Source organism: Vibrio sp. JZG120 (genome assembly GCF_053890955.1).
Map to the genome: position 1 here is coordinate 1 of NZ_JBSRRK010000005.1, position 115,343 is coordinate 115,343.

General features: G+C 46.3%; 102 protein-coding genes and 5 tRNA genes (1 of these 107 running past the window's edge). 68 read left to right on the forward strand and 39 right to left on the reverse strand.

Annotated features, from left to right (window positions below; all coding sequences use genetic code 11):
• Window positions 1-165: 165 nt before the first annotated feature.
• The gene (gene ilvY, locus ACWPOD_RS11485) at window positions 166-1,056 is read right to left on the reverse strand and encodes an HTH-type transcriptional activator IlvY (RefSeq protein ID WP_104971105.1); all 891 of its coding nucleotides are present in this window, start codon (window positions 1,054-1,056) and stop codon (window positions 166-168) included.
• A gap of 143 nt (window positions 1,057-1,199) precedes the next feature.
• On the opposite strand from ilvY, the gene ilvC reads away from it, so the two are divergent.
• The gene (gene ilvC, locus ACWPOD_RS11490) at window positions 1,200-2,684 is read left to right on the forward strand and encodes a ketol-acid reductoisomerase (protein ID WP_167427046.1); all 1,485 of its coding nucleotides are present in this window, start codon (window positions 1,200-1,202) and stop codon (window positions 2,682-2,684) included.
• A 191-nt stretch (window positions 2,685-2,875) separates the two neighbouring features.
• On the opposite strand, the gene ubiK is transcribed toward ilvC, so the two are convergent.
• The 4 genes from ubiK to ACWPOD_RS11510 form a co-directional block, all read right to left on the reverse strand.
• The gene (gene ubiK, locus ACWPOD_RS11495; protein ID WP_005398178.1) at window positions 2,876-3,127 is read right to left on the reverse strand and encodes a ubiquinone biosynthesis accessory factor UbiK; all 252 of its coding nucleotides are present in this window, start codon (window positions 3,125-3,127) and stop codon (window positions 2,876-2,878) included.
• Window positions 3,128-3,258: 131 nt separating this feature from the next.
• On the reverse strand, window positions 3,259-6,381 hold the full coding sequence (gene vmeD / locus ACWPOD_RS11500) for a multidrug efflux RND transporter permease subunit VmeD (protein WP_456231906.1): 3,123 nt from the start codon (window positions 6,379-6,381) through the stop codon (window positions 3,259-3,261).
• Window positions 6,382-6,393: 12 nt separating this feature from the next.
• Window positions 6,394-7,500 carry a multidrug efflux RND transporter periplasmic adaptor subunit VmeC gene (gene vmeC / locus ACWPOD_RS11505; RefSeq protein WP_005398173.1) on the reverse strand — a complete coding sequence of 369 codons (1,107 nt, stop codon included), beginning with the start codon at window positions 7,498-7,500 and terminating at the stop codon, window positions 6,394-6,396.
• A gap of 18 nt (window positions 7,501-7,518) precedes the next feature.
• The gene (locus tag ACWPOD_RS11510) at window positions 7,519-8,100 is read right to left on the reverse strand and encodes a TetR/AcrR family transcriptional regulator (RefSeq protein WP_005398171.1); all 582 of its coding nucleotides are present in this window, start codon (window positions 8,098-8,100) and stop codon (window positions 7,519-7,521) included.
• Window positions 8,101-8,268: 168 nt separating this feature from the next.
• Between ACWPOD_RS11510 and rep the strand changes: the two genes are divergently transcribed.
• Entirely contained in the window at window positions 8,269-10,284 is a 2,016-nt protein-coding gene (gene rep / locus ACWPOD_RS11515) for a DNA helicase Rep (protein WP_109168649.1), read from the forward strand.
• Window positions 10,285-10,357: 73 nt separating this feature from the next.
• Here rep and ACWPOD_RS11520 read toward each other — a convergent pair whose 3' ends face one another.
• Entirely contained in the window at window positions 10,358-10,771 is a 414-nt protein-coding gene (locus ACWPOD_RS11520; RefSeq protein WP_012841248.1) for a c-type cytochrome, read from the reverse strand.
• A gap of 335 nt (window positions 10,772-11,106) precedes the next feature.
• Between ACWPOD_RS11520 and ACWPOD_RS11525 the strand changes: the two genes are divergently transcribed.
• The 5 genes from ACWPOD_RS11525 (at window position 11,107) to ACWPOD_RS11545 (ending at window position 11,661) form a co-directional block, all read left to right on the forward strand.
• Window positions 11,107-11,183: transfer RNA gene (locus ACWPOD_RS11525), tRNA-Arg, on the forward strand.
• A 33-nt stretch (window positions 11,184-11,216) separates the two neighbouring features.
• Window positions 11,217-11,292, forward strand: a tRNA-His gene (locus tag ACWPOD_RS11530).
• Window positions 11,293-11,361: 69 nt separating this feature from the next.
• Window positions 11,362-11,438: transfer RNA gene (locus ACWPOD_RS11535), tRNA-Pro, on the forward strand.
• A gap of 46 nt (window positions 11,439-11,484) precedes the next feature.
• Window positions 11,485-11,560, forward strand: a tRNA-His gene (locus ACWPOD_RS11540).
• Between the two features lie 24 nt (window positions 11,561-11,584).
• Window positions 11,585-11,661: transfer RNA gene (locus ACWPOD_RS11545), tRNA-Pro, on the forward strand.
• A 339-nt stretch (window positions 11,662-12,000) separates the two neighbouring features.
• Here ACWPOD_RS11545 and ACWPOD_RS11550 read toward each other — a convergent pair.
• Window positions 12,001-12,726 carry an HAD family hydrolase gene (locus tag ACWPOD_RS11550; protein ID WP_053808541.1) on the reverse strand — a complete coding sequence of 242 codons (726 nt, stop codon included), beginning with the start codon at window positions 12,724-12,726 and terminating at the stop codon, window positions 12,001-12,003.
• Between the two features lie 663 nt (window positions 12,727-13,389).
• On the opposite strand from ACWPOD_RS11550, the gene ACWPOD_RS11555 reads away from it, so the two are divergent.
• From ACWPOD_RS11555 to ACWPOD_RS11575, 5 genes are all read left to right on the forward strand, one after another.
• Complete coding sequence (locus ACWPOD_RS11555) at window positions 13,390-15,105, forward strand: dipeptide ABC transporter ATP-binding protein (protein ID WP_005379108.1); 1,716 nt, start codon at window positions 13,390-13,392, stop codon at window positions 15,103-15,105.
• Between the two features lie 92 nt (window positions 15,106-15,197).
• Window positions 15,198-16,751, forward strand: coding sequence for an ABC transporter substrate-binding protein (locus ACWPOD_RS11560; RefSeq protein WP_046874194.1), 1,554 nt, complete (start codon window positions 15,198-15,200; stop codon window positions 16,749-16,751).
• Between the two features lie 146 nt (window positions 16,752-16,897).
• Window positions 16,898-17,875 (forward strand): ABC transporter permease, encoded by a 978-nt coding sequence (locus ACWPOD_RS11565; RefSeq protein WP_031780394.1) that lies wholly within the window; start codon window positions 16,898-16,900, stop codon window positions 17,873-17,875.
• Window positions 17,876-17,877: 2 nt separating this feature from the next.
• Window positions 17,878-18,834: an ABC transporter permease gene (locus ACWPOD_RS11570; RefSeq protein ID WP_005394358.1), complete on the forward strand. Its 957-nt coding sequence runs from the start codon at window positions 17,878-17,880 to the stop codon at window positions 18,832-18,834.
• Between the two features lie 157 nt (window positions 18,835-18,991).
• Window positions 18,992-20,005 carry an SPOR domain-containing protein gene (locus ACWPOD_RS11575; RefSeq protein WP_085343344.1) on the forward strand — a complete coding sequence of 338 codons (1,014 nt, stop codon included), beginning with the start codon at window positions 18,992-18,994 and terminating at the stop codon, window positions 20,003-20,005.
• 76 nt (window positions 20,006-20,081) lie between these two features.
• Here the strand turns inward: ACWPOD_RS11575 and ACWPOD_RS11580 are convergent, their stop codons facing one another.
• The 6 genes from ACWPOD_RS11580 to ACWPOD_RS11605 all read right to left on the reverse strand — a co-directional run bounded on the left by ACWPOD_RS11580 (window position 20,082) and on the right by ACWPOD_RS11605 (window position 27,783).
• Entirely contained in the window at window positions 20,082-20,225 is a 144-nt protein-coding gene (locus tag ACWPOD_RS11580) for a hypothetical protein (RefSeq protein WP_012841245.1), read from the reverse strand.
• Entirely contained in the window at window positions 20,215-22,536 is a 2,322-nt protein-coding gene (locus ACWPOD_RS11585) for a hypothetical protein (RefSeq protein ID WP_005394364.1), read from the reverse strand. The genes ACWPOD_RS11580 and ACWPOD_RS11585 overlap by 11 nt, the downstream gene beginning before the upstream one ends.
• Window positions 22,537-22,798: 262 nt before the next feature.
• On the reverse strand, window positions 22,799-24,370 hold the full coding sequence (locus tag ACWPOD_RS11590; RefSeq protein ID WP_456231907.1) for a hypothetical protein: 1,572 nt from the start codon (window positions 24,368-24,370) through the stop codon (window positions 22,799-22,801).
• A complete protein-coding gene (locus ACWPOD_RS11595) occupies window positions 24,370-24,942 on the reverse strand; it encodes a sigma-70 family RNA polymerase sigma factor (protein ID WP_005394366.1) in 573 nt (190 codons plus the stop codon). Before ACWPOD_RS11595 ends, ACWPOD_RS11590 begins: the two co-directional genes overlap by 1 nt.
• Before the next feature lie 2 nt (window positions 24,943-24,944).
• Complete coding sequence (locus tag ACWPOD_RS11600; RefSeq protein ID WP_085343347.1) at window positions 24,945-26,417, reverse strand: chromosome partitioning protein ParA; 1,473 nt, start codon at window positions 26,415-26,417, stop codon at window positions 24,945-24,947.
• A gap of 13 nt (window positions 26,418-26,430) precedes the next feature.
• Window positions 26,431-27,783 carry a serine/threonine-protein kinase gene (locus tag ACWPOD_RS11605; RefSeq protein ID WP_237309198.1) on the reverse strand — a complete coding sequence of 451 codons (1,353 nt, stop codon included), beginning with the start codon at window positions 27,781-27,783 and terminating at the stop codon, window positions 26,431-26,433.
• A 219-nt stretch (window positions 27,784-28,002) separates the two neighbouring features.
• On the opposite strand from ACWPOD_RS11605, the gene ACWPOD_RS11610 reads away from it, so the two are divergent.
• The 4 genes from ACWPOD_RS11610 to ACWPOD_RS11625 all read left to right on the forward strand — a co-directional run bounded on the left by ACWPOD_RS11610 (window position 28,003) and on the right by ACWPOD_RS11625 (window position 31,003).
• On the forward strand, window positions 28,003-29,010 hold the full coding sequence (locus ACWPOD_RS11610) for a LacI family DNA-binding transcriptional regulator (protein ID WP_005394370.1): 1,008 nt from the start codon (window positions 28,003-28,005) through the stop codon (window positions 29,008-29,010).
• 55 nt (window positions 29,011-29,065) lie between these two features.
• Window positions 29,066-30,001, forward strand: coding sequence for a LysR family transcriptional regulator (locus ACWPOD_RS11615; RefSeq protein ID WP_048624586.1), 936 nt, complete (start codon window positions 29,066-29,068; stop codon window positions 29,999-30,001).
• A gap of 271 nt (window positions 30,002-30,272) precedes the next feature.
• Window positions 30,273-30,677, forward strand: coding sequence for an SMR family transporter (locus ACWPOD_RS11620; RefSeq protein WP_012841241.1), 405 nt, complete (start codon window positions 30,273-30,275; stop codon window positions 30,675-30,677).
• Window positions 30,674-31,003 carry an SMR family transporter gene (locus ACWPOD_RS11625; protein WP_005394379.1) on the forward strand — a complete coding sequence of 110 codons (330 nt, stop codon included), beginning with the start codon at window positions 30,674-30,676 and terminating at the stop codon, window positions 31,001-31,003. The genes ACWPOD_RS11620 and ACWPOD_RS11625 overlap by 4 nt, the downstream gene beginning before the upstream one ends.
• Window positions 31,004-31,535: 532 nt before the next feature.
• On the opposite strand, the gene edd is transcribed toward ACWPOD_RS11625, so the two are convergent.
• Together edd and ACWPOD_RS11635 are read right to left on the reverse strand one after the other, a co-directional pair.
• Window positions 31,536-33,332, reverse strand: a complete 1,797-nt coding sequence (gene edd / locus ACWPOD_RS11630) for a phosphogluconate dehydratase (protein ID WP_395211514.1) — start codon at window positions 33,330-33,332, stop codon at window positions 31,536-31,538.
• Window positions 33,332-33,856, reverse strand: a complete 525-nt coding sequence (locus ACWPOD_RS11635) for a gluconokinase (RefSeq protein ID WP_005467756.1) — start codon at window positions 33,854-33,856, stop codon at window positions 33,332-33,334. The genes edd and ACWPOD_RS11635 overlap by 1 nt, the downstream gene beginning before the upstream one ends.
• Before the next feature lie 153 nt (window positions 33,857-34,009).
• Here ACWPOD_RS11635 and ACWPOD_RS11640 point away from each other — a divergent pair, with 153 nt between their 5' ends.
• Window positions 34,010-35,386 carry a GntP family permease gene (locus ACWPOD_RS11640; RefSeq protein WP_012841240.1) on the forward strand — a complete coding sequence of 459 codons (1,377 nt, stop codon included), beginning with the start codon at window positions 34,010-34,012 and terminating at the stop codon, window positions 35,384-35,386.
• Window positions 35,387-35,395: 9 nt separating this feature from the next.
• Window positions 35,396-36,007 carry a bifunctional 4-hydroxy-2-oxoglutarate aldolase/2-dehydro-3-deoxy-phosphogluconate aldolase gene (locus ACWPOD_RS11645; RefSeq protein ID WP_005379148.1) on the forward strand — a complete coding sequence of 204 codons (612 nt, stop codon included), beginning with the start codon at window positions 35,396-35,398 and terminating at the stop codon, window positions 36,005-36,007.
• A 104-nt stretch (window positions 36,008-36,111) separates the two neighbouring features.
• Here ACWPOD_RS11645 and xapA read toward each other — a convergent pair whose 3' ends face one another.
• Window positions 36,112-36,936 carry a xanthosine phosphorylase gene (gene xapA, locus ACWPOD_RS11650; protein ID WP_395211515.1) on the reverse strand — a complete coding sequence of 275 codons (825 nt, stop codon included), beginning with the start codon at window positions 36,934-36,936 and terminating at the stop codon, window positions 36,112-36,114.
• Between the two features lie 119 nt (window positions 36,937-37,055).
• Here xapA and ACWPOD_RS11655 point away from each other — a divergent pair, with 119 nt between their 5' ends.
• Window positions 37,056-37,961 (forward strand): LysR family transcriptional regulator, encoded by a 906-nt coding sequence (locus ACWPOD_RS11655; protein ID WP_395211516.1) that lies wholly within the window; start codon window positions 37,056-37,058, stop codon window positions 37,959-37,961.
• Window positions 37,962-38,042: 81 nt separating this feature from the next.
• Here ACWPOD_RS11655 and gorA read toward each other — a convergent pair whose 3' ends face one another.
• Window positions 38,043-39,398: a glutathione-disulfide reductase gene (gorA, locus tag ACWPOD_RS11660; RefSeq protein ID WP_005478739.1), complete on the reverse strand. Its 1,356-nt coding sequence runs from the start codon at window positions 39,396-39,398 to the stop codon at window positions 38,043-38,045.
• Between the two features lie 259 nt (window positions 39,399-39,657).
• Window positions 39,658-40,497: a 23S rRNA (adenine(2030)-N(6))-methyltransferase RlmJ gene (locus ACWPOD_RS11665; protein WP_005478729.1), complete on the reverse strand. Its 840-nt coding sequence runs from the start codon at window positions 40,495-40,497 to the stop codon at window positions 39,658-39,660.
• 399 nt (window positions 40,498-40,896) lie between these two features.
• Between ACWPOD_RS11665 and prlC the strand changes: the two genes are divergently transcribed.
• Window positions 40,897-42,939, forward strand: a complete 2,043-nt coding sequence (prlC, locus tag ACWPOD_RS11670; RefSeq protein ID WP_167427038.1) for an oligopeptidase A — start codon at window positions 40,897-40,899, stop codon at window positions 42,937-42,939.
• Window positions 42,940-43,013: 74 nt separating this feature from the next.
• Here the strand turns inward: prlC and asnC are convergent, their stop codons facing one another.
• The gene (gene asnC, locus ACWPOD_RS11675; RefSeq protein ID WP_005394393.1) at window positions 43,014-43,478 is read right to left on the reverse strand and encodes a transcriptional regulator AsnC; all 465 of its coding nucleotides are present in this window, start codon (window positions 43,476-43,478) and stop codon (window positions 43,014-43,016) included.
• A 113-nt stretch (window positions 43,479-43,591) separates the two neighbouring features.
• Here asnC and ACWPOD_RS11680 point away from each other — a divergent pair, with 113 nt between their 5' ends.
• From ACWPOD_RS11680 to ACWPOD_RS11690, 3 genes are all read left to right on the forward strand, one after another.
• Window positions 43,592-46,717 (forward strand): EAL domain-containing protein, encoded by a 3,126-nt coding sequence (locus ACWPOD_RS11680; protein ID WP_005394394.1) that lies wholly within the window; start codon window positions 43,592-43,594, stop codon window positions 46,715-46,717.
• Window positions 46,718-46,807: 90 nt separating this feature from the next.
• A complete protein-coding gene (locus tag ACWPOD_RS11685; protein ID WP_005394395.1) occupies window positions 46,808-47,587 on the forward strand; it encodes a class I SAM-dependent methyltransferase in 780 nt (259 codons plus the stop codon).
• A 186-nt stretch (window positions 47,588-47,773) separates the two neighbouring features.
• Window positions 47,774-48,346, forward strand: coding sequence for a hypothetical protein (locus tag ACWPOD_RS11690; RefSeq protein WP_046874169.1), 573 nt, complete (start codon window positions 47,774-47,776; stop codon window positions 48,344-48,346).
• Window positions 48,347-48,418: 72 nt separating this feature from the next.
• Here the strand turns inward: ACWPOD_RS11690 and ACWPOD_RS11695 are convergent, their stop codons facing one another.
• Complete coding sequence (locus ACWPOD_RS11695) at window positions 48,419-49,297, reverse strand: carboxylate/amino acid/amine transporter (RefSeq protein ID WP_006741764.1); 879 nt, start codon at window positions 49,295-49,297, stop codon at window positions 48,419-48,421.
• 64 nt (window positions 49,298-49,361) lie between these two features.
• Window positions 49,362-49,787, reverse strand: coding sequence for a universal stress protein UspA (gene uspA / locus ACWPOD_RS11700; protein WP_005379165.1), 426 nt, complete (start codon window positions 49,785-49,787; stop codon window positions 49,362-49,364).
• A 281-nt stretch (window positions 49,788-50,068) separates the two neighbouring features.
• Between uspA and ftnA the strand changes: the two genes are divergently transcribed.
• The 3 genes from ftnA to ACWPOD_RS11715 all read left to right on the forward strand — a co-directional run bounded on the left by ftnA (window position 50,069) and on the right by ACWPOD_RS11715 (window position 52,385).
• Window positions 50,069-50,596, forward strand: coding sequence for a non-heme ferritin (gene ftnA, locus ACWPOD_RS11705; protein ID WP_005379167.1), 528 nt, complete (start codon window positions 50,069-50,071; stop codon window positions 50,594-50,596).
• 91 nt (window positions 50,597-50,687) lie between these two features.
• Window positions 50,688-51,011 (forward strand): universal stress protein UspB, encoded by a 324-nt coding sequence (gene uspB / locus ACWPOD_RS11710; RefSeq protein ID WP_005394407.1) that lies wholly within the window; start codon window positions 50,688-50,690, stop codon window positions 51,009-51,011.
• 180 nt (window positions 51,012-51,191) lie between these two features.
• Window positions 51,192-52,385, forward strand: coding sequence for a BaiN/RdsA family NAD(P)/FAD-dependent oxidoreductase (locus tag ACWPOD_RS11715; RefSeq protein WP_006741765.1), 1,194 nt, complete (start codon window positions 51,192-51,194; stop codon window positions 52,383-52,385).
• Window positions 52,386-52,472: 87 nt separating this feature from the next.
• Here ACWPOD_RS11715 and ACWPOD_RS11720 read toward each other — a convergent pair whose 3' ends face one another.
• Window positions 52,473-53,816 (reverse strand): sigma-54 interaction domain-containing protein, encoded by a 1,344-nt coding sequence (locus tag ACWPOD_RS11720; protein WP_012841235.1) that lies wholly within the window; start codon window positions 53,814-53,816, stop codon window positions 52,473-52,475.
• 436 nt (window positions 53,817-54,252) lie between these two features.
• Between ACWPOD_RS11720 and ACWPOD_RS11725 the strand changes: the two genes are divergently transcribed.
• From ACWPOD_RS11725 to ACWPOD_RS11745, 5 genes are all read left to right on the forward strand, one after another.
• Entirely contained in the window at window positions 54,253-54,804 is a 552-nt protein-coding gene (locus ACWPOD_RS11725) for a BON domain-containing protein (protein WP_047009372.1), read from the forward strand.
• Window positions 54,805-54,849: 45 nt separating this feature from the next.
• Window positions 54,850-55,026: a DUF1328 family protein gene (locus ACWPOD_RS11730; protein ID WP_012841233.1), complete on the forward strand. Its 177-nt coding sequence runs from the start codon at window positions 54,850-54,852 to the stop codon at window positions 55,024-55,026.
• Window positions 55,027-55,034: 8 nt separating this feature from the next.
• A complete protein-coding gene (locus tag ACWPOD_RS11735) occupies window positions 55,035-55,232 on the forward strand; it encodes a hypothetical protein (protein WP_048624594.1) in 198 nt (65 codons plus the stop codon).
• Window positions 55,233-55,335: 103 nt separating this feature from the next.
• Window positions 55,336-55,767 carry a hemerythrin domain-containing protein gene (locus ACWPOD_RS11740; protein ID WP_193448006.1) on the forward strand — a complete coding sequence of 144 codons (432 nt, stop codon included), beginning with the start codon at window positions 55,336-55,338 and terminating at the stop codon, window positions 55,765-55,767.
• 142 nt (window positions 55,768-55,909) lie between these two features.
• The gene (locus tag ACWPOD_RS11745; RefSeq protein WP_456231908.1) at window positions 55,910-57,568 is read left to right on the forward strand and encodes a diacylglycerol kinase family protein; all 1,659 of its coding nucleotides are present in this window, start codon (window positions 55,910-55,912) and stop codon (window positions 57,566-57,568) included.
• A 204-nt stretch (window positions 57,569-57,772) separates the two neighbouring features.
• Here ACWPOD_RS11745 and ACWPOD_RS11750 read toward each other — a convergent pair whose 3' ends face one another.
• Entirely contained in the window at window positions 57,773-58,171 is a 399-nt protein-coding gene (locus ACWPOD_RS11750) for a hypothetical protein (RefSeq protein WP_005379193.1), read from the reverse strand.
• A gap of 155 nt (window positions 58,172-58,326) precedes the next feature.
• On the reverse strand, window positions 58,327-58,764 hold the full coding sequence (locus ACWPOD_RS11755; RefSeq protein WP_005394423.1) for a DUF2383 domain-containing protein: 438 nt from the start codon (window positions 58,762-58,764) through the stop codon (window positions 58,327-58,329).
• Window positions 58,765-59,127: 363 nt separating this feature from the next.
• Between ACWPOD_RS11755 and ACWPOD_RS11760 the strand changes: the two genes are divergently transcribed.
• Genes ACWPOD_RS11760 through ACWPOD_RS11775 form a run of 4 tightly spaced genes read left to right on the forward strand, consistent with a single transcriptional unit; the run spans window position 59,128 to window position 61,389 of the window.
• Window positions 59,128-59,376, forward strand: coding sequence for a hypothetical protein (locus tag ACWPOD_RS11760; protein ID WP_005394426.1), 249 nt, complete (start codon window positions 59,128-59,130; stop codon window positions 59,374-59,376).
• Between the two features lie 46 nt (window positions 59,377-59,422).
• Window positions 59,423-59,935, forward strand: a complete 513-nt coding sequence (locus ACWPOD_RS11765; protein ID WP_104970021.1) for a hypothetical protein — start codon at window positions 59,423-59,425, stop codon at window positions 59,933-59,935.
• Entirely contained in the window at window positions 59,925-60,275 is a 351-nt protein-coding gene (locus tag ACWPOD_RS11770) for a hypothetical protein (RefSeq protein ID WP_456231909.1), read from the forward strand. Before ACWPOD_RS11765 ends, ACWPOD_RS11770 begins: the two co-directional genes overlap by 11 nt.
• 43 nt (window positions 60,276-60,318) lie before the next feature.
• Window positions 60,319-61,389 (forward strand): AI-2E family transporter, encoded by a 1,071-nt coding sequence (locus ACWPOD_RS11775; RefSeq protein WP_109168665.1) that lies wholly within the window; start codon window positions 60,319-60,321, stop codon window positions 61,387-61,389.
• An 18-nt stretch (window positions 61,390-61,407) separates the two neighbouring features.
• Here the strand turns inward: ACWPOD_RS11775 and ACWPOD_RS11780 are convergent, their stop codons facing one another.
• Window positions 61,408-63,855 carry an EAL domain-containing protein gene (locus tag ACWPOD_RS11780; protein ID WP_109168666.1) on the reverse strand — a complete coding sequence of 816 codons (2,448 nt, stop codon included), beginning with the start codon at window positions 63,853-63,855 and terminating at the stop codon, window positions 61,408-61,410.
• Between the two features lie 191 nt (window positions 63,856-64,046).
• Window positions 64,047-64,955 carry a DMT family transporter gene (locus tag ACWPOD_RS11785; RefSeq protein ID WP_109168667.1) on the reverse strand — a complete coding sequence of 303 codons (909 nt, stop codon included), beginning with the start codon at window positions 64,953-64,955 and terminating at the stop codon, window positions 64,047-64,049.
• Between the two features lie 168 nt (window positions 64,956-65,123).
• Between ACWPOD_RS11785 and rmuC the strand changes: the two genes are divergently transcribed.
• From rmuC to tatC, 7 genes are all read left to right on the forward strand, one after another.
• Window positions 65,124-66,656, forward strand: a complete 1,533-nt coding sequence (gene rmuC, locus ACWPOD_RS11790) for a DNA recombination protein RmuC (RefSeq protein WP_109168668.1) — start codon at window positions 65,124-65,126, stop codon at window positions 66,654-66,656.
• A 78-nt stretch (window positions 66,657-66,734) separates the two neighbouring features.
• The gene (ubiE, locus tag ACWPOD_RS11795; RefSeq protein ID WP_005379210.1) at window positions 66,735-67,514 is read left to right on the forward strand and encodes a bifunctional demethylmenaquinone methyltransferase/2-methoxy-6-polyprenyl-1,4-benzoquinol methylase UbiE; all 780 of its coding nucleotides are present in this window, start codon (window positions 66,735-66,737) and stop codon (window positions 67,512-67,514) included.
• 11 nt (window positions 67,515-67,525) lie between these two features.
• The gene (locus ACWPOD_RS11800; RefSeq protein ID WP_005394440.1) at window positions 67,526-68,161 is read left to right on the forward strand and encodes a ubiquinone biosynthesis accessory factor UbiJ; all 636 of its coding nucleotides are present in this window, start codon (window positions 67,526-67,528) and stop codon (window positions 68,159-68,161) included.
• Window positions 68,158-69,792 carry a ubiquinone biosynthesis regulatory protein kinase UbiB gene (ubiB, locus tag ACWPOD_RS11805; RefSeq protein ID WP_104974618.1) on the forward strand — a complete coding sequence of 545 codons (1,635 nt, stop codon included), beginning with the start codon at window positions 68,158-68,160 and terminating at the stop codon, window positions 69,790-69,792. Before ACWPOD_RS11800 ends, ubiB begins: the two co-directional genes overlap by 4 nt.
• 52 nt (window positions 69,793-69,844) lie before the next feature.
• Window positions 69,845-70,090 (forward strand): Sec-independent protein translocase subunit TatA, encoded by a 246-nt coding sequence (tatA, locus tag ACWPOD_RS11810; RefSeq protein ID WP_005382958.1) that lies wholly within the window; start codon window positions 69,845-69,847, stop codon window positions 70,088-70,090.
• Window positions 70,091-70,093: 3 nt separating this feature from the next.
• On the forward strand, window positions 70,094-70,492 hold the full coding sequence (gene tatB, locus ACWPOD_RS11815) for a Sec-independent protein translocase protein TatB (RefSeq protein ID WP_005382959.1): 399 nt from the start codon (window positions 70,094-70,096) through the stop codon (window positions 70,490-70,492).
• 68 nt (window positions 70,493-70,560) lie between these two features.
• The gene (gene tatC / locus ACWPOD_RS11820; protein ID WP_005394442.1) at window positions 70,561-71,313 is read left to right on the forward strand and encodes a twin-arginine translocase subunit TatC; all 753 of its coding nucleotides are present in this window, start codon (window positions 70,561-70,563) and stop codon (window positions 71,311-71,313) included.
• A 460-nt stretch (window positions 71,314-71,773) separates the two neighbouring features.
• Here the strand turns inward: tatC and ACWPOD_RS11825 are convergent, their stop codons facing one another.
• Entirely contained in the window at window positions 71,774-72,535 is a 762-nt protein-coding gene (locus ACWPOD_RS11825; RefSeq protein WP_005394446.1) for a TatD family hydrolase, read from the reverse strand.
• A gap of 184 nt (window positions 72,536-72,719) precedes the next feature.
• Here ACWPOD_RS11825 and hemB point away from each other — a divergent pair, with 184 nt between their 5' ends.
• The 4 genes from hemB to ACWPOD_RS11845 all read left to right on the forward strand — a co-directional run bounded on the left by hemB (window position 72,720) and on the right by ACWPOD_RS11845 (window position 77,991).
• Window positions 72,720-73,781, forward strand: a complete 1,062-nt coding sequence (gene hemB, locus ACWPOD_RS11830) for a porphobilinogen synthase (protein ID WP_031780396.1) — start codon at window positions 72,720-72,722, stop codon at window positions 73,779-73,781.
• 127 nt (window positions 73,782-73,908) lie between these two features.
• On the forward strand, window positions 73,909-74,343 hold the full coding sequence (locus ACWPOD_RS11835) for a GNAT family N-acetyltransferase (RefSeq protein WP_012841227.1): 435 nt from the start codon (window positions 73,909-73,911) through the stop codon (window positions 74,341-74,343).
• A gap of 620 nt (window positions 74,344-74,963) precedes the next feature.
• Window positions 74,964-77,750 (forward strand): DNA polymerase I, encoded by a 2,787-nt coding sequence (gene polA, locus ACWPOD_RS11840; RefSeq protein WP_456231910.1) that lies wholly within the window; start codon window positions 74,964-74,966, stop codon window positions 77,748-77,750.
• Between the two features lie 193 nt (window positions 77,751-77,943).
• Window positions 77,944-77,991, forward strand: a complete 48-nt coding sequence (locus ACWPOD_RS11845; protein ID WP_438356636.1) for a hypothetical protein — start codon at window positions 77,944-77,946, stop codon at window positions 77,989-77,991.
• Window positions 77,992-78,498: 507 nt separating this feature from the next.
• On the opposite strand, the gene yihA is transcribed toward ACWPOD_RS11845, so the two are convergent.
• Window positions 78,499-79,158, reverse strand: a complete 660-nt coding sequence (gene yihA, locus ACWPOD_RS11850) for a ribosome biogenesis GTP-binding protein YihA/YsxC (RefSeq protein ID WP_005394452.1) — start codon at window positions 79,156-79,158, stop codon at window positions 78,499-78,501.
• Window positions 79,159-79,317: 159 nt separating this feature from the next.
• On the opposite strand from yihA, the gene ACWPOD_RS11855 reads away from it, so the two are divergent.
• From ACWPOD_RS11855 to hemN, 5 genes are all read left to right on the forward strand, one after another.
• Window positions 79,318-79,935, forward strand: coding sequence for a c-type cytochrome (locus ACWPOD_RS11855; RefSeq protein ID WP_005379248.1), 618 nt, complete (start codon window positions 79,318-79,320; stop codon window positions 79,933-79,935).
• Window positions 79,936-80,774: 839 nt separating this feature from the next.
• Window positions 80,775-81,413, forward strand: a complete 639-nt coding sequence (locus tag ACWPOD_RS11860; protein ID WP_456231911.1) for a class I SAM-dependent methyltransferase — start codon at window positions 80,775-80,777, stop codon at window positions 81,411-81,413.
• The gene (yihI, locus tag ACWPOD_RS11865) at window positions 81,413-81,955 is read left to right on the forward strand and encodes a Der GTPase-activating protein YihI (RefSeq protein WP_005394455.1); all 543 of its coding nucleotides are present in this window, start codon (window positions 81,413-81,415) and stop codon (window positions 81,953-81,955) included. The genes ACWPOD_RS11860 and yihI overlap by 1 nt, the downstream gene beginning before the upstream one ends.
• 7 nt (window positions 81,956-81,962) lie before the next feature.
• Window positions 81,963-82,451: a DUF2489 domain-containing protein gene (locus tag ACWPOD_RS11870; protein WP_005379254.1), complete on the forward strand. Its 489-nt coding sequence runs from the start codon at window positions 81,963-81,965 to the stop codon at window positions 82,449-82,451.
• 184 nt (window positions 82,452-82,635) lie between these two features.
• A complete protein-coding gene (hemN, locus tag ACWPOD_RS11875) occupies window positions 82,636-84,027 on the forward strand; it encodes an oxygen-independent coproporphyrinogen III oxidase (RefSeq protein ID WP_005394456.1) in 1,392 nt (463 codons plus the stop codon).
• A gap of 70 nt (window positions 84,028-84,097) precedes the next feature.
• On the opposite strand, the gene add is transcribed toward hemN, so the two are convergent.
• The 6 genes from add to glnA all read right to left on the reverse strand — a co-directional run bounded on the left by add (window position 84,098) and on the right by glnA (window position 92,726).
• Complete coding sequence (add, locus tag ACWPOD_RS11880) at window positions 84,098-85,102, reverse strand: adenosine deaminase (protein ID WP_456231912.1); 1,005 nt, start codon at window positions 85,100-85,102, stop codon at window positions 84,098-84,100.
• Between the two features lie 147 nt (window positions 85,103-85,249).
• On the reverse strand, window positions 85,250-87,796 hold the full coding sequence (gene gepA, locus ACWPOD_RS11885) for a phosphodiesterase GepA (RefSeq protein ID WP_456231913.1): 2,547 nt from the start codon (window positions 87,794-87,796) through the stop codon (window positions 85,250-85,252).
• Window positions 87,797-87,898: 102 nt separating this feature from the next.
• The gene (gene glnG / locus ACWPOD_RS11890) at window positions 87,899-89,302 is read right to left on the reverse strand and encodes a nitrogen regulation protein NR(I) (RefSeq protein ID WP_005395036.1); all 1,404 of its coding nucleotides are present in this window, start codon (window positions 89,300-89,302) and stop codon (window positions 87,899-87,901) included.
• Between the two features lie 57 nt (window positions 89,303-89,359).
• Window positions 89,360-90,406 (reverse strand): nitrogen regulation protein NR(II), encoded by a 1,047-nt coding sequence (glnL, locus tag ACWPOD_RS11895; protein ID WP_005395035.1) that lies wholly within the window; start codon window positions 90,404-90,406, stop codon window positions 89,360-89,362.
• A gap of 132 nt (window positions 90,407-90,538) precedes the next feature.
• Window positions 90,539-91,120 carry a DUF4124 domain-containing protein gene (locus ACWPOD_RS11900; RefSeq protein WP_145533313.1) on the reverse strand — a complete coding sequence of 194 codons (582 nt, stop codon included), beginning with the start codon at window positions 91,118-91,120 and terminating at the stop codon, window positions 90,539-90,541.
• A gap of 196 nt (window positions 91,121-91,316) precedes the next feature.
• On the reverse strand, window positions 91,317-92,726 hold the full coding sequence (gene glnA, locus ACWPOD_RS11905) for a glutamate--ammonia ligase (protein WP_005395023.1): 1,410 nt from the start codon (window positions 92,724-92,726) through the stop codon (window positions 91,317-91,319).
• Window positions 92,727-93,255: 529 nt separating this feature from the next.
• On the opposite strand from glnA, the gene typA reads away from it, so the two are divergent.
• Together typA and ACWPOD_RS11915 are read left to right on the forward strand one after the other, a co-directional pair.
• A complete protein-coding gene (gene typA / locus ACWPOD_RS11910; protein ID WP_046874152.1) occupies window positions 93,256-95,085 on the forward strand; it encodes a translational GTPase TypA in 1,830 nt (609 codons plus the stop codon).
• 80 nt (window positions 95,086-95,165) lie between these two features.
• Window positions 95,166-95,708 (forward strand): AAA family ATPase, encoded by a 543-nt coding sequence (locus ACWPOD_RS11915; protein WP_256955785.1) that lies wholly within the window; start codon window positions 95,166-95,168, stop codon window positions 95,706-95,708.
• 31 nt (window positions 95,709-95,739) lie between these two features.
• Here the strand turns inward: ACWPOD_RS11915 and ACWPOD_RS11920 are convergent, their stop codons facing one another.
• Window positions 95,740-96,381: a DUF2959 domain-containing protein gene (locus ACWPOD_RS11920; RefSeq protein ID WP_456231914.1), complete on the reverse strand. Its 642-nt coding sequence runs from the start codon at window positions 96,379-96,381 to the stop codon at window positions 95,740-95,742.
• A 34-nt stretch (window positions 96,382-96,415) separates the two neighbouring features.
• On the opposite strand from ACWPOD_RS11920, the gene ACWPOD_RS11925 reads away from it, so the two are divergent.
• The 3 genes from ACWPOD_RS11925 (at window position 96,416) to ACWPOD_RS11935 (ending at window position 98,790) form a co-directional block, all read left to right on the forward strand.
• The gene (locus tag ACWPOD_RS11925) at window positions 96,416-97,360 is read left to right on the forward strand and encodes a virulence factor BrkB family protein (protein ID WP_005379281.1); all 945 of its coding nucleotides are present in this window, start codon (window positions 96,416-96,418) and stop codon (window positions 97,358-97,360) included.
• Window positions 97,332-97,766, forward strand: a complete 435-nt coding sequence (gene dtd / locus ACWPOD_RS11930; protein WP_012841223.1) for a D-aminoacyl-tRNA deacylase — start codon at window positions 97,332-97,334, stop codon at window positions 97,764-97,766. Before ACWPOD_RS11925 ends, dtd begins: the two co-directional genes overlap by 29 nt.
• A 106-nt stretch (window positions 97,767-97,872) precedes the next feature.
• Entirely contained in the window at window positions 97,873-98,790 is a 918-nt protein-coding gene (locus ACWPOD_RS11935; RefSeq protein ID WP_005395003.1) for a bifunctional GNAT family N-acetyltransferase/hotdog fold thioesterase, read from the forward strand.
• 13 nt (window positions 98,791-98,803) lie between these two features.
• Here ACWPOD_RS11935 and ACWPOD_RS11940 read toward each other — a convergent pair whose 3' ends face one another.
• From ACWPOD_RS11940 to hslR, 4 genes are all read right to left on the reverse strand, one after another.
• Window positions 98,804-100,897 carry an AsmA family protein gene (locus tag ACWPOD_RS11940; RefSeq protein WP_456231915.1) on the reverse strand — a complete coding sequence of 698 codons (2,094 nt, stop codon included), beginning with the start codon at window positions 100,895-100,897 and terminating at the stop codon, window positions 98,804-98,806.
• A gap of 193 nt (window positions 100,898-101,090) precedes the next feature.
• Window positions 101,091-102,719, reverse strand: a complete 1,629-nt coding sequence (pckA, locus tag ACWPOD_RS11945) for a phosphoenolpyruvate carboxykinase (ATP) (RefSeq protein ID WP_047009389.1) — start codon at window positions 102,717-102,719, stop codon at window positions 101,091-101,093.
• Between the two features lie 337 nt (window positions 102,720-103,056).
• Window positions 103,057-103,932 carry an Hsp33 family molecular chaperone HslO gene (gene hslO, locus ACWPOD_RS11950; protein WP_046874147.1) on the reverse strand — a complete coding sequence of 292 codons (876 nt, stop codon included), beginning with the start codon at window positions 103,930-103,932 and terminating at the stop codon, window positions 103,057-103,059.
• Between the two features lie 31 nt (window positions 103,933-103,963).
• Window positions 103,964-104,350: a ribosome-associated heat shock protein Hsp15 gene (gene hslR / locus ACWPOD_RS11955; RefSeq protein WP_031780440.1), complete on the reverse strand. Its 387-nt coding sequence runs from the start codon at window positions 104,348-104,350 to the stop codon at window positions 103,964-103,966.
• Window positions 104,351-104,603: 253 nt separating this feature from the next.
• Here hslR and gspC point away from each other — a divergent pair, with 253 nt between their 5' ends.
• The 12 genes in view from gspC to ACWPOD_RS12015 are tightly spaced (at most 59 nt apart) and all read left to right on the forward strand, a layout consistent with a single transcriptional unit that may run on beyond the window.
• The gene (gspC, locus tag ACWPOD_RS11960; protein ID WP_005394996.1) at window positions 104,604-105,527 is read left to right on the forward strand and encodes a type II secretion system protein GspC; all 924 of its coding nucleotides are present in this window, start codon (window positions 104,604-104,606) and stop codon (window positions 105,525-105,527) included.
• A gap of 36 nt (window positions 105,528-105,563) precedes the next feature.
• Window positions 105,564-107,582, forward strand: coding sequence for a type II secretion system secretin GspD (gspD, locus tag ACWPOD_RS11965; protein WP_005394995.1), 2,019 nt, complete (start codon window positions 105,564-105,566; stop codon window positions 107,580-107,582).
• Window positions 107,582-109,084, forward strand: coding sequence for a type II secretion system ATPase GspE (gene gspE, locus ACWPOD_RS11970; RefSeq protein ID WP_005394994.1), 1,503 nt, complete (start codon window positions 107,582-107,584; stop codon window positions 109,082-109,084). The genes gspD and gspE overlap by 1 nt, the downstream gene beginning before the upstream one ends.
• On the forward strand, window positions 109,084-110,301 hold the full coding sequence (gene gspF / locus ACWPOD_RS11975) for a type II secretion system inner membrane protein GspF (RefSeq protein ID WP_005394987.1): 1,218 nt from the start codon (window positions 109,084-109,086) through the stop codon (window positions 110,299-110,301). Before gspE ends, gspF begins: the two co-directional genes overlap by 1 nt.
• A gap of 59 nt (window positions 110,302-110,360) precedes the next feature.
• Window positions 110,361-110,804 carry a type II secretion system major pseudopilin GspG gene (gspG, locus tag ACWPOD_RS11980; RefSeq protein ID WP_005394985.1) on the forward strand — a complete coding sequence of 148 codons (444 nt, stop codon included), beginning with the start codon at window positions 110,361-110,363 and terminating at the stop codon, window positions 110,802-110,804.
• 21 nt (window positions 110,805-110,825) lie between these two features.
• Window positions 110,826-111,437, forward strand: a complete 612-nt coding sequence (locus ACWPOD_RS11985) for a prepilin-type N-terminal cleavage/methylation domain-containing protein (protein ID WP_041852874.1) — start codon at window positions 110,826-110,828, stop codon at window positions 111,435-111,437.
• Window positions 111,424-111,813: a type II secretion system minor pseudopilin GspI gene (gene gspI, locus ACWPOD_RS11990; protein WP_167310321.1), complete on the forward strand. Its 390-nt coding sequence runs from the start codon at window positions 111,424-111,426 to the stop codon at window positions 111,811-111,813. Before ACWPOD_RS11985 ends, gspI begins: the two co-directional genes overlap by 14 nt.
• Window positions 111,800-112,477: a type II secretion system minor pseudopilin GspJ gene (gene gspJ / locus ACWPOD_RS11995; protein ID WP_006741790.1), complete on the forward strand. Its 678-nt coding sequence runs from the start codon at window positions 111,800-111,802 to the stop codon at window positions 112,475-112,477. Before gspI ends, gspJ begins: the two co-directional genes overlap by 14 nt.
• Window positions 112,470-113,480, forward strand: coding sequence for a type II secretion system minor pseudopilin GspK (gene gspK, locus ACWPOD_RS12000; protein ID WP_456231916.1), 1,011 nt, complete (start codon window positions 112,470-112,472; stop codon window positions 113,478-113,480). Before gspJ ends, gspK begins: the two co-directional genes overlap by 8 nt.
• The gene (gene gspL / locus ACWPOD_RS12005; protein WP_301616370.1) at window positions 113,449-114,651 is read left to right on the forward strand and encodes a type II secretion system protein GspL; all 1,203 of its coding nucleotides are present in this window, start codon (window positions 113,449-113,451) and stop codon (window positions 114,649-114,651) included. The genes gspK and gspL overlap by 32 nt, the downstream gene beginning before the upstream one ends.
• 7 nt (window positions 114,652-114,658) lie before the next feature.
• On the forward strand, window positions 114,659-115,150 hold the full coding sequence (locus tag ACWPOD_RS12010) for a type II secretion system protein M (RefSeq protein ID WP_085343383.1): 492 nt from the start codon (window positions 114,659-114,661) through the stop codon (window positions 115,148-115,150).
• A 1-nt stretch (window position 115,151) separates the two neighbouring features.
• Window positions 115,152-115,343 carry the 5' end (the start) of a type II secretion system protein N gene (locus ACWPOD_RS12015; protein WP_054867791.1) on the forward strand. Its footprint extends 570 nt past the window's final position, so only the first 192 of its 762 coding nucleotides appear in the window; its start codon is at window positions 115,152-115,154; the stop codon falls past the right edge of the window.

The window sequence follows — 115,343 nt, forward strand, 5'->3', positions numbered from 1 at the left end:
CAGAAGTGAAACGAAATAGCGCCGATGGTAGTGTGGGGCTTCCCCATGTGAGAGTAGGACATCGCCAGGCTTTAAATTTGAAAAAGCCCACTCGAAAGAGTGGGCTTTTTTGCGTTTCTGGGTTTTGAAAATTACCTAAGCACTCAGAACTCAAAACATCTATCGTTAAGGTGTAATGTATTTACTCTCTGCCACTTTCCAAAAAGCCTTCACTAATGGATTCTCTAACTGATTTTTGTTGCAGCAGACACCAAGTTCAAAAGGCTTAATTGGCAACACTTTTAAGCGATTTATCTTCTCTCTCACCGGGCTATTGTTGATCACGACATCAGGTGCGATACCTACACCGCATCCTAGTGCAACCATACTTACGATGGCTTCATGCCCTGACGTTTGCGCGTAGATATTCGGCTTTATTTTCATTTGTTTGAGCCAAGTATTGGCTCTATCTCTTGCTGTCCCTGCTTCTGGGAGAATGAATGGAATGACTGACCAGTTTGGTCTTTCTTTTTGTAGCTCCTCCGCAAATGAACTCACGCCGACAGGAGCGATGACAGAAAGCGGTATTTCACTGATCGTTTCAAATGCGATTTTGCTTGGCATCTGCTCAGATTTGGCTGAGATGGCAATATCGGCTTCATCTGCTAGAATTTTGTCGATCGCTTGAGCTGGATCGCCGGTTGATAGCTTAAATTCGATAAAAGGATGCTGCAGACGAAAATCAGAGATTAACTCTGGCAGGTGGCTGTAGCTTGCAGTAACCGAACAAAAGAGACGGATTTCTCCTTTCAACTCGTCCTCTGCTCCCTTTAGGTGACTTTGGTACTGCTGCCATTCGCCAAGAATTTTTAAGGCGACAGGAACCAGTTTTTTGCCTTGGCTCGTTAAATCAACACTGCGATTGTCCCGCAAAAATAATTGTTGGCCAGTTTCTTCCTCTAGCTTTTGTACTTGTCTGCTCAAGGCTGAAGGACTCACATGCATCGCTGCTGCGGTCTTAGCGAAACTTTTACTCTCACACAGATGAATAAAAAGTTGCAGGCTTTTGATATTCATTAAATCTTCATTTCCATGTTGCACAAATTGCAATAACTAATTGTGAATATATCACTTTAAGCAATTTAATGTCTGTTTTAGTATGAAGTTATTCGGTAAGGCAATTACCGACCTCAATGGAAGAATCTTAAAGGAGCACCCAGATGGCTAATTATTTCAATACCTTAAACTTGCGCGAGCAGTTGGACCAATTAGGTCGTTGTCGCTTTATGGACCGTAGCGAATTTGCTTCAGAAGCGGATTACTTAAAAGGCAAGAAAGTGGTCATCGTAGGTTGTGGTGCTCAAGGTCTTAACCAAGGTCTGAATATGCGTGACTCTGGTCTAGACGTTGCTTATGCGCTTCGCCAAGCAGCGATTGATGAGCAACGCCAGTCATTCAAAAACGCAAAAGACAACGGTTTTGAGGTAGGTAGCTACGAAACGCTAATTCCACAAGCTGACTTAGTAGTAAACCTTACTCCTGATAAGCAGCACACAAACGTTGTTGAGACGGTAATGCCGCTAATGAAAAAAGGCGCAGCGCTAGGTTACTCACACGGCTTCAACGTTGTTGAAGAGGGCATGCAAATCCGTAAAGACCTAACAGTAGTAATGGTTGCACCTAAGTGCCCGGGCACGGAAGTTCGTGAAGAGTACAAGCGTGGTTTCGGTGTTCCAACTCTTATCGCTGTTCACCCAGAGAACGACCCAAAAGGTGAAGGTTGGGATATCGCGAAAGCTTGGGCTGCAGCAACAGGTGGTCACCGTGCAGGCTGTCTAGAGTCTTCTTTTGTTGCTGAGGTGAAATCTGACCTAATGGGTGAGCAAACTATCCTTTGTGGCATGTTGCAGGCTGGTTCTATCGTATGTTACGAGAAGATGATTGCTGACGGTATCGAACCTGGCTACGCAGGCAAGCTTCTTCAATACGGCTGGGAAACGATCACGGAAGCTCTGAAGTTTGGTGGTATCACTCATATGATGGATCGCCTAACTAACCCTGCGAAAGTAAAAGCATTTGAACTTTCTGAAGAGCTAAAAGAGCTGATGCGTCCGCTATACAACAAGCACATGGATGACATCATCACAGGTCACTTCTCTAGCACGATGATGGCTGACTGGGCAAACGACGATGCAAACCTACTAGGCTGGCGTGCAGAAACGGGTGAAACTGCTTTCGAAAACTACCCAGAAACTGACGTAGAAATTTCTGAGCAGGAGTACTTCGATAACGGTATCCTGATGGTTGCTATGGTTCGTGCGGGTGTTGAGCTAGCATTTGAAGCGATGACCGCTTCTGGCATCATCGATGAGTCTGCTTACTACGAGTCTCTACACGAGCTGCCACTTATCGCAAACACTATCGCACGTAAGCGTTTATACGAGATGAACGTGGTTATCTCTGATACGGCTGAATATGGTAACTACCTATTTGCTAATGTAGCAACGCCGCTACTGCGTGAAAAATTCATGCCTTCTGTTAGTACAGACGTCATTGGTAAAGGTCTAGGTGAAACGTCTAACCAAGTGGATAACGCGACTCTTATCGCTGTGAATGAAACAATCCGCAACCACCCTGTAGAATATATCGGTGAAGAACTACGTGGTTATATGACTGATATGAAGCGTATCGCGGTGGGCGGCTAATTTTCTTTGCTGCAAGGAAGAGAAAATATTAAATGAACTCTGGCCAGACTGGAGTCGGTAAATACAAAAACACGACATCTAATCAAAAAGCTTGGTCGCCGTTGACCAAGCTTTTTCTTTTTAGCCACTTATGAAACAAGTCGGTTTAATCCGAATAAAAAAACGCTCCTTTATGAGGAGCGTTTTAACACTTATTTTTCTGCAAGCTTCTCTTCAAGCTCCGCCAATTTCTGTTCCATTTCTGTTAGCTTTTGACGTGTACGTAGTAAAACTTGAGTTTGAACATCAAACTCTTCACGACTTACAACATCTAGCTTGTTTAGTTGGCCTTGGATTACTTGACGAACTTTCTGATCAACATCAGAGCCCAACTCTTTTACAGGTTGAGGCATTGAGTCGTGAATCTGTTTAGCAATTTGCTCTAATTTCTTTGGGTCAAACATAGTGGCTAAAACTCCTTTTGATTTGTCCTCATTTTAAGTAAATGATACGTGAAAGTCGCCATTTAGATGGCAAAAAAGAGAGCGGCAATAAAAAAGGTCACCGAAGTGACCTTTTTGAATGCCTTAAAAGCTTATCTGTTATCCGCTAATTCACGGTGGGCTGCTTTCGCTTCATCAACTCGTGCCAACTTCTCCAAGTCTTTGTCTTCAACAAATACTGGCAGTGGTTTGTGTTTTTCTGCTAGGTAGCTGTAAATCACAGGTAGTACGAATAGTGTGAACAATGTACCAATTGCTAGACCAGCAACGATTACGATACCGATACTGAAACGTTGCGCGGCACCTGCACCGGTAGCGTACATCAGCGGGATCAGACCTGCGATCATTGCTGCGGTTGTCATTAGGATAGGGCGAAGACGCACTTTCGCAGCCTCCATCACCGCATCAATACGAGACAGTTTATTATGTAACTGCTCTTCTTTGGCTACTTCACAGATCAAGATGCCGTGCTTGGTGATTAGGCCGACCAGCGTGATCAAACCAACCTGCGAGTAGATGTTCATTGAGGCCGTACCCCACGCCAACGCGATCAAGGCACCACATATTGCTAGCGGTACAGATACCATGATGACAATAGGGTCGCGGAGTGATTCAAATTGAATCGCCAGAACGAGGAAGATGATCGCAAGTGCAAGACCAAAGGTTGCATACAAGGCACTACCTTCCGTTACAAACTGACGAGATTCGCCCATGTAATCGTGGTTATAGCCTGCAGGCAGTTTGGTTTGTGCGATGTCTTCAAACCAGTTAATTGCATCACCCATAGCAACGTTAGGCGATGGCACCGCACCTACCGTCGCGGAGTTTAGCTGGTTGAAGTGTGGCAAAGAGCGAGGCTCTGCTATCACATCAATCGTAATCAAGCTGCTTAGTGGGACGGCTTTACCATCAACAGAACGCACATAGTAGTTCTTCATCGACTCTGGGTTTAGACGCCATTTACGTTCAACTTGAGGAATCACTTCATATGAGCGGCCGTTAAGGTCGATACGGTTAACATAACCATCAGCCATCATGGTGCTGAGAGTGATACCAATATCTTGCATGGTCACACCATAGGCACCCGCTTTGTCTTTATCGATCTTAATCTTCATGGTTGCTGAATCGTAGTTCAGGTCCAGATCGGAGTAGACAAACATTGGACTACTTGCAACATCGGTCAGGATATCGCTAGCGATAGTAAACAAGCTTTCGAAGCTATTTGGTGTCGTAATTACAAACTGGACAGGTAGGCCTGAGCCCGCACCAGGCAGTTCTGGCATTTGGAACGCAGTGACAGACATACCTGGGACACTTGAAACTAGGCCTCCCACACGTTTTGTGATTTCAGATTGACTTGCTTCTCGTTCACTCCATGGCTTCAATGTTGCTAGACCAAACGCTTGGTTTGAGTTTGGCACACCGTTAAATACCTGAGCGTATTCTACTTCTGGCTGATCAGAGAGAATCTTATTCACGTCATCCATGGTGTTTTGGATGTAGTCCAAGTTCGCGTTTGATGGTGCGGTACCCATCAGAACAACCACACCTTTATCTTCGGACGGCGCCAGCTCACTAGGAGTAAACTTAAATAGAATCGGTAAGCTCGCAAATACAATTATCGCAAATGCAATTACAACAGGACGGTGAGCCATGACTGCTGTAAGCATTTTCTCATAGCGACTAGTCATGCCATCAAGGATATGATGAACTTTTTGCTCAAACTTGCTCGGTTTTTCGTTCGCCTTCAGCATCTTTGAACACATCATAGGTGATAGCGTTAAAGCGATGATACCGGACACAAATACCGAACCTGCTAGCGTTAAAGCGAACTCTTTGAACAACGATCCTGTAATACCACCCATCAACGCGATTGGTGCGTATACTGCACCTAGCGTTAATGTCATAGCAATAACTGGCACTGCAATTTCACGAGTACCAATGATTGCTGCACGGAATGGTGATTCGCCCTCTTTGATATGACGATCCACGTTTTCTAGTACCACGATCGCGTCATCCACCACCAGACCGATGGCAAGTACCATCGCCAGTAGTGTCATCAAGTTCCAAGAGAAGCCCATTGCCTGCATAACCATCGCTACACCAATCAAAGAGAGTGGAATAGTGACGATAGGAATGATGACCGCACGGAACGAACCTAGGAACAGTGTGATCACTACAAGTACGATAATTGCCGCTTCAAGAATCGTTTTCACTACTTCGTGAATTGACTCGTTGATCGCAATGGTAGAGTCGTACATCACGTTCATTTTGATGTTACTTGGTAAGTTGCGCTCAAGTTGAGGTAATAATTCAAGCACATCAGCAGCGATGTTGATTGGGTTGGCACTTGGCGCGGCGTTGATTGCAGCAACCACTGCTTCTTGGCCGTTTGCACTTGCACGGTAAACGTCGTGACTCTTCTCAAGTGTTACCTTCGCGATATCACCTAAGCGAATAACGTCCCCTTCACCCGTTTTTACGACCAACGCTTCAAGCTCAGCAACGTTTGATACCTGAGTATCCGCGCTGCCGTTATAAAGCACGAACTCACCCGTCGCTTGACCCGTCGCAGATTGGTAGTTATTGGCGTTAAGAACGCTCATCACATCCGTTGCCGTTAGCTTTAATGCGCCCATTTTGGCTGGATCTAGCCATACGCGCAGCGCGTATTTCATACCACCGTAAAGGTCAACTTTTGATACACCATTTACAGTGAATAGCTGTGGGTTGATTACACGCTCAAGGTAGTCGGTGATCTGGCTGGAAGACAACTCGTCACTGGTAAAACCAATATACAATACCGCGGTAGTAGAACCGGTCGACATGGTTACGGTCGGGTCTTCGGCTTCTTTTGGAAGCTGGGAACGTACCGAGTTAGTTTTCGCTAAGATGTCAGCCAATGCCGCGTTTGGGTCGGTATTCAACTTCATGTTGACAGTAATGGTTGATTTACCTAACACCGATTGCGAGGTCATATAATCAATATTATCGGCTTGCGCCACCGCTTGCTCCAAGGGCTGAGTAATAAAGCCCTGGATCAAGTTGGCACTTGCACCGTAGTAACTGGTGGTCACGGTGACCACTGTATTCGTCATTTCAGGGTATTCACGAACTTGCATTTTGAACACGGCTTGCAAACCAAGCAATGCAATCAAAAAACTGATCGATACCGCTAAAACTGGACGTTTTATAAAAACATCTGTAAAGCGCATGATGCCTCCAACTTAAAGCATTGGTGTTTCAGCAGGTGGGGTAGTTGCATCGCTTTCAACAATGCTTACTTTTGCGTGGTTACTTAAACGGACTTGACCCGATGTCACCACTACATCACCTGGCTTCACGCCTTCTAGAATGTGTGCGATATCTTTAGAGCGTTCGCCAACTTTTACCACATGCTGCTTAACGCGTTTCTCGCCATCTTCTTCCGTTACGATGTAAACATTGTCGCCGTATAGCGTAAACGTGATCGCAGTTTGAGGCAGAGTGACCTGATTTTCTAATTTAGGCAGAATGATGTTTGCACGTGCGAACATACCACTACGCAGTTTGCCATCACTGTTAGGGATATCTGCTTGAACCTGAATCAAGCCACTTTGTACGTTAACCGCAGGCTCAATTGCAGAAATTGAACCTTTGAAAGGCTGATCTGGGTAGGCATCCACGAAGATATCCACTTCTTGGTCGATATTGATACGTGAAATATCGGTTTGCGGCACGGTAAAGCGTAAGCGCATCACGCTGGTGTCTTCCAGGCGAACAATATCGGTACCCGCTTGTAGGTACTGACCTAGATACACGTTACGAATACCTACTACACCATCAAATGGCGCTTTGATCTCGCGTCGGTCGATGGTCGCTTTCAAGCTTTCAATGTCCGCTTTTAAGGAGAAGTAGTTCGCTTCTGCTTCGTCATACGCTTCTTTAGAAATAGAGCCTTTTTTAAATAGCCCTTGGTAGCGTTTGTATTTCGCTTCTGCTGCTGGCAACTTGGCTTGCGAGCTCTTTAAATTCGCTTTCTCAACGTCAGAGTCAAGCAGTACTAATGGCTGACCTGCTTTGACTTGAGTGCCGGAATCAAATGCGATTTTGTCGATAACACCACTGGTTTCGTTTGCGACCGTCACACCTTGGTTTGGTTCGATAAAACCGATAGCCTCGATCACTGGTACCCAATCAACCGCTTGTACTTCCGTCACGGTTACTGGGAACTCTGGTTCAGGACGGTTTGCCATGTATTCAGCAATCTTTTGTTGCTTAAATAAATTGAAACCTATCACGCTGCCGAACAAGAGAACGGCGATAAGTAACATAAAGAAAGTCCACTTTTTCATTCTATTAAGAACTCCAAGTTAGTGTTTAATAATTGCATCCCAACTGGCTTCAATAGCAGCTTCTAATGCCGCCTTATCCAGTTGATAAAATCCCAAAGCGTGTTTCCTAGCAAGTGCAACACTTGCCTCAAAACTCAATCCAGAAAGCACTTCGTTATCGAGAGGCTTGAATACGCCCTCTTCTTTCCCCTGATTAAAAAGAAGATCTACTTGGGCAAACATTTGTCTTTCAAGTTCCCGAGCTTTGCTACTATTTGAACAGGGTAGAGACTCATATTGAACTCGATTGCTGAGCGCATTTAAATTCGAGCTCGCTAGATTCCAAATATTGAGCCACATGGTTCGATATCGCTGTTTTAAAGGCATCTCTTCACTCACGCCCAGTTGCACAGCCGTAGCGACACGCTTTGCAACGTTAAGGCGTAACTCCTCCAAAAGATGTTCTTTATCTGAGAAATAACGATAAATCGTTCCTGCTGCGACACCTGCTTCATTGGCGAGCTTTTGCATGGAAAGCCCTTGAAAGCCCGATTCAGCAATGAGTTGCTCTGCAGCGACTAAGATTTGTTCTCGCTTATCTACAGCAGGGTTATCCTTCATAATCCTACCACTAGTGAATGAACGTTCATTCATTATAGCTCAAATACCCGCCTTTTATGCAACAGAATGTTGCGCTTGTTGGTATGAAAATTACAAGAAATCAGCGTAGCTTTCACGAGGCCACCCCTTTATCATAGGCGCCACATTTATCACCCGCAGAGAATTTCTATGAAGCTGAACCCTAGTCAAGATGAAGCCGTGAAATACGTGTCTGGTCCATGCCTAGTGCTAGCTGGTGCTGGCTCGGGCAAAACTCGTGTTATTACCAATAAAATCGCTTATCTGGTTCAGCAATGTGGCTACAAAGCGCGTAATATTGCAGCGGTGACGTTTACCAACAAGGCGGCGCGTGAAATGAAAGAACGTGTCGGCCAAACGTTGGGGAAAGCCGAGTCTAAAGGTTTGATGGTATCAACGTTCCACACCTTGGGATTAAACATCATCAAACGCGAATACAAGCATTTAGGATTGAAAGCGGGCTTTTCACTGTTTGATGACCAAGACCAACTGGCGCTACTCAAGGAACTTACCGAAAAGCAGCTTGATGGTGATAAAGATCTGCTACGTCAGCTTCTGAGTTGTATTTCCAATTGGAAAAACGACATGTTGACGCCAGAGCAAGCCAAAGCGCGCGCGCAAGGTGAGCAGCAACAATTGTTTGCGTTCTGCTTTGATATGTACCAAAAGCAAATGAAAGCCTATAACGCGCTCGATTTTGATGACCTAATTTTGATGCCCGTTTTACTTTTGCGCAATCATGAAGACGTTCGTCAACGTTGGCAGAACCGCATCCGTTATCTACTGGTCGATGAGTACCAAGATACCAACACGAGTCAATATGAGTTGGTGAAATTAATCGTCGGTGAACGTGGGCGATTGACGGTCGTAGGAGATGATGACCAGTCCATTTATTCATGGCGTGGTGCGAAGCCTCAGAACCTAGTCTTGCTGGGTGAAGATTACCCGAATTTGCGATTGATTAAGTTGGAGCAAAACTACCGCTCAACGAGTCGAATCCTGCGTGCGGCCAACATTTTGATAGCCAATAACCCTCACGTCTATGAGAAGTCCTTATTCTCAGAAATTCCTGACGGTGAAAAACTCAAAGTGTTGTTGGCTAAAAATGAAGAGCATGAGGCTGAGCGTGTCACGGGGGAGTTGATTGCACACAAATTCTTGAATCGAACCGACTATCGTGATTACGCAATTTTGTACCGTGGTAACCACCAATCACGCTTAATTGAAAAGTCTCTAATGCAAAACCGTGTGCCGTATAAAATTTCTGGTGGCACCTCGTTTTTTGCACGAGCAGAAATTAAAGACATCATGGCGTATTTGCGCGTTTTGGTTAACCCAGATGACGACAATGCATTCTTACGCATTGTGAATACACCACGACGTGAAATTGGCCCAGTAACTTTAGAAAAGCTAGGCAGTTATGCCAATATGCGTGGGAAGAGCCTGTTTGAGTCGAGTTTTGAAATGGGGCTCGAACAGCACTTAACGGGACGCGGCCTGGAAAATTTACGTCGTTTCACCCAATGGTTAGTGGCGATTGCTGACCAAGCTGAGCGTGGTGATACCGTCGAAGCGGTTCGCTCGCTAGTTCGCGATATCCATTATGAAGATTGGCTATACGAAACTTCAGCAAGCCCGAAAGCCGCTGAAATGCGAATGAAGAACGTTTCTGATCTTTACTCCTGGATAGTGGCGGACCTAGAAGGTGACAACTACGATCAAGAAGAGAAAACGTTAAAAGAGGTCGTTCAGCGTTTGACCTTGCGTGACATGATGGAACGTGGCGAAGAAGATGAAGACAGCGATGCAGTACAACTGATGACGCTGCACGCATCAAAAGGCCTTGAGTTCCCATATGTATACCTAATTGGGTCTGAAGAAGGTATTTTACCGCACCAAACCAGTATTGATGAAGACAACGTCGAAGAAGAGCGTCGTCTGATGTATGTTGGCATTACCCGTGCGCAGCGTGAACTGACTTTCACTATGTGCAAAGAGCGTCGACAGTTCGGCGAGTTGATAAAACCGACTCAAAGCCGATTTTTGGATGAGTTGCCATTTGATGACGTTGAATGGGAAGCCAATAAAAAGCCAGTATCAGCAGAAGAGCGTATGGCGAAAGGTCAGGCACACATTGCCAATATTCGAGCAATGTTTAAGAAATAGAGTAACCTTGTGCTCACTGACTAAAAACAAAAAGGCTTGCCAGTTGGCAAGCCTTTTTCGTTGATGTCTTTACTTATAGACCTTCAATCATGTGGTCGATTGCTGCGATGATTTCATCGTCAGAACAGTCCATACAGGTTCCTTTGGCAGGCATCGCATTGAAGCCTTCTAACGCGTGCTTCACTAACGTCTCTTTGCCTTGTGCAATACGCGGTGCCCAGTCATCGGCATTACCTGTTTTAGGTGCGCCGTTTACACCAGATGCGTGACAAGCAATACAAAAAGTACCATAAACTGTGGCGCCATCACGTGGACCGGTTGGTTCTTCTTTCACTGGCTCAGAACCCGCTAGATAAACATCACCGACAGGTTGGATGCGTTCTGCGATCGCATCGTATTCAGTTTGGCTGATGTCAGAAGCTAAAGCTGCCGTAGAAAACGTTAAGGCAGCGAACAAAACGCTAATCATTTGTCGAGACATATCCATTAAACCCACTTCACATTCCCGAGGTAAGTGACTTACCTATTTATATAGTTAGAGTATTAATGCCGAGCAGAGAAATCACTAAATTCCACTGAATGGCATAGAATGATTAGACAACTTGGTTGCAGCTGTTAAATCAATGTAAATAATGGGTGATTATATCCCGATAACTTGTTGCAATAAACAACAAGTTATCCATGACAGGGCGTGAATCACATCAAAAATTCAGTTTAAAGGAAGATAACTGTCGAAAAAGAGACCAAACGATAAAAAAAGTAAAAAAAGTACTAGACGGCATAGTGTGATATCCGTATTATTCCACTCCGCCGATAGGGCATGCGCCCGTAGCTCAGTTGGATAGAGCGTTGGCCTCCGGAGCCAAAGGTCGAAGGTTCGAATCCTTTCGGGCGTACCATTGCCTCGGAGGATACATCGGTAAAAATCAGTGGTGGCTATAGCTCAGTTGGTAGAGCCCCGGATTGTGATTCCGGTTGTCGCGAGTTCAAGTCTCGTTAGCCACCCCATTCTTTCTTTTTTAGATTGAATGCGGTAGCATTGCTCCCAATCTTGATTAAATCAAGATAAAACATCGTCGGTGAATAGCGCAGTTTGGTAGCGCATCTGGTTTGGGACCAGAGGGTCGGGGGTTCGAATCCCTCTTCACCGACCACTATTTAGTTTATGGCTGAGATAGCGGTAAACATGACAATTTGATGGTGGCTATAGCTCAGTTGGTAGAGCCCCGGATTGTGATTCCGGTTGTCGCGAGTTCAAGTCTCGTTAGCCACCCCATTCTTTATTTAAAGAATATATGCTCGGTGAATAGCGCAGTTTGGTAGCGCATCTGGTTTGGGACCAGAGGGTCGGGGGTTCGAATCCCTCTTCACCGACCACTATTAGAAAGCCTGCTTTTTAGCAGGCTTTCGTCGTTTTAGAGTTTATGATCTCGCTTGGACTGTATTAGTCGGTAATGTATCAATGGATTTGAACCCAAGTGGGGTTCGCCTGAAGTTAGAATTCGGCTCTTCACCGACCGCTATTTAGAGCCCCAGTCGAAAGACTGGGGCTTTTTTGCATCTATCCTCTTAAAAGCATCTGCATTCGATTTCAATTTCACCAAAAGTGTACAGCTCTAGGGGCTTTTGACCACCTATGATCCAAATGCTTTTCGAGCTGACAAAATAAACCCCAGAACGACGTCTGGGGTTTTGTGTTTTTCTAATCCGCTACTTTTATTGGGCGAGTGTTTTAAGGATTTCTCTCAGCTCTACCGTTTCTTGGATTTCAAAATTTGGCGTTATATCTGTTGAGTTACTTGCGCCTGTCGCATTTACCCACACACTCAAAATGCCCATATTGTTAGCGCCTGCTATATCTGCTGGTAAAGAGTCGCCAATGTGTAGGGCTTCTTCTGGTTTTACTTCGACCAAGTCGAGCGCTTTTTGGAAAATGCTCGCAGCGGGCTTCTCTTCAGGCTCTTCTCCCCCCACAATAATATGGTCCACCCAGTCGCTCATCTGTGTCGCGCTGAGTTTAGGGTGTTGAGAAAAAATCGGGCCGTTAGTGATCACGACGAGTTTATAATGCTGACGAAGGTCGCTGAGCATTTCTTTTACACCAGGGAAGAAAGTGAACGCGCCCATACGTGCAGAGTCAAAGTAGTCTTGAGCTTGTTGAGCCTCTTCGGTATTAATGCTGACTCCGTGCTCCGCCAATATGTTTTGGATCAGGCCACAACGGAACGCGTTTTCATCAGGTAGCAGAGCCACAAGGTGAGGGAATTCCGCATTCAGCTTCTTGTACACACCCTGTAAGTAGCGCTGTAAGAAAGCTTGTGGTTCGGTAACTTGCGGGTAGGTCTTATGAATCCAAGTCGTAAACTTTTGTCCTGCAACTTTATCGGCTTGTGACGTCGCACATAAAGTCTCGTCCATATCAAAAAAAATCGCTTTAAGCACAGGGGCTCCTTTCATTTACAGCTTGGCTCTAACATTGATTATCTATTATCCCACTCTGAATTGTTCCGTAAAGGGTTAAAACCGACGTGTTTCACCTACAATGGGAGATTGATGGTAACCGCACTTTCTTTTGTTTAGTCAACAAACCGCTTAAGCGGCGCATAATCGTCGTCGACAGAGGATTTGTGTGGTTTTGCTGTTGTGTTCACGTTTTAGCCTATCCTTTCTCTTTCTAAGTTTGGCTTTTTATATTTGCCGACTATTTTATTAATAGTTTTTTATGTTGAAAAATTGCTTTTCGCATACGATATTGTTTGTTAAATGTTAATAATTGCACATGAATAGTATGGTTAATGGTCCTGGTTGGCTCGTGCTTATTTTTTAGAGCATTTTTCTAGTTTTATTGGTGCATGGCGCACAAAAATAGTGTGATATGAAAATGGTTAAATACTTGTTAATGCATTTTTATTCGCTCATTGTGCGTTTATTTAATGTTTTCTCGGCGGAATATACTTTAATTGTTGCTTTTTTGTGTGATTTTTGCCAAATTGTTTCCGCATTAAGATTTCAGAGTATTATTCTGAATTTGAACGGATTCATTCAGGTGATGAATGGTGCCTTTGGCGCGATTCGATACCACAGACAAGGCAGTAGAGGTCTGAAATGTCACTATTAGAAGTGAAAAACCTTCGTATTGAATACCCATCCCGACACGGCGTTCACGCTGCCGTGAAGTCACTTTCTTTTCATATTGAACGTGGTGAAATCGTGGGTGTTGTTGGCGAATCAGGTGCGGGTAAATCCACCGTTGGTAACGCCGTTATTGATTTGCTTAGCCCTCCAGGTCGCGTTGCTAGCGGCGATGTTTTCTTGGATGGAGAAAAAATTTCTGGTTTATCACCAGAAGCGATGCGTAAGGTTCGCGGATCGAAGATTGGTTTTATTTTCCAAGATCCAATGACCTCACTTAACCCACTTTTTACGGTTGAGCAGCAACTGAAAGAGACGATCCACGCCAACATGAAAGTCTCTGATGAAGAGGCGTATCAGCGTGCGCTTTCTCTAATGCAGCAAGTTGGCATCCCGCAGCCAGAAAACCGCTTAAAACAATACCCACACCAATTCTCTGGTGGTATGCGTCAGCGTGTCGTCATTGCGATTGCTTTGGCTGGTGAGCCAGATCTGATCATCGCCGATGAGCCAACTACGGCACTGGACGTTTCTATCCAAGACCAAATCCTCAACTTGATCCGAGAATTGTGTATCAAGAATAATGTCGGCTGTATGCTGGTTACTCACGATATGGGTGTGGTCTCCAACGTCACTGACCGCGTCGCGGTAATGTATCGTGGTGACTTGGTGGAGTTTGGACCAACAGCCAAAGTGTTGGGCGATCCTGATCACTCCTATACTCGCAGCCTAATTTCAGCCGTTCCACGTTCAGACAGAAAGCTCGATCGCTTCCCTTTGGTCAGCTACATCGAAGAAGCGGCAGAAATGGAGCCACTCGACATCAAGAATCACTGGCTAGGACAAAGCCAGGATGAGCGCGAGTACACAGGCCCGCTTTTGGACGTGAAGAACGTTAATCTGCGCTTTGTCACCAAAGACTCTTTATTTGAAAGCCGTCGCGAATACGTGCAGGCATCCAATAATGTGAGCTTTGAAGTGCATGAAGGCGAAACCTTTGGTTTGGTGGGTGAGTCTGGCTCTGGAAAATCAACCATTGCGCGAGTCATTGCTGGTTTATACCAACCTAACTCTGGTCAGGTGAAGTTTGAGGGTATTGACCTGACAGCTTTAACCTCTGAGAAAGAACGCCGCCCAATGCGTCGTCAAATGCAGATGGTGTTCCAAAACCCGTATACCTCAATGAACCCTCGTATGAAGGTATTCGATATTATTGCTGAGCCAATCCGTTTTCATAAACTGACGAAAAACGAGTCGGAAACTCGCCAAATCGTGAATGACCTTCTCGATCATGTTGGTTTGGGTCGTATGGCTGGGCTTAAGTACCCTCATGAATTCTCCGGTGGTCAGCGTCAGCGTATTTCTATTGCGCGTGCGTTGGCGACTCGTCCTCGACTTTTGATTTGTGATGAACCGACATCGGCACTGGACGTATCGGTACAGGCACAAATTTTAAACTTGCTGAAAGATCTGCAAAGTGAGCTGAACTTGACTATGTTGTTTATCAGCCACGATTTACCTGTTATTCGTCAGATGTGTGACCGAGTAGGTGTGATGCAAATGGGTACACTTTTAGAAGTGGCACCAACAGAACAGTTATTTACGGCACCCCAACACGAATACAGCAAAAAATTGATTTCTCTGATGCCTGAATTTACAGGCTTGCGAGAAGAGATCGAGACGGCATAAACCAAGCACCTCGCTTGGCTAACCTTTAGTCATAACAAAGACGCAAACACAACAACAAGGGATCCGTATCCCCGCATGAAGGAGTTATGCAAATGAAAACCATGAAAAGCAAATTAGCAGTGGCGCTAATGGCGGCGGGCCTAAGCTTTAATGCACTGGCAGCAGATATCAAAGTTGGCTACGCAGCTGACCCAGTATCGCTTGACCCACATGAGCAGCTATCAGGTGGCACACTGCAAATGTCACACATGGTATTTGATCCGTTGGTTCGCTTTACTCAAAAAATGGATTTCGAACCTCGTCTAGCAGAGAGCTGGGAGCGCATTAACGACACTACCGTTCGTTTTAAATTGCGTGAAGGTGTGAAATTCCACTCTGGTAATACCCTAACGGCTGACGACGTTGTATGGACGTTTGAGCGTCTACAAAGTTCTCCTGATTTTAAAAACATTTTCGACCCGTACGAGAAAATCGTCAAAGTGGACGACAACACGTTCGATCTTGTAACCAAAGGTCCTTACCCACTTGTGCTGCAAACTGCAACGTACATTTTCCCTATGGACAGCAAGTTCTACACGGGTAAAACAGCAGACGGTAAAGACAAGTCTGAGCTAGTGAAGCACGGTAACTCATTTGCATCGACTAACGTATCTGGCACGGGTCCATTCATTGTGACTTCACGTGAACAGGGCGTAAAAGTGGAATTTGAACGCTTTAAAGATTACTGGGACAAAGAGTCGAAAGGTAACGTTGATAAGCTAACGCTTGTACCAATCAAAGAAGACGCGACTCGTGTAGCTGCGCTACTTTCTGGCGGCGTTGACATGATTCACCCGGTAGCACCAAACGATCACAAACGTGTGAAAGACGCAGACGGCATCGATCTAGTCACGCTACCAGGTACTCGTATCATCACGTTCCAACTAAACCAAAACAGCAACGAAGCACTGAAAGATGTTCGCGTTCGCCAAGCGATTGTTCACGCAATCAACAACGAAGGCATCGTTAAGAAAATCATGAAAGGCTTCGCTACTGCAGCTGGTCAGCAGAGTCCAACTGGCTACGTTGGTCACGATGACAAGCTAGTACCTCGCTACGATCTGAAGAAAGCAAAACAACTGATGAAAGAAGCGGGTTACGAAGACGGCCTGACTCTAACTATGATTGCGCCAAACAACCGCTACGTAAACGATGCGAAAGTAGCGCAAGCGGCGGCGGCAATGTTGTCTAAGATTGGCATCAAGGTTGATCTGAAAACCATGCCTAAAGCGCAATACTGGCCTGAGTTTGATAAGTGTGCGGCAGACATGCTGATGATTGGTTGGCACTCGGATACAGAGGACTCGGCAAACTTCAACGAGTTCCTAACCATGACTCGTAACGAAGAAACCGGTCGTGGTCAGTACAACTGTGGTCACTACTCAAACCCAGAAATGGACAAAGTAGTTGAAGCTGCAAACGTAGAGACGGACCCTGCGAAACGTGCAGCAATGCTGAAAGGTGTCGAAGCGACGCTATACAACGATGCTGCATTCGTACCGCTACACTGGCAAAGTGAAGCGTGGGGTGCGAAGTCTAACGTGAAAGCCGCAGACATCGTGAACCCAATGGTAATGCCTTACTTTGGCGACCTAGTTGTCGAGTAATCATACTTAGTCATGACAGAGAGGGGCGCCAGTCCTTCTCTGTTTTCGACACTTGGCTCGGTTTTGTTTCAGTCGGATTGAGCCAGTTTTACAGACTGAATTTTCTCTCTAAGTTTAGAGATCTATGGATAGTTAAGGGGCAAGGAATGTTTTCGTTTCTGGTCAAGCGCCTGTTTCAGGCACTGATAGTGATGTTTGTGATCAGTTTGGTGGCGTTTGCCATTCAGGACAACCTGGGTGATCCGCTGCGTGAGCTTGTAGGTCAGTCGGTTTCGGAATCGGAGCGCCAAGCGCTACGCGACGAATTGGGCCTGAACGATCCCTTTATCACAAAGTACACGCGCTTTGTGGGTAATGCACTGCAAGGTGATTTGGGTACATCATACTTTTTCAAGCGACCTGCGGTTGAGGTGATCCTCGATAAGCTGGTGGCAACATTAGAGCTCGTGTTTGGCGCGACGCTCATCATTATCGTTTTCTCTATACCACTCGGGGTGTATTCCGCGATTCACCCGAAGAGTGTCTTTACCAAATTTGTTATGGCGATGAGTAGTGTCGGCATCTCGATTCCGGTGTTCCTAACCGCAATCATGCTGATGTACGTCTTCTCCATCGAACTCGGCTGGCTGCCTTCCTACGGGCGAGGTGAAACCGCTAACGTGCTCGGTTGGGAATCTGGCTTCTTTACTATCGATGGTATTAAGCACCTTATCCTGCCGTGTATTGCGCTAGCGTCTATCATGCTGCCGTTGTTCATCCGTCTGGTACGTTCAGAAATGCTGGAAGTACTGAGCTCGGAATACATTAAGTTCGCGAAAGCAAAAGGTTTGAACTTACAAAAGATTTACTACCAACATGCACTTAAGAACACCATGCTGCCAGTATTGACGGTAGGTGGCGTGCAGATTGGTACCATGGTGGCTTACACCATCCTAACCGAAACCGTATTCCAGTGGCCGGGTACAGGCTTTCTTTTCCTAGAGGCAATCAACCGTGTCGATACACCGTTGATCACAGCTTACGTTATCTTTGTTGGTCTGATTTTCGTGGTAACCAATACCATCGTTGATTTGCTGTACGGCATCATCAACCCAACTGTGAACCTAACTGGAAAAGGAGCTTAATCATGAGCCAATCAAATGTAACACCAGCTCCTGAAGCCGCTCCATCTGCATGGCAGCGTTTTAAAGAGTCGGACTTCTTGTATTACTTCAAGCGCGACAAAGTGGCGATGGCAAGTTTTACGGTCTTTATGATGTTCTTAGTGTTGGCATTAGCTGCGCCAATTCTAGCTCCGACTGACCCGTATGATCTAACGTCTATCGATATCATGGATTCAGAGCTACCACCGTCTTGGATGGAAGAAGGCGATGAGCGTTTTGTTCTTGGTACTGATGAGCAAGGCCGTGATATTTTATCGACCATTCTTTACGGTTCTCGTTTGTCTTTGACGATCGGCTTTTTAGCCGTCGGTCTTCAGTTGATTCTGGGTATCATCATTGGTTTGTCGGCGGGTTACTTCGGTGGTCGTATCGATAGCTTCTTGATGCGCTTTGCGGATGTTCAACTATCGTTCTCAACCATGATGGTGGCGATCATCGTATCGGCCATTTTCAAAGCCAGCTTTGGCAGCGATTTTTACAGCCAATACGCGGTGGTGATGCTGGTGGTGATCATCGGTGTGGCTGAATGGCCGCAATACGCACGTACCATTCGTGCTTCAGTACTGGCTGAGAAGAAGAAGGAATACGTAGAAGCGGCACGAGTGATGGGCTTTAAAGCGCCACGCATCATGTTCCGTCACATCCTGCCAAACTGTCTATCACCAATCTTGGTTATCTCGACGGTACAGGTAGCGAATGCGATCATGTCGGAAGCGGCACTGTCATTCCTAGGTTTGGGTCTTCCTGTTGATCAGCCGTCACTAGGTGCGCTGATCAGCATCGGCTTTAACTACATCTTCTCAGGTGCGTGGTGGATTACTGCCTTCCCAGGCATCGTGTTGGTTACACTGGTTCTGGTTATCAACTTATTGGGTGACTGGTTACGAGATGTATTCAACCCGAAACTGTACAAAGGTTAAGAATTTTCCCGCCAAGCGTTGTAAATTCGCTTAATTCCTTCCTAAACTGAGAGCCGGATGCAAATTCCGGCTCTTTTTTTGCTAGTTATTCTTTGTTCACATTTTTTTGGCGCTTTGCCGCCATAATGACCTTACCCACTAATTTAGAGTGAAGTGTATGGAAATGAAGAAGGCACAACACCCATCTCGTATCTTCCAAGCAAGCCTAGCTTTCGGCTTGTTGCTGGTATGCGCCCAGTTTTCTAGCCCAGTATCGGCGGAGGAGTTCCTTTGCCAAGCTACTCAAGCCAGCGAGAAAGAACTGCCGATGCTTGAGAAAACGTGCCCAATTGGTAACGGAGTATGGGGAAAGAAAGTGCCGCAAGGAGGCAACTACCTCTACTGGATTCAATGCGGATTACTACCAAAGCCAATGTCACTCGCGAAAGCAAAGCCGCTTTACAGCAAGATTACGACTGACGTGTGGATGAAGCCGGAGTCCAAAGGTTATCGCTGTTTGATTGGGCCTTACAAAGATCTGTCTGATGCGAGAGGGGATTTGCGAGGAGTCAAAACCTTGTCGAATTACAAAGAGGCGTTCATCCGCGTGGTTGGAAAAGAGAATAAACAGTCTACGACACCATCTAAACCCGCTGTGCCGTCGAAATCAGCCGCATCTTCGGTTAAGCCAACACCGACGGTGACCCCGAAATCCGCGCCAGTTCCTGCCGTGCGAGCTGATACCGACGCCTTTACAGCGCCGGCAGAGAAGTCAAAGACCAAGGTAAAAAATACACGTGATAATTCTTCGTCCAAGCCTGTTGCTAAGACCAAAGCGAAGCCAGTTGTGAGCGGGAATGATGACATTGAAGTTCGGTTGAGAACCTCCTTACAAGGCAAAACGTACGTGGTGCCGTACTTACTCGACCACCACAATCAGTTTTACATGGAATACGGCAAACCGTGGAATCGTCTCAACTACGAAAACTCGCAAAAAGTATGTCAGCAACTGGGTATGAGCTTAGCCAGCCCTGCAGAATTCAAAGTGTTGAGGGCGTCTGGTGTGATGGAAAAAAATCAATGGCCACTGCAACTGCCGTATTGGGGCAAAGATAAGAAAGGTTTGTTCGCAGATCGTGAGCCAAACCAGCTCACCGGAACCTCATTATTGAACGTAGTGTGCGTGAAATAACGACTCAAATATTGCGGTCAAAAAGATAGAAGAAAGCCCCGAGTTCGGGGCTTTTTTGCGGTCTCAAATATTATCGCTATTTGAGTGGCGTTTCTTTGTGACAGTTAGAGCAGATATACACTTCTTTGATGCCGACCAAGCGTTCCCAAAGCGTTCTGCGTCTTCTACGCAAATGCACGCTATCACAGCAAGGGTTAACGATGGTTGCTTTAGTCATCATCGCCAGGCTCCAAAATCGGGAGCGAACTCGCGATGCTCGTCATGGCTTCTTTGTTGTGAGAGTACAGACCATATTCCGGCGCGGATTCATGACCGTTTTGCTCTTTACTCCAACGAATACCGATGTAGAAGTCACCAAAATCACGGTTGATGTAACGATGACGAGTTTTGTAATCTGACTCTGAGCCTGTTTCTTTTAGAATCAGCAGCTCACGGCCTTCATCACTCTGGATTTCCCAATTACCTGGAGTTTGGAATCCTGTTGGCATGAACGACGTGTAGTTGTAAGTATCAGCGTCGTACTCGTACGTACCTGACGAGTATTTCAGGACTTTGTCGTCGCCCGAGCCTTTACTTTCTACCATCAAGTCATGCTCTACCGTGCCGTGTTTGATGTGTTCTGCAACCGAAAGTGATTCTGCAAATGGTGTATTGCTTGAATCCATCCAGAACAGCTCATCATCTGAGATTTTAACGATCATCTGAGTGCCGTTATGCTCGGTTGTGTGCTGGTACAGCATTTCATACTCTTCGCCGTAGCTGTTGTATAGCTTGCCGTCTTTCAGCTCGACGTCTTTACAGCCTTTATTGTGGTATTCCGCGTAACCAGTTTGTTGGTCCAAATCGGAAAGAATAGCGTAGGCATCGTGTTCCCATGTGTTTTCTAGGAAGTCGCTGATGCTCGCTTTGTACTCTTGATTCATCTCATCATGGTTTGAGCCCCAGCAGAATAGTAGGCCTTCAGAGTCTTGCATCAGCATGGCGTAGCCAATTTCACCGTCTTTTTGTGCAAAGCTACCCATTTTCCACTCTTGGCCGTTGAAGTGCTCTTGAGTGAAGCCCAAAGTCGGCACTACTGGTGGTGGCGTTACGCCTTCGATAACCGTTGGCATGCTGAGCGCAATCTGTACCGCGGTATGGCCATCTGTTGCGCTAATCGCAAGTGCTGCACCAGCTTCGCTCGCTTTTGTCGGTGTGCCTTTAATGGTGATAATCGCATTACCATCCTCAGATACTGTTAGACCTTCAATGTCCACATAGTCCGCTGAGTAGTCGGTGATATGACCGTCTTTATCTTGGAACAAGCTAGAAATATCGAGCGTTTGTTCAAATACTTCACCTTGTTGTAGGTACCAACCATCAACGATGGACTGTAGATGCGCTTGTTCTGTTTCTACAACCATTGGTGGTAAGTTTGCCGATTCGATTTCGAACTTAAATACGGTGCTTACCGTACCCAAAACCTTACCTGAAGAATCAATGTCTTGCGCCGTTAGGACGATCTCAAAATCACCAGCTTTTTCTACGATAGCAGTCGGATATAGAACAATCAGGTTGCCAGTTTGCGCAACTTCAATGCCTGTGCCTGCTAAGTTGTGCGTCAGTTTGGTTGTCACAAGGTTTTGGTCTTTGTCTGTGAAAAGACCTTCGATGTTTAGTTCAACGCCATCAAAGCCTGCGCCTTGTACGATTTTTGGTAATTTGCCAAGCTTATCTTTAGCAGCCTCTTCGACGGTTTCGTTTACGGTTAGCTTGTTATTGATTGCCGTTTCAGGTGCTAAGTTGTCGCTATTTGGGGTCGCGTCAGTGATGATTGGGCGTAGGCTTGCATCATTGATGTTTTCGCCGGATGCGATAAGACGATCGACTTCTTGGTTTGCCGCTTGAGCAAATTCAGTGGCCTTTTTCTCGTAGTTAGCTGGGTTTTGCGCTTTTGAGTCGGTCAGAATCTGAGCGGTTTTATGTAGTTCGGCGTTTTTTGTCGCACCTTCAACAAAATCACTGTACAGATCAATTGGTGCTTCTTCTGAGCCTCCTAGCGCTTGGTTTACCTTGGCTTTTGCGTCTTCTTCACTAATGGATGGATCTTTTGCCATTTCAATCGCAACAAGGTCTGTGATAGGTGAAATCACGTTTGACGATGTTGGTGCACGGAACACGATTTCGTGGGCCATGGCTTGGCCTGGATGATCCATATCAACCGTGTATTTGCCAGCGTACTCTTTAGCATCCAAAGCGATAAGCTGTTTCTGCTTTGCACCGTTTGGTGTAATGGTCTGCAGTGCTAGAGTGTTTTCTGGTTTTGCATCCAATTTAAGCTGACCTTTCTCATCGGTCAGACCAAGGAATGTTTCTTGAGTGTCCCATTGGCCGTTGTTGTTCGTATCTTCAAAAACAACTGCATGTTTGAAGTAGCCGTCAAAGCCTGTGATCACAACACCGTTGTTAGCACTGTTTGAGCCACCATCTGAACCGCCACAGCCAGTAAGAGCGATAGCCACTGACGCTGCTAATAAACTCACCTTATTCATTATTCATTTGTCCTTGTTTCGTTTCCGAATGAGAAAGTCGCTTTTTTATTGTTTTTATCTTTCAATCTCACTAGTGAGATTGAAGAGAGTGGTGTCTTTTTAATGACTATTGAGCCTAGGTTCAAGACACGAAAAACCGCACAAAACCCGTAAAATTTATTTCTATTTTTTGTCTATGATGGAAAATTGATAATTTGATCACGGTTCCAGTTTTATTTTGGGGATGATTGTTTTGTCAAAATAACCACCTGTAAAGAAAGGTTTATTGGGTGTCGCTAAGGACAGGGGCGTGATAAATCATGTTGATCTTAAATTCCTCAACGCGATCAGCTAGCTCAGGTTTCGGACGTAAAATGTAGCTATACACCTCGCCATCAAGTAGTTCATCGTAAGGGAAATAGTTAAGATCAAACGATAACGATTGTTGTCCAGTAGCGGGGGCGCTGATGAACTCGTGGCAATCAATTTGGTAAGTCGGATCGTCTGGGTTAGGGTCTGATATGATGTCTATTTGATAGTCTCCTTGACCAGCAATGACATGGCTGTGATACCAAATGGCGACATCGCTACAATACAGGTTAGGACCATAAGTTCGTAAATTGAGATCGGATTCGAGACTTTCACCATGCGGACCCACGACTTTAGTACCATAGTGATAAATATAATTGCCAGCTTCAGCAACCAGATACCCCCCGCTTGGGAGAGGTAACAAATAGTCAAAAAAGGATATCTGGCGTAAATATCGCCCTGTCGGTGCGTTGATGCGCTTTTCCATCGATTGCTTGTTTTTTTGCATGGTGTAGCTTTCGAATTGTTTGCCATCAAATACGGTGGTGAAATAGTTCAGAGTCTCTTTATGAACCTGAGATGCGTATACCTTTTTGGTGGTCCAAATTTGGCGTACGCCGTGGACATAAACAATCAACGAGTCATCACTGATTTTGTACTCACCCACCTTTTTTAAGTCTCCCTTTTCAGGACACTGGTGTTTGTTGTTTGAGGCGGCATAACGTACCTCGTCATCCTCAAACTGAAACGCTTCGCAATACACCACTTCATACGCGTACGCGGTACCGCCAAGATTTTGCGTCGTCTCCAAGCGATAGACAATGTCGCCAATTAACGGGTGTTCCGTGTCATTGTGACCTGGAGTGACAACAGGCAACTCAAAACGTGTTGTGACCCACGCATGGTCGCTGTCGCCGTGGTAATCATCACGCGCCGCTACCGCCAGGTATGTGGTGGTTTTAATGTTCTCTGGTGCACCTAGTACCATCATTTGTCCTTGGTTTAGCACCCTTAATCCATTGGCGTTTTCGAGCCAAATCCGAGTGGTGAGGAGATCGCCATCCGGGTCTTCAAACAGTTGGTTAAGATTGAGCGAATAGCTAATCGGAGAGTTTTGGTTGAGCTCCCAAGCATAAATAATGGTTTGTAGCTGTTGTTCCACCGTGAGGTTGATGATGGGTTTATTGTTCTCTGATGGGTCCTCTTTTGAGCGGCTGTCTTCATAACCCACAGACGAGTCGTAAAAAGAGCCGTCTTCTGTAGTATGAAATGGGTTCGTAACTGGCCCTGGTTGTCCTAAAATGGCAGAATTGAAGGCGTCATCACCGTCTTTTGTGTGGGCGTTCTCCAACGCAGAACCTGTCAACGCTTGCTTTACTTCAACTAAAGATGTGCGCTCATATTGACGATGTGTTCGCGTGGTTGATTGGCTTGTGCTGTCTGATGAGTCCGCCGCGGATGCCAAGCTGGATTCGTCTGACATGCAGTATACGCCGAGCAAACCAACGCAGATTGCGCCGATTATCCAAAACTTTTTGCTTCTCATTACGCGTGCGCCATTCGTGATTGCAACCAGCTGCGAGAGAATTTTAGGTCTTTCTCTATTAAGCTTGCGCTGCACTCGAGCAGTTCACTGATTTCTTGGTTTTTCATTCCCATTAAATACTTGAGTTTGAGTGCACTTGATTGGCGTGGGTAACGGCTACTGAAGTTATCCAGCGCTTTATCCATGATAATCAATTGCTCGAAACGATCTTCTTCATCTCTCATCAATGTGATGTGTTGACGCTTTTGTGCTTGGTGCGAGCGTGCGTTATCGATCAAGATTTGACGCATCACTTTGGCGGCCATCAAAAAGAAATCACGTTTTGTTTCAATTTCACTCATGTCGCAGTTGGACATCTTTAGGTAAGCATCATGAATTAATGCCGTGGTGCTGTTGACGCTATCAGCCAATACTTTGTTGTCGGTGCCGTACTTTTCCGCGTTTCGTTCACGCTCGTGTTGGGCGATCTTACGTAACTGCAAATACGCAAATTGGTAAAGCTCACTCTCAGCTTGTTTATCACCAGATTGCCATTGTTGAATGATTTGTGTCAGTGCTACTGCTGTTGCCATGGTTATACATCCTCGCTCACTTTGACAAATTCAGAAATGGTGTGGGTTTCAATGCGATCAGAGCCGTCTCGGTTGCGGAGAACATCTTGTTGATAGCGATATAAAATGCCTTGTTCCCAAGTTGCGCCAGCGGGCAGATATTCCCAAGTGGTGTAATTGATTTCGGCAGGGGTCGTTGACCAACGTACCATGACATTCATTTGCGCAAGCTCGGCTTTGGGTTCGTCATTGTTGACCCACCACATGTCCGCATACTCTTGGGTGACATCTTGGGTGTATAGGCTTGCGTCGGTTGGACAGGTGTCTGCATTGTGCGGCAGTCGCATGACTTGTTGGTGGCGCATCAATAGGCACGATTGTGTCATGGACTGCTGGTGGTATTGGGTCTGCTGCCATACCCCGAGGTAGTCGATGTCGTGTTCGTTCGTGTTGGGGTAGGTAAACCACAGCATTTCTGTACGATTGTGGTGGTGGATGTTTTTTTTACGCCCAAGGCCTTGTACTTTTTCCATCAGTAGCTCAGTACTTGGATCAAAGTTGAGCGCAACGGAGCGGTATTTCCAGTCGCCTTCATCATCAAAGTCTTCAAGAGAGAAGCCATTCAAATCGTTGCGGGTGCATCCAGTGATTGAGCAACCGACGATATTAAACCAATCCGCAAATTTGCTTATCGGCTCGACAATGTCTTCCGTGATAGGGCGCTTCATCGAGAGAAAACAGCCTTGAAAATGGTCGCCAACGCTTGGGTGCTCAATCAATGAATCTTTGGTGATGGTGAATCGAGTTTCACCAAACGGAGGGCGATATTTAGGATGATGTTGATAACGTAAATCGTAAGCACAAGCGCGGCCTTGCCAATCTTTCTTTTTGATCACGATGTTTTTGAACGTCATGCCGCGAGGTTCGAAGATGATCTCATCTGAGGCAAAGTTTTTCTCAATGTACAGCTGGCTTTCGTTTAAGTGCTCAATTGCCTCATCGACAGACACCCAGTCGAGATTGAGGTGACGTTTGGCGTCATCCAGATAATTGAGGTCAAGGCCCTTGAGCTGGTTTTGAAAGCGAGCATCAGACAACACGCGGTTGGCTAAGACAATTTCCTTACGATTCTCAGGCGTACTGTCGAGAGAGAGCAGCAGGCGCGTCATATTGATGCTGCGACTGGGTTTGGTTGTTGCCATTGTCGGTGTAAGCACTTCTTGGCTCGATAAGGTTGTCAGCAGATAACCTTTATCATCGTTGCCAAGGAAGAAACTAATCACATCACCAGGTTGGTAGTGAAATGCCCCTTGCTGAGTGACGCCAGTGATATTGGAACTGGTTTTGTAATACAAGCCAGTCACTGGCGCATCGATAAAGTAGCCTTGCTTCAAGGTTGAAGTGGGCGGGTGTGAAGTGGCAGCAGAAGTGTCTGCTGCTAACGTGGAGGTAGCCGTCAATGCAGACAGCCAAAATACCACTGAACGTGTATACATCTTGTTTTAAGCCTTATTGGTTGGTGCTGTCCTCAGACGCACAATTTGGCTGACAACTCATTGGAGTAGTTAGGTGCTTCTTTGGCACCGGTGTCATCATCGCCAACAACATTTTTTGTTTTATATGTTTGGGGATATCTGGATTAGAGAGTATCCGCCTTCGTGTTAACTCCATCATGGAGCTCACTGAGAGGTGCTCGACATTTTGCCCCTTCGCGTGGAAGATAAGACGAGTCATTTCGTACATCATATCTTCTGCAATCTTCTTCTCTTGTTGCAGTTGGATATTCTTTTGCATCATGGCGCTGCCAAATAGCACACCTGAGAGCACGATGATGCCTGACAATGCAGAAGCAAGAGGGCGCCGTTGCACCAAGCGAAAGGCGCTATACAAGGGCCAGTGTTTTTTCTGCTCGATAGGGCGACGTTCGATAATTCGCTCGATATCAATGCGTAGCGCTCGTACATCTGAGTATCGCACTTGGGTGGCTGGACGCGTCGCCCGTCTTGTCACCCAATACACATCAGACCAAACCGCTGGTGACGGAAACATCAAAGCGAGGATTTTGCCCAATGAATAAACATCGCTTTGCTCTGTCAGTACTTGTCCTGCCTGCTGCTCAGGGCTGGCAAAATTTTGGCTAAACGCAATCAGTGCCGAGGGTGAGCCCTCTCGGGTGGAGTGCGCTTTTTGAGTCAAGTTGAAGTCGAGCAGTTTGGGTCGTTTGCTACGATCGATCAGTATATTTTCTGGTTTTAGATCGGCATGCAAAACATGATGCTGGTGGGCGTGCTCCATCGCCTGACAAATCTGCTTAAACAGCAGCAGTTTTTCTGTCTTTTCCAGCTTATTTTCTGACAGGTATTCATCTAAGGTTTGACCAAATACCCGCTCCATCACGATGTAAACTGAATCTTGATGAAGGCCGCCATCAAACACTTTCGCTATGTATGGATGGTTTAGACGCGCGAGCAGTTGTGCCTCATCGAAGAGTGCGCGTTGCCCTAACACATTACTCAAATTGCTTTGAATAAACTTGATGGCCAGATCTTGTTCGAACGTTTCATCTGCACGTAGGGCGGCGTAAACGACACCCATGCCACCGCGACCCAACTCATGAGTTAGGCGATACTTACTGATGACTTCTCCGCTTAGATCGACGTCTCGGTTCGTAGCCTGGTGAGCACCAAAGTAAAGTAACTGCGTTAGTTGTTCTTCAGGTGTCTCGTGGGCTAAAAGAGGAACGAGTTGTTGATACAGCTCAGGTTGACTTTGTTGCAATGCTTGGAGGTATTGCTGCTTTTGGGAGTCGTCCAGATCAAGCAAGTGATAGTAAATCTGGGTTTCGCTAGAGCCTAACTGCACTGTGCCTAATGTCTTATTCTTTTAGGTACGGCATTTTATAAGAACTTTGATATAAATGTCATTTATTTATTCGGCTTTGACTCACAATGTATGAAACGCAATTTGGTGGCTAATACAATAATAACGTCATGATTTTGCGAATTATTTTCACTGAGCTTGTCGGCAGAGAGTCTATTCGTCATAATGTTACTTGTAACATTACTGATAAATCACATATTTATGGCTCAACAGAATAAGAAAACTCGCACGACATTGCAGGATGTCGCAGACCAAGTTGGCGTCACGAAGATGACGGTTTCACGTTATATGCGTAACCCTGAATCGGTGGCAGAAAAGACTCGGGCCAAGATTGCGACTGCGATTGAAGAGATGGGATACATCGAAAACCGCGCCCCCGCTATGCTGTCAAAGTCGTCCAGTAAAGCCATTGGTATTTTACTGCCCTCATTATCCAACCAAATTTTTGCTTCCTTTGTTCAGGGCATCGAGATGGTAACCAAAGCCAATGGCTATGAGACGCTTTTAGCGCATTTTAGCTACGATGAGCTTGAAGAAGAACGCAAGATCGCGTCATTACTCTCTTATCAGGTCGATGGACTTATTCTAACTGAAAGCCATCACACGCCGCGTACATTGCAAATGATAAAAAATGCAGGGATCCCTGTAGTGGAAACCATGGAACTACCACCAAAGCCGATTGATATGGCGGTCGGGCTCGATCATGAAGATGCCTCGTACACGGCGGTTAAGCAGATGCTAGATTCAGGTAAGCGCACAATCGTTTATTTTGGGGCGCGTTTGGATACGCGAACCAAGCTGCGTATGCAAGGCTATGATCGCGCGATGACGGAAGCAGGGCTAGAACCTAAGCACGTATTAACGGGTGATCACTCTAGCTTCTCTTTAGCGCATGATTTGCTTGAACGCGCGCTAGAAACTCACCCAACGCTCGACGGGGTATTCTGTACCAACGATGACATCGCAATTGGTACTATGCTGAGCGCACAACAACGTGGCATTCAAGTTCCGCAGCAGCTGGCGGTTGTGGGCTATAACGCGCTGGATATCGGTCAAACCATCAGCCCGAAACTGACTAGCGTCGATACGCCGCGTTTCAAAATCGGTGAAAAGAGCGCAGAACTTTTGATCGCGCGTCTGAAAGGTGAAGCGCAAGAAGAAAAAGTGGTTGATATGGGGTATCAAATTACCTCAGGAGAGAGTGTTTAACTCGCAGTTAACCGCTCTCTGTATTCGCTCATCAATGGTATTGGCAGGTTAGGGTATGGCACATCAGCTGGATGCATTGGATCTCAACTTAATGCGTTTATTAAAGGCAGTGGTGGAAAACCGCAGCATCAAGCTGGCCGCAATGCAGCTGGGCATTTCTCAACCGAGCGCCAGTCGCGGCGTGATGAAGCTCAAACAAGTGTTTGATGACCCGCTGTTTGTGCGTAAAGCGCATGGGGTTGAGCCGTCACCGATGGCAATACGTCTCGCCGCCGAGTTCGACAACATGATTGCACCACTGGAAAAAGTGGTGCAAGAGTTTGAAGTGTTCGACCCACTGCAATACCAAGGGCAGATCGCGATTGTGACCGACCCTTATTTGATGGATGAGCAAGGGCAGCGATTGCTAACTGGCTGCCATCGAGCCTTTCCCAAAGCGCACTTTGCCTTTTCCAGTTGGAACAGTTACTCGCACGATGAAATGCTAGAGGGCGAGCACGATTACTGCATTCTTGACCAAGAGACCGAGCTGTCGAAAGACATTTATATGCGTCCGTTGTTTGTTGAAAAACGGGTGATTTTGGCACGTAAAAACCACCCGACGTTATCGAAAGTCAGTAATGATTGGGACACGGTGTCCAAACTGCCTCTGGTGTCTCTGCCTGCGCCCGCTTCGTATAAACCACTTTGTACCGTGGAGTCCGAATATCGCCGCATGGGCTATGAGCCTGTGGTGTTATTGAAATCCTATAATTTGCGCGTGGCTTGCCAAATGCTGCAAGAAACCGACGCGATTATGTATGCCAGTCAAAGCTCAGCAGTATTGATGCCGGAGCTGGACTCTTACGCGATGCCTTTGGTCAACCGTGAGTTTAGCCAGTTTGTCGTCTCTGGCGGTTTCTTACAAACCAATCGCAACCATCCTTTGCACCGACACTTACATAAAGTGGTACGCCAAACCCTGAAGACGCCATTAATTTTCGCACAGTGATGACGGATTATTGTATCGCGTCACCGAGATTCTCTGCATAAAATAACCATGAAGAAAATATGTGATTACATAGACAACTCGATCCTATAGATATTCAAAAATGAATATCTCAATTACCTGTCTCTTTTTCCTGCTCAGCGCTAACCTTAGCTCAAATAGTCAGGAGAAGTGGCTCATTTTTATCTTTTTAACTTTTTGAATGTCGATACAGATGCGTGACATTCACCATTCTCCGTTATGCAGTTTTTTAATTTCTGATGGAGGATTCATCATGCTAGTTGCACGTCTATTTTTATTGCTCGCCATCGTTGCCGAAGTAGCAGGCACCAGCACCATGTCTTTTATCGGACAAGGTCATGGATGGTTGGGCTACATCGTGATGTACGTATTGATTGCGGTGTCGTACTACTTCCTCTCGATTGCAGCGAAAAAGATTTCTATCGGCGTGGCATACGCTGTTTGGGAAGGGTTGGGTATCTCATTGATCACGGTCGTTTCGATCGTGTTGTTTGATTCTGACTTAAATACCCAAGAGCTGCTTGGTTTGATGTTAGCTGTCATCGGCATCGTTTGTGTGACTTTAGGGGAGTCACACGGTCAATCTAACACCAAGAAAAACGCCGATAAACTGGCAAAAGAACGTTCATTTTCTACAAGTGTAAGGTGTGAATCATGAGTCAATTTTTTACGATGTCATTTGGATTTGTCGTGATGGCTGCCTTGGTCGATATCGTGGCGAACATGGCGCTCACACGTTCTCACGGCTTTAAATACAAAGGCTGGGGCATTACCGCGATTGTGTTGGTACTGACAGCATTCACGCTGTTGGCACAAGCGGTTAAAGAGATCGACTTAGCCATTGCTTACGCCTCTTGGGGCGCGATCGGTATCTTGGGTACCGCAGTGGGTGGAGCCTTGCTGTTTAAACAGAAACTCAAGCCAATCGGCTGGTTTGGTATCTTTGTGGTGATTGCTGCGGTCGTGGTGATGAAAACCGCTTAATGCAATCCTCTGAGCCCCAGATATCTTCATTCGGAACAGCGAGGGACGAGCGTGATTCAGAATCTACCGACAGCAAAGTTCTGTGGGGTGTTTTCTCTGGCTTTACAGCACTTTGATAGTTGATTCCTGATCTCGCCTAGGCTCGTCGAAATGACGGAGTCATTCATTTTTAAGAAGAACAGTGACCAACCCCAAAGCTCGTCATTCTGAACAGCGAGGGACGAGCGTGATTCAGAATCTACCAACAAAAAGTGCTGTGGCAGAGGTGTTTTCTCTGGCTTCACAGCACGTTGATAGTAGATTCCTGATCTCGCCTAGGCTCGTCGGAATGACGGACTAATTCGTTTATTGAAAAAGAAAAATGACCAATCCCACATCTCGTCATTCTGAACAGCGAGGGACGAGCGTGATTCAGAATCTACCAACAAAAAAGTGCTGTGGCAGAGGTGTTTTCTCTGGCTTCACAGCACGTTGATATTAAATTCCTGATCTTGCTTAGGCTTGTCGAAATGACGAGGTTTTTCTTCTCGCCTTAAACAATGAAGCTTGCGCCTTCTTCTGCGCTAGAGACGTTTTGGCGGATCACGCTAAACAAGCCTCGTCCCCATGTTTGTTGGGTAGATTCGGTGTCGAAATGAATCAAATCGCGACCAGTGGTGTCACTTAAGTTGTTCAATTCGCCCGTTTGGCAATCCAGACGAATCAAATCGCCGTTGCGCACCAAACCAATCGCGCCGCCACGAATGGCTTCTGGAGAAACATGGATCGCAGACGGAATTTTACCTGACGCGCCAGATAAACGACCGTCAGTAACCAACGCCACTTTAAAGCCCGCTTTTTGCACGTTACCTAAAATTGGCATCAGTTTGTGCAGTTCAGGCATGCCGTTTGCCGCTGGGCCGTTGTGTGTGACTACAACGATGCAATCTTTGTTCAGCTCACCACGTTTGTACGCGGCTTCCACTTCGTGTTGGCATTGGAATACGATCGCAGGTGCAACAATCACGCGTTGCTCTTCTTTCACCGCAGACACTTTCACCACGGCTTTGCCCAAGTTGCCAGTCAGTACGCGAGTGCCGCCGGTGTTTTGGAAAGTGGCGTCCGGTTTGGCGATCACGTCACCGTCTTGGCTGCCTTGGCACGGTGTCCAAGTCAGTTGTCCATCGACAAGGCTCGGCAGCGTCATTTGGTCTTCAAATTTACCAAACACAGGTTTCACATCGTGATGCAAAAGCTCGGATTGGTTCAAGCGGTGCAATAACGCTGGCACGCCACCTGCGTCTTGGAACGCGTTCATATCGGCTGGGCCGTTCGGGTAAACGCGAGCTAACAAAGGAACCACATCCGACAGATCGCTGATGTCTTGCCACGTGAGCAAGATGCCCGCAGCACGCGCCACGGCGATCATATGAATGGTGTGATTGGTGCTGCCACCCGATGCCAACAGCGCAATAATACCGTTGATCAGGCTCTTTTCGGTGACGACTTCAGACAATGGACGGAAGTTTGCAGAACCCGCCGTCATTGAGGCAATTTTCAGAGCGGCGTGATCGGTTAACGCTTTACGCAGTTGGGTGTGGGGATGAATGAATGCCGAGCCTGGCAGCATCAAGCCCATGGCTTCGAACACCAACTGGTTGGTATTGGCGGTGCCGTAAAACGTACACGTCCCCGCAGAGTGGTAAGCGCGACACTCCATATCCAGCAGAGCGTCTTTGCCGACTTCACCTGCTGCGTATTTTTGGCGCACGTCGACTTTCTCTTCGTTGCTGATGCCTGTTGCCATCAGACCCGCTGGTACAAACGCAGTCGGTAGGTGCGCATAAGACAGTGCGCCCATCAGTTGCCCCGGGGCGATTTTGTCACAGATACCAAGCAGTAATGTGGCATCAAAGACATTGTGACTCAAAGATAACGCCGTTGATTGCGCAATTAAGTCACGCGAAAACAGCGACATATCCATGCCTGCTTGACCTTGAGTCACCCCATCGCACATCGCTGGCACACAACCTGCGACTTGCGCTGTATGGCCGTAGTCCGCCAGCACTTGTTTGATTTGCGCTGGGTAGTCTTGGTACGGCTGGTGGGCGCTCAACATGTCGTTGTAGGCGCTGATCAGCGCGACATTGGCATGAGTAAAATCGAGAATATTTTTCTTTTCAGAAGAGCAAGAAGCGGCGACTGCATGGGCTAAGTTACCACAAGATAAACCAACGCGGCCTTTGCCCGCTTCGGCTTGCACTTCGGTGCGAGCAAGAAACGCAGCGCGCGCTTCACGGCTACGCTCGGTCAAACGTTGTGTGACCTCAAGAACAACAGAGTGAGTCATTACGCCACCTCGATCGCTTGCATTTTGATTAGCTCAGCGGCAGAGCGTTCCACCACATCGCTGATGTCTCCGTCGATACTGACGATCAGAGTTTGAGGCTCGTTGTCTGGGCGCTCTAGCGTCTCGAATTGGCTCTTCACCATGTTTTCTTTCATGAAGTGGCCTTTGCGCATACGCATGCGATTAAGGATCAACTCCATATCGCCATCAAGGAACAGGAAGGTCACATTGTCGTTGCCTTCGCGGATCTGATCGCGGTAAATCTTTTTCAGTGCTGAACAGACAATAATGCCGTGCTCGTTTTTGCTTTCTAGGCTGTACGCCGCATCACGAATGCGTTCTAGCCATGGCTTGCGATCATCATCGTTCAGAGGCTGGCCCGATGCCATTTTCTGAATGTTCGCTCGTGGATGAAGATCATCACCATCAATGAATTTACGCCCTAGCTTTTTCGCTAGATGCTCACCAATTGTGCTTTTACCACTAGCACAAACGCCCATAACGATGACACTACTACCAGCCATAACTTATCCTCATAACCAAATTTGCGCGTGATCTCAATTTTTGAATTCACTTTAAAATATGGGTTTATCTTATTCATGTTATCGGTAACATGTTACCGGTAACTGAAATAAATGTGAACCATAACACAAACAATAATTCTTAAAGGTGAACCTATGGAGCAATTAACCCAAGCCCCAGATCCTACGTTCCTACTGACGATTGCAGGCCTTGCCATTGCAGCGTTACTCGTTCTAATCATTAAACTGAAAGTCCATGCTTTTGCTTCCCTTACTATGGTGAGTTTAGGCACAGCAATCGCCACTGGCGTTCCTTCTGAGAAAGTCGTATCGACCATGATGGGCGGCTTCGGCGGCACACTGGCTTCCGTGGCATTGCTGGTTGGTCTTGGTGCGATGATCGGTAAAATTCTTGAAGTGACTGGCGGTGCGAAAGTGCTGGCAGACACTTTGATTGGTCGCTTTGGTAAAGAGCGCGCACCATTTGCTTTGGGCGTCGCTTCATTACTGTTTGGCTTCCCAATCTTCTTCGATGCTGGCCTTGTAGTGATGATGCCAATCATCCTAAGTGTGGCGGCTCGTTTTGGTGGCTCACCAATTAAATACGCGTTGCCTGCTGCCGGTGCTTTTGCGGTTATGCATGCGTTTGTTCCACCACACCCAGGTCCGGTTGCAGCGGCAGAATTTCTTGGCGCAAACATCGGTCTGCTATTGGTGGTGGGTATTTTGGTTGCTATTCCAACTTGGTACCTTGGCGCTTACCTATTTGGTTTGTACGCGGGCAAAAAATTCGATATCCCACTATCTAAAGCCTTCTTTAATGGCGAAGCGATGGTGGATGAGCGCAACGCACCAAAATTTGGCACGGTTATGACCATCCTTGTGCTGCCAGTCCTGCTAATCTGTTTGGATACGGTATTGAACACACTGGCGGTTGCGGGTGTGATTGATGGCAAAACGGCACTGGTTGAGTTCCTACGTATGCTAGGTAAAACCCCAGTTGCGTTGCTGATCACTTTGATTGTCTGTCTGGCTGTGTTTGCCAAAGACTACGGCATGGCAAAACTAGAAAAATTATGTGGTGAGTCATTGGCTCCAATCTGTGGTGTTATCCTAGTAACAGGCGCAGGTGGCATGTTCGGTGGCGTACTGCGCTCAAGCGGTATTGGTGATGCACTGGCTGACGTTCTTACAGACACAGGTATGCCTGTGATTGTGGCGGCGTTTGTGATTTCCACCTGTCTGCGTGTTGCTCAAGGCTCGGCAACCGTAGCGCTAACCACGACGGCGGCTCTTATCGCGCCAGTTGTGGCAGCATCAACAGGTTTGAGTGAACTAGACCTTTGCTTTATCGTAATCGCGATTGCGGGTGGTGCAACAGTGCTTTCTCACTTCAATGACTCTGGTTTCTGGTTGGTATCTCGTCTCCTTGAGATGGATGAGAAAACCACATTAAAAACTTGGACGGTAATGGAAACGTTACTTGGTGGTATCGCGTTTATTATCGTCGCAACATTAAGCTTTATTCTTTAGAGGTTCCCCATGACAACACTTGAACAACGATTAAGAGAAATCAAAATCGTCCCAGTTATCGCAATCAACGACGTAGCACACGCTCTGCCACTGGCAAAAGTGTTGGTAGAAAACGGTTTACCATGTGCGGAAGTGACATTCCGCACCGAAGCGGCGGCGGAGTCGATTCGCATCATGCGTGAAGCGTACCCAGAACTGTTGATTGGCGCGGGCACCGTTCTGACCACAGAACAAGTGGATATCGCAATCGAAGCGGGCGTGGACTTTATCGTTAGCCCAGGCTTCAACCCAACCACAGTGAAATACTGTCAGCAACGTGGCGTGACTATCGTACCGGGTGTAAACAACCCAAGCTTGGTTGAGCAAGCGATGGAGATGGGTCTGCGTACGTTGAAGTTCTTCCCTGCTGAGCCATCAGGCGGCGTAAGCATGCTGAAAGCACTCACGGCGGTTTACCCAGTGGAATTCATGCCAACAGGTGGCGTAAGCCCATCCAACGTGGAAGATTACCTAGCGCTGAAATCGGTTGTGGCTTGTGGCGGTACTTGGATGGTGCCAACCGCAATGATGGACAACGGCGATTGGGAAGGCATTGCTGAATTGGTTCGCGCAGTTAAGTAAAACGCACAAACGGCTCCGAAATACCCCGAACGTTAGAAAAAGTGATACGGAAAAGGGTCATCAAGTTATTTGATGACCCTTTTGCTTTTTGGAATGAAACGGCTTTAGAAGTGATGCTTCATAAAGCGCTTAATAAAGCGAATGAAATCTGCTTCGGCTAGCTTCGCGCACTTCAATGTTTGGGCGTGAGACAATTCTACATCTCCCAAGCCTTCTGCCATGTTGGTGATCGCACACACTGCCAATACGGGTAAGCCGCAATGCGCCGCAGAAATCACTTCTGGCACGACCGACATGCCCACCACATCACCACCGATGATTTGCATCATGCGGATTTCGGCTGCGGTCTCAAAATTGGGGCCTGTGTAAGAGACAAACACACCTTCATTCAGTTGAATACCATTGGCTTTGCCGACTTCAAACGCTTCTGAGCGTAGGTCTTTGTCGTACGCATTGGCGAGGCTGAAGAACCTCGGGCCGTACTCTTCATCATTCGGACCGATCATTGGCGATTCAGGCATGGTATTAATGTGATCATGAAATACCACCAGAGAACCGACATCAATGCGTTCAGGGCGAAGTGAGCCTGCCGCGTTGGTGACGAGTAAAAACTCACAGCCCAGCTTTTTAAAGGTGCGTACGGGCGTGGTCATGACCTTCATTGAACCGTGTTCGTAGTAGTGACCGCGACCTTTCATGCACACTACGTCTACGCCGCCCATGGTACCAAGCACCAACTCACCAGAGTGGCCTTGCACGGTGCTAACCGGAAAGCCTTCGAGCTCTTCGTATGGAATGACCACTTTGTCTTGTAGTTCGTCTGCCAATACGCCTAAGCCAGAGCCTAAAATAAACGCCGCTTTAGGTTGGAAGTTTGGTTTGCGTTCGCGAATGGTTTGTAGCGCACCGATTACTGGATCGTGATTCATGTTAGTCACCTTCTGGTTGTGTTGATTCCATTGTGTGACTTTCTGCGCTGGTTATCTTTGCTTTATTCGCTACTATCATCCTTAAAAAGAGGATGATGAAATTCGCTAGGACTCAATGTATGAAGTCAGAACCATTTGATCGCGTGACGCTGAAGATGCTGCGTTACTTTTACGAGGTCGCACAAACCAAGCATTTCACTAAGGCGGCCGAGAATCTCAATATCACCAATTCGCCATTGAGCAATCGCATCAAAGAGTTGGAAGAGGTGCTTAACGTCAAACTGTTTGAGCGTGATTCAAGAAACGTCATGCTGACGGAGGCCGGACGATTGTTGGAGTCCAAATGCCAACTGATTTTTCAGACCTTGGATGTCTCACTCAATCAAGTGCAGCAAGTGGGTTTGAACCAGAGAAATATCCTGCGAGTTGGTGTGGTAAGTAGCGCATTTTGGGGCGGATTTGATCGTCTGTTACAGCACTTCCATGCTGAGCATGACTCTTATCACGCCGACATTTTTGACCTCAACCCAGAGACGCAAAAGAAACATCTGAGCGAGAAGAAAATCGATGTAGGCATTGTGCGTTTTGCCGATGCACTCAACATTTATCCGTATCAGTCGGTATCTTTGGGCAAAGATGTGTTTGTGGTGGCGGTGTCGGAGCAACATGAGTTAGCCAGCAAATCTTTGCTGCAGCTCCAAGATTTAAGGGCGTGTGAGTTTGCGTTTATGAGTTTGGCGAATTCTGCCTCGGCAAACTTCATCATCAATGCCTGTCTGCAAGAAGGCTTTTCACCCCATATTGGCAAACAAGTGGTGGAGCCAAGCACCTTGATGGCGTATGTGGCAAACAGCAATACCGTGACGTTGGTGCCGTCGACGTTTTCTCAGCATCATTGGCATGGGATTCGTTTTATCAAGCTGAAAGAATCACTGCGTGCAGACTTATGTCTGATTCATGACGGTAAGCAGGAGAGTGCTATCAAAGCCGAGTTTATTCGCACGTTATTGGAGAATGCGAGTTAAGCATGGGCTAACAAAAAAAGGTCACCCTAAGGTGACCTTTTCAAATGATTCGCTGAAATCAGCAATGCGATTAGCGCGCAATTAACGCATCGTTACGAACTCTTCTGAGCCCGTTGGGTGGATAGCCACAACCGAGTCGAAGTCTGCTTTGGTTGCGCCCATCTTCATTGCTACGCCGAAGCCTTGGATCATTTCATCTACCGTGAAACCGATGCCGTGTAGACCAACAACCGTTTCTTCTTCACCCGCACATACAAGCTTCATCTTACATGGTTGACGGTGCTTAGTAACGGCGGTGTACATCGCAGTAAAGCCAGATGTGTAGACTTTGATGTTGTCTTTGCCGTACTTCTCTTCCGCTTCTTGCGTTGTAAGACCGATAGTGCCGATTGGTGGGTGGCTAAATACCACAGTTGGAACCAAATCGTAGTCCATCTTCGCGTTTGGTTTATTGTTGAACAAACGCTCAGAAAGTTGACGACCCGCTTTCACTGCTACTGGTGTTAGCTCGATACCGCCTTCCATGATGTCACCCACACAGTAGATGCCTTTCACGTTGGTTTCTTGGTATTCGTCTACCTTAATGTAGCCTTTTTCGTTCGTTGCAACGCCAGTTGACGCTAGGTTGATTGCGTCAGTTGCTGGGTGACGACCGATTGCCCAAATCAGTTGGTCAACGTTTTGGCTCTCACCGTTTTCTAGGTGCAGAGTTAGGCTGCCATCGGCTTCTTTTACCACTTCTTTTGGTACAGAATGGGTATGCAGTGTTGGGCCTTCTGCTTCCATTACTTCAACCAACGTATCGATGATCATTGGATCGAAGCTACGCAGTGGTGACTCTTTACGTACGAACAGGTGCGTTTCTGTACCTAGTGCGTGCAGTACGCCAGCAATTTCAACTGCGATGTAGCCAGCGCCGACAACCGCAACGCGTTTTGGTTGCTCTGCTAGGTCGAAGAAGCCGTTTGAATCGATGCCGTATTCAGCGCCTGGAATGTTTGGAATAGTAGGACGACCACCAACCGCGATTAGGATGTGATCCGCAGTATAATGTTCACCGTTTACTTCTACGGTTTTCTCGTCAACAAACTTAGCAAAGCCTTTAATTACGTTTACTTTGTTGTTGCCAAGAACGCGATCGTAAGATTGGTGAATACGACCAATGTACGCCTGACGGCTCTCAACCAGTTTGCTCCAGTCGAAACCTTTCACGTCGACATCAAAACCGTAATCTTCTGCGTACAGGTTCATTGCTTCTGCGATTTGTGCGCCGTGCCACATCACTTTCTTCGGTACACAACCTACGTTGACACAGGTACCACCGAGATCTTGAGCTTCGATTAGCGCAACTTTCGCGCCGTACATCGCCGCACGGTTTGCAGATGCGATGCCGCCACTGCCGCCACCGATACAGATATAGTCAAAATGAGTCGCCATTACTTTCTCCAAGAGCTTATAAATTTTATCTGGTACATAGATAGATTGGGATGACCTTGCCTGAACTCAATGCCACCGTTATCCCACTATCATAAATCGAATGTAACGAATTCCTAAATGGGAAAAAGTGACATTGCTTATGACAAATAGCGATGAGAGGTATAAAAAGAAGAATAAGCGCGATCAGACGGCGGGGTTGAGAGCATAAAAAAGCGCAACGAGAATGTCGTTGCGCTGAGAGGTTTCGGTGCAGAAGTGCTTACTCTGGCACAATCCAGTCCACTTTCCAGTGGCCGGTGGCTGGTGCGATCGCGTCTTGCAGGAATGGCAGAATTTCTTTCATCTGGCTTTCCAGTTTCCACGGTGGGTTAATCACAATCATGCCGGATGCCGTCATGCCGCGCTCGTTGGTATCGGGTGCGACACCCAATTCGATTTGCAGAATCTTACGAATGCCGAGGCTCTCTAGACCTTCAATCATGTCTTCGATGTCGTGACGGTTTACCACTGGGTACCAAATCGCGTAGATACCGGTTGCCCAACGTTTGTGGCTTTGGTAAATCGCTTGCACCACATCGCGGTACTCTTTAGCTAGCTCGTATGGCGGGTCAATCAGTACCAAGCCACGACGTTCTTGCGGTGGTAGGCTGCCTTTTAGACGCTTAAAGCCATCTTCTTTGTAGATGCTGACTTGGCGGTCGCGATGGAATTCTTGTTCCAGCAATGGATGATCGGCTGGGTGCAGCTCTGTCAGTACCATGCGGTCTTGTGGGCGGATTTGCGCACGCGCCACACGCGGTGAGCCTGGGTAGTAGCGCAGCTTATCGCCGTTGTTGAGTGCTTTGATGGCATCGATGTAGCTTTTGATGTCTTCAGGAATGTTTGGGTTATCCCAAATACGCGCGATGCCTTGTTTGTATTCGCCCGTTTTCTCAGACCATTCGTGAGTCAGATCGTAACGGCCCACACCCGAGTGGGTATCGTGATAAACGAATGGCTTATCTTTTTGTTTCAGCGCATCAAGAATGAGGCTTTGAACGATGTGTTTGACCACGTCGGCATGGTTGCCAGCGTGGAAGCTGTGGCGGTAACTTAACAAATTAAACTCTCGAAACACTCTTTGGCTGAGTGTGGTCTGTGATTTCAGATACAATAAATTTTCGCTGTGTTGAGGGTATTATACCCAACATCCTTGCAGATGCAGAATCTCCGTTTGATTTTGCACGACTTAAAATGCGCTCACTATTGAAATCTCTTTAAGTCACCCATACTTACTAAACATATTGAACCTAAGTGGGATCGCAGTGCTCCAATAGAGTGCTCTGCCACTTAGGCAGAATAAGACTCAAGGACAGAGCAAGCTCTCGTTGATCATCCGGTCATCGCAGCATAGAGAAAGGGAACGGAGCTCCCCCAATCCATGTTGTCGGCTTACTTGTGCATTGGGTCCGCCTATTTTATGGGCAGTCATAGAGCCAAAACACAAAAGGAATTATTCATGTCTAATCCACTTCTAACGTTTACGGACCTACCTCCGTTTTCGCAAATCAAACCAGAACACATTAAACCTGCTGTCGAGCAGGCGATTGCAGATTGTCGCGCCAAAGTTGAAGAGGTGCTAAAAGACAACACCAACCCAACTTGGGAAAATGTGATTGCTCCTCTAGAAGAAATTGATGACCGTCTGAGCCGCATTTGGTCGCCAGTTGGCCACATGAACTCTGTGGTGAACAGCGAAGCTCTGCGTGAAGCGTACGAAAGCTGCCTACCAATTTTGTCGGAATACGGCACTTGGGTTGGTCAGCACAAAGGCCTGTACGAAGCGTACAAGACCATCAAAGCGAGCGAAGAATTTGCAACGCTAACGCGTGCCCAGCAGAAAACCATCACCGATGCGCTACGTGACTTCGAATTATCGGGCATTGGCTTGCCATCAGACGAGCAGCACCGTTACGGCGAGATCAGCAAACGCATGTCTGAGCTGAGCTCTAAATTCTCCAACAATGTGCTGGATGCCACCATGGGTTGGACCAAGCACATCACGGATGAGAAAGACCTCGCGGGTATGCCAGAATCGGCGTTGGCAGCAGCAAAAGCCGCTGCAGAAGCAAAAGAGCTCGATGGCTACCTGATCACGCTGGATATCCCATCTTACCTACCTGTCATGACGTACTGCGACAACCAAGAGTTGCGTAAAGAAGTGTACGAAGCGTACGTGACGCGCGCTTCTGATCGTGGTCCAAACGCAGGCAAATGGGACAACTCAGAAATCATTACTGAGCAGCTAAAACTGCGTCATGAAATCGCACGTATGCTGGGCTTCAACACCTTCAGTGAGAAGTCGTTGGCGACGAAAATGGCAGAAACTCCGGCTCAAGTGCTTGGCTTCCTAAATGACTTAGCGACACGTGCGAAACCGCAGGGTGAGCGCGAAATTGAAGAGTTGCGTCAGTTTACTAAGAGCGAATTTGGCGTTGAAGAGCTGAACGTGTGGGATATCGCTTACTACAGCGAGAAGCAAAAACAGCACTTGTTCCAAATCTCGGACGAAGAGCTGCGCCCATACTTCCCAGAGTCAAAAGTCGTGAGCGGTCTGTTTGAAGTGCTAAACCGCGTGTTTGGCATGACCGTTACCGAGCGCGAAGGCGTAGACACTTGGCACGAATCTGTGCGCTTTTTCGATATCTTTGATGCTGAAGGCACACTCCGTGGCAGTTTCTACCTAGATCTCTATGCACGTGAACACAAACGTGGCGGCGCGTGGATGGACGATTGTCGTGGTCGTCGTATTACGCTCTCTGGTGAACTGCAAACGCCGGTGGCGTACCTAACGTGTAACTTCAACCGTCCAGTGGGCGACAAGCCAGCACTGTTCACGCACGATGAAGTTGTGACGCTATTCCATGAGTTTGGTCATGGAATCCACCACATGCTGACGCAAGTAGAAACTGGCGCGGTATCAGGCATTAATGGCGTACCTTGGGATGCGGTTGAATTGCCAAGTCAGTTCCTGGAAAACTGGTGTTGGGAAGAAGACGCACTGGCGTTCATTTCTGGTCACTATGAGACAGGCGAGCCGTTGCCAAAAGTGATGCTAGATAAGATGCTCGCGGCGAAAAACTTCCAGTCGGCGATGGGTATTTTGCGTCAGCTAGAATTCGGTTTGTTCGACTTTACTCTGCACACCGAATACGACCCAGAAGTGGGTGCACGCGTTTTAGAAACGCTGGCGAAAGTGAAAGAGAAAGTTGCGGTGGTTCCAGCAGTTGAGTGGGCGCGCTTCTCGCACAGCTTCGGTCACATCTTCGCTGGTGGTTACAGCGCGGGTTACTACAGCTATCTGTGGGCGGAAGTGCTGTCGTCAGACGCGTATTCTCGCTTTGAAGAAGAAGGTATCTTCAACAAAGAAACGGGTCAAAGCTTCCTGAACAACATCTTAGAAATGGGTGGCAGTGAAGAGCCAATGGAGCTGTTTAAGCGCTTCCGTGGTCGTGAACCACAAATTGATGCGCTATTGCGCCATTCTGGTATTGCAGCGTAAGCGCACGCTGTCTTTCCAAAAATACTAAGGCCAACCATTCGGTTGGCCTTTTTTGTCCATTTTTTATAAAAAATTCACGGATTCACACTGCGGTTAATTGGGTTCTGCAGCGATATCAATGTTTCCGTAGACTGAACCTCATCAATGGCTTGCAGCTTATCAATCAGCACAAATTGCAGTTCTTCAATCGATTTGCACATCAATTTGACGAATATGTTATACGCGCCCGTGGTGTAGTAAGCTTCAACGACTTCGTCGAGCGCGTTGAGTTTTTCTAGCGCGGAATGGTAATCGCGAGCTGCGTTTAGGTTAATACCAATGAAGCAGCACACATCGTAGCCGAGCTTTTTGGTATTTACGATCACCTCCGTTCCTTCGATGATGTCAGCCGATTTCATCTTCTCAATACGCACATGGATAGTGGCAGGGCTGACATCGAACTGCTTTGCCATTTCTGCGTAGGGCGTTCTGGCGTCAGCCATCAGTGTTTTTAATATTGCGCGGTCAAGGTCGTCGAGTTTCGGCAGGCTCGCATTCATACTATTATTTCCGTTAGGGATAGAGTTTTACCTCCCTTTTATACTCATAGCGGATAGGATTCACAAGGTTTGGCAGGAGTAACTGCGGGTTAACTCCGAGCTATGGAGATAATGTGCAGCGTTTTCTGGTTATTGTCGCGCTATGTTGGAGCGCGTTTGCCGCGGCCTCAGATCCGAAAGTTTTGGTCGTGCACTCCTATCATCAAGGTTTTTTCTGGACGGATTCCATACAGCGAGGTATCGAGCAGCAATTGGGTGATCGATCGCTGGATATGCGTGTGCTCTATTTAGACTCGAAACGTAACCAGAGTGAGCAGTTTTTCGCTCAGCTTGAATCCTTATATCGTACGAAATTGAGCAAAGAACGATTCGATGCCATTTTAGTGAGTGATAACAACGCGCTTGAACTGATGCAGCGTTTGGCGCCAATCATCAAAGACACTCCGGTTATATTTAACGGCATCAACAATTATCATCCTTCTTTGCACCAATCTCTGAACGCAACAGGAGTAACAGAAGATGTCGATTTGGAGGCAAATTTAGCCCTCATAGAGCGACTACACCCTGATTACACCCAAATTCTTATTGTCAGTGACCATTCCGTAACGGGAGAGGTATTACGCTATCAAATCGACGATTTTGTACATGAACATCCGCAATATCGCGACAAAATCGTGCAAGTTATTCCCGATAGTATCATTGACTTAAAGCAACAAGTGGCGAAGCTGAATAAAGATAAAGTCGTCTTGTTTTGGACTTATTACCGAGATAAACAGGGTGTGGTTGGCAGTGAACGTGACTGGATTGGCGTTAACAGAGCCTCAAATGCGCCGCTGTTTATGGTGCACGACATTGGCTTAGGGCACGGTGCGGTTGGTGGCGTGATCCAAAGTGGTTATCGGCATGGCATAGAGAGTGCTGAGATACTTGAGTTTGTGTTGGATAACCCTGACCAAGCTCTGCCAGCCGTGAAGAAAAGTGATTCTGAAATCAAGCTCGATTATCAAGCTGTAGTGCGCTGGGGGCTGGGTGCTGAGCAAGAGGTCTCTGCGGTATTTTTTAATAAACCGATGAAGTTTTCTGAGCGTTTTGCCAAAGAAATTCGCTTGTTTGGTAGCCTGTTTGTGGTGATGTCGGTGGTCATTTTGTTGATGGGTTACTATTTACAGCGGATGCGTCGCAGCGAGAGTGCCGCGCGAGAAAGCCAAGCCATCTTAGAGTCGATTTTTGATCAGAGCATGCAGTATATGGGCATTTTGGATGCCAACGGTGTACTTAAATCGGGCAACGATCACCTGCAATCTTTGCTGTATCACCAAGGGCTGCGTTTAGACCGACCACTTTGGTTTCATCCCAATTGGAGTGAGAAAGCACAAGCGTTGCTTGAGGCGTATTTCCACGCGCCTCACCATCAAGTGTCGACGTTTGAGGCTGAAATTTGGAGTAAAGAGCACGGTACATTGGTGTTGGAAATTTCACTCAAGCCTTTTTCTCAGCAAGTAGGAAATCAAAAGCAATACTTGTTTGAAGCGCGCGATATCACTAGTCGTAAGTTGATGGAAGATAAGCTCTATCAACGCGAATCAACCCTGCGTAACTATTATGAGCAACAGCCCGTCATGATGGTGACACTCGACAGCAATAACCGCATTCAAGAAGTGAATCGATTTGCTCAGCTACTCCTTGGCTACAAACCGATGGACATGCTCGGACACCGCCTAAGGGAGTTTTATTTTGATGACAAGGTACTGTTTCCTCGCCAAGTGCTATTGCAACCCAATCAACAGGTGCATGGGGTCTGGCGACGTGAAGTCGAGTATCGCCATGCAAACGGTCATCGTGTTTGGGTACGCGAGAACATTCGTCCACTGAGTGAATCTGATCAGCTGTTGATTGTGGGCGAAGATATTACAGAAACTAAACAGCTTTCCGAGAAACTGGAATATCAAGCGCGCTATGACTTACTGACAGGGACTTATAACCGAAACCACTTTGAACTAGAGCTCAAGACCGCACTGCGTGAGGTGGACAGCCATCGTCGCGTCCACGCCATGCTGTACCTCGACTTAGATCAGCTAAAAGTCCTCAATGATACGGTTGGGCATGATGCGGGTGACGCGGCGATTCAATTTTGTGCCAGCATGTTAGAGGAAGTGTTGCCATACAATTCCATCTTGGCTCGAATGGGAGGCGATGAGTTTGCGGTACTACTCAAAGATTGCGACGAATACGGCGCGATTAATATCGCTAAACTGATCATCTCGACGTTGAGTGAACATCTCTTTATTTGGGAAGATACACGCTTGTTCATCAGTTGTTCTATTGGTATTCGTATCATCGATCATACGGCAGAGACGCCGCAAATGGTGCACGCTCAAGCGGACTCTGCGTGTCATGCCGCCAAGGAGCAAGGCCGTAACCGCTACAATCTGTTCAGCTTAGATAACGAAGAGCTACAACGTCGCCAGATGGAAATGCAGAGCGTCAATTTGGTGCATGAGGCATTGTCGAATCAGCGTTTAGAGTTGTTTGCTCAACCGATCAAAAGCTTACAACAGCACGATGCTCAGATGTATTTTGAGATTTTAGTGCGCATTCGCAATGGATATGGTGATTATGTTTCTCCTGCACTGTTTATTCCGGCTTCCGAGCGCTACAACATTGCGCATTGGATTGATAAACAGGTCATTACTCAAACGCTAGAATGGTTTGAGCAACGCCCGGAGGTGGTTGAAAAACTCGGTCGTTGTTCGATAAACCTTTCAGGTCAATCTATGGGGAATCAAGAGTTTATCGATTTCTTATTGGAGCGATTGGAACGTTCGTCCATGCCGTGTGAAAAAATCTGTCTAGAAATCACCGAGACAGCAGCGATGAGTAATCTTGAGCAAGCCATTGAGCTCTTCACCAAGCTCAAAGCGTTGGGTTGCATGATTGCATTGGATGATTTCGGCTCGGGCTTGTCTTCATTTGGTTACTTAAAGAAACTTCCCGTTGATATCGTGAAAATTGATGGTCTTTTCGTGCGAGATATCAACGTAAATGAAATGGACCGTGTGATGGTTCGCTCGATCAATGATCTGGCAAAACAGCTAGGCAAAGTGACGGTGGCGGAGTTTGTCGAAAACGAACAAGTCATGCAGCATTTGATCGATCTTGGTGTGGATTATGGCCAAGGCTACGGTATTGGGCATCCTCAACCGCTTTCTGAGTTAGTTGAGCGACTGACGGCTGAGTAGTCTTGTCATATCAAGCTCAACCTAGCATTGAGAGGTAACTTAGGTATACACTCAGCGCCAGTTACCGCGATTTTTTATTGGAGCCTCCTTTTGCAACTGCAATTGATCTGTGAAGACCCGTCTCAACAACCTCATCTGGATGAACTGGCTGCGCGCTGGCAGCTTTCTCACACTGACGAGAGCGATTTTGCTTTGGTGTTGACCACCGAGCGTTTAGAGCTGCGTAAAGTGGATGAGCCAAAGTTGGGCGCTATTTTTGTCGATTTAATTGGTGGCGCAGTGGGGCATCGCCGAAAATTTGGTGGTGGTAAGGGCCAAGCCATCGCAAAAGCCGCAGGTTTGAACAAAGGGGCAACGCCAACCGTTCTAGACGGCACGGCGGGGCTGGGACGTGACGCATTCGTTTTGGCTTCGCTCGGCTGTAAGGTACAGATGGTGGAGCGACACCCGGTAGTCGCAGCGTTGCTGGATGACGGGTTAGCGCGTGCGAAACAAGACCCTGAAATTGGAACTTGGGTATCAGAGCGTATGTCGCTGATCCATGCCTCCAGTCATGATGCATTGGAACAGCTGGCACAAGATGAAGACTTTGTTCAGCCAGATGTGGTGTATCTCGACCCTATGTATCCGCACCCAGAAAACAAGAAGAAATCGGCGCTCGTAAAAAAAGAGATGCGCGTTTTCCAATCGTTGGTTGGCGCCGATTTGGACGCCGATGGTTTGCTAGATCCTGCCATGGCGTTAGCCACAAAACGCGTGGTGGTGAAGCGCCCAGACTATGCAAACTGGTTGAACGAGCAAAAGCCGACCATGGCGATTGAAACCAAAAAAAATCGCTTTGATGTCTATGTTAAAGCCTCAATGGCATAACTTCCTGACCGCTCAACTTTTCTTGTCACAGTACGGTGTATCGTGCTGTGATAAAGCCTCTCTTTCTGAATCGTTACTGATAGTTTTCTCTTGCTAATTCTCCTCCCTGACTGTATATCTAACTAAGAATTATTATTATTTCACTTGTTGTGATGCGGTCGATTATTGGGAAGCTGGAGTAGTAGAATGGCTAAACGCTTATGTAAAATGAGTCGTAAACAAATCGCGGCGGAGCTTGGCGACATCCATCGTTTAGTTGTCGCACCAAAGTTTGTTTGTCGCTCTTGCGCACGTTCTTCAGCGGCCAAAGATACCCTGTGTAAGCCAGCCGCTATTCCGCCGCAAAAATGCCAAGACAAGCCATTGAACGAGCAACAATCATGTGGCTTATTGGCTGAAGCGCTGCCAGTACAACCGATTCCTGTGACAACAAAACAAAGCAACGAAAAAGCAGCGATTGTGAAGCGTGTTGTTGAGCGCGTGAAAGAGAAAAAGCAAGCCGAAAAATCCCTGGAGCCAGTAAGAACCGACGCACCAGTATGGTTTGATTTAGCGGATAAAAAATCGCTTAAGAAAGCGAAAAAAGCACTGAAAAAGCATTATAAGCAGCAGAAGAAGTTGTTAAAAGTAGCGAAAAAACAACAAAAGTTACTTAAGCGTCAGCGCAAGCTTGAAGCGCGCAATGCCAAGCTAGAGGTGTTGCTATCAACGCCACCTAATGCGTTGATGAGCACAAGCTCGCAAGTCAAAGTGCATTAATCTAATCCAAAAAAACGCTCTCCAGTTGGAGAGCGTTTTTTATTGTCGGTATGTGTGTTGGGAGCGGTCGCTTTACTTCTTGGCGTAGCTCATTTCGACGCGCTTTTTCACCCAGGTTTCGTTAATCCATAGCGATAGCATGATGATCGCACCGCCAATGGCGAGTCGCATGACATCAACATCGCGGTTCCAAATCACAATGTTCACAATCAAACCTGCTGGCACTAACGCGTTGTTCATTACTGCAAGTGCTCCTGCGTTTACCATGGTTGCGCCTTTGTTCCACGCGAAGTAACCAAAACCGGAAGCAATTAAACCAAGGTACGTCAGAATGCCCCATTGCGTTGCGGTGGTGGGTAGTTTGTCGAGGTTGCCCATCAGAGCGAAAGCCACGGTTGCTACACAAAGCGCACCTAAGTAGAAGTAACCAAACACGGTGTGTTGTGGCAAATCAACCGGCTCACTTTCCATGATGTATTTGTAGCCTACCTGACCAATGGCAAAACAGAGGTTTGCTCCTTGTACGACCAAAAAGCCCAGCAGGAAGTCTTCATTAATGCCTGCAAACTTAATCCAGGCTGCGCCAAATACAGCAATCGCCGCGGTAACCAAATACCAAGGTGAAAAGCGACCTTTCAAGAAGTCATAGATCAGCGTGACGTAAATGGGTGTGAATACGGTGAACAGCAATACTTCTGGCACGGAAAGGAGCAAAAAAGATTGGTAGTAGAAGCAGTACATCAGACCAAGCTGAAAGCCACCGACCGTCATCAGTTTCGCGATTAGGGATTTGCTAACGCCACGGAATTTTAAAAAGGGAATGAAAACCAGACTCGCCAGTGCCACGCGCATGAACACCGAGAACCAAGAATCAACCTGACCAGCGAGGTAAACGCCGATCAGGCTAAATGAGAATGCCCAAAGTAGGGTAACTGCGGATAGATAAGCCATGGATGAGAATCTTTATCAACAACAAATGTGCCCGCAGTCTAACCAAGTTTTAACGTCGCGCCAATCAGTCTTTTAGCGGTACGACCAGCATATCGACTGGAGAGCAGTTAATCAGTTGTCGAGTCGAAGACAGAATCTTGCTCCAGAAATCTTGGTGATGACCACAAACCACCAAGTCGATACTGTAATCTTGAATGGTATCGCACAGCTCATTACTCAAATCGCCACTACCGACCAACGTATGGGCTATTGGGTATTGCGCATATTCTGCGAAATTCGCCAATTGTGTGCGCGACGCTTCCATCGCTTGATGTTGCGCTTCTGCCATATTGATGTCGATAAGCCCGGTGTAGAGCTCTGCGTAGTTCACGTCGATGTGAATAAAAGAGACTTTCGCATCCAGAGGTTTAGCCAGTGATACGGCTTTTTTAATCAACACTTTACTGTCGTCTGACAGGTCGACTGCCACAAGTATGTGTTTGTAACTCATATTGCTATCTCCTTGTAAGGTCATAGTTTTAGATTAGCACTAACCCCCAAAAAAATTTGCTGAAGTGATCTCATATCAGTGTCGTAGGTACAAAGTCTTGTCTCAGTAATCATGTTATAGTGGCGTTATACCCAAGTGACTTTGAGATGCGGAGTTCAGCGCTCCGTTACTGACTATAGTTCAAGTAAAACCTTGCCTCTGATGTAGAGCAAGTCAATCTCGCGGCGTCGTTTATCTCGAGGTTACTTGGGTATATTGCATGCACATTAATAGGAGTTAACATGCTGTCTCAAACTATGGTCGAACAATTGAATGAGCAAATTAACCTAGAATTTTTCTCATCCAATCTATACTTACAAATGAGTGCTTGGTGTGAAGACAAAGGTTTTGAAGGTGCGGCTGAATTTTTACGCGCTCACGCCGTAGAAGAAATGGAGCACATGCAACGCCTATTCACCTACGTAAGTGAAACTGGCTCAATGCCAATTTTGGGCGCTATTGATGCACCAAAGCATGATTTTGCTAGCTTAGGTGATGTTTTCCGCGAGACCTTCGAACATGAGCAAATGATCACGGAAAAAATCAATAAATTGGCACATGTTGCATTTACTAGCCAAGACTACTCAACGTTTAACTTCCTACAGTGGTACGTGTCTGAACAGCACGAAGAAGAGAAGTTGTTTAAAGGGATTTTAGATAAGATCGAATTGGTAGGTGAAGATGGTAAAGCATTGTTCTTCATCGACAAAGATCTAGCACAAATGGCGAAAGAAGGTTCATCTTCAATCATGGATGCTCCAGCTGCGTAAATGCGTTTTTTGACGCTATAAGTAGCGGGTAAAGACGAAGCATTGATCGTCTTTTTCTCTTGAGCATTGTTGAAGATGTAGGGAGGAAAAGATGATCAGTGGAGACACAATCTTATTTGCGCTAATGGTGGTAACTGGAGTCAACATGATCCGGTATCTCACCGCTCTTCGTTCTCTAATTTACATCATGCGTGAAGCGCATCCGTTGTTATATCAGCAAGTTGATGGCAATGGCTTTTTTACCACCCATGGAAATGTCACCAAACAGGTGCGTTTGTTCCACTACATCAAAAGTAAAGAATATCACCATCACCACGATGAGATTTTTACTGGTAAGTGCGAAAGGGTGCGTGAGCTATTTGTTTTATCGACCGCTTTGCTCGGTGTTACCCTACTCGCGGCCTTCATTCTTTAAAGAATCAATAATCTAGCGAGTTAATCTCCTAGGATTGTACGGGCATGCATAGCGCTTACCGTTTAAGCGCTTTTCCCCTTCGAGATTTGTCGGTAGAATGTCGCGCCTAGAAAGCAAGGATGTGCAATGTGCACATCCTTTTTTATTTCGATTCGATACCAATCAGTCTAAGAGCTACCGATGAGTAAGAAATTTGATGTTGTTGTAATTGGCGCAGGCGCAGCGGGTTTGATGTGTGCTGCAGAAGCCGGCAAGCGAGGCCGTCGTGTTTTGGTGCTCGATCATGCTAAAAAGCCAGGACGTAAAATCCTTATCTCAGGCGGTGGCCGTTGTAACTTCACTAACTACGATGTTTCAGCCAGCAACTACCTATGCCAAAACCCGCATTTCGTTAAGTCGGCGCTTTCTCAATACACTAACTGGGATTTTATCTCGATGGTGTGTAAGCATGGTATTGAATTTGAAGAGCGCGATCACGGTCAGCTGTTTTGTGTCGATGCGTTTACGGCGAAAGACATCGTGAAGATGCTGTTGGCTGAGTGTGACATGCCGAATATCGAGCAGCGTTACCAATGCGATGTTCACTCAATTGAGAAAATCGATGAAGGCTTTCGTTTGCATGCTGGCACTGAGATTGTCGAGTGTGAGTCTTTAGTTATCGCAACCGGTGGCTTGTCGATGCCAAAACTGGGGGCGACACCATTTGGTTATAAAGTCGCGGAACAATTTGGTCTTCGAGTTATCCCAACTACGGCAGGGCTGGTGCCATTTACGTTGCATAAAGAAGACAAAGAAGACTTTGCTGAGTTATCTGGTATCGCGGTACCTGCGGAAATTACAGCTGAAGATGGCACCATGTTCAAAGAAGCCCTGTTGTTCACACATCGTGGTTTATCTGGCCCAGCCGTTTTACAGATTTCATCATTCTGGCGAGCGGGGCAAAAGGTGTCGATTAATCTGGTGCCAAACGATGATGTTGCCGAGTTATTAGAACGCAGCCGTGAAAAGCATCCGAATCAGTCGCTCAAAAATACGCTCGCTAAAGTGCTACCAAAGCGCTTGGTTGAAGTCTTGATTGAACGTAAAGAGCTGGTCGATAAACCGCTAAAGCAGTTCAATCAAAAGGAGCTTGCGGCGATTGTGGCGCGCTTAGAACATTGGGATATCGCCCCTAATGGCACTGAAGGTTACCGAACCGCGGAAGTGACACTAGGCGGTGTGGATACCGATCACTTATCTTCGAAAACCATGGAATGCAAAGACATTAAAGGGCTGTACTTCATTGGTGAAGTCATGGACGTGACTGGCTGGTTAGGGGGCTACAATTTTCAGTGGTGCTGGTCGAGCGGCTTTGTCGCGGGTCAGTGGGTGTAATCAAACGCTACACATCCGCATAAAAGATAAGATAAAAAAAGAGCACTGAATCGTATTCCGTGCTCTTTTTTGTATTCCCACAGCGAGTTACTCGTCTTGATACTTTTCGAGTTTGTTGTAGAGCGTTTTAACGCTAATGCCTAACTCTTGCGCAGATTCCGTTTTATTGCCTTGATTCTCTTCAAGCGTATTGAGAATGGCGGCTTTTTCTAGCTCTTCTAGCGAAACGCCCGCTGGAACAAGGTCTTCGATGCTGGTGCCTGTTTCCAATGGTGGCGTATCGAAGATCAGGTGTTCATCTCGGATGGTGTCATCAGCCAAAATAAACGCGCGCTCGATCGTGTGTTTGAGCTCACGGACATTACCTGGCCAATCGTGCACGGCGATTTTTTGGATGGCAGAATCAAGAATGGTTTTGGTTTTAGCCTCATTTGCGTTGCGGTGCGCGATAAAGTGCTTAGCCAGACCGACGATGTCACCGCCTCGCTCTCGCAGTGGCGGTATCGTTAATGGGAAGTGCGATAAACGGAAAAACAGATCTTCACGCAGGAACTGCTCTTCAATGGCGACTTTAGGATCACGGTTGGTGGCGGCAATGATGCGAGTGTTGGCGATATGCACCGTATTACTACCTACTGGGCGATACTCTCCGGTTTCCAACACACGCAATAGCTTCACTTGATGCTCGATAGGCATCTCGGTGATTTCATCTAAAAACAGCGTGCCGCCTTCTGCCTGTTTAAATACACCTTGGTGAGTTTTATTCGCTCCGGTAAAGGCGCCTTTTTCATGGCCAAACAGTTCACTATCGACCAACTCTGGGCTAATCGCACCACAGTTAATCGCGATAAAGGGTTGTTGCTTGCGATCGCTAGCTAAATGAATGGTCTGTGCGACTAACTCTTTACCCGAGCCGCTTTCACCGACAATGAGGACGTTGGCTTCTGTTTTTGCGACGCGTCGGATCATGCGATAGAGCTGATGCATTGGCGATGAGGACCCCACCAAAAGGCCAAATTGGTCGAGATCGCTAGTGGACACTTTACGTCCTTGATCTTGTTTTTGCTGATAGTACTGGCTGACTTCGCTTAGGGTGTCCGTCAAAATGGCAATATCGACGGGTTTTCTGTAGTGAAAAATTGCACCTAAGTTCATTAGCTTATCCAAATTTTCGTTTGGAGCACCAGAGCTAATGATGATCAAGTCCATATCGTAGATGTCTTCGATATTAGAAAGGCGCTGGTAATCTGCGCTAGTAAAGTGGGCGACTTCAACAATCGCAACTTCCGGTTTGAGTTGTAGGAAATCTTCAATCCAACCATCTGCGGCATCGGTATTATGCAGACGAAATTTGTTCAGTTCCTGGCAAGAGGCGATAGCATCTTTAAGTGTCGGGTCTTGTATTCGTAGAAACAGGCTTGGCAACGACATAGAAATGTCCTCTTTACTATGACAGAAACAATGTACGTGGATTATTCTAAGTGCACAAGACAAAATATTGTCAGCAGAGATTTAAGGGTCTGTAGGCTATTTTAATTTTGTTGATCCTCTCTTGGTATATATCAGTAATAATTCTGATAAATATTGCTTCTTTATTCGGGTGTCTCACATTATTAAATAATAATTCTGCGATTAAGTGAAGTCGAAGAAATAATGTCTCATCTTTTATTGGCGTATTATGTAATTGATTGCGAAATTATTAACGATTAAAAATTACATTTCTTCTGTGTAAATAATTCATGCTTATATTTTCTTGTTCGTCTTATTTTTATCTCTTGTTTTTATTATTCCTTTAAAAATAACAAGTTACAAACTTGGCACATGGTTTGCTCCTATGGAAATACAACGTCAATAAAGGAGAATTACCATGAATAACATCGCAGCTAAAATTGTACTTACGTCAGTTCTTGCTACTTCATCTACAGCAGTCTTAGCGAGTGATAAATGGGAAAAAGAATCCATGGACGCTTGGCTAGATGGTAAAGCTGAAACGACGCTGCTGCTAAACAGTAACCTTAACTCTTTTGATATCAACACCGATGTTGAAAATCAGGTAGTTACCCTTTCTGGTTCGGTAAACAATGACCTTGAAAAATCGCTTGCCGAAGAGCTTGTAACAGGTCTTGATGGTGTGAAAGAAGTAAATAACGAATTGTCAGTGGTGAATGAAGGTAAGAAAGAAACCGATTCAGAGGCATTAGCCACACTGACCGACTCTAAAATCACGACTATAGTTAAAACGCGCCTACTGATGGATACCAATGTAAGTGGTACGGACATTGATGTAACGACGGAACGTAAAACGGTAACGTTGGCAGGTAAGGTTAATTCAGATGCGGAGCATGATCTTGCACTTTCAATTGCAAATAATACCAATGATGTAAATAAGGTGATTGATAAGCTAGAAGTGGTTCAATAATAACGAGCCGAGTGACCTAACCCAATTTTATTAGGAGGTAACACTATGGTTCGTTGGATGTTTATTTTTCTGGCTTTGGCACTGGTTTCTGCACTACTAGGTTTTACTGGTATTGCAGGGGCGGCGGCCTCTATCGCGCAAGTGATATTTTACCTATTCCTATTGTCATTAATTGTATCAATAGTGATTGTTCTGCTAGGAAGAAAAAACGTAAATAGATAGGAGATTTCATGCGACTTACGTCATTAATTTACCGTATCGCCGCAGTATTTGGTTTGGTGTTCGCACTGGCTGCTTGTAGTGAAGAAGGGCCAATGGAACAGGCAGGCAAGAAGATAGATGAAGCCGCCGAAGAAACTCAAAATGCGATTGAAGATGAGTGTGAAAATATTAAAGAGAACTTGAACGCAGAAGACCAAGATTGTTAGTCGAGTCAGGTCAGCTTTTTGTTCACAGCAATGTAAGAGAAGGGCGGTCAATCACCGCCCTTCCTTTTATCCCAAGTGTTTACAATCAGATGAGGAGTCAAAGATGAAAAACATATTTGATGTACTAAAAGAGAGTCATGAAAAGCAACGCCTTTTACTCGATGCTCTGATGGAAACGTCTGGAGATTCCCCTGCACGCGAAGAGTTTTATCACAATCTTAAGGATGAACTCGAACAGCACGCCGCCGCAGAAGAGCGCTTTTTCTACGCGCCTTTAATCGAGAGTGATAAAACCATCGATCTTACTCGTCATGGCATCGCAGAGCACCACGAGATTGATAAAGTGATTGCACAGCTTGATGCAACCGACATGAGCTCGCCAGGATGGCTCAACCTCATGAAAACTTTGCGTCACAAAGTATTGCACCACCTCGAAGAAGAAGAGCATCGTTTTTTCCAATTGGCCGGTAAGGTGATGACCGATCAGCAGAAAATGAAACTAGCGGATAGCTACGTCGAAGAAATGGCTAGTTAGGTGGAGTATTGGTCCTTTTCGTGCCATTTCGGCACGAGAAGGGGCCCAATCAAAGCGTTTACCAAGCTAATTAGCCTAAACTAAAACCAGCTTATTCTCACTTTCACTAAAAAAGCGCACTCGCTGAAGGCAAGGAGAGCGAATGTTTATCATCAAATATTATATTCTTGGCGCTCTGATCAGTTTATTGGCCGCTATTTATATTCCCCAAATCATGGTTAGCCTGTTGTTCTTGTGGGTATCTCTTTCTTTAGCATTAGTCAGCGTAGCCTACGTTTTCGACATTCCCTCCATTTTTAGAAAAAACCAAGACGGCAAGATTGTCAGGTGGATCCGCTGGGCATTCATCCCCTTTTTGCTGGGCGCTAGAGCGTATAATGCCTGGGAAAGACGGCGCGATACCGTGCCTCCGATCCAAAAAGTCAGCGATAATTTATACCTCTCCCGTCGGCTATTTCAGAGTGACTTAGATTTTCTCGAATCCAATGACATCTCTTGTATTGTCGATGTCACCGCAGAATTTGCTGGGCTTGAAAGTGCGATGACCGACAAGCAGTTTCATTACCTTTCGATTCCGGTACTTGACCACAAAGCCCCAACATTGGAACGCTTGCGTCATGCGATTAACTGGATTGATACGCAAATCTCGTGCTCACGAGCTGTGGTTGTGCATTGTGCGTTAGGGCGCGGTCGTTCGGTGTTTGTTGTTGCGGCGTATCTACTGAGCAAAGATCCGTCGCTGACGGTTGAATCTGTGATGAAAAAAATCAATGACGTGCGTAGTACCGCGAGATTGAATAAATTGCAGATCAAAACGTTACGAGCGATAAGTGAAAAAGGCGTACTGGGTCTGGATAAGTCCACTTGGATGGTGGTTAACCCTGTTGCAGGTGGCGGCAAATGGGAGGAAAACGAACAGCACTTGATTCGTGAACTAACCAAAAAATATCGCTTGAGTATTCATCAAACCACCACAAATCTCAGCGCTGAGCAGCTAACACAACAGGCAAAAGAAAGTGGTGCTAAGCAAATTATCGTAGCGGGTGGCGATGGCACAGTGACGGAAGTGGCGAGCCAGCTGGTAGGTACCGATATCAAACTCGGTATTGTTCCGCTCGGAACCGCCAATGCGTTATGTCATGTGCTCTATGGAGTTGGCGCAAAATTCTCACCAGTCGAAAAAGCGTGTGAAGCATTGCTAGCAGGTCACTGCCAACTTATTGATACGGCTGAGTGTAATCAGAGGCTTATATTGTTAGTCCTAGGTATTGGCCTAGAGCAGAAAATGATCGAGCATGCGCAGCGAGAAGAGAAAAACACCTTTGGACAATTGGCCTACTTAACGGGCTTTTTTAACGCGGTGGTGGCGGAAGAGACGCAGACGTTGACTGTTGCGATGGATGCGCCATTTGAAGATGGAAACCGCGAAAATGGATCACAAACGCTAGAAGTTCATAGCTTTGTCGTTGCGAACATCGCTCCTTTTAGTACGTTGCTCGCGCAAGGTGGCGGTGCTCCGCAGCCTGACGATGGCAAGCTGCATATCACGTATTTAGATAACACCGAATCTTTAGGCGGACGCCTCATCGCATTGTCTGATCTGACATTAACCAGCGTAGGTGCGCAGGAGGAATCGACTCATTTTCAATACGCGACGGCTCAGAATGTCACTATTTCTGCGAACAAACCGATTGAGTATGTGATTGATGGTGAGCTTTATTCTGATGAGCAATTAGCGATTAAGCTTCGTCCAAAATCGTTGAATGTATTTGTCCCAAGCGGGAGAAGTAAATCGGCTTAGCTTTAAAACAGATAAGCGGTGGATAACGCGCTATTTGCCTAGTGCCCTATAGCGTGCCTTTGTTTACCGGTTTAGTCGTGGTTTCGAGGGAACCAATAAGGTCGCTGCGTAGGTGCAGCGGCTTTTTTATATCGGCATTTTTTGTATCTGAGAGAGCGTCTATTTATCGTTCTCGCAGTGAAAGGAAGAAGGGGGTGAGTATGACTACTCACCTTGGGGTAAGTGCTTTTCAATTTCATCGTTTTCGACTTGTAAAGCAGCTAACCAGTAAGAAACAAGCGCCGTTAAGTTGGTGTCGTCAATGGCTCTGAGTAGCGCTTTTAAATCATCTAACAACAACTTGTTCATGAAATGCATTTCTTTGTAATTACCTAATTCGGCAACGCCGTATTCGGTGGCATTTTCTGCAATGAATTGTTCACCATCTTGGTCGAAGAACAACTTCGCCATCTTTTTGATCATCACTTTTTCTATTTTAACGAATCGATACGCCGCTCTTGCGAGTGTCATATGCGATTGCGGATTAACGAGAGGCAAACACGTTTGGCGATGGTGTGTCATTTTTACGAGTAGCTCCCTTACTCGATTATTATCCAATGTCATACTGACCTCTTTATTTATGACTACCGTGTTGATTACTCGGTTTAGTGTTTTCTAGTTTTGGTTGTATTGAGGTGCCTGTGGTCTTATCAGAAATGGCCAAAACGAGTTGGCCATTTTCTCTGCCAGCGCTTGCTTGCAAAGGCGACCACTAAGGATCAGCTGATAAGGCTGATGCTGCTGAGCTTTTCTTTACAGCTTTTGATATCACTGCGAACTTTCAGTAGAACCGAATTATCCGCTTGCTCTGGGTGGCTAGTAATTAGGTTTTCGATCTCTTTGAGCACCTTGCTTTCAACACCTTCGAGCTGTTCCAAATACATGGACTCTTTGTCAGAAGACACCTCCTTCATCACATCGCTGTATACCTCACGCGCTTTAATGGTGTAGGAAACCGGAGTGTCGTCGGCAGAGTCTTCCTGGTTATTTGCCAATGTGTAGGGAGTAAGCTCAAGCACCGCTCGCTCACGTACTCTAAGCAGTTCTACCAACACATTATTCAAAGAAGTGTTGTCAATGTTCTCAATGGCCTTGTTGTAAATGTCATTTCCGCTCTCGATAAGCTCAATGATTGAGGCGATATTTTCATTTTTCATATCTCACTCCTGATTTGGTTGGTGATGGGAGTGTTTGTACGTATGGGGAACAAACACAGATGTTTCATCTTTAGTTGCAGGTTGTATGCCAATGAATGTTATTTTTCTATTAATCAATTGGTTATGAGTTTATTGCGCAAGAATTGGAGGGTTGCAGACGTGGTGCTAAGAAAAAATTACAAGAATGTTGGGGAAGTCTGGAAAGAATTACACGTACAGATAAGGGTTTGTCGTGAAACAAAATAAAAATCAAATAAAAACAGCTGCTTATAGTTTTGGCACGGATATGGCTTTGTTGTGAGTAAGTGAGTTCAAAAGTTGTTTCACTTGATTTACTACTCAACTCATCAACGGAGGCTAGTTATGGCTACAACAAAAGAAAGCACAGTAAAACCTCAAGAGCAGTTAGAAGAAGCATATCACTTAGCGGAGCAAGCCACGACGGAAGCCGTCGGCGCAATGAAAGACCAAGCTAAAGAGAAATTTGATGTGGGCGCGGAACACGTTCAGCAGGCGACCAAGTCGGCAGAGAACGTTATCAAGGAGCGTCCATTGCTGAGCATTGGTTGTGCCTTCCTTGCGGGTTGGGCGGTTTCGAAGCTGATCAAATAATCACGGTCCAACGAATTAAGCCACATAACAGAAGGCGAGGGTTCCAATGAATAACTCCGGACAAGTCACCAACCAGCAACCAGGCTCGGCCGCAGCAGACAGCGGTCGAGCCCCAAGTGGGGCACAAGAGCAGGATATCCAACAAACCATCAATGGATTGAGCAGTATTCTTTCACAACTTGACCAATTGACTCAATCGCTGAAAGCGTGGTCGGGTTCAACGTTGGATTTGTTCCTCTTGGAGGTGAAAATTAATGCGTCCGCAGCGCGACAGATTTTGCTGTGCACCATTGTTTTTACCTTATTGTCGGTATTGTTCGTGTTCAGTTTGTGCCTTGCCTCTGGTGTGGTGGCTTATCAGCTGACCGCTAACGTGTATGTTGCCGTGGGCGTATTTATTGCGTCCTTAGGTTTGGCATTACTGTCTTTAGCTTGGTGGCAGAAGCGTTTAGTTGGTTTCCTTGGATTCAAAAATACGACAGAACAGTTGCAGGAGGGGTGGGATGCGCTCGCTACAAAAGCTCAATCGAGCCATGCGAATCAAGCGGATGGAAGGTAAGGCATCTTTAGAGCAATGCTGCTTGTCGATGGAAATGTTCACGTTTACCACTAAGAAGTTTGTGAAAGAAAATCCTTGGACGACGCTAGGTATTAGTGCTGTCGTTGCCGTTACCGCTGCCAAAGCGGGTCGATTGTCTCGACTGACTTCCTCTATCTCTTCCATGGGGCTATTGGCGAGTAGTGTCTCCGAACTGACGGATTCGCTTGCCAAGCCAGTTATGGCAGCGTCTTCTAACCAGTCGGGCGTAGAACAAGAGCGAAATGCTGAACCACAAGCAGGCACTACTGCTTCGACAGAAGAGACCGCGACAGAAACAGAAGTCGAGCAACCCCAATAACGGCTTTCGCCGATAATGATTCCTACCGACCTTGAGCCTTTTTATGACAGCGAAATTGAACATCCCTGCCAACACCGCGATTGGTGCAACCCTTCTTGTCTTATTGCTCGTTCCTGGGCTGTATTTTGCTAAGCCAATCTTGTTACCTATTGTGCTTAGTACCTTTATTTCTCTGTTATGCAGTCCTTTCATTAACTATCTTGAAGACAAAGGTTTACCGCGCGCGATTACCGTCGTGGTGACTCTGTCATTCTTGGTTGGTGCTTCAATTATTGGCCTTGCTGCCATGTCGGAGCCTGCCAAGCAGTGGTGGTCTGAACTACCCAGTATCGTGAAAAATGTGTCGCAAGAAGTGAGTGAAGTGACTCAAGCCTCGGCGGATCACCTTAATACGCCGCTGAATATTGCCAGCGATATGGGTATGGATGAAGTCGGGAACAACACCGTATTTTCTTTGGTGAAGACACTCGCGACCACGACGCCGACCATTTTGACACAAGCGATGATCGTGCTGTTTATGGTGTATTTTATGCTCAATCATGGACGCAGCTTATTTCGAAAGTCAGTGTCGTACTTGCATGGGTTTGCCAAGCAGCGCCAAGCGATTGAACTGGTCAAAGCACTACAGAAAGACCTATCTCGATACATTGGCACTATCACGTTAGTGAATGCGGGACTTGGGTTGAGTGTTGGGGCGGTGTTTTTTGTTTTAGGCCTTGAGGATCCGTTCTTGTGGGGCGCGTTTGCTGGCGTGATGAATTTTGCGCCGTATCTCGGCCCAGTCATCTCCATGGTGAGTTTCGGTTTTGTGGCTTATCTGCAGTTGGAGTCGGTCAGTTTTATGCTCACTGTGGTGTCTATCTATTTGTTGATCAACTTGATTGAAAGCCAGTTTGTCACGCCAACGTTATTAGGGAAAAGGTTCAACTTAAATCCGTTAGTGATCTTCGTTTGGCTCGTGTTCTGGGGTTGGCTTTGGGGCGGTATGGGGCTCTTAATCGGTGTACCGCTATTGGTCTGCATTAATATTTTGGTTGAGCGTCTGGAGCTGTGTCAATCAACTCAAAGTCAACCAAGCCAAACCATCCCCGAGGATATGGCTCCACGAGAATGACTTGGGCGACAAGCTGGCTCAACGAAAAAGTTTTTCCGCACTTACTGGTCGGCTAAAAAGATACCCTTGACCGTAAACACAGCCTTTTTCGAACAAGTAATCGGCTTGCTCCTGAGTTTCTATTCCTTCCGCTACGACTTTCAATGACAGTGTTTTGCCCATGGCGATAATCGCATTCACAATCGCATTGCTATCGCTATTGCTGGGTACATCACTGACAAACGAACGATCAATTTTCAGCTTATTGATGGGTAAACCTTTCAAATAAGACAAAGACGAATAGCCTGTGCCGAAATCATCCAGAGAAATCTCGATGCCTAACCCTCTTAGTTGATTTAACGACGCAATGGCTTGTTGAGGGTCGATCAGTAAAAAGCTCTCGGTTATCTCCAAATCCAGCCGTTGAGCAGGAAAACCGGTTTGATTGAGGATATCGCTCAATCTCTGAATGAAATTCGACTGCTGAAGCTGTAATGCCGACACATTAACCGCAATTCTGCCAAACTCAATGCCTTGTTTCAGCCAAGCATTTCCTTGCTGACAAGCGTGTAGCAAGACCCACTCGCCAATGCTTTGGATAAGCCCCGTTTTTTCTGCAATTGGAATAAAGTCGGCTGGTGGTACAAGGCCAAATTCGGGGTGCTGCCAGCGTAATAAGGTTTCAACGCCAACAATCGCATGTTGCTCCAAGTTATATTGTGGCTGGAACTCTAATCGAAGTTGCTGTTTTTCTATCGCTTGATGCAAAGCAGATTGAATGCGCACATGGGATACCGATTTATCGGTTAAATCTGGTGAGTAAAATGCGTAGCCGTTGCGCCCATTTTTCTTCGCTAAGTACATTGCTGTATCTGCGTTTTTGAGTAAGGTTTCGCTGTCTTGGCCGTCTCTTGGGTATAAGGCTATGCCAATACTGGTCGAGACGCGCAGTGAGTCGTGATTTGCCAAGTCGAACGGTTGTTGGAAAACGCTGAGAATATCGCCGACGGTTTCCAGCAAAGCCACATCACTGTGGACGTCCGGCAAAATGATCACGAACTCATCGCCGCCAATGCGAGCCACATGCGCATTTAAGTGAAGAATATCTTGCAGACGGATAGCCAACTTAGACAGCAACTGATCACCACAAAAGTGACCCATGCTATCGTTGATGTGTTTGAAATGGTCGATATCTAGAAATAGGGTGGCAAACGTCTGTTGGTTCTTGTGCCCGGTTTCAATGTGTTGCTCAAGCAAGCTAAGTAAATGGGTGCGATTAGGCAGATTCGTTAACGGATCATAAAAGGCCATGCGCTGCAGTTTTTCTTCGTGCGCTTTACGCACGGAAATATCTTCAAATACACAGATGTAGTTAATGAGATGATTTTTATCGTCCATTACGGCACTAATGGTCGCTAACTGCGGGTAAATGCTGCCATCTTTCTTTCGGTTGATGAACTCGCCTTTCCATTGACCTTTGGTTTCGAGTTGATGCCACAACTGTTTATAGAAGCCTTGGTCATGATGACCTGAGCGCAGAATTCTGGGGTTCTTTCCAATCACCTCTTCAGAGCGATAGCCGGTGATTTGAGTAAAGGCTGTGTTTACATCAATGATGTTGGCATTGCGATCAGTAATGACCATGCCTTCTTGTGAGTTATTAAAAATTTTGGACGCCAATGAGAGTTGTGTTTCGACCATTTTCCGGCGTGTGATGTTGCGCGTCATGCCCAGAATGCCAATTAAGTTTCCGTCATTATCACGGACAGGAGACTTAATGGTTTCTAGCCAAGTTGGGTTATTGTTTTCATCAATTTGGCGGCATTCTTCGACGATGTTCAGCGTGCCTGTCGCCACGACCAAGTTATCGGCCTCAATGAACTTCTCTGCTCGCTCGTGGCTAAATAGTGCGAAATCATCTTTGCCGATGATCTCACTGTTGGTCTTTTGCCACGCATTTTCTACGCTTCGATTGGTCATCGAATAAAGACCATCCATGCCTTTTATCCAAATATGGTCTTCAAGACAGTCGATAAACTCTTGCAGCGTCGGTAATGGTGTGGTCGCTGCAGTTTGATGGCGTGTTCGTTCTTGCTGGTAGTGTGAGCTGACATCAAAGCTCATTCGTCCCACTAATGCACTCAGCCAAGCAGAGACTACTGTGATTTGATCGTCAGGGTGAGTCAGCGCTAATACGGCAAACAGATCGCCATTTGGTAGCCAAATCGGACCTATGCTCAAGGTTTGCTGTCCAAAGGATATGTGGCTTATCGTCAAGTCTGTCGGTGTAAATTGAGCGGCAACTTGCACTACCACTTCGACGATAGCGCAATGATTTTGAACCGAGGTGGACACCTCAGTTGATAGCCACTGCTGGGTATCGCTCAGAGTATAAAGTTGTCCCTGAGCTTGAGTAGCATCACAGCATTGTTGCAGAGCCTGTTGCCAGTCTGCCATCAAAGGCGAAGGAATAGCGAAGCGAAACATAATTAATAACGTGTCCTGAAGCGCCCAAAGATAGTGGTATTAGAATCTAGCTTAAGCTATTGGGCCGTGTTGGTATCGTATCCAACGCTTAGGTAATTCCCAGCAGCGTAAGGCGCTTTCTATCATTAAACTGTTAGCTATATCTCTTTTTTATCCAACTCATTGCATCGTTTATTGAGGTTTTTTGTTCATCATTGAGAAGTGCTCATGGCTTTGTTTTTTTTACCCCACGATACTTGTTGGACCACTAATCCACTGATGATCAGTATTAAACCAATCAAGGTTGATGGATGAATTTCTTCACCAATGATGGTTGCCAATAGCATCAGTGAGATGAATGGCGAAGCAAAGATCAGATTACTGATGCGGGCTGTGTTTTGCGTCGATTTGAGGGCGCTCAGCCATAGGACGAAAGTGATCCCCATTTCAAATAGCCCGACATACGTCACCGCTGCCCAGCCTTTAATTGAGATTGCCTGCCAGCTCGCACCTTCATAAATACTTAAACCAATGGCAAATGGAATAGCGACCAAAAAACCAAGTAATACACCAACCACAGGGTCGGCCTTATTTTTGGTGTTTAAAATCCAGTAACCAGCCCACAACAGTGTCGATAGCAGCGCCAGTCCCACGCCCAACGGGCTCTCGAATTGCATGCCGAGAACATTGCCTTGTGTGGCAATCACAATCACGCCTACATAGCTAAAACCGCAAGCGAGCCAATCTTTAGCACGGATCTTCTGCCCTAAGAAAACAGCAGCCATTAGCGTCAAGGTAATGGCCCAGCTGTAGTTGATCGCTTGGGCTTGGGATGCAGGCAGCAAGTCATACGCTTTAAAGAGAATGACGTAATACGCCAAGGGGTTAATCAACCCAAGCAGTAGGTAATACCAAGGATTTGAGAGGAAGGTGGCACTTAACTGGCCCAACTTGCCTTGCACACCACAGATTATCGTCAGCGCAATCGCAGAGACGATACTGGCAATGCACAGCATTTGGATTGGCGTAAATTCTGCCAACGTGAGTTTAAATGCGGTTGCAACGGTAGACCAAAGTAATACTGCTGAGAGCCCAAATCCTAGGGCGCGACGCTCGTTCATGATGCCTCTGCGTGATGATGTGCCGCTCGGTCTGGTTCATTTGAGCGGAAGAAAGAATATTATAGGAAGGCCTAGTGTATGCGAGGATTTTTCATCCAACAAACTGGACATTTATCCAGTGTCTAAATACCATTGTTATAGATACAAAACACAGGCTAACTCGCTATTATGCAATGGATTCTTGAGTACCAATCTCTCATTCTCTCTTCTCTTTGCGCTGCCACGCTTAGTGGTGTCGCCGTCGGTTGGTGGGTGAAACAGCGTTTTATCACCCAAACTCAGCTTCTCGAACAACAACTTGTTTCAGAAAAGCAGCTTCACCAACAGCAGCTTGAACAGGTTAAACAAAGCCTTGCCAATGCCCAGCAAGAGTTGGATGAATTAGATGATGAGCGCGATAAAGCCGCGTTTGAAGTACGCCAAACACACGGAAAGCTGATGGCCGCAATGGAAAAACTGCGTTACTTCGAGGCTGTAAAGCAAGAGCGCCAGCAATACTTTGATGAGCTTGGTCAGATGCGTGAGCACAAATCACGTCTAGAAACGCAACTGCGTGAGCAGCAAGCACGTCATGAGCAAATCAACCAAGCCAATGCCGAAAAACTGCAAATTCTAGAGCAAGCGGAAGCGCGCCTGAAACAGCAATTTGAGCACTTGGCCAACCAACTGTTTGAAGAAAAAACCGCGAAGGTCGACTTGCAAAACCGTCAGAGTTTGGAAGGTTTGTTGTCACCGCTCCGAGAGCAGCTAGAAGGATTCAAAAAGCACGTTAATGACAGCTTTAGCCAAGAAGCTAAAGAGCGCCATACCTTAGTGCATGAGCTCAAAAACCTGCAACGTTTGAATGAGCAAATGACGCGCGAAGCGGTTAACTTGACCCAAGCGTTGAAAGGGGACAACAAGCAGCAAGGTAATTGGGGTGAAGTGGTGCTCGCGAGGGTGCTTGCCGAGTCGGGACTGCGTGAAGGGCACGAATATCAGACTCAGGTGAATTTGCAAAATGAAGCAGGCAAGCGCTACCAACCTGATGTGATTGTTCATCTCCCACAAAACAAACAAGTGGTTGTGGATTCCAAAATGGCGCTAGTCGCCTATGAACGCTATTTCAACGCCGAAACTGATGCCGAGCGAGACCAGGCTTTGAGTGCGCACTTAGCCGCACTGCGTACTCACATTAAGGGTTTAAGTATGAAGGACTACCACAAACTCAAAGGTATTCAGAGTTTGGACTATGTGCTGATGTTTATTCCGGTTGAGCCTGCGTTCCAAGTCGCGATTCAAGCCGATCCAAGTTTGATCAAAGAAGCGATGGAGCAAAACATCATTTTGGTGAGCCCAACAACGTTGCTGGTGGCACTGCGCACCATTGATAATCTATGGCGCAATGAACGCCAGAATGAAAACGCCAAAATGATTGCGCAGCGCGCGACAAAACTCTACGACAAATTACGATTGTTTGTGGACGACATGGAAGGGCTCGGCGGTGCGCTGGATAAGGCGAATCAAAGCTATCAAGGCGCAATGAACAAGCTTGCCACAGGGCGCGGGAATGTGATTCGTCAAGCCGAAAGCTTTAAGCACCTTGGGGTTGAAATCAAACGACCAATTTCTTCTGACCTCGCACAGTTAGCGCAGAGTGATTCATTTTCAGAAAATGACCCGTTAGTAGAAAGACATCCGGCTGAGGATAAAGTAAACTAATCGCCCGCAGTGCAGTGGGCGATTTTATTTGTCAGCAAACGCCCCGCAGAGAGAGAGCGCTGCCTAAGAGGAATTAGAATGACGGACACAAGTTTGCAATCCAATACAGCGTTAGAGAATGAAACCACCCACTTTGGTTTCTCTACAGTGGCAAAAGACGAAAAAGTGACTAAGGTTGCCGAAGTATTCCACTCCGTGGCAACAAAATACGACATCATGAATGACCTGATGTCTGGTGGTATTCACCGCCTTTGGAAGCGCTTCACTATCGATTGTAGTGGTGCTCGCCCTGGCCAACGTATTCTTGACCTAGGTGGTGGTACGGGTGATTTAACGGCGAAATTCTCGCGCATTGTTGGCGATGAAGGCCATGTCATCCTTGCTGATATCAATAATTCAATGCTTAACGTTGGTCGCGATAAACTGCGCGATAACGGAATTGTGGGTAACGTGCATTACGTTCAAGCCAACGCAGAAGAACTGCCGTTCCCAGATGATTATTTTGATGTCATCACCATCAGTTTTTGTTTGCGTAATGTGACTGACAAAGACAAAGCGCTTCGTTCAATGTTCCGCGTATTGAAGCCAGGCGGCCGTCTATTGGTGCTAGAATTTTCGAAACCAGTGCTAGAGCCGTTATCGAAAGTATACGACGCATATTCATTCCACTTATTGCCGAGAATCGGTGAGCTAGTTGCGAATGACTCAGAGAGTTACCGCTACCTAGCGGAGTCAATCCGTATGCATCCAGACCAAGAAACGCTGGAAGGCATGATGCAAGACGCAGGTTTTGAAAACACCAAATACTACAACTTAACTGGTGGTATTGTGGCTTTGCATCGCGGTTATAAATTCTAAGGGTTAACGGCATGCCATTTGAACCACTTATCACCGCTGTGATTGAAACGTCACTGAATACTCTGATCAAAGACGACCCTGCATTGGGCCGTCGTTTAGCGCGTCTAAAAGGTCAAGTTATTCAAGTTCACCTGAAAGAGATCAATAAAACACTGACGTTTGTTTTTAGTCAGCAAATTGATGTGCTCGGTCATTATGAAGGACAGCCAAACTGCTACTTATCGCTCAACTTGAGCGTGTTGCCAGAGCTGCGTGATCAGGCCAACATCACTCGCCTTATTAAACAAGATAAACTTGAGCTTGAAGGCGATATTCAATTGGCGCAGAAATTCTCTCAGTTGATGGTGGATTGCAAACCAGATGTTGAAGAGTGGTTGTCTCGCGTGACTGGCGATGTCGCCGCACATACCTTTGTGCAAGGTTCAAAAAACATCGGCAACTTTCTTGCGTCTCAAGCAGAGAAACACCAGCGTCATCTTGCGCAAGTAGTGACTGAAGAGTGGAAGTTGGCACCTGCTCCTCTAGAAGTGGCGTATTTTTGCGACCAGGTTGATGAGGTTCGCAGCCAGGCTTCTCGCGTTGAAGCTCGCTTGACTGCTTTGCTGAATAAGCTGGATGCAGATAAGCCGGCATTGGAGAAACCATGACGCCAGCAGAACTAAAGCGTTTATACCACATCGCCAAAGTACAACTGGAATACGGCTTAGATGAGCTGCTTCCCGATCACCAACTGACCAAAGCTCCGTTATTACTGCGCAAAAGCCTGTTCTGGATTAAGAACAAGCATCCAGAAAAACCACTCGGTGAGCGCCTGCGTTTAGCGTTGCAAGAGCTGGGACCAGTTTGGATTAAGTTCGGTCAGATGATGTCAACGCGCCGTGACTTATTTCCTCCGCACATTGCTGATCCCCTGGCTTTGCTTCAAGACCAAGTGGCGCCATTTGATGGTGAGCTAGCAAAAAAGCAGATGGAGCAGGCATTAGGTGGTCCGTTAGAAAACTGGTTTACCGAGTTTGATATCAAACCACTGGCGTCAGCATCGATTGCTCAGGTGCATACTGCGCGTTTAAAAGACTCTAACCAAGAAGTGGTATTAAAGGTTATCCGCCCAGATATTCGCCCGGTCATTGATTCAGATCTAAAACTGATGCACCGAATGGCGCGTATAGTCGCCGGAGCGATGCCTGAAGCACGTCGTTTGAAACCGGTTGAAGTTGTACGTGAGTACGAGAAAACATTGCTTGATGAACTCGACTTACGACGTGAAGCGGCGAATGCCATTCAGTTGCGCCGCAACTTTGAAGGCAGCGAAGAATTGTATGTTCCTGAAGTTTTTCCTGACTTCAGTAATGAAACTGTCATGGTTTCTGAGCGAATATATGGCATTCAAGTCTCTGATATTGAGGGCTTGAAAGCAAATGGCACCAATATGAAATTGCTCGCGGAGCGCGGCGTGAGTGTGTTCTTCACTCAGGTGTTCCGAGACAGCTTCTTCCATGCCGATATGCATCCGGGGAACGTGTTCGTCAAACCCGAACATCCAGAGAACCCAATGTGGATCGGGCTAGATTGCGGAATCGTTGGTACACTTAATAGTGAAGACAAGCGTTATCTGGCGGAAAACTTCCTGGCGTTTTTCAATCGAGACTACCGCCGAGTGGCGGAGTTACATGTGGATTCAGGATGGGTGCCTGCCGATACCAATGTCGATGAGTTTGAGTTCGCGATTCGTATTGTGTGTGAGCCTATTTTTGCTAAGCCACTGTGCGAAATCTCCTTTGGTCATGTGCTGTTGAATTTGTTCAACACGGCACGTCGATTCAATATGGAGGTTCAGCCACAGCTTGTATTGCTGCAAAAAACGCTGCTGTACGTGGAAGGTCTTGGTAGGCAGCTGTACCCTCAGCTTGATTTGTGGGAGACCGCAAAACCATTCCTTGAAGAATGGATGATGAATCAAGTTGGGCCGCAAGCTTTGGTGAATGCGATTAAAGATCGCGCACCATTTTGGGCGGAGAAGTTACCGGAACTGCCAGAGCTGCTTTACGATAGCCTGAAACAAGGTAAAGCGATGAACCAACGCATGGATCAGCTTTACCAAGGGTATCGTCAGAGCAAGCGCCAGCAGGCGACAGGAAAGTTTTTATTTGGCGTTGGCGCCACTTTAGTCGTATGCTCGGCAATATTGGTGAACAATGCTTTTGAGCAGCTTTCGTTGGCCAGCGGTATCGCAGGTGTCACATTTTGGCTGCTTAGTTGGCGAGCTTATCGTCAATAGACGTTAAACTCTTGAAATATTTTTGTTTATTTAAAGACCCGAGGTAAAGAGAATGGGTGGTATCAGTGTTTGGCAACTTCTAATCATTGCTGTAATTGTTGTATTGCTATTCGGAACTAAGAAACTACGCGGTATCGGTGGCGATCTGGGTGGTGCCGTTAAGGGCTTCAAAAAAGCGATGAGCGAAGATGAACCTGCGAAAAATGACAAAGACGCAGACTTCGAACCAAAAAGTCTAGAAGAGCAGCAGAAAAAAGAAGCTGCTCCTGAAACGAAAAAAGACAAAGAGCAGGCGTAAAACGTGTTTGATATCGGTTTTTGGGAACTGGTATTAATATCTGTTGTTGGTCTGGTCGTTCTTGGGCCGGAGCGTTTGCCTCATGCTATTCGCAGCGTGTCTCGCTTTATCGGTGCCGCTAAGAGTATGGCAAATAGCGTCAAAGACGAATTGTCACACGAGCTGAAAGTCCAAGAGCTGCAAGAAAACTTGCGCAAAGCAGAGCAAATGGGGATGGATGATTTGTCTCCTGAGTTGAAATCTTCAGTCGAAGAATTGAAGAAGGCAGCGCAATCTGTAAATCGTCCTTACGCAAAGAACACCGATTCAGAGGCTGAGCCTGTAAAAACAGAGCCAGCAGCAGAAAAGGTAGAGAAAGCGGAAGAGAGCAAGGTTACAGCGGCAGATAAGAAAGCCGAATAGTCTCATTAGGAGGAGCTACTAGTGATTGGTAGCTCCTTTTTGATCTGGTTTTTAATAAGAGGTTTGCCATGTCTACCGTCGAGCAGACACAACCTTTAATTAGTCATTTGTTGGAGCTTCGCAACCGACTACTGCGCTCAATTTTGGCAGTGTTGGTGGTGTTTGTCGGACTAATTTATTTCTCTAACCACATTTACGAGTTTGTTTCCGCACCTTTAGTAGAGCGTCTACCTGAAGGCGCAACCATGATTGCTACGGATGTGGCTTCACCCTTTTTCACGCCACTGAAGTTGACGTTAATCGCTTCGGTATTTATTGCGGTGCCGTTTATTTTGTATCAAGTTTGGGCCTTTGTTGCTCCTGGCTTATACAAACATGAGCGTCGTTTGATCATGCCGTTGCTGTTCTCTAGTTCGCTATTGTTCTACTGTGGAGTGGCATTTGCCTACTTTGTGGTATTCCCATTGGTGTTTGGCTTCTTTACCGCTATCTCTCTTGGTGGGGTAGAGTTTGCAACTGATATCTCGAGTTATCTCGACTTTGTGCTGGCGCTATTTATGGCGTTTGGTATCGCATTCGAGGTGCCTGTTGCGATTATTTTGTTGTGTTGGACTGGGGCCACCACACCAGAAGATCTAAGACAGAAACGGCCTTATATCATTGTGGCGGCGTTTGTCGTAGGTATGGTGTTAACGCCACCAGACATGATCTCGCAAACCTTACTCGCTATTCCGATGTGTTTACTGTTTGAAGTCGGTTTATTCTTTGCGCGTTTTTATACGCGTCGAGGCGAAGAGGCAGAAGCTGAAACCGAAGAATAAGTTTACTGTAGATGTAAAAAGCGGCTCAATTGAGCCGCTTTTTTTGCGGTTGGTTTGTTTCTTGGGCTAATTACTTAACTTTCATGACGTAACCACACTTTGTGCATACGTATACTTCCTTGATGCCCAGCAGCTTTTGAAAAAAACTGCGCGGTACGCGTTGTAAGTAAGCACCATGTGTACACACTTCAACTTCCATATTCATGCTGTTTTACATTTGTGCTAATTAATGGGCATAAAGCAGTATAGAAAAAGAATATGTCTAGTTGTCGACAGTTTTGCAAAACAGACGAAGTAAAGTGGCGATATGAGAGGTAAGTAGAGTTGCTAGTTAATTATTATGTTTATCAATAACTTTGTGTGGGTTGTTCTATTATTTCAATAGGTTGAATCATTCATTCAATAGTTTAGGTAATAAAAAAGCGACGTTGATTTCGTCGCTTTTTTCAATTTTCGTGAATTAAATATTAAACAGCTTTTTGGCATTTTCAGTCGTTATTACATCGATAGTTGCGACATCGACATCACGCAAGTCGGCAACACGTTGTGCAACGAGAGAAGTGTAGGCTGGTTCATTACGCTTACCACGGTGCGGTACAGGCGCTAAGTATGGACAATCGGTTTCTAAAATGACCCACTGCATATCCAAATGTGGAATGACTTTATCCATCCCGCCATTCTTAAAGGTCGATACGCCACCCAAGCCTAAGTGGAAGCCTAGCTCATTGATTGCTTGCGCTTCTTCTAAAGTGCCTCCAAAACAGTGGAATACACCACGCAGACGACCATCTTGCTCTTGTCTTAGCAAAGTGAGTGTTTCTTCAATCGAATCACGAGTGTGGATCACGACCGGTAAATCCATCTCTTTTGCCCAGTTTAGCTGAGTCACGAATGCCATCTCTTGCTCGGCGCGATAGGTTTTGTCCCAATACAGGTCGATACCAATTTCGCCCACCGCAATAAACTTGTGTTTCTCAAACCAGCCGCGGATGATTTCCAGCGTTTGCTCAACGTTGTTATCCACATAGCAAGGATGGAGTCCCATCATTGAGTGGCACACGTCAGGATATGCCGCTTCGGTTTGTAGCATGGGCTCAATAGAGTCCAGATCGATGTTTGGCAACAGGATCTTATTAATGCCTTGCGCTAAGGCGCGTTGTACTACTTCATCGCGGTCGTTATCAAATTCGCTGGCATAGATGTGCGCGTGGGTATCGATCATCGTTACTCTCTGTGCTTCATGGTTGGTTTCGTATTCGAAGTATACTTGAGTGTGAGTGCTGGGTCATTTTCAGTTTTTTTCATTACCTTTTTCCAGATTGTCACTCGCAACATGCATCAAGAGTGATATGATTTTGTTCACCAGATGATTTGATCATCATAACCGTCCAGACAAGGAGAAAATGGTGTCTGTATCAATTCAAGGTCCATTCCCTGCACGCCGTATGCGTCGTTTACGTAAGCACGATTTTAGTCGTCGTTTGATGGCTGAGAACCAACTTTCTGTTAATGATCTGATTTACCCAATGTTCATTCTTATGGGTAAAGATCGTCGTGAGAGCGTGGAGTCCATGCCGGGTGTAGAGCGTTTGTCGATTGATTTAATGCTAGAAGAAGCACAATACCTTGCAAATCTAGGCGTTCCAGCAATCGCGCTTTTCCCTGTCGTAAACCAAGACGCTAAAAGCTTATGTGCTACTGAAGCCTACAACCCAGAAGGTTTGGTTCAGCGAGCAGTACGTGCGCTTAAAGAACATATTCCTCAAATCGGTGTGATCACAGACGTGGCACTTGACCCATTCACGACGCACGGCCAAGACGGCATCATCGATGAAGATGGTTACGTAATGAATGATGAAACCACGGAAGTACTGGTTAAGCAGGCTTTGTCTCACGCTGAAGCGGGTGCTGACGTCGTCGCGCCTTCAGACATGATGGATGGCCGTATTGGTAAGATCCGCGAAGCATTAGAAAATGCGGGCTACATTCATACACAAATCATGGCTTACTCGGCTAAGTACGCGTCGAGCTACTACGGACCATTCCGTGATGCGGTTGGCTCTTCTTCAAATCTAAAAGGCGGCAACAAGAAAAACTACCAAATGGACCCAGCAAACATTGACGAAGCGATCCATGAAGTGGCGCTAGACATCAATGAAGGTGCGGACATGGTGATGGTTAAACCTGGTATGCCATACTTAGATGTAGTTCGCCGAGTTAAAACCGAACTTCAGGTACCGACGTTTGCTTATCAGGTGTCTGGTGAGTACGCGATGCATAAAGCGGCGATCATGAATGGCTGGCTCAAAGAGCGCGAAATTGTGATGGAATCACTACTGTGCTTCAAACGTGCAGGTGCTGACGGCATCTTAACGTACTTTGCGAAAGATGTGGCTGAGTGGTTGGCAGAAGAGAATGCACAAACTGCTCAACACCTAAATCGTACTCCGGAAGCGACTGAAGAGTAATTATCGCTCAGTGAGAAACACCAGACCAACAAGAGTTGTTCGTCTGTATATACCCAAGTAACCTCAGGCGGATTACAACAGTAACAATCCAAGGTGCTTGGGTATTTTTATTTTGGAGAAGAGAACAATGACAATGCTGATTCGTGAAGGCACATTGGAAGAAGCACTTCAAGTTGTGGCACGTGTTACCGAATTTTCGAAAGGAGAAACGGTAGACTCCATGACTCAACGTTTAGAAGAGAAAAACAGTTTAATCCTCGTTGCAGAAAAAAATGGCACGATTGTCGGCTTCAAAATAGGTTACGAATTAGAGGATGGTGTTTTCTATAGCTGGTTAGGTGGTGTAGTTCCTGAGGCTCGAAATGAAGGCGTGGCACAATTGCTTTTGGAAGCACAAGAAGATTGGGCGGCTGAGCAAGGCTATAACACGTTAAAAGTGAAATCTCGAAATCAGTTTCCTGCTATGCTTCGATTGTTATTGAGAAATGGCTATATCATTGAAAAATTTGAAGAAAAAATCAACCTTCGTGAATCTCGAGTTCATTTCATTAAAGCGATGTGAAAATAAATGAGATTTTTTCTCATTTAACTGTTGACTACGAAATGAGAATCATTATTATTAAACCTGTCTTAGGGAATGAGGAAGAGTTCACAAGGACGTTGAATGACTTATTAACAGAAGTTGATTAACTGAAAGTTGAGAAGTGATGAAACATTTTTCCGAGAACTTGCACGAATTCTTTTTGACACGACATTGCTCACATTGCTTCCAGTGTAATTTATAGCTTCTTGGTTAAGCTGCTCTATTTACAGAATTTGCTTTACCACTTCTGCTAGGCGACCCCATTCGGGTCGCTTTTTTCTTTTCTACGATTTCTATTTGACGTCACTATTCGTATTTTTTCCACACGCGATGATCATTTAAGGATCGTTGATCTTCTCGCCGTTTTATAAAATAAATATTTAAAAACAATAACTTACTGTGTGTATTTTTTGTGTTTTCTATCATTGGATAACCAGTGGATAATTTCTATAAACAGAGTTATCCACAGGGTGGGATTGTCTTCGTGAATAAAATCGAAAAATTTACGCGACCTAGATCGAGCGAACAAGATAGATTCGGATCAGCAGTCATGGCATCCTAGGCAGATCTCTCAAGTACTGAATTGGATACAGACAATTATGGCAAGTATTCCTGAAAATCCGTTGATCCTTATCGACGGCTCTTCTTACCTATATCGCGCTTTTCACGCCTACCCGGGCACCATGAGCAATGGTGAAATTCCAACTAATGCCGTTTACGGTGTCGTGAACATGTTACGCAGCATGATGCGTCAGTTTGCGTCTGAGCGCATCGCGGTGGTTTTCGATGCGAAGGGAAAAACCTTCCGTGATGATATGTATGCAGAATACAAAGCTAATCGTCCGCCAATGCCGGATGATCTGCGTTGCCAAATTGAACCATTGCACAATGTTATTCGCGCGATGGGTTTACCACTGATCTGTGTTCCTGGTGTCGAAGCGGATGACGTCATTGGTACGTTGGCGCATCAAGCATCACAAAAAGGCATGCCTGTATTGATCAGTACTGGTGATAAAGACATGGCGCAGTTGGTGGATGATAATATTACCTTGATCAACACCATGACGAACGTCGTGATGGATCGTGAAGGTGTGGTTGAAAAGTTTGGCATTCCACCTGAGTTAATCGTCGACTACCTAGCGCTGATGGGCGATAAAGTAGATAACATCCCTGGTGTACCAGGCGTGGGTGACAAAACAGCGACTGCACTACTGCAAGGTATTGGTGGTCTTACGAAGTTGTATGAAAATCTCGATGACATTGCTGCGCTTGGCTTCCGTGGTTCTAAAACCATGGCGAAGAAGCTCATCGATAACAAAGAAAATGCCATGCTGTCGTACGAGCTCGCGACCATTAAATTGGATGTTGAACTTGAAGAAACGCCAGAATCACTGCTGAAAGCGGAACCAAATAAAGACGAACTAGTGAAGCTGTATGGTCAACTGACGTTTAAATCTTGGTTGAACGAACTACTTGAAGGTGGTTCTGGGTCGGTAGAAGCTGTTGAGCTTGCTGGCTCTGCTCAAGCCTCTGCTTCTCATGCTGAGATGGAAACTTCCGCAGTGACAATCGACCGCAGCCAATATGAAACGATTCTGGATGAAGAAACCTTCAATGCGTGGCTAGACAAACTTCAAACGGCCGAGTTGTTTGCGTTTGATACGGAAACCGACAACCTAGATTACATGCTAGCGAACCTGGTTGGTTTGTCATTCGCTGTCGATGAAGGCATTGCCGCTTATGTGCCTGTTGCACATGACTACCTAGATGCACCTGAACAGCTTGATCGTGATTGGGTTCTAGAACAGCTTAAGCCAATTCTTGAAGATGCAGCGAAAGCAAAAGTTGGTCAAAACTTAAAGTATGATGCGTCTGTATTGGCTCGTTATGACATTGAGCTAAAAGGTATCAAGCACGACACGATGTTGGAATCGTACATTTACAACAGTGTCGGCGGTAAACACGATATGGACAGCTTGGCGCTGCGCTTCCTACAGCATAGTTGCATTTCTTTTGAGCAAATTGCAGGTAAAGGCAAAAATCAGCTTACGTTTAACCAAATCGAGTTGGAACAAGCATCGCCATACGCGGCAGAAGATGCGGATGTGACCCTTCGTCTGCACAATCGCTTGTTTGCGAATATCGAGCAGGATGAAAGCCTAAAGACAGTTTACGAAGAGATTGAAATGCCGTTGGTGCCAGTTCTTTCGCGCATTGAACGCACTGGGGTCTTTATCGATGAAATGAAGCTGAGTGCGCAGTCGGTCGAGATTACCGCTCGCCTTGATGAGCTTGAAAAGAAAGCGTATGAAATTGCAGAGCAAGAGTTCAACATGAACTCGCCAAAGCAATTACAAGCCATCCTATTTGAAAAAATGGGTTTACCGGTGGTGAAGAAAACGCCATCAGGTACACCATCGACGAATGAAGAAGTGCTGCAAGAGCTTGCCTTAGATTACCCACTGCCAAAATTGATTTTGGAATACCGTGGTTTGGCGAAGCTTAAATCGACGTACACGGACAAGCTGCCGAAGATGATCAACCCAACGACAGGGCGTGTGCATACTTCTTACCATCAAGCAGTAACCGCAACAGGTCGTCTATCTTCTACCGATCCGAACTTACAAAACATTCCAATTCGTAACGAAGCCGGCCGTCGTATTCGCCAAGCGTTTGTCGCACCAGCTGGCCATAAAATCTTAGCGGTCGACTACTCGCAAATCGAACTGCGCATCATGGCGCACCTTTCTGGCGACCAAGCGTTATTGGATGCCTTCCGTGATGGTAAAGACATTCACGCTGCAACTGCGGCAGAAATTATGGGCCTGGATATTGAACAAGTATCGAGCGAGCAGCGTCGCCGTGCTAAAGCCGTTAACTTCGGGCTTATCTATGGCATGAGTGCATTTGGTTTGGCGAAGCAGCTTGGTATCCCTCGCGGCGAAGCACAAGCCTACATGGATAAATACTTTGAGCGTTACCCTGGCGTTATGCAGTACATGGAAGACACGCGCAGCACGGCTGCAGATAAGGGCTATGTTGAAACGATTTTTGGTCGACGTTTGCATTTACCAGAAATCAAATCGCGCAACGGGATGCGTCGTAAAGCTTCTGAACGTGCGGCAATCAACGCACCGATGCAAGGTACGGCTGCGGACATCATTAAGAAAGCGATGCTGTTGGTTGATCAGTGGATTCAGGAAGAAGGCAATGGCCGTGTGAAGTTGTTAATGCAAGTACACGATGAATTGGTCTTTGAAGTTGAAGAGTCATCATTGTCCGAAATTGAAAGTAAAGTACAGAAATTGATGGAATCTGCAGCAGAGCTAAAAGTACCATTGGTTGCAGAAGCAGGGCACGGTGATAACTGGGATCAAGCTCATTAGTCACTTTTAGACCAAAATAACCAATTAATTATGAGCCAGCGCACAAACGCTGGCTTTTTTTTGCGATTAAAAAAGCTAGCACAAAGTTAATTTTGATGTTGCTTAATAAAAAATTCATGAAAAAAAACTACAAAAATTCTTTGCAATTCTGACCAATTGTTGTACATTAATACTCGTAGGGTACAGAGGTAAGATGTTCTATCTTTCAGACCTTTTGTTTCACGTTATTGGATTAGGCTGATTCAGCCGCCCCAGTCAGCTTTTGACTGGGGCGTTTTTTATTGGGCGAAAGAAAATTTTTCTTTTTGTTCAATGTGTTGGGTTGGTAACGACTTGTCTTTATATTTCTCCCACCTTTAACCTATTGGCTACACTCCAATTTTCTTCAAAAACTCGCAAACTATTCAGTCTGTAAATTTATGCCAATCACACTATGATTTTTTCTTGAAGGAAACTAAGTTGACGTGGAAGTGGGTAGGTTTCTGTCTAACTTGTTGAATTGTATTTTCTTTATTGGTTATGGTTGTGAGTTAATTAAGCGAAAGCTAAAGTTAGGCGGCTTTTTAAGCTATTGAAATCATCCGATAGTTCAGCAATGCTTCGTCACATAACAATAATTACCAATTTTTCTCTCCCGTTATCCCTGCCAGGAAGGTGGGGATTTTTATTGCCTGTTATTTAGCTCAGATAAACAAAAGCCCCACCAAATGGTAGGGCCGTGTCGAAAAAATTTAACAAATATTGTTAATTATTCTTCGTCGCTTGCTGGGGTATCCAGTTCGCCTTCTTCTATCAGGTGTGCGAGCGCCGGTGCAAACCAGGTATCCAGTTTTGCACGCAGCTGATCAACGCCTAATCCTTTAAGGGAAGAGAACACATCAACGGAAACGTCGCCACCGAAAGTTTCCACCTGTTTGCGAACTTTCAGCAGGGTTTGTTTGCGTGCGCCACTTTTTAGTTTATCTGCTTTGGTTAGCAAAACTTGCACAGGAATGTGGCTATCGATGGCCCAGAAAATCATTTGCTGGTCGAGATCTTTCATTGGATGACGAATGTCCATCAGAACCACTAAGCCTTTTAGGCACTCGCGTTTCTGTAGGTATTCACCTAAAGATTTCTGCCATTTGTTTTTCATCTCTACCGGTACTTGAGCAAAACCGTATCCAGGTAGATCGACAATGTGACAACCTTCTTCTACTTTGAAAAGGTTGATTAATTGCGTACGACCAGGTGTCTTTGATGTCTTGGCTAAGCTTTTTTGATTAGTTAGACGGTTAAGTGCACTCGATTTACCAGCGTTTGAGCGTCCTGCAAACGCAATTTCGACACCTTCGTCTTCCGGTAGGTGACGAATATCGGGTGCGCTGGTGATGAAATGCGTATTTTGGTAATGAATTTTTACGCTCACTGTTAACTCCATCTCGACTTTGTGTAGTCGATTGATTACTTTTTTGTGAAAATGTGTAAAATAACCGTGCTCGGCATAAGGTCGCCTATTGTACCATGAGTGTACGCGGTATGTTCACATTCCGTGGTACTGGAAGCTTGATAATTATAATGGAATGTCATGAAGAAATTAGCGCTAATTTTGAGTCTTTTAGCCAGTTGCTCAGTATGGGCCCAAGGTAATATTGAGGCTGGTAAAGCAAAATCACAAACCTGTGTCGCCTGTCACGGAGCAGATGGCAACAGTGCAATAACAACGTACCCGAAACTCGCAGGCCAACACGCTAAGTATCTTGAGAAGCAGTTAAAAGAACTTAAGCTAGGCATGACAAGTGGTGGTAAACAAGGTCGTTACGATCCTGTAATGAGTGGTATGGCAATGCCACTGAGCGATGAAGATATCGCAGACCTATCTGCTTACTACGCTTCGCTACCAGTTTCAGAAAACTCAACACCTGAAGATGTGGTAGCAAAAGGCAAAACGCTTTATACCGCTGGTGATGCCGAGCGTGGCCTAACCGCATGTATTGCATGTCATGGTCCTCGTGGCAATGGTACTGAGCTTTCAGGTTTCCCGAAAATTTCTGGTCAGCATGCTGACTACATCAAAGCTCAGCTAGAAAAATTCCGTGATGGCGACCGTGGTAATGATATGAATGCCATGATGCGCGACATCGCGAAGAAAATGACAGACGAAGATATCGAAGTGCTGTCTAAATACGTTGGCGGTCTGCACTAATATACCTAAATCGCTCAAGATCCTGCATCTTGAGCTGGTTGGGTAGATGTCCCTACATCGTTCGAGCAATTTGTACAAAAATGCCCTAGTGAATCCACTAGGGCATTTTTGTTCGTGACAGATATCACAGTCGAGTTTGGATGCGAAAGCGATAGTTGGCTCGGCAGTTTGTGAGACATTTGCCATACTTGATGTTGGCTTTTTCTTGTTGGTGTTTTTAAGTTTTTGATTAAATGATAATTTTGATGTTTTAGAAAAATAGGCGGATGATTTTTTCAACTCATTACTTGTGAGCATCGCGGGATGGCGTAAAGTAGAAGTTGTTCACAGGGGGTGAATGTAAGGATTTAAGACCACGGTTTAGGTCTCCAAGGATGTAGCTCGGATGCTTGGTGATTTAGAAAGGGATTTAGATAGGTAGGGAGCCTATCTGATAAGGATGGTCATCTCGTCTGACGGTTAAGACAGTGAAACGGATCAGGCACAGGAAGTTGCTCAGTAGACAGGAAGTAAACGGATAGCCAAAACTCATCAGGAAGATGAAAAACAACTCTTTTTGGCAGGGAAAGCTCGAAAAACAAAGGGAACATTGATGCACCAAATGCGTGCAACACAGTTTCGCCAATTGATGGCACTTAGAAAGCGACAGTCTGACTGTCGCTTTTTTTATATTCTTTTCCCTTGGTAAGTCGCAATCTGAATTACGATTACTGCACTTATTTACTTCGATGGGTTGTAAACAAAGTTTTTTAACAAAAATTGCTGAAAAAATGCTCAGCAACACTCCAATCTGAGTTCACTTTCTGGTATGTTTCGCATCCCTGTTTGAGGAAGTCAGCATGCATACCTGTCCTTTATGCCAAAATCAGCGTACTCATCACTATTTTGAAGATAAGCGACGTGAATATCTTCAATGTGAGCAGTGCTGTTTGGTGTTCGTGAATCCAGACCAACGTTTGGGTGCGGAAACCGAAAAAGCTCACTATGATTTGCATGAGAACAACCCTGAAGATTTAGGTTACCGACGCTTTTTGTCGCGTATTGCTGACCCGATCACAGAGCGAATTTCTCCACAATCAAATGGTATCGACTTTGGTTGTGGTCCTGGCCCAACGCTCTCCTTGATGCTGGAAGAGGCGGGGCACAACATGGCGTTGTACGATCTCTACTACCACCCTGATACGTCGGTTTTAGATAAAACGTATGACTTCATGACAGCAACAGAGGTGATAGAGCACCTCTACCACCCAGATTTGGTGTGGAAGCAATGGTTGAATTTAGTTAAGCCAGGGGGCTGGATAGGCCTGATGACGAAAATGGTCATCGACGTGGAGGCTTTCAAATCATGGCATTATAAGAACGATCTCACTCACGTAGTGTTCTTTAGTCGTGACACGTTCCAGTTCCTAGCAGAGCGGGATAAGCTCGAACTCGAATTTATTGGTAATGATGTAATTTTACTGAGGAAACCCCAGTAATGAGCCGTAGTAAAAAATCTAGAAAGCCAGGTGCCGCTGGCGCACCTGAGTTTGTTGTAACTCGTAACCGTACAGAATCTGATGTGGAAGGCCGCCTACGCAAGCGTGCTAAAAAGCGCAAAGGCTTGAAAACGGGTAACCGTAACTCAGAAGTTAACGAGCAGAAAAAGCAAGCTGCTGCACAAAACCGCGACCCGCGTTTAGGCAGTAAAAAGAAAATTCCTCTGGTTGTTGAGCCTGCGAAGAAAATGACGAAGCAAGAGCGTCGTTTGTCGGCAGAGCAAGAACTAGAGATGCTAGAAAATGACGCGCAATTGAACGTGTTGCTAGACCGTATTGAAGCGGGTGAAAACCTAGGCACAGGTCTACAGAAATACGTCGATGAGAAGCTCGACCGCATTGAGAAGCTAATGGACCAACTAGGTTTGTTGGAACCTGAAGAAGAGGAAGACTTCACTGCTCCTGCTGAGAAAAGCACGCGCAATGATGATGACTTGCTGGCAGATTTCGACGACATTAACTTCGACGACTACAAAGGATAATTAAGCTATGAATGTAACCTTATTAGCTATTGCTGGTGTTGTGATTATCATCGCACTTGCTTCTTATGCAGGTTACCTTCTGCTTCAATTGAAAAAGCAAAAGGAATTGCAGCTAAAGCATCAAAAATTGGCGATAGATAAACGTAACGCCAACATTTTTGAGAATGTGCATACCTTGTGTCAGGCGGGTATTCAAGGCCAATGCGATTTATCTGAAATCAGTATTCGTGTGTATAACATCATGGATTATGTACAAGGTGAAGACCGTGTCGATTTCGATAAAACGTACCCTGCAATTTCTGAGCTTTACCATATCGTGAAAGATATGGCGCGTGGTGAAGAACGCCAACAACTTGCCAAGAAAGAGCGTATGCAACAGAACTTGACGCGTCATAAAGCGGAAAGCCGCCTCACTGATGCGATCATTGAGGAGCTCAAAGTGTTGCAGAAAAACGTCCAGCCACTGAATAATCAAATCAATATTCAGATGATTTAATAGTTACCCCCAATGGTTTCCTTATGACTGCTGGGGGTATCGTGATCACGCTAGCACTTCTTTAGTTTTATACTTAAAAAGCCAGTCGGCGTTGCCACGCTTGTCATCGTCGTATGGCAAAATAGCGGCTCTGAATATCGGGTGACGGCTTTCGTTGCCCTAGCATTTAACGGAAAGTACCACCATGTCGAATCAACACACTGAATCGAAGCAGCAAATCGTCTGGGATCAAGCGGTATTGGATAAGTACAACTATTCCGGTCCTCGCTACACGTCGTACCCAACGGCGCTGGAGTTCCATGAAGCGTTCACCATTTCTGATTATGATATGGCATGCACTCAGTACCCAGACCGCCCATTATCGCTGTACGTGCACATTCCGTTCTGTCACAAGCTTTGTTACTACTGTGGTTGTAATAAAGTCATTACGCGCCACTCGCACAAAGCGGACGAATACCTCGATGTGCTTGAGCATGAGATTCGTCAACGTGCAGCCTTATTGGTGGGCAGAACGGTAACGCAATTGCACTTTGGTGGTGGTACGCCAACGTTCCTTTCTGAAAAGCAAATTACACGCGTAATGAGCCTGTTGCGCCAAGAGTTTACCTTTAGCAGTGATGCTGAAATCAGTATCGAAGTTGACCCGCGTGAAATTCAGATCACCATGCTGGATCACCTGCGTAGTGAAGGCTTTAACCGCTTGAGCATCGGTGTTCAGGACTTCAACAAAGAAGTGCAAAAATTGGTGAACCGTGAGCAAGATGAAGAGTTCATCTTTGCGATGGTTGCGCGCGCAAAAGAGTTGGGTTTCCGTTCGACAAACCTAGATTTGATCTACGGCTTGCCAAAGCAAACCAAAGCCTCTTTTGCCAAGACGTTAGAACAAGTACTGGAAATGCAGCCGGGCCGTCTGTCCGTATTTAACTACGCGCACATGCCACAGCTATTTGCAGCGCAGCGTAAGATTAAAGACGAAGATCTGCCTAAAGCAGAAGAGAAGATGGCGATTCTGCAAGATACCATCGCGACACTGACTGGCGCTGGCTATCAATTTATCGGCATGGACCACTTTGCTTTACCGGACGATGAGCTTGCCGTCGCTCAGCGCGAAGGTATTTTGCATCGCAACTTCCAAGGCTACACCACACAAGGTGAATGTGATTTGGTTGGCTTTGGTGTCTCTGCAATCTCGATGATCGGCGATGCATACGCGCAAAACCAGAAAGAGCTGAAGAAATACTACGCTCAAGTCAACGAACTTCGTCACGCACTGTGGAAAGGGGTTTCGCTGGATTCTGATGACTTGCTCCGTCGCGAAGTGATCAAGCAGCTGATTTGTAATTTTAAACTAGACAAGAAAGCGATCGAGTCTGAGTTTAAAGTGAAGTTTGATCAGTACTTTAAAGAAGACTTGCAGCTACTTCAGACCTTCATCAACGATGAGCTGGTGGAAGTGGATGACAATGAAATTCGTGTGACGCTGCGAGGTCGTTTGCTGATCCGTAATATTTGTATGAGCTTCGATAAGTACCTGCGAGCGAAGGCGCGTCAGCAACAATTCTCTCGTGTTATCTAATCATAGACGCCGATTCAAGATATAAAAAAATGCCAGCAGATGCTGGCATTTTTTTATGTTTTCGCTGGATTTAAGCGCGATCTTTTACTTTTGCTTTCAGTTCCGCTTTTTCTGCTTCTGAAAGGAATGCAATCTCAAGACCATTGATTTGTGCTTGGCGAATCTGGTCTTGGCTCAGACCAGCTGCTGGTGCCGCTACTTCGTATTCGTATGGCAGCTCGATACCTTCAACCGCTGGGTCGTCAGTGTTCAGACACGCAAGAACTCCATGCTCTAGGAACTGTTTGAGAGGGTGGTTTTCTAACGTTTCTACCGTGCTTGTTTGGTAGTTTGATGTTAGGCAAGACTCAATACCAATGCGGTTTTCTGCTAGGTAATCCATCAGTTTTGGATCGTGGATCGCTTTTACGCCGTGACCGATACGAGTTGCGCCCAGCTCATTGATTGCTTGCCACATGCTCTCTGCACCTGCTGCTTCACCAGCATGAACCGTTACCCCAAGGCCAGCGTCGCGTACTTGTTTGAAGTGAGACACAAAGCGATCGCCCGGTTGGCCCAGTTCGTCACCCGCCAAGTCGACGGCAACGATGTGATCTTTTTGGCTCAGAATGCCGTCCAGTTCTTGTTGGCACGCGTCGGTGCTAAATGTGCGGCTCATGATGCCGATCAGGTTGGCTTTCACGCCAAAATCGCGCATACCCGCTTGCACACCGTCCACGACGGCTTCAACAACACCCGCTACTGGTAACTTGTGTTTCATTGCCATGTAGTATGGTGAGAAACGCAGTTCAGCGTAATCGATTTGAGCGTTTAGTGCGTCTTCCACGTTTTCGTACGCCACACGACGACATGCATCTAGGTCGCCCAGTACCGCAACACCCCAGTCGAGCTTAGAAAGGAAAGCAACAAGAGAGGGTTCCGCTTCGACAATTTGAACGTGAGGAGTTAGAGACTCAATATCGTACGCTGGCAGAGCAATACCAAATTTTTGGCCAAGCTCAAGAATCGTTTTAGTACGAATGTTACCGTCTAGGTGGCGGTGCAAATCAGTAAGAGGAAGGTTCTTCGTTATCATTATGTCGATCCGGATAGTTATGAACTGGAACAGGGCCCAAACATCATCTGTGACAATACATGGGTAAGATTTGCAGTTAAGTATAAATAACAGTTAGGTAGATTGTCAGTAGAGGATGACTAGGAAATCAACGATTATCGCTCTTTTCTACTTCATGTTAACCAAATTTGTTGGCCACTCTTCTAGTGGCATTGGACGACTGTAATAGAAGCCTTGCACTTGGTTGCAGCCTAAAGACCGCAATAATTGTGCTTGATTGCTATCCTCTACGCCTTCTGCGACGACATTGGTTTTGAGGCCCGCGGTGATATTGATGACCGCAGCAACGACCGAACTGTCTAAGTTTTCTTGCGTGAGTTGATTGATGAAGGTGCGATCAATCTTTAAACAAGTAAATGGCAGTGAGTGAAGATAACCCAGTGATGAGTAACCGGTACCGAAATCATCGATCGCGATACCAATCCCCATATCACGCAGTTTGGTCATATTTTCCAGCGTGGTTGGTGCGCTATCAATAATGCGCGACTCGGTGATCTCCAGTGTTAGATTACTGGCGGGTAATTTCGTGGTATCCAATACGTTGGTCACCGTATCGACAAAATCAGGGCAGGACAGTTGATTAACGGAGATGTTCACATGCAGTTGGAAGTCTGATTGCCACTGATTACTTTGAATGGCTTGGTATGTATCGCGGCAAGCTTGTAACAGAATTTGTTGGCCAATGGCTTTGATCATGCCGCTTTCTTCTGCGATTGGAATAAAATCTAATGGTGACACCATTCCTGAGTCACTGTGCCAGCGCGCCAGCGCTTCTGCGCCACACACATTACCACTAGCGAGATCCACAATAGGTTGATAATGAGGGACAAATTCTTGGTTTTCGATGCCAGTTTGAATCTTAGTCAGCATTTGGGTGCGGAACTTTGAAGCGCTTGCTAGTTCAGGGCTGTAATGACAGACACCGGTCAGTGAGTCTTGCTTGGCGTAGCTTAATGCGATGCTGGCGTTGCGAAGCCACAGCGGCATGGTTTCATTTGGTTGGGTTTGCACAATGCCAAGTGAAATCTTCATCACTACATTCTCACCTTCCACCATAAATGGGGTGGAAAAGAGTTGCTGTAATCGACGCTCGGTTTGTTTAACTTTGGCTTCAGTATCGGCGTTTGAGAGAAACACTGCGAACTCATCACCACCAATCCGAGCCAGTAACGCGTTATCACTAAACTCTTGTTTTAGCCTTTCTGCGATGCTGACCAACAGTTGATCACCGTTATGATGCCCCACACTGTCGTTGATATCTCTAAATTTGTTGATACCAAGTAAAAATAAACTGCCGTGGCACAGGTGAGATTGGTTCTCACAGATTTCGACCAAGCCCTGACGACTGTATAAGCGTGTCAGAGAGTCATAAACCAACTGCTCACGCAACGCTTTAAATGAGGCTCTGAGGTTACTCGTCATCTCATTAAAGGCATGCACAAGTACTGTTGTCTCATACACATAACCAGGTTTTGGCATACTGCTGTCCCAATCGCCATTCGCAAGGTGTTGGGCGGCGTCGGCCGTTGCGTTAATCGGTCTGGTGACTCGGTTGAAAATGATCCAACTGATGGCGATACCAAATAAGCTGACGATAAACCCGACCAGCCAACTCTTTTGTTGGCTTTTCGGCAATGTACCCAGCAACTCGGATTCAGATATAGAGGTGCCAATAAACCATGTTAAACCGTTTTGATCTCGGTATGGGGTTAGTCGGCTGAAAATACGTTGGCCGTCATGCTCAAATGAAAAGGTGTAAGGTTGCTTAGTATTGTTGAGATCAAACGACCGAACGCGGCTCGCACTGATTTTGATGATCGGATCTGCGTTTTCAGCCGCAAACAAACGCTGCCCTTTATCAGAAAACTTTGTGCCCCATGAGATGACGCTTCCCGGGCCTGAGTGAGCGATTAAACGATGCTCTGGGTCCATGATGTAGACCGAAGCTTTGGTGTTGTATTTTAACTCACGTAGAAATTCGTTAAATGTGTTGATGCGAATGTCTGTCACCAACACGCCAGCAAATTGGTCGTGTTTATACACTGGTGTCATGGCTGACAGCGTAATATCCTGGCGTTCATCGGCATTCGTATAAATCTCAGACCACATCGAGGTTTGAGTCTCTGCGACGGGCGTATACCATGGGCGAGTGCGAGGATCGTATGGAGAGATAACCGTTCGAATGCTATTACTCACATGGTTGGTGCCATAAATAATCAGATCACCATCGGTATATCGATCTTGAACCATTAAGGTGTAATCGTCGGAAAGCTCGCGGCGGAACCCGGCAAAGTCACCGCTTTCTGAACCAAATGCGATGACATCCAACTGCGGTATCGATTGGTAAAGGTTTTTGAATGCACTCAGCAGGTAGCTTTGAATATCTGAGGTGTCGTGAGGGTGATAAAGGTTGTGATAGCTGACGTTATGCGCGAGAGCCATAACCGCAGTAAACGGCTTGCGCAGATAGCTATTAAGGTGGTCGTGGACACTTTCGGTTAACACGGAAAGTTGTTTGTCGCTGATATCTGTGACCACTTCTTCGTAGCTTTGCTTTTGGACGTAGACAATGACACCGATCGCCAGTAAGAAGATCATGACAAATGGAATGAGAACAGCGGTACGCAGTGTAATTTGAGTCGTAGCAGTAGACATTGCCTAATCACATAGATGGTGGTGCGCCACAATTGTACTGATATTTTTGTTAATATCGAGTGACAAACGACTCTCGTTGTTAACGCACCACGTAAGTGATTGTCAGTACAATTCTTTTAATTTTCTGGTAAGCGTGTTTCGCCCCCAGCCTAATACTTTAGCGGCATCTTGCTTGTGACCTTTAGTGTGCTCCAAAGCGGCCTCTAATAAAATGCGCTCAAATTCTGGTAAAGCATAAGAAAGCAGTTCTTTATCTCCTGCCGCGAGTGATTGACGTGCCCAATCCGCCAATTGTTCTTGCCAGCTGCCATGCTCAGAGTCCGAAATGGATTTTTTCTCTTCGAGCAGTTCGCTTGGTAAGTCGTTTGGCAATACCTCGCTACCACTGGCCATGACGGTTAACCAACGGCAAATATTCTCTAATTGACGCACGTTGCCCGGCCAATCAAGGCGGTTAAGAATTTCAACGGTCGACGGATGCAGAGTTTTGGTTTCGACCCCCAGCTCATCAGCCGCTCGGATAAGAAAATGCTGCGTAAGTTTTTCGATGTCCTGCTTACGTTCACGCAATGCCGGAATCTGCACTCGAATCACGTTCAAGCGATGGAATAAATCTTCACGGAAATCGCCTTCATGCACCAGCTTTTCTAAATTCTGGTGTGTTGCCGCGACAATCCTTACGTCGACGCTGATTGGGGAGTGACCGCCCACTCGATAAAACTGTCCATCGGCCAGAACACGCAGCAAACGGGTTTGAATATCTAACGGCATGTCACCGATTTCGTCTAAAAATAGGGTGCCGCCATTGGCTTGTTCGAATCGACCCTGACGAACATTGTTCGCCCCGGTAAATGCCCCTTTTTCATGACCAAACAACTCTGACTCAATCAGATCTTTGGGAATCGCCGCCATATTGAGTGCAATAAAAGGTTTGTTGGCGCGAGGACTATGGCGGTGCAACGCATGAGCAACGAGCTCTTTACCCGTGCCCGATTCACCGTTAATCAATACTGAAATTGAGGAGCGAGAAAGACGGCCAATGGCGCGAAATACTTCTTGCATGGCTGGCGCTTCACCGATGATTTCTGGCGTTTCTGCTGGAATGTCTTCTGGAGAGAGTTGCTCACGTTTATTTTCGTGACTGTGTGCAATCGCTCGCTCAACTAACGTTAAGGTTTCATCGATATCAAAAGGTTTTGGTAAGTATTCAAAGGCGCCTTTTTGGTACGCATTCACTGCCGCATCCAAATCTGAGTGGGCGGTCATGATAATCACGGGAAGGTCTGGGTAATCGCGCTGTACTTGTTTTAGCAGCTCTAATCCATCAATGCCCGGCATGCGAATGTCCGATACCAGCACATCTGGTACTTCGCGTTCGAGCGCCATCAAAACGCTTTCCCCATCGGCATAGGTTTCGCATTTTATGTTGGCAGAGGAGAGCGTTTTCTCCATCACCCAGCGAATGGAACTGTCGTCATCAACGACCCAAACATATCCTTTACTCATGTAGTAATCCTTGCAGCAAACCGAAAAACTGATGCGACTTGAAGTCCATTAGCGCAATCAGATCGGCAAATAAATAGTAAATGTTGTGTGACCAGGCCAGCTTTCTACGTCTATTTTTCCATTGTGCTGGTCGATCAAATTTTGTGAAATAGACAGCCCTAAGCCAGTTCCTCCCTCGCGGCCACTGACCATGGGATAGAACAGCGTGTCTTGTAATTCCGGTGGAATGCCTGGGCCGTTGTCTGTGATTTCGACACGCGCAGCGAGTTTACAGCGTTTGCCGTGAATATTAGCTTGATGCACCGTTCTGGTGCGAATGGTGATTTTACCGTGTTCTTGATGGCTAAGAATTTGCGCTGCATTACTGACGATATTAAGCATCGCCTGTTCGATTTGGTCCGCATCCATCAAAATTTCTGGCAAGCTCGGGTCGTAATCGCGTTCAATCACGATTGAACGTTGCGATTCTAATTCAACCAACTGGCGGACCTTTTCCAGAATTTGATGCAAGTTTTCTTGTGTCTTCTTACCTGGCTTTTGTGGCCCGAGTAATCGATCAACGAGCGCTCTTAAACGGTCGGCTTGCTCAATAATGATGTGCGTATACTCGGTGAGAGAAGGCTCTGGCAGCATTTTTTCTAGCAATTGCGCTGCACCACGTAATCCACCTAGCGGGTTTTTGATCTCATGTGCAAGCCCTCGGACTAACAGTTTCGCCGCTTGTTGTTGGGCGTGCTGGTTCAGTTCTTGAGAGAGTCGGCGCTGTTGATCAATTTTGCGCATCTCGACGAGTAACATCAGTTGTTTTTGCCAAGTGATTGGGCTAACTGTCACCTCTAGCATTAAGGGGCGGCCATCAACAACGAAAGTGACGTCACTGTCGGTGATGCTTTGGCCACTTTGCAATGGTTGAGTGAGCAGCGCGAGATCCAGCGACGCATGTTGAATCAATTGAGAAAGCGATTGTTCAACAATACGTTTCGCGCTTTGAGAAAACAGCAACTCGGCAGCCGGATTGGCATAACGGATAGCCAATCCATCATCAAGAATCAGTGTTGCTGTCACCATGTTGTTGAGAATGGCACTAGGAAGACTGGTATCCACATTACGTCCTTGTTTTGCTTTAAGATTGTGCGTTGCACAATAATGGTGCAATTGAACGTTAAGTATGGCGAATAAATCTCAGAAGAAAAAGTGAAAAGCACCGCAGTGATGCTATTTTTTTCACCAGATATTCTATTTTGCCCCTTTTACGGTCGGCTTAACACTTGCTCTATGTAAATGCACCGTTATAGGGCTAGTAGATGCAATAAGCTTGCCGCTTCTTTTCGCGTGCACGGCCAGTGTGTGGGTACCTCGGTCAATATTGTTTAACTGCCACGTCATATGGCTTTGTGGCGCACCATAAGGTTTTCCGTCGAGCAGCAGTTGCAACTGTTCACCGATACCAAGCTTGCGATTGGTTTCCAGTTGAATATTGATGATGCCTCGGTTGCTGCGGATGGTTTCGTTATGTTGAGGAGTCAGCATCGAGAGCTTTAATGGGAGAGGTTTATCGGTTTTCTTTTCCGGCTTGTCTTGTGGCTCTTTCGATGGCTTGGTCTGAGGGGCGAGTGATTCCGTGCTTTCTACCTTAGGAGCGGGTGCGCTGGCTTCAAGGTTTGGCAGCGCGATGGCTTTTGCACCTTGGTTTGGCGTATCACTAAAATGAACCACGCCATTTTTATCTACCCATGTATAAGCAACCTGCGCTGATGCGATGGAGGCGATTAACAATCCGCTGAGAGCACATAGCGATGGAATAAGCTGAACTTTCATTGCTCACCTTCTTTTGATCGATGATTTCACGTTTCAATGGCTTAGCTCTTTGACCTACAAGGTAAAAAGTCCAAGCGTATTTTTATTATCCCCTCATGTTAAACGTCGAATCTTGACTGACGAATACAAAAAAGGCCCGCCTGCGAGGCGAGCCTAATATTTTGTTGCTGTGTTTACATTTTACACAGTGTCGACCTTATACAGAGTAGTAAAGTTCGAACTCAACTGGGTGAGTTGTCATGTTCACGCGCTCTACGTCCTGAGATTTCAGCTCGATGTAAGAGTCGATGAAGTCGTCAGAGAATACACCACCCGCTGTTAGGAATTCACGATCAGCATCTAGCTCTGCTAGTGCGTCTTTCAGTGAGTATGCAACCGTTGGGATTTCTGCTGCTTCTTCTGCTGGTAGATCGTAAAGGTCTTTATCCATTGCTTCGCCTGGGTGGATCTTGTTCTTAATACCGTCAAGACCAGCCATTAGCATTGATGCAAAGCATAGGTATGGGTTAGCCGCTGGGTCACCAAAGCGAACTTCGATACGACGTGCTTTCGGGCTTGGTACCACTGGGATACGGATTGAAGCAGAGCGGTTACGTGCAGAGTAAGCAAGCATAACTGGCGCTTCGAAGCCTGGTACAAGACGTTTGTACGAGTTTGTTGATGGGTTAGCAAATGCGTTGATTGCACGAGCGTGTTTGATGATACCGCCAATGTAGTAAAGCGCCATTTCAGATAGACCGCCGTACTTGTCACCAGCAAATAGGTTTACACCATCTTTCGCTAGAGATTGGTGAACGTGCATACCGCTACCGTTGTCACCAACAAGTGGTTTAGGCATGAATGTTGCCGTTTTACCAAACGCGTGAGCAACGTTGTGTACAACGTACTTGTAGATTTGGATTTCGTCAGCTTTGGTTGTTAGCGTGTTGAAACGAGTTGCGATTTCGTTTTGACCCGCTGTTGCCACTTCGTGGTGGTGCGCTTCAACAACAAGACCCATTTCTTCCATTACTAGACACATAGCAGAACGGATGTCTTGAGATGAATCCACTGGAGCTACAGGGAAGTAACCACCTTTAACGCCTGGACGGTGACCTTTGTTACCTTCTTCGTAATCAGAACCTGTGTTCCATGCTGCTTCTACGTCATCGATCTTGAAGAAAGAGCCTGACATGTCAGTCGCGAATTTCACGTCGTCAAATAGGAAGAATTCTGGCTCAGGACCGATAAGTACAGTATCTGCAACGCCAGTAGAGCGCATGAAGTCTTCAGCGCGTTTTGCGATAGAACGTGGGTCACGGTCGTAGCCTTGCATTGTTGCCGGCTCTAAGATGTCACAACGGATGTTTAGTGTTGCGTCTTCCGTGAATGGGTCAAGCACAGCAGAAGATGCGTCAGGCATCATTACCATGTCTGATTCGTTGATACCTTTCCAGCCAGCAACTGATGAACCATCGAACATTTTACCTTCTTCGAAGAAGTCTGCGTCGATTTGGTGAGCAGGGATCGAAATGTGCTGCTCTTTACCTTTTGTATCAGTGAAGCGTAGGTCAACAAACTTAACTTCGTTTTCTTGGATCAGCGATAGAACGTTTTCTACTGACATCTTGGATAACCTCCAGTGTTAATAAGCGGTAAAAGCTCGATTTATGAATTATTCATGAAACCTGGCATTGATTAATCAATTTGACTTTTCATTAATCGATGCTGTTTAACTAAAGCCAAAACCGTGCCAAAAAAAATATTCCATTAATTTCAAGCAATTGTGTTTTTTGGCGCTAGCTTGGTGCAGATGATTGCACCAAAATGATCTTTACTTGCACTATTGTGGTGCGGGAAATCATTATTGCACCATAATGTGACAGGCGCATTGCTTATTCAGCCCAGTTTTTGAGCAAGAGTCAATTTGAATTATGCATCGATTAGAATAAAGTTGCGTTTAATCAATTCGTTCTGAGGAAGAAAATGGGCATTAAGCGTAAAAATCGCAGAAATGCTCGGGAGTAGATCACATATTTCTAGGCTTTTTGCTAAAATCTGGTACATTATGGCCGTTTTTTTAATCAGCAAATGTCGCCAGAGAGCACCCGTTCTCAGCGTGGGGGCATTTCATCTATCTAAGTGAATCAATATCCATGGCTACTCCACAGATTGATAAATTAAGAAATATCGCGATCATCGCGCACGTTGACCACGGTAAAACCACGTTGGTTGACAAGCTGCTACAACAATCAGGCACGCTTGAGTCTCGCGGTGAAGCTGAAGAGCGAGTCATGGACTCGAACGACATCGAGAAAGAGCGCGGTATTACCATTCTTGCTAAAAACACAGCAATCGACTGGAACGATTACCGTATCAACATCGTAGATACTCCGGGACACGCGGACTTCGGTGGCGAAGTTGAACGTATCATGTCGATGGTAGACTCTGTACTACTTATCGTTGACGCGGTTGATGGTCCAATGCCTCAAACGCGTTTCGTAACACAAAAAGCGTTTGCTCATGGTCTAAAACCAATCGTTGTTATCAACAAGATTGACCGCCCTGGCGCACGTCCTGATTGGGTTATGGACCAAGTGTTCGACCTATTCGACAACCTAGGTGCTTCTGACGAACAGTTAGATTTTAAAGTGGTTTACGCTTCTGCTCTTAACGGTTGGGCTTCTCTAGAAGAAGGCGAAACTGGCGAGAACATGGAACCGCTATTCGAAACTATCGTTGGCGAAGTAGCTGCACCAGAAGTTGACCTAGATGGTCCACTACAGATGCAAATCTCTCAGTTGGATTACAGCTCTTACGTTGGCGTTATCGGCGTTGGCCGTGTAACTCGTGGTAGCGTTAAGCCAAACCAGCAAGTAACCGTTGTTGGTGCAGACGGCAAAACTCGCAACGGTAAAGTGGGCACAGTAATGGGCTACCTAGGCCTAGAGCGTCACGAAGTTGAGCAAGCTAACGCGGGTGATATCATTGCAATCACTGGTCTTGGCGAGCTTAAAATCTCTGACACTATCTGTGCACAAAACGCAGTAGAAGCACTACCAGCACTGTCTGTTGATGAACCAACAGTAACCATGACGTTCCAAGTAAACACGTCTCCATTCGCTGGTAAAGAAGGTAAGTTCGTCACTTCACGTAACATCCTTGAGCGTCTAGAGAAGGAACTGGTACACAACGTTGCACTGCGCGTTGAACAAACAGACGATCCAGACAAATTCCGCGTATCAGGCCGTGGTGAGCTTCACCTGTCTATCCTGATCGAAAACATGCGTCGTGAAGGCTTCGAGCTTGCCGTATCTCGTCCAGAAGTAATCATCAAAGAAGAAGATGGTCAGCTAATGGAACCGTTTGAAACGGTAACTATCGACGTAATGGAAGAGCACCAAGGCGGTATCATGGAGAATATCGGCCTACGTAAAGGTGAGCTGAAAGATATGGCTCCAGACGGTAAAGGCCGTGTACGTATGGACTTCATCATGCCATCTCGTGGTCTGATCGGCTTCCAAACGGAATTCATGACACTGACTTCTGGTTCTGGTCTTCTATACCATACGTTTGACCACTACGGCCCACACAAAGGCGGTAACATCGGTCAGCGTATCAACGGTGTTCTGATTGCTAACGCTGCGGGTAAAGCGCTAACTAACGCACTGTTCAACCTTCAAGAACGTGGTCGTCTATTTATCGGTCACGGTGTGGAAGTTTATGAAGGCATGGTTATCGGTATTCACAGCCGCGACAACGACCTAACAGTAAACGCACTGAAAGGTAAGCAGCTAACCAACGTTCGTGCATCTGGTACAGATGACGCACAGGTTCTAACTCCGCCAATCATCATGACGCTAGAGCAAGCGCTTGAGTTCATCGATGACGACGAGCTAGTAGAAGTAACACCTGAAAGCATCCGTATCCGTAAGAAATTCCTAACGGAAAGCGATCGTAAACGTGCTTCTCGTGGCGCGAAATAACTTTCGTTAAGCGATTCAATTAAGAAGAAGCCCTGAGTTATGCTCAGGGTTTTTTGTATCTAGAGAATGAAAATATCAGCATGAAGCCAATCGTGATTACTGGTGGCCCTGGTGCGGGGAAAACCACCCTACTGAATGCATTAGAGCGGCAAGGGTATGCGACGTTTGCAGAGAGCTCTCGTACGCTGATTGAACAGCAAAGCCAGTTAGACGACGGTATCTTGCCGTGGACGAACCTGCCTGAGTTTGCTCAATTGTGTCTCGACTTGATGAGCAAGCAAAAGAGTGATGCGCGTTGTCATGACGTTGCGTTTGTTGATCGCGCGATCCCAGACATCATTGCTTACTTACAAGTGGGCGGTTGTAAGGTTGACCAAGCTTTCTTAACCGAAAGTGCTGGGTACTATAGCCAGGTGTTTACTTGTCGACCTGAAGCATCCATTTACGTGCAAGATGAAGTTCGTCCACACAGCTTTGAAGAAGCATTGGAGATTCATCAATCCTTAGTGGATATCTATGCTGAATTAGGTTACGAAGTGGTAGAAGTGCCATGGGGCAGTGTGCTAGAACGAGTAGGCTTTGTTCGAAGAGTCATCGGTTTATTTGATGAGGTCGCAGACTAAAACCTCCTCGCTAGGAGGAGGCTTGAATCATTTACTTTTGATTGAGCTTTTGTAGGAACTTATCAGACTCTGCAATCGCTTCGTTCATCTGTTTGATGGCAAACTGAATGTCTTTCTCTAGACTAGAAAATTCACCTTGTAGAGAGCCAATCGCACTCGCGTTAAGGTTGTGTTTCAAGTACAACGTGTTGTCGCGCAGTGTATTTAGTACAGGCGTCATCTTTTTCTCTGCACGCTTCATTGCGCTAAGCATGGTTTTGTACGAAGCTTTGGTTTCACGTAGCTTTTGTTCGCTTGAACGGCGCAATTTCGCGCTCGAGTACAGCTCTAGTTCGCCTTGCCATTCATCAAACAGTGCGCCGGAAACGTCTTCAATCGCAGCAATGCGGTCACGAACGTCTTGCGCCGCTTTTTCGCTGTCTTCGTACTTGTCATTGATTTTGTTGTAGACACTTTCTAGCTCACCACCATCAAAATTAGTGATCGCAGATAAGGCTTCGAGCGCACTGGTGAATTCTTCTTGTGCATCTTGTTGAGATTCTTTGGCATCTTCAACGCGGTCGACCATAATATCTCGTTTATGGTACCCAACTTGCTCCATCGCTGAGTAATAAGCAGATTGACACCCTGTTAAAGTGAAAATTGATAGTACAATTGCTAATAAATAAGGCATTCTTATGTCCTCGACGCTAATTATGGGATGAACTATGAACCAGTTATCAGAGAGTTACAAGGCAAGATTAATCAATCTACTGCCAAGTTGCGTCGCGTTTTTTAAGTATCTTCTTAAGCGATTAACGCATGATCGCGTCAATGTGAACGCGGGCTATCTTGCCTACATTACCTTGTTATCCATCGTGCCAATGCTGACGGTATTGTTATCAATATTGTCGAAATTTCCCGTTTTTGCGAACGTCGGTGAGGTGTTGCAAGGCTACATTATTGAGAATTTTGTTCCGGCATCTGGGGAAGCTGTACATACGGCATTGCAGGAATTTGTGGCGAATACGGGCAAAATGAGCGCGGTTGGCGGTGGGTTTTTATTCATTGCTGCAGTCATGCTGATTTCGAACATTGATAAGAACTTAAACTACATTTGGCGAGTTAAAGATAAGCGCCGTTTAGTATTTTCATTCTCTATGTATTGGATGGTACTCACGTTAGGGCCGATCATGGTCGGTGCGAGTATCGCGGCTACATCGTACGTGACCTCACTGCAAATTTTAGAGAACGAGACATTATCTGGTGCGTTCAATCTGTTTTTACGTTGGTTACCGCTGTTGTTGTCTTTTTTCGCTTTCCTTGGCTTATATATTCTGGTGCCGAATAAAAAAGTGCACCTGGCTCATGGCGCGATGGGGGCAGCAGTCGCTGCGATACTGTTCGAATTAAGTAAAAAGGGCTTTGCACTCTACATCACGCAGTTCCCCTCTTATCAGCTCATTTACGGCGCGTTAGCCGCGATTCCTATCTTGTTTGTTTGGGTGTATTTATGCTGGATGATCGTGTTATTGGGTGCGGAAGTCACAGCTGCGCTTGGTGAGCGAGAGCACTGGAGTGAAGATTTAGACATGATACACTCGACCGCTGAATCTCAGTTAACAGATGAAGGAAGCGAGAGTAGTGATAGCGCTAATTCAACGAGTCAGTGAAGCTGCCGTCCGTGTGGATGGTGAAGTCGTAGGGGAAATTGATCGTGGTCTGCTGGTCTTATTAGGAGTAGAGAAAGACGACGATGAGGCCAAAGCAAAACGCTTGATGGAGCGTGTTACGACCTACCGCGTGTTCGAAGATGATGAAGGTAAGATGAACCTGAACGTCAAACAGGTAGAAGGCAAAGTGCTGGTGGTTTCTCAATTTACGTTACCTGCGGATACAAAAAAAGGCACTCGTGCTGGCTTTTCTCGCGGTGCGCATCCTGCTGATGCTGAGCGCTTGTATGATTACTTTTCTGATTTGTGTGAACAAGTTTTACCCACACAGCGTGGCCGCTTCGCTGCCGATATGAAAGTGTCCTTAGTGAATGACGGTCCGGTGACGTTTTGGTTGCAGGTCTAGTCTGGTAACACAAGCGCCATGGTCTAAGCTTTAACTCCAAGCTCATGGAATTGGCTTGGAGTGATTTTCCCGACATTTATTAGTGTTGTGCTTTCAAAGGATTGATATGTTCAAACTCATTACTCCCAAAACCGATAATCAGATAAATAAGTATTATCAGTTTCGCTGGCAACTGCTTCGTGAGCCATGGCGTATGCCAATTGGCTCTGAACGCGATGAATACGATGAAATGAGCCATCACCGTATGATTGTTGATGGCCGAGGTCGTCCTATGGCGATCGGTCGTTTATACATTACGCCGGATAATGATGGCCAAATCCGCTATATGGCGGTTAAAAATAATCGCCGCAGTAAAGGTATGGGCTCGCTGGTTCTGGTCGCGCTAGAGTCGTTAGCACGCCAAGAAGGGGCGAAGCGCTTGGTGTGTAATGCCCGTGAAGATGCCATCGCATTTTACGAGAAAAATGGCTTTGAGCGTCGCGGTGAACTGACCGACGAGCGCGGTCCTGTGCGTCACCAGCAAATGGTGAAACCATTGGATCCGATGGCGAATGTGTTGCGTCGCCCAGAATGGTGCACTGAACTTCAGCAGCGCTGGGAGCAACAGATCCCAATTAGCGACAAAATGGGGATAAAAATTAACCAGTACACGGGTTACCAGTTTGAATGCTGCGCTCAACTTAATCCAAACCTTAATCCGCATAACACCATGTTTGCGGGGTCGGCTTTTACTTTAGCTACCTTGACGGGGTGGGGTATGACGTGGCTGCTGCTTAAAGAGCGCGGTTTGCATGGTGATATTGTGTTGGCCGACAGCTCGATTCGTTATCGTCAACCAGTCGAACAAAACCCCGTGGCAAGTACTTCGTTGGATGGGATCAGTGGTGACCTAGATCGATTGGAGTCAGGGCGTAAAGCACGCATCGTCATTCACGTGGTGATTTATAGTGGCGACACGCCAGCCGTAGATTTTGTTGGTACCTATATGCTGATACCGAACTATTCGCAATTACTCAGCTGTTAATTGAGAGGGCGCCTTACTGATCTGTAGGGCGCTTATCTGTTTCGTTTTCTCGCTCTGTCGGTGGGAGGATTTGTTCCTCTGTGGTGGGATCAGTGACAGATGCTTCGTCTTCTTCGACAATTTCTTCGGAAAATTCTTCCTCTTGAATCTCCACATTGATGTTATCAATCGCAGTTGGCAGCTTCATGGCTGATTCACTTGTTTGTGGAGTGCTTTCAACATCAGCCGGTGCTTTTGGTGCTGGTGCTTTTAAACATTCATTATGATGGATTTCGCCACCGAGTAGATCGCCTTCAACGCTCCCGCACGAGTCCTTCCATTGATAAACAATGCCATTTAGCGGGTTGTTGGCCATATCAAACTCGCCCCAAACCCTACCACTCATAGCTTTCCCTGAAATGGTGACTGGTTCTATGGCGACTTTCCCTCGTTGCGCGCTTAAACGCAGCGGACTTAAGGTAATGGCTTTGAGCGAATGATTCGCTTGGGATTTAAAACGGGTATCTCGTAGGTTGGCTTCCACTTCACCCGATAAGCTGTAGGCCAGCATGTTGCGATCACCTGATAATCCTTGTAGAGCGAGGCTGAGATCGGAAAAACCATCAATAGCCAGTGTGTCGGGTAAATAATCGTGGAAGAGTGATAAGGGAATGCCATCGGCATTGAGGTTGAGTGCCCAAGGCTGGCTCGGAGTACTTAGGTCTATCTGTCCGATGCCTTCTACGTAGCCTTGCTCGAGTGGTGCAAAAAGGCGTGTCAGTTTCCAAAAGCCATTCTCACTTTGCATGGCAAGTGCAGCATGAGACGTGAGCACTTGGTTATAACTGGCGTTGACAACGCTAGCTTCCAGATCGCCATGCCAAAGGCCCCAACGTTGATTGACCTGTTTAAGATCAAGCTGCTGCCCTTCGATGTTTAAACCGGAGAACTGCCAATAAGGTTCGTGAGATAGCTGAATGATTTGGCTGCGCTCGATGTCGAGTCGTTGGATTGTGACATGATCTAACTTACTGATGGCGGCGTGCCACCAGTTTTGGTTATCTTCAGGTTGTATTGCCCACTTGAGGCCTTGAATGGAGGCTTCTTCGAGTTGCCATTGCGTTCGAGTGAACACCCCAGAGACCTGCACTCGACCTTGCTGCCAATCTAAGCTGAGCTCGTTGAGTTGGATTTTTTCAGGCTTGATAACAGCACTTAAACGTGGCTCTATTGCGGTTTGCTGTTGGAATCGGACGCTATCCGCCTGCAATGAAACTTGAGCCGTTGTCTCCCAGAGAGACAGTGGCAGTGTGGCGTTTTCTACGGAGAGCTCTAAGTTTTGCCAGTGCCAATCGCCCCATTCAATATCGGCGTTCAGTAAGTCTAAGCTATTAATGTGATTAATCTTGAATGGTATTGCTTGCCAAGGCTTAGCAAGCAGTGATTGGAGCTGGATATGATTGAGTTGCAACTTATTGATGGTCACATTCACTAAAGACCAGCCTTGTGGATACTGCTCGCCTTGCCCTGAAATTTGACTGTTACGCCAGTTAAATGAAGTGCCATAGAGCGTACTGTCTTGCGGTTTGTAGTCCATGTCGACCAAGACCTGATTAAAGGCTTCGCCATTCCAATAGATCTGGTCGGCTGCAAGTTGAACCTCGCCATATGGTATTAACTGGCCATTCCACAGTGGTGATTGAATTTGAAGGTCAATGCCATTACCAGAAAACTGCTCGTCGGCGTAATCAATATTTTTGAGCGCGATTTGATGGAACAAAACGTTATCTAAAGGCGGGAGCTTTGGCGCGCCATACTGCAAATTAAGTCCATCAATCAATAAGCTATCAACGATCCATTTACCATCGCGATAAACATCGGGATTCATCCATAAATCGACTTGCTCGATATAAGAAGCGTCGTCTACGTTTGTGTTCACACCCTGTAAAGTTAGGTGGTAGGGAAAATCGTAACGCACGCTTTCTGCTTGAAAGGGCAAGGAAATGCTGTTTGATAGCAGACGCCAAGTTGCATCGGCGTAAGATGTTGTTAACAGCGCAATCGTAGTGGCCGGAATGGCAACTAAGATAACCAGTAACAGAATTAGAACTCGACGCGCTGTTTTCATCCCTGCTAGAACCTACGTTTGCTATTAAATAAAACTAGATAGGCTTTAGCTTGTATCAATATTCTGCGGTATTCAATAAAAAGCCCCTCAAAAGAGGGGCTTGAAGTGGTTTTTTTGTAACTTGGTCTACGTAAAAGTGATAAGTGGCTGCCCACTTATCACTGTGGTTTACGCGATGTCGTTGTTACTCGACTTAATCAATCTGAGGGCCAGCGGCAACCAGAGATTTACCTTCCGCATTGTCCGTGTATTTATCAAAGTTATTGATAAAGCGTTCAGCCAAGTCTTTCGCTTTGCTTTCCCACTGAAGTGGATCAACGTACGTGTCACGAGGGTCTAGAATGCTTGGATCCACACCTGGTAGTGAAGTCGGTACTTCAAGATTGAAGATAGGAATGTGCTTAGTTGGTGCATCTTCAATCGAACCATCAAGAATCGCATCAATAATTCCGCGCGTATCTTGAATCGAGATACGTTTGCCAGTGCCGTTCCAACCTGTGTTCACTAGGTAAGCCTCAGCGCCTGCTGCTTCCATACGTTTAACCAGTACTTCTGCGTATTTAGTTGGGTGAAGCGTTAGGAACGCTGCGCCAAAACATGCAGAGAAGGTTGGCGTTGGCTCAGTAATACCACGCTCTGTTCCTGCCAGTTTTGCAGTAAAGCCAGATAGGAAGTGGTACTTCGTTTGCTCAGGTGTCAATTTAGACACTGGAGGTAGCACACCAAATGCGTCCGCCGATAGGAAGATCACTTTATTCGCGTGACCGCCTTTTGATACTGGCTTAACAATGTTGTCGATATGGTAGATAGGGTAAGAAACACGAGTGTTTTCTGTTTTCGAACCATCATCAAAGTCAATAGAGCCATCGCTACGTACCGTTACGTTTTCTAGCAGTGCATCACGGCGAATTGCGTTGTAGATGTCTGGCTCCGCTTCTTTCGATAGCTTGATGGTTTTCGCGTAACAACCACCTTCGAAGTTGAAAACGCCGTCATCATCCCAACCGTGCTCATCATCACCAATTAGCGCACGTTTAGGATCAGTCGATAGTGTGGTTTTACCCGTACCAGAGAGACCAAAGAATACCGCTACGTCGCCGTCTTTACCCATGTTAGCGCTACAGTGCATTGATGCGATGTCTTTTAATGGAAGGAAGTAGTTCATCATTGCGAACATGCCTTTCTTCATCTCACCGCCGTACCAAGTACCACCGATAAGTTGCATGCGCTCGGTTAGGTTAAATACGGTGAAGTTTTCTGAGTTCAGACCTTGCTCTTCCCATTTTGGGTTAGTGCATTTTGCGCCATTCATTACCACGAAGTCTGGTTCAAATGTTGTCAATTCTTCTTCTGTTGGGCGGATAAACATGTTTTTAACGAAGTGCGCTTGCCATGCGACTTCCGTGATAACACGAATGCTCAAACGCGTATCTGGGTTTGCACCACAGTAACCGTCAACAACAAACAAGCGCTTGTTAGAAAGCTGGTTTGTGACCAGTTCTTTCAGCTCGTCCCACACTTCTGGAGTGATTGGTTTGTTGTCATTTTTCACTTGATCAGACGTCCACCACATATGTTCTTCTGTCGTAGCGTCTTTGACGATGTATTTATCTTTTGGTGAGCGACCAGTAAAGATGCCAGTGTCAACGGCAACCGCACCTAGTTCAGTAACCACGCCACGCTCATAACCTGTTAGGTCTTCACGCGTTTCTTCCTCAAACAACATTTCGTAGCTAGGGTTGCGAATAACCTCTTTAACGTTATGCAGTCCGTGCTTGGTTAGATCAAGTGTTGCAGCCTTAGTATGTTCCATAACGGTCATAGGTGCTCCTTATAAGGATTTTTGTAGGGATTTTGTAAGAATGTTTTAATTTTAATCTGCTCACCATGCTAGCAACGGGGCGGGGAGAAAACAGGGAGATAGCTCAAAATTTATCCATGATTTCAATAAGGTTTTAGGTAACCCGTCACATATTGGTGGGAATAGTTTATCGTGCACGCAATCCTTTGCGCTAGGGCAAAATCATTATTAATTGTTTAAAATTAAGCAGTTGTTTTATTACGCTTGAAGCGAGGCATTACGAGGGGTTGATCACAAAAATGCCAGCATTAAGCTGGCATTTTGTAGGGTAAATTACGTGCTTGATAAGCTATGTAAATTAATGCAGGGTTTTCTTGTCCGCAGAAGCTTGTGCATATAGCTCGGTGACTTCTGCTTCGTCGAACGTATAGGTCGTGCCACAGTAATCACAATGTAAAGAAACGGATCCTACTTCAGCCAAAATGTCATAAATTTCAGCTTTCTCAACGGTGATGATAGCGGCACCACTACGATCACGAGAACAGCCACAATGGAATTCGACAGGTTGCGGTTCGTAAAGGCGCACTTTGTCTTGGTTATATAGGCGGTATAGTAGTTCGTTAGCTTCTAGACCAAATAGCTCTTCATCTTTTACCGTGTCAGTCAGTTGCTCTAGATGCTCGAAATCATCTGGTGAACCAGTGCCATCAGGGATTACTTGAATCAACATGCCTGCTGCGTGGGCTTTACCTTCGTGCTCGCCCGTGCGTATCCATAGGCGCGTTTTTAGCTGCTCTGAGTTTGCGAAGTAGCCTTCTAGTACGTCGGCTAGAGTATCACCTTCTAATCCAACGACACCTTGGTAACGCTCACCGTTTTTCGGTTCGATAGTGATAACGAGGTAACCTTTGCCCATGAGATCGTGGAGGCTTGCATCATCGGCAATATCGCCTTCCCAGCGAGCCACGCCACGAACGCGTTGCTTGTGGTCACCGTTGATAACGGCAAGAGATACAGGGCCGTCGCCTTGTAGCTGAATGGTGATTGAGCCTTCGAACTTAAGAGTGGCAGTTAAAAGAGTGGTTGAAACGAGTAGCTCACCCAGCAGTTTCTCTATTGCTGCCGGATATTCCTTGCTGGAGATAACACGTTGGTACGCTTCATCCAATTGTACCAACTCGCCACGTACTGAAAGATCTTCGAATAGGTAGCGGTTTAAAACATTATTTGCCATGGAGTGCTTTCCTCGTTGGTAATTCCGGCTTTTATTGGTGTTTGAACTTAATGATGTCTCTGCGCTGCTTTTTATCTGGGCGGCGTTCTGGACTTGGGTTGTGGGCATTAAGCTTACGTTGAGTCGCGTGTTCCTCACGTTTCGCTATACTTTCATTAGTTTCGCGATACAAGGTCTGTGCGATGGGAGCGCCTCGGCGTTGATCAGAAATTTTTTCGATGATCACCGTTTTTTCTTCGTTGCCTTGACGAAGTCTTACTTCGGCGCCCACTTCAACGATTTTACTCGGTTTGCTTCGTTGGCCATTATAGTGGACTTTACCACCATCGACCATGTTACGAGCGATAGAGCGGGTTTTATAAAATCTTGCGGCCCATAGCCATTTATCTAGCCTAACGGCTTCATTTAGGGAACTCATAGAACACTACGCTATCTAATCACTGCCCGAATATGGCAATGAGTGATGGATTATTCACCTACAGATGGAGTCAAGGCGTATTTTTTTCAAGGGAGTTGGCAAAAACTGCATAAGAAAAAGGTATGAAAGACAACTTGTGATATAGTTCACTGCTCTTTGTTGAGTAATAATTTTATTGCAAATTTAGCAATTTAAAGTCGATAGCTATTGTTATAGCTTAAATGACGAACGTTAGAATAAAGGAATCCATTCAGTGAAACGTTTAGAGCTAAGTGCAGGATTATCAAGCAGACCGCTACTGGCTCAGATCAAGTCCAATAATTATACAATTCAAGCCAAACTTAGCTTGTTGCTCACCTGTCTGTTTATTGCAATAACCGGATGGATACTTGGCAAAATTGTATGGTTAGCCATACCTCAATCGTCGGAAGTGCCGCAATGGCGTCCATCGACGAGCAGCGTTGTTGCGAGCAATAAAGGCGACGCGATAGATTTTAATGCCCTTCAGAATGCCAACCTATTCGGTAAATTCACTGAACAAAAGCCTGCAGTTGTAGAACAACCTGTTGTTAAAGACGCCCCTAAGACGCGCCTTAACCTTACACTGGTTGGCGCGGTTGCAAGCAGTGATGCGAATACCAGCCTTGCTGTCATTGCCAACCGTGGCAAGCAAGCAACGTATGGTTTAGGTGAAGAAATTGAAGGTACGCGTGCGACACTAAAAGCCGTATTAGTGGATCGCGTCATCATTGATAACCAAGGTCGAGACGAGACCTTAATGATGCAGGGTATAGAATATAAGAAGCTATCTGAATCGCCGCAGATAGCCAGAGCCCAATCTCAACGAGCAGAATCAGCGTCTGACGTTGGAGAAAAATTAGAGCAAATCCGAGAGGAAATTGCGAAAGATCCACAAAGCGTTTTCAAATACATCACCATTTCACCCGTCAAAAGAGACGGGGGCATTGTTGGTTATCGAGTGTCACCTGGTCGTGATGCCGCGCTGTTTAATGATGTGGGTCTAGAACCTGGTGATATTGCGGTGCAGCTTAATGGGATCGATTTAAGTGACCCGTCTTCTTCAGTACAACTGATGCAAGTGATGAGCGATCCGCAAGAATTAAATTTAACTGTTGAGCGCGACGGCCAACAGTACGATATCTATATCCAATTGTAAGACTTAGGCAACCGGCGTAAGTTCAGGGAGACATACGTGAAACATTGGTTCAGCAAAAGTGCTTGGCTACTAGCAGGAAGTTTACTCTGCGTCCCAGGTGCAATAGCAAACGAATTTAGTGCCAGCTTTAAAGGCACTGATATTCAAGAATTCATCAACATAGTGGGTCGTAATCTCGAAAAGACCATCATTGTTGACCCTTCAGTGCGCGGTAAAATCGATGTCCGCAGCTATGATGTGCTTAACGAAGAGCAATACTACAGCTTTTTCCTTAACGTACTCGAAGTATACGGCTACGCCGTCGTAGAAATGGACAACGGTGTACTTAAGGTTATCAAAGCGAAAGACTCAAAAACGTCAGCAATCCCTGTATTAGGTGATGGCAGCGCGCAAGGCGACAGCGTTATCACTCGAGTTGTTGCGGTGCGTAATGTGTCGGTTCGTGAGTTGTCTCCTCTACTTCGTCAACTGATTGATAATGCTGGTGCTGGTAACGTAGTTCACTACGATCCTGCGAACATCATCTTAATCACAGGTCGTGCGGCGGTCGTAAATCGCTTAGCAGAAATCATTAAGCGTGTTGACCAAGCGGGTGATAAAGAAATTGAGCTGGTGGAGCTGCGCAATGCTTCTGCTGCCGAAATGGTGCGTATTGTTGAAGCACTGAATAAAAGCACCAATCAGAAGAGCACGCCTGAGTTCCTTGAGCCTAAAATTGTTGCCGATGAACGCACCAACGCGATTTTGATTTCTGGCGATCCTAAAGTACGTGCGCGTCTGAAGCGATTGATTCGTCAACTTGACGTTGAAATGGCGACCAAAGGTAACAACCGCGTGGTTTACCTGAAGAACGCGAAAGCTGAAGATTTGGTGGATGTACTAAAAGGTGTCTCCGATAACCTACAAGCTGAAAAGCAAGTCGGCCAGAAAGCGTCAGGTGCCCAGCGTGGTGAAGTGGTGATTGCTGCGCACGCAGCGACCAACGCCTTAGTATTAACGGCTCCACCAGATATCATGAATGCGCTACAAGATGTTATTGCTCAGCTTGATATTCGTCGTGCTCAAGTCTTGATTGAGGCGCTGATCGTTGAAATGTCAGAAGGTGACGGCATTAACTTAGGTGTTCAGTGGGGCTCACTGGAAACCGGTGCGGTGATTCAGTACGGTAACTCTGGTGCACCGATTGGTCAGGTAATGGTTGGTCTAGAAGAAGCAAAAGATCAAACTCGAACTGAATACTACACAAATGCGAATGGCGAACGAACGCCATATGATGTTACTGAATCTGGTGACTATTCTACTCTTGCATCAGCACTGAGCGGTGTTAACGGCGCTGCGATGAGCATCGTGATGGGGGACTGGACTGCCTTAGTCAGTGCGGTAGCGACTGACTCCAACTCAAACATTCTATCTTCTCCAAGTATCACCGTAATGGATAATGGTGAAGCATCATTTATTGTTGGTGAAGAAGTGCCTGTTATCACAGGCTCTACGGCTGGCTCAAACAACGACAATCCATTCCAAACGGTTGATCGTAAAGAAGTGGGCATCAAGCTTAAGGTTGTGCCACAAATTAACGAAGGTGACTCTGTTCAGTTAAATATCGAGCAAGAAGTGTCCAATGTATTAGGTGCAAACGGTGCGGTTGACGTTCGCTTTGCTAAGCGTCAGTTAAATACCTCAGTCATGATCCAAGATGGTCAGATGCTGGTTCTTGGTGGCTTGGTTGATGAACGTGCACTCGAAAGTGAGTCAAAAGTACCGCTACTGGGTGACATCCCAGTGCTTGGTCATTTGTTCAAATCAACCAGCACGCAAACAGAAAAGCGTAACTTGATGGTGTTCATCAAGCCGACGATTATTCGTGATGGTATGACTGCAGACGGCATTACACAGCGCAAATACAACTTTATTCGCGCAGAGCAACTCTACAAAGCGGATCAAGGATTGAAGTTGATGGCTGACGAGAAGATCCCAGTCATGCCAGCCTTTGGCCAGGAGCGTCAGCACCCAACCGAGATCCAAGCGTTTATTGATCAAATGGAAAACAACTAATGGTTGATATGTTAGACACAGCGCCAAGTATGCGTCGTCTGCCATTCAGTTTTGCCAATCGCTTTAAACTGGTGCTGGAGACAGAGCATCCTGAGCGTCCGCCCATTCTTTACTATGTCGAGCCGCTCAACCCAGCGGCTCTGGTCGAAGTCCGTCGTGTGCTGAAGAAAAGCTTCGTACCGCAGCCTATCGATAAAGAAGCCTTCGATAAAAAGCTGACCGAAGCATATCAACGTGACTCGTCTGAAGCGCGTCAATTGATGGAAGACATCGGTGCCGATAGCGACGACTTTTTCTCATTGGCTGAAGAGCTGCCGCATGATGAAGACTTGCTAGAGTCAGAAGACGATGCACCAATCATTAAGTTGATCAATGCGATGTTGGGTGAAGCGATCAAAGAAGGGGCGTCGGATATTCACATCGAAACTTTCGAGAAAACCCTTTCGATTCGTTTCCGTGTCGATGGCGTATTGCGTGAAGTGCTCACTCCAAGTCGTAAGCTTGCACCACTGTTAGTGTCGCGAGTGAAGGTCATGGCGAAGCTGGATATTGCAGAAAAGCGTGTACCTCAAGATGGTCGTATCTCGCTGCGTATTGGTGGTCGTGCGGTTGATGTGCGTGTTTCTACAATGCCGTCGTCACATGGTGAGCGAGTAGTTATGCGTCTGTTGGATAAAAACGCGACGCGTCTCGATTTGCATAGCTTAGGTATGACGCCTTCCGTGCACGACAATTTCCGTCATCTTATTCAGCGTCCTCACGGTATTATCTTGGTCACCGGCCCGACGGGTTCTGGTAAGTCGACGACTTTGTACGCTGGCTTGCAAGAGATCAACAGTAACGAACGCAATATCTTAACGGTTGAAGACCCGATTGAATTTGACATTGATGGCATCGGTCAGACTCAGGTGAACCCGAAGGTCGACATGACTTTTGCGCGTGGCTTGCGTGCTATTCTGCGTCAGGACCCTGATGTGGTGATGGTCGGTGAGATCCGTGACTTAGAAACCGCACAAATTGCAGTGCAAGCGTCCTTAACGGGTCACTTAGTAATGTCGACCCTTCACACCAACACCGCTGTTGGTGCGATCACGCGTCTACGCGATATGGGCATTGAACCATTCCTTATTTCTTCATCGTTATTGGGTGTGTTAGCACAGCGCTTGGTTCGTACGCTTTGCCCGAGTTGCAAAGAACCGTATGAAGCCGATGCTGAACAGAAGAAACTGTTTGGTATGGAAGCGCATGAACCACTAGAGCTACACCGTGCTAAAGGCTGCGAAGCGTGTAACCAAAAAGGCTACCGAGGTCGAACAGGTATCCACGAGCTCATTATGGTCGATGAGCAAGTGCAAGAATTGATTCACCGAGAGTCTGGTGAGCAAGAAATTGAGAGAGCTGTTCGCGCCCATACGCCAAGTATTCGCAGTGATGGTCTAAGCAAAGTACGTCGTGGTATTACGTCACTTGAAGAAGTGATGCGAGTGACGAAGGAAACCTAATGGCGGCATTTGAGTACAAAGCGCTAGATGCAAAAGGCAAGCATAAAAAAGGCACGATAGAAGGGGACAACGCCCGACAAGTGCGCCAGCGACTCAAAGAGCAAGGGATGATCCCGATTGAAGTGGTTGAGACGAAAGCTAAATCGGCTAAGTCTTCAGGCTCAGTCAGCTTTAAGCGCGGCATCTCAACATCTGAGCTGGCACTAATCACACGTCAATTGTCCACGTTAGTCCAATCAGGTATGCCTCTGGAAGAATGTTTGCGCGCGGTCTCTGAGCAGGCTGAAAAGCCGAGAATTCGTTCTATGCTGGCTGCGGTTCGCTCGAAAGTAACCGAGGGTTATCCGCTCGCCGACAGCTTTGCTGATTACCCACACGTGTTTGATGAGCTCTATCGCTCCATGGTTGCGGCGGGTGAAAAGTCAGGCCATCTTGATACGGTATTAGAGCGTTTGGCGGACTACGTCGAAAACCGTCAGAAGATGCGTTCCAAACTGCTTCAAGCCATGATTTACCCGGTGGTTTTAGTGGTGTTTGCGGTTGTTATTGTTTCTTTCTTATTAGCGACAGTGGTACCCAAAATCATTGAGCCAATCATTCAGATGGGACAAGAGTTACCTCAGTCAACACAGTTCTTACTGGCAGCCAGTGAGTTTGTGCAAGATTGGGGGCTTATCATCTTCGTCGTGCTGGTGGTGTTTTTCTATGGGCTCAAACTGGCGTTGCAAAAACCAGACTTTCGCTTAGCTTGGGATAGAAAAATCTTGAGTCTACCGCTATTGGGCAAAATCTCTCGAGGTTTGAATACCGCACGATTCGCACGAACACTTTCGATTTGTACTTCCAGTGCGATTCCAATTCTAGAAGGCATGCGTGTCGCGGTGGATGTTATGTCTAATCGCTATGTGAAGCAGCAAGTGTTACTTGCTGCAGATAACGTTCGAGAAGGTGCCAGCCTGCGTAAGGCGTTAGATCAAACTCGTCTGTTTCCACCAATGATGCTACACATGATCGCCAGTGGTGAGCAAAGTGGTGAATTGGAGAGCATGTTGACGCGTGCTGCCGATAACCAAGATCAAAACTTTGAATCTACAGTCAATATTGCGTTAGGCGTATTCACTCCGGCATTAATTGCCTTAATGGCTGGATTAGTGTTGTTCATTGTGATGGCGACCTTGATGCCAATGCTAGAAATGAATAACTTGATGAGCGGATAAATTCGAATTAAGACGTGTCTACTTACGGCATGGCTTGAATCTAACTTTCGGAGAAAAAAATGAAATTTAAACGTAGTAAACAACACGGTTTCACACTTTTAGAAGTGATGGTTGTTGTCGTTATCCTTGGTATTTTGGCAAGTTTCGTTGTTCCAAACCTATTGGGTAACAAAGAGAAGGCTGACCAACAAAAAGCGATTACGGACATCGTAGCGCTGGAAAATGCCCTAGATATGTACAAGTTGGATAACAGCGTTTACCCAACGACAGACCAAGGCCTGGAAGCATTAGTTAGCAAGCCTTCTAACCCAGAGCCTCGCAACTACCGTGATGGCGGTTACATCAAACGTCTTCCTAATGACCCTTGGGGTAACCAGTACCAGTACCTAAGCCCAGGTGATAACGGTACGATTGACATCTTCACTCTAGGCGCAGATGGCCAAGAGGGTGGAGAAGGTCCAGCTGCAGATATTGGCAACTGGAACATGCAAGATTTCCAATAAATAGAGCCTAAGCCAGCACTAATGAAGCAAATGCGAAAACACAACGGTTTTACATTGATAGAAATTCTATTGGTGCTGGTTTTGCTATCTCTCACGGCAGTGGCCGTGATCTCGACATTACCGACCAGCCAAAAAGATCTTTCCAAACAGTATGCTCAAAGCTTTTTTCAGCGTTTACAGCTGCTTAACGAAGAAGCCGTACTAAGCGGTAAAGATTTTGGCGTTCGAGTGGATGACGCTAAATCGACGTACGCTCTACTGAGTTTGACCGCGGAAGGTTGGCAGCCTCTGGAGTTAAAGCAGATTCCGAGCAAAACCAAGTTGGAAGATGACATTACGCTACTGCTCGAGCTAGGTGGCGGTGCTTGGGATAATGATGATCGCTTATTCAAACCGGGCTCTCTTTTTGATGAAGACATGTTTGCTGAAGAAGACGACGACGAAAAGAAAGTTAAGCCACCGCAAGTGTTTATCTTTTCCAGTGCAGAGGTTACGCCATTTACTCTGTCTTTTTTTCCGCAAAATGGTGACGCCTTTAATGACGGGTGGCGAGTCATCGGAAAAGAAAGTGGACAAATCTTGTTACTAGCGCCGGGCGAAGAAGTGAAAGAGGATGAGAATGCGCAATTCTAAGCAAGCTCGCCCACATTGGAGTCATCGCCGGACGAGAGGCATGACACTGCTGGAAGTATTGGTCGCACTGGCTATTTTCGCCACCGCTGCCATCAGCGTCATTCGCTCGGTGAGCCAGCATATTAATACGATCAGTTATTTAGAAGAAAAAATGTTTGCAGCCATGGTTGTGGATAATCAGATGGCCAACGTGATGTTGAGTACCAGTGAACTTAAAGTAAAGAACGGTACAGAAGAGCTGGCTGGGCGCACTTGGTACTGGAAAATCACGCCTGTTGCCACCACGCAGCCATTGCTGAAAGCATTTGATGTGAGTGTCGCGGTAGAGAAAAACGCGAGCCCAGTCGTGACGGTACGAAGTTATGTGGCGCAATAAGAATCCACGCGCAAGTAAGCGCCAACTGGCAAAAGGTTTTACACTTATTGAAGTGTTGGTCTCGATTGCCATCTTTGCCAGTTTAAGTGTCGCCGCGTATCAAGTGGTATCGCAAGTGCAGCGCAGCAATGCGCTATCACAAGAGCGAACTCAGCGCTTAAATGAAATTCAGCGCGCCATGGTGATGATGGATAATGACTTTCGTCAAATGGCGATGCGCCAAACGCGGACAAATGGTGAAGAGCCCGCGAGCCAACTGATTTTTTGGTCAGATTACTTGCTCGACTCCGACACTAAAGGGCTAATGTTTGCTCGTTTAGGATGGCACAACCCTCAACAGCAGTTTCCCCGAGGGGAGGTCACTAAGGTTGGCTATCGTTTAAAAGAAGAAACATTACAACGAGTATGGTGGCGCTACCCTGACACGCCAGTGGGTCAACAAGGCATCGTTACCCCATTACTGACGCAGGTCGAATCGTTTGATATGCGTTTTTACGATGGTAAACAATGGAAAAAAGAGTGGGATGATGAAAAATCGCTACCGAAAGCGGTTTCTGTGATCCTTACTCTAAAAGATTATGGAGAGATTGCCCGCACCTATCTGACTCCTGATGGCACATTGAGTCAGAAAGAAGGAAGTTCAGGAGGCAGCAATAATGGTTAATCGTCAGCGCGGTGTCGCTTTGATTATTGTGCTGATGTTACTGGCGATTATGGCGACAGTTGCCGCCAGTATGTCGGAGCGTTTGTTTTTGCAGTTTCAGCGGGGCGCCAATCAAGTTAACTACCAGCAAGCGTATTGGTATAGCCTTGGGGTAGAGGCGTTGGCAAAAGTCGGTATCGAGCAAAGCTACAAAGACACCGATACGATCAATATGAGTCAGCCGTGGGCAATAAAAGAGCAAGTCTATCCGCTAGATTATGGTCAAGCGGCAGGACGAATTAGAGACAAACAAGCGTGCTTTAACCTCAATGTATTGAGCCGTGTGCAACCGACGGGACAGCAAATCGCAAGACCTTATTTAGTCAATGTGCTGCAGCGTTTATTGGAAGAATCGGATGTTGAATCGTATCAGGCAGAAATCATTGCAGACTCTACCTGGGAATACATTGATGCTGATGACACCGTTCGCTCCACAACCGGGGTCGAAGACAGCACATATGAAGCGATGAAACCCGCGTATTTAGCGTCAAATGGCTGGATGGCAGATGCCACCGAGTTGCGAGCGGTTTATCAGGTGAGTGGTGATATTTTCCAAAAATTGGAACCGCTAATCTGCGCATTGCCTAGTGATGATTGGCGTTTAAACGTAAATACGATTGAAGTCGAGCAAGCTCCGATTTTGGTGGCAATGTTCTCACCAAACTTAAGCAGTAGTGATGCGATTCAGCTAATTGAAAAACGCCCATTTGATGGGTGGGATAGCATTGATGAATTTTTAGCAGAGTCAGAGATCGCTGGCTTGAGCGAAGATGTAAAGAAAAACGCCAAAGGCTATTTGGGTGTGGATAGCGCCTTTTTTGAATTGGATGCACAAGTGTTGGTGGATGAATCACGTGTACGTATCCGAAGCCTTTTGCAAAGTACAAATAGAGAGACGGTGACCGTAGTTCGCCGTCGTTTTGGAGGGATCAGTGAGCGAGTTTCTGACCGTTCGGCTGAGTAGCGAACAACAAAGTACCATTCCTTGGGTGGTGTGGTCGACAGATCAACAGGAAGTGATTGCCAGCGGTGAAATCGCCGGATGGGAACATTTAGATGAGTTGATCTCTTATGCAGGTCAGCGCCAAGTTGTGGCGCTATTGGCGAGTAATGATGTGGTCTTGACGCAAGTGGATATACCGCCTGGCGCAACACGTCAGTTCGACGCGATGTTACCGTACCTCGTGGAAGATGAAGTCGCGCAGGACGTTGATGGCCTTCACTTTACCGTGTTAGGTAAACAAGCGGATAAAGCGCAAGTGTGCGCTGTTGAGCGCGCTTGGATTCAGACCGTATTGCAGCGTTTTTCAAGCCAAGGCATCACCATCAAACGCATCTTGCCAGATGTGCTTGCGTTACCTTTTCAGGGAGAGCATAGCAGTGCCGCGATGCTTGGTGATCAATGGTTGATTCGTCACTCAGCGACAGAGGGTGCGGTTGTCGATGCTTCTTGGTTAGACCTTTACCTCTCTTCTTATCTACAAAATCATGAAGGTTGGAAGCTCGATTGCTATAGCTCAGTCCCTGAATCTGCGTTACCTGAAGTATGGGAGCCGCAGCCAGAAGAAATGACCATGGGGTTACTGGCGAAGGGGGTTACAGAAAGCAAAGTCAATTTGCTGACCGGGATCTTCAAGCCTAAATCCTCTTGGGGGAAATACTGGAAGCTCTGGCAAAAAGCCACCATTGCTGCGGGCGTGCTTATCGTTGTTATGGTTGCGCAGCAGTTGCTCGTCGTCCACAAGTACGAAGCACAAGCACAAGCGTATCGTGAGGAGAGTGAGCGTATTTTCCGCCAGGTGTTCCCGAATAAACGACGAATTCCTACCGTTAGTTATCTCAAACGACAAATGGATGATGAAGAGCGCCGCTTATCTGGTGGTGGCGGTCAGCAGGCGATGTTGTCTTGGTTGGCGGCACTGCCAGCGACACTGGGTCAGGTCAGCGATTTGGAAATCACCAGCTTTAAATATGATGGTCAACGTGGCGAAGTGCGAATTCAAGCTCGCAGTTCAGACTTCCAACCTTTTGAGCAGGCTCGCGTGAAATTGGCAGAGAAGTTTAATGTTGAGCAAGGACAGCTGAACCGTAGCGATAACGTTGTGGTTGGCAGCTTTGTTTTGAAGCGTTTGTGAGGTGATGATGAAAAACTTAATTTCTCAAGCTCAGGTTTGGTGGAGCAGCATCTCTCAGCGTGAGCAGCGTTTGGTCATGGGATGTGGCGCTATTGCCGTTATCGGCATTATTTATTGGGGGTTGCTACAGCCAATGAGCCAACGTGCGGAGCTAGCTCAATCACGTATTCAAAGTGAAAAACAGTTGCTGGCTTGGGTACAAGATAAAGCGGATGGCATTACTGCACTGCGCAAAAGCAGCGGTGTGAGCTACTCTAGCCAACCGTTGAATCAACTGGTTTCTTCTTCAGCCCGTCGTTATAAAGTTGAGTTGATTCGAGTACAACCTCGCAATGAGAGTGTTCAGGTGTGGATCAAACCACTCGCGTTTAATCAGCTGGTGGACTGGTTACGCTACTTGAAAGAGCAACAGGGTATTGAAGTCGAATTTTTAGATATCGACCGAACGGATCAAGCGGGCATGATTGATGTGAACCGCCTTCAGTTTAAGCGAGGTTAAGGTGAAGCGAGCAGTACTTTACGTTGTTATCTTTATCGTCTTTTTTTCAGTCAGTCTTTTAATGGGATTACCCGTTTCTTGGGTGTTACAGCAAGCACCAACCGTGAGAGGACTAGACATTCAGGGTGCCAATGGCTCTGTATGGCAAGGTCAAGCTTCTAGTGTTCGTTGGCAGCGCCAGAACCTTGGAGAA

Excerpts from the sequence above, each read along its gene's own strand:
- ilvY (WP_104971105.1), bottom strand. The coding sequence starts at position 1,056 with ATGAATATCAAAAGCCTGCAACTTTTTATTCATCTGTGTGAGAGTAAA.
- ilvC (WP_167427046.1), top strand. The coding sequence starts at position 1,200 with ATGGCTAATTATTTCAATACCTTAAACTTGCGCGAGCAGTTGGACCAA.
- ubiK (WP_005398178.1), bottom strand. The coding sequence starts at position 3,127 with ATGTTTGACCCAAAGAAATTAGAGCAAATTGCTAAACAGATTCACGAC.
- vmeD (WP_456231906.1), bottom strand. The coding sequence starts at position 6,381 with ATGCGCTTTACAGATGTTTTTATAAAACGTCCAGTTTTAGCGGTATCG.
- vmeC (WP_005398173.1), bottom strand. The coding sequence starts at position 7,500 with ATGAAAAAGTGGACTTTCTTTATGTTACTTATCGCCGTTCTCTTGTTC.
- ACWPOD_RS11510 (WP_005398171.1), bottom strand. The coding sequence starts at position 8,100 with ATGAAGGATAACCCTGCTGTAGATAAGCGAGAACAAATCTTAGTCGCT.
- rep (WP_109168649.1), top strand. The coding sequence starts at position 8,269 with ATGAAGCTGAACCCTAGTCAAGATGAAGCCGTGAAATACGTGTCTGGT.
- ACWPOD_RS11520 (WP_012841248.1), bottom strand. The coding sequence starts at position 10,771 with ATGGATATGTCTCGACAAATGATTAGCGTTTTGTTCGCTGCCTTAACG.
- ACWPOD_RS11555 (WP_005379108.1), top strand. The coding sequence starts at position 13,390 with ATGTCACTATTAGAAGTGAAAAACCTTCGTATTGAATACCCATCCCGA.
- ACWPOD_RS11560 (WP_046874194.1), top strand. The coding sequence starts at position 15,198 with ATGAAAACCATGAAAAGCAAATTAGCAGTGGCGCTAATGGCGGCGGGC.
- ACWPOD_RS11565 (WP_031780394.1), top strand. The coding sequence starts at position 16,898 with ATGTTTTCGTTTCTGGTCAAGCGCCTGTTTCAGGCACTGATAGTGATG.
- ACWPOD_RS11570 (WP_005394358.1), top strand. The coding sequence starts at position 17,878 with ATGAGCCAATCAAATGTAACACCAGCTCCTGAAGCCGCTCCATCTGCA.
- ACWPOD_RS11575 (WP_085343344.1), top strand. The coding sequence starts at position 18,992 with ATGGAAATGAAGAAGGCACAACACCCATCTCGTATCTTCCAAGCAAGC.
- ACWPOD_RS11580 (WP_012841245.1), bottom strand. The coding sequence starts at position 20,225 with ATGATGACTAAAGCAACCATCGTTAACCCTTGCTGTGATAGCGTGCAT.
- ACWPOD_RS11585 (WP_005394364.1), bottom strand. The coding sequence starts at position 22,536 with ATGAATAAGGTGAGTTTATTAGCAGCGTCAGTGGCTATCGCTCTTACT.
- ACWPOD_RS11590 (WP_456231907.1), bottom strand. The coding sequence starts at position 24,370 with ATGAGAAGCAAAAAGTTTTGGATAATCGGCGCAATCTGCGTTGGTTTG.
- ACWPOD_RS11595 (WP_005394366.1), bottom strand. The coding sequence starts at position 24,942 with ATGGCAACAGCAGTAGCACTGACACAAATCATTCAACAATGGCAATCT.
- ACWPOD_RS11600 (WP_085343347.1), bottom strand. The coding sequence starts at position 26,417 with ATGTATACACGTTCAGTGGTATTTTGGCTGTCTGCATTGACGGCTACC.
- ACWPOD_RS11610 (WP_005394370.1), top strand. The coding sequence starts at position 28,003 with ATGGCTCAACAGAATAAGAAAACTCGCACGACATTGCAGGATGTCGCA.
- ACWPOD_RS11615 (WP_048624586.1), top strand. The coding sequence starts at position 29,066 with ATGGCACATCAGCTGGATGCATTGGATCTCAACTTAATGCGTTTATTA.
- ACWPOD_RS11620 (WP_012841241.1), top strand. The coding sequence starts at position 30,273 with ATGCTAGTTGCACGTCTATTTTTATTGCTCGCCATCGTTGCCGAAGTA.
- ACWPOD_RS11625 (WP_005394379.1), top strand. The coding sequence starts at position 30,674 with ATGAGTCAATTTTTTACGATGTCATTTGGATTTGTCGTGATGGCTGCC.
- edd (WP_395211514.1), bottom strand. The coding sequence starts at position 33,332 with ATGACTCACTCTGTTGTTCTTGAGGTCACACAACGTTTGACCGAGCGT.
- ACWPOD_RS11635 (WP_005467756.1), bottom strand. The coding sequence starts at position 33,856 with ATGGCTGGTAGTAGTGTCATCGTTATGGGCGTTTGTGCTAGTGGTAAA.
- ACWPOD_RS11640 (WP_012841240.1), top strand. The coding sequence starts at position 34,010 with ATGGAGCAATTAACCCAAGCCCCAGATCCTACGTTCCTACTGACGATT.
- ACWPOD_RS11645 (WP_005379148.1), top strand. The coding sequence starts at position 35,396 with ATGACAACACTTGAACAACGATTAAGAGAAATCAAAATCGTCCCAGTT.
- xapA (WP_395211515.1), bottom strand. The coding sequence starts at position 36,936 with ATGAATCACGATCCAGTAATCGGTGCGCTACAAACCATTCGCGAACGC.
- ACWPOD_RS11655 (WP_395211516.1), top strand. The coding sequence starts at position 37,056 with ATGAAGTCAGAACCATTTGATCGCGTGACGCTGAAGATGCTGCGTTAC.
- gorA (WP_005478739.1), bottom strand. The coding sequence starts at position 39,398 with ATGGCGACTCATTTTGACTATATCTGTATCGGTGGCGGCAGTGGCGGC.
- prlC (WP_167427038.1), top strand. The coding sequence starts at position 40,897 with ATGTCTAATCCACTTCTAACGTTTACGGACCTACCTCCGTTTTCGCAA.
- asnC (WP_005394393.1), bottom strand. The coding sequence starts at position 43,478 with ATGAATGCGAGCCTGCCGAAACTCGACGACCTTGACCGCGCAATATTA.
- ACWPOD_RS11690 (WP_046874169.1), top strand. The coding sequence starts at position 47,774 with ATGGCTAAACGCTTATGTAAAATGAGTCGTAAACAAATCGCGGCGGAG.
- ACWPOD_RS11695 (WP_006741764.1), bottom strand. The coding sequence starts at position 49,297 with ATGGCTTATCTATCCGCAGTTACCCTACTTTGGGCATTCTCATTTAGC.
- uspA (WP_005379165.1), bottom strand. The coding sequence starts at position 49,787 with ATGAGTTACAAACACATACTTGTGGCAGTCGACCTGTCAGACGACAGT.
- ftnA (WP_005379167.1), top strand. The coding sequence starts at position 50,069 with ATGCTGTCTCAAACTATGGTCGAACAATTGAATGAGCAAATTAACCTA.
- uspB (WP_005394407.1), top strand. The coding sequence starts at position 50,688 with ATGATCAGTGGAGACACAATCTTATTTGCGCTAATGGTGGTAACTGGA.
- ACWPOD_RS11715 (WP_006741765.1), top strand. The coding sequence starts at position 51,192 with ATGAGTAAGAAATTTGATGTTGTTGTAATTGGCGCAGGCGCAGCGGGT.
- ACWPOD_RS11720 (WP_012841235.1), bottom strand. The coding sequence starts at position 53,816 with ATGTCGTTGCCAAGCCTGTTTCTACGAATACAAGACCCGACACTTAAA.
- ACWPOD_RS11725 (WP_047009372.1), top strand. The coding sequence starts at position 54,253 with ATGAATAACATCGCAGCTAAAATTGTACTTACGTCAGTTCTTGCTACT.
- ACWPOD_RS11730 (WP_012841233.1), top strand. The coding sequence starts at position 54,850 with ATGGTTCGTTGGATGTTTATTTTTCTGGCTTTGGCACTGGTTTCTGCA.
- ACWPOD_RS11735 (WP_048624594.1), top strand. The coding sequence starts at position 55,035 with ATGCGACTTACGTCATTAATTTACCGTATCGCCGCAGTATTTGGTTTG.
- ACWPOD_RS11740 (WP_193448006.1), top strand. The coding sequence starts at position 55,336 with ATGAAAAACATATTTGATGTACTAAAAGAGAGTCATGAAAAGCAACGC.
- ACWPOD_RS11745 (WP_456231908.1), top strand. The coding sequence starts at position 55,910 with ATGTTTATCATCAAATATTATATTCTTGGCGCTCTGATCAGTTTATTG.
- ACWPOD_RS11750 (WP_005379193.1), bottom strand. The coding sequence starts at position 58,171 with ATGACATTGGATAATAATCGAGTAAGGGAGCTACTCGTAAAAATGACA.
- ACWPOD_RS11755 (WP_005394423.1), bottom strand. The coding sequence starts at position 58,764 with ATGAAAAATGAAAATATCGCCTCAATCATTGAGCTTATCGAGAGCGGA.
- ACWPOD_RS11760 (WP_005394426.1), top strand. The coding sequence starts at position 59,128 with ATGGCTACAACAAAAGAAAGCACAGTAAAACCTCAAGAGCAGTTAGAA.
- ACWPOD_RS11765 (WP_104970021.1), top strand. The coding sequence starts at position 59,423 with ATGAATAACTCCGGACAAGTCACCAACCAGCAACCAGGCTCGGCCGCA.
- ACWPOD_RS11770 (WP_456231909.1), top strand. The coding sequence starts at position 59,925 with ATGGAAGGTAAGGCATCTTTAGAGCAATGCTGCTTGTCGATGGAAATG.
- ACWPOD_RS11775 (WP_109168665.1), top strand. The coding sequence starts at position 60,319 with ATGACAGCGAAATTGAACATCCCTGCCAACACCGCGATTGGTGCAACC.
- ACWPOD_RS11780 (WP_109168666.1), bottom strand. The coding sequence starts at position 63,855 with ATGTTTCGCTTCGCTATTCCTTCGCCTTTGATGGCAGACTGGCAACAG.
- ACWPOD_RS11785 (WP_109168667.1), bottom strand. The coding sequence starts at position 64,955 with ATGAACGAGCGTCGCGCCCTAGGATTTGGGCTCTCAGCAGTATTACTT.
- rmuC (WP_109168668.1), top strand. The coding sequence starts at position 65,124 with ATGCAATGGATTCTTGAGTACCAATCTCTCATTCTCTCTTCTCTTTGC.
- ubiE (WP_005379210.1), top strand. The coding sequence starts at position 66,735 with ATGACGGACACAAGTTTGCAATCCAATACAGCGTTAGAGAATGAAACC.
- ACWPOD_RS11800 (WP_005394440.1), top strand. The coding sequence starts at position 67,526 with ATGCCATTTGAACCACTTATCACCGCTGTGATTGAAACGTCACTGAAT.
- ubiB (WP_104974618.1), top strand. The coding sequence starts at position 68,158 with ATGACGCCAGCAGAACTAAAGCGTTTATACCACATCGCCAAAGTACAA.
- tatA (WP_005382958.1), top strand. The coding sequence starts at position 69,845 with ATGGGTGGTATCAGTGTTTGGCAACTTCTAATCATTGCTGTAATTGTT.
- tatC (WP_005394442.1), top strand. The coding sequence starts at position 70,561 with ATGTCTACCGTCGAGCAGACACAACCTTTAATTAGTCATTTGTTGGAG.
- ACWPOD_RS11825 (WP_005394446.1), bottom strand. The coding sequence starts at position 72,535 with ATGATCGATACCCACGCGCACATCTATGCCAGCGAATTTGATAACGAC.
- ACWPOD_RS11835 (WP_012841227.1), top strand. The coding sequence starts at position 73,909 with ATGACAATGCTGATTCGTGAAGGCACATTGGAAGAAGCACTTCAAGTT.
- polA (WP_456231910.1), top strand. The coding sequence starts at position 74,964 with ATGGCAAGTATTCCTGAAAATCCGTTGATCCTTATCGACGGCTCTTCT.
- ACWPOD_RS11855 (WP_005379248.1), top strand. The coding sequence starts at position 79,318 with ATGAAGAAATTAGCGCTAATTTTGAGTCTTTTAGCCAGTTGCTCAGTA.
- ACWPOD_RS11860 (WP_456231911.1), top strand. The coding sequence starts at position 80,775 with ATGCATACCTGTCCTTTATGCCAAAATCAGCGTACTCATCACTATTTT.
- yihI (WP_005394455.1), top strand. The coding sequence starts at position 81,413 with ATGAGCCGTAGTAAAAAATCTAGAAAGCCAGGTGCCGCTGGCGCACCT.
- ACWPOD_RS11870 (WP_005379254.1), top strand. The coding sequence starts at position 81,963 with ATGAATGTAACCTTATTAGCTATTGCTGGTGTTGTGATTATCATCGCA.
- hemN (WP_005394456.1), top strand. The coding sequence starts at position 82,636 with ATGTCGAATCAACACACTGAATCGAAGCAGCAAATCGTCTGGGATCAA.
- add (WP_456231912.1), bottom strand. The coding sequence starts at position 85,102 with ATGATAACGAAGAACCTTCCTCTTACTGATTTGCACCGCCACCTAGAC.
- gepA (WP_456231913.1), bottom strand. The coding sequence starts at position 87,796 with ATGTCTACTGCTACGACTCAAATTACACTGCGTACCGCTGTTCTCATT.
- glnG (WP_005395036.1), bottom strand. The coding sequence starts at position 89,302 with ATGAGTAAAGGATATGTTTGGGTCGTTGATGACGACAGTTCCATTCGC.
- ACWPOD_RS11900 (WP_145533313.1), bottom strand. The coding sequence starts at position 91,120 with ATGAAAGTTCAGCTTATTCCATCGCTATGTGCTCTCAGCGGATTGTTA.
- glnA (WP_005395023.1), bottom strand. The coding sequence starts at position 92,726 with ATGTCAGTAGAAAACGTTCTATCGCTGATCCAAGAAAACGAAGTTAAG.
- typA (WP_046874152.1), top strand. The coding sequence starts at position 93,256 with ATGGCTACTCCACAGATTGATAAATTAAGAAATATCGCGATCATCGCG.
- ACWPOD_RS11915 (WP_256955785.1), top strand. The coding sequence starts at position 95,166 with ATGAAGCCAATCGTGATTACTGGTGGCCCTGGTGCGGGGAAAACCACC.
- ACWPOD_RS11920 (WP_456231914.1), bottom strand. The coding sequence starts at position 96,381 with ATGCCTTATTTATTAGCAATTGTACTATCAATTTTCACTTTAACAGGG.
- ACWPOD_RS11925 (WP_005379281.1), top strand. The coding sequence starts at position 96,416 with ATGAACCAGTTATCAGAGAGTTACAAGGCAAGATTAATCAATCTACTG.
- ACWPOD_RS11935 (WP_005395003.1), top strand. The coding sequence starts at position 97,873 with ATGTTCAAACTCATTACTCCCAAAACCGATAATCAGATAAATAAGTAT.
- ACWPOD_RS11940 (WP_456231915.1), bottom strand. The coding sequence starts at position 100,897 with ATGAAAACAGCGCGTCGAGTTCTAATTCTGTTACTGGTTATCTTAGTT.
- pckA (WP_047009389.1), bottom strand. The coding sequence starts at position 102,719 with ATGACCGTTATGGAACATACTAAGGCTGCAACACTTGATCTAACCAAG.
- hslO (WP_046874147.1), bottom strand. The coding sequence starts at position 103,932 with ATGGCAAATAATGTTTTAAACCGCTACCTATTCGAAGATCTTTCAGTA.
- hslR (WP_031780440.1), bottom strand. The coding sequence starts at position 104,350 with ATGAGTTCCCTAAATGAAGCCGTTAGGCTAGATAAATGGCTATGGGCC.
- gspE (WP_005394994.1), top strand. The coding sequence starts at position 107,582 with ATGGTTGATATGTTAGACACAGCGCCAAGTATGCGTCGTCTGCCATTC.
- gspF (WP_005394987.1), top strand. The coding sequence starts at position 109,084 with ATGGCGGCATTTGAGTACAAAGCGCTAGATGCAAAAGGCAAGCATAAA.
- gspG (WP_005394985.1), top strand. The coding sequence starts at position 110,361 with ATGAAATTTAAACGTAGTAAACAACACGGTTTCACACTTTTAGAAGTG.
- ACWPOD_RS11985 (WP_041852874.1), top strand. The coding sequence starts at position 110,826 with ATGAAGCAAATGCGAAAACACAACGGTTTTACATTGATAGAAATTCTA.
- gspI (WP_167310321.1), top strand. The coding sequence starts at position 111,424 with ATGCGCAATTCTAAGCAAGCTCGCCCACATTGGAGTCATCGCCGGACG.
- gspJ (WP_006741790.1), top strand. The coding sequence starts at position 111,800 with ATGTGGCGCAATAAGAATCCACGCGCAAGTAAGCGCCAACTGGCAAAA.
- gspK (WP_456231916.1), top strand. The coding sequence starts at position 112,470 with ATGGTTAATCGTCAGCGCGGTGTCGCTTTGATTATTGTGCTGATGTTA.
- ACWPOD_RS12010 (WP_085343383.1), top strand. The coding sequence starts at position 114,659 with ATGAAAAACTTAATTTCTCAAGCTCAGGTTTGGTGGAGCAGCATCTCT.